The following is a 114,227-nucleotide window of genomic DNA, read 5'->3' on the forward strand; positions in this document are numbered from 1 at the left end:
GGCAACTCTTCTATCTACTCCGCGCTGCTGGTGTCCTTCATGAGCATGCCGGCGGGTGTCTTCGCTGGTAACAACTCCATCGGTCCTGTGGGTTTGCTGATCGCGGCCGGTTTCGCCGCCGTCATGGTGGTAACTTTCGGTGCTTTGTCCGACAGGTTCGGACGTGTTCCCGTGTACCGCTACGGCGCGCTGTTTCAGGCAATCATCGCGGTTCCTGCCTTCTACTTGGTCACCTTGGGTAACGTCACCTTGGTATGGGTAGTCATGGCGGTAGGCATTGCAATCGGTGTTCAGTCGATGCTGGGCCCGCAGTGCCCTCTTTTGCCGGAACTGTTCGGATCCCAGTACCGCTTCACCGGCGTCGCCATGAGTCGCGAGATCTCAGCGGTTTTGGCTGGCGGTCTTGCACCGCTGCTCGGGGCGCTCATGTTGGCCGCCACCAACCACTCATGGCTGGTCCTGGCCATCTACTCCCTGGTCCTGGCGCTCATCTCCTTTGTGACTACGTTCTTCACCCCGGAGACGGCAGGCAGGGACCTCGTCAGTACCGAAGACGCAAAGTAACTTCCGCAGAAACACCTGCACAAGGAATACACAACCACTAATCAGCGCGGCACCCTCCTTCAACGGGGTGCCGCGCTGATTTGCGCCCCACACAAAATGAGTCCCTCGGAGTGTGGTGGAAATTCCCGGGTGGCAGTGCAGAATTGGTGCAGCGATAGAGGAGTGTGTCGATGACGGCAACCAAGGGCCTTGCCTCACCGGAAAGTACCGGGCAGGTCCGGGCCGGGGCAGGGAAGGCGACGTTTCGGCCTGAGATCCAAGGCCTGCGCTCCTTGGCCGTACTCATGGTTGTCTCGTACCACATTTGGTTTGGCCGGGTTTCCGGTGGAGTGGACGTCTTCCTGCTGATTTCGGCGTTCCTGATGACGTTGCAGTTCGTCAACCGCTACCAGGACGCCCGTCCAGTGTCACTGGTGCGGCACTGGTTGCACCTTTTCTGGCGGCTCTTGCCGGCCGTCGTCGTGGTACTCCTTGGCACTCTGGCGGCCACATACGTGCTCATTCCCCGCACGCGTTGGATAGAAATAGTCAGCCAAGGCTGGGCTTCGCTGTTCTATGTGGAAAATTTGCTGCTCCAGCGGCAGGTGGTCAACTACTACGCGGCAGACCATAGCCTGGCAAGCCCCTTTCAGCATTTTTGGTCGCTGTCCATCCAAGGGCAGGTATTCATCCTCTGGCCCGCCATCTTTGTTGCAACGGCCTTCGTATGCCGCCGCTTGGGTCTGAGTTATAGGGCCGTGCTTCTTGGAGTCTTCGGGCTGATCTTCGCAGTTTCGCTGACTTATTCGGTCTACTTCACGGCAGCCAACCAGGAATTGGCCTACTTTGATACCTTTGCCCGGCTGTGGGAGTTCGCCTTGGGCACGCTGGTGGCGCTGTTGCTTCCGTATCTTCGGCCCGGCCGTGGACTGCGAAGCGTGCTTGGCTGGGTAGGGGTGGCCGCCATGCTGAGCTGTGGCGCCCTTCTTCAGGTCCAGACCGCGTTTCCCGGGTTTGTGGCCTTGTGGCCGACCCTCGCGGCGGTGGCTGTCATCATCGCAGGGCAGTCGGGAAGCCGCTTTGGTGTGGACCGCATTCTGTCGTCCAAGGTGTTGGTTGGCCTGGGATCAACGTCGTATGCCCTCTATTTGTGGCATTGGCCCCTGCTGGTAATCACTCTGGTATGGATTGGCCAAGACCATGCAGATGCGCTGACCGGTGCCCTGATCGTGGGTGCATCCCTCCTCCTTGCGTTCCTTACCACCCGGTTCGTGGAGCAGCCCCTGCGTGCATGGCGATGGCCGGAGACCAAGCGGCGGCGTCTGGCATTGTCTGTACTTGTCTGTATTGCGGTCGCTGCCGCTCCGATGGTGCAGTTCGGATACCAGCAGCAAATGGAGAAGAACATCATCGCTTCGCAGAATGCCGACGATAACCCGGGGGCGCGGGCGTTGCTACCCGGATACGTCGACCTTGTTAGCGAGGGCGCGCGGACGCTGCCCACCCCTGAGCAGCTACCGGAAGATTGGGGAAGGCTCGACGCCGCATGTACCGGAGATCTTCGCCCAGCGGATCCGGTGCTGTTTGCAGAGTGCCAGCAGAACGACGTCGGTGCTGACGCCGACAGGACCGTCTTTGTGGTGGGTCAGTCCCATTCTCTGCAGTGGCTTGGAGCCATCGGCCCCCTGGCCAAGGAGCACACGTGGCGTGTCCAGGCAATCACATTCGGGGCCTGCCCGTTCATGACCGAAACGGACGAGGTAGGGGACGAATGCAACGCCTTCAACCGAAACGTCCGGGAACACATCCGTATCCATCAGCCCGATGCTGTCTTCCTTGTGGGGACGGCAGCAGTTCCAGACTCGCCGGATGAGGACCTCACGTGGGGTCTTGACGAACTGGTTGGCGAGATCACGGACCAGGGCATTGAGGTCATCGCCATGAGGGACAACCCTCGCTTCTCATTCAGCCCCAGTGAGTGCGCAATGGCGTCCGGCGTGGAGGACCCGCGCTGCCGTCCAGCCCAGTCATCCGTGCTTGCCGAAAGCAATCCCTTGGATCAGCTGGAGGGTACTTTCACAGGGTTGTCCATCCTGGACATGACGGACCTGATCTGCGACGGCACGTCTTGCCCGGGCATCGTGGGCAACGTGTATGTCTACCTCGACGACAACCACCTCTCGAGCACTTACGTCAGGACCATGACCGAGACGTTGTCCGAGAGGTGGTTTGACGCCACAGGATGGTAGTTTCCGGCCTAGTAGAAGTGGACCGGATCAACCAGGTGGGGGAGTTCGCCGCCGTCCAGGAATGTGCGCAGGTTGCTGCAGAAACGTTCCGTGATGAGCCGGTTTTCGGCGGCGCTTAATGCCGAGGTATGCGGTGAAACCAGGACCTTGGGATGATTCCACAAAGGGCTGTCCTGCGGAAGCGGCTCCACCGCGAATACGTCGAGGCAGGCGTATGAGACCTGGCCGTTGTTCAGGGCTTCCAGCAAGGCGACCTCATCCACTACGGTGCCGCGGCCGACGTTGACGAATACGGTTCCCGGCTTCATGGCGGAGAAAATGTCCCTGTTGAACAGCTTCTCCGTATACGGCGTACCGGGCAATGTGTTCACCACTGCGTCGGCGTCCGCCAGCAGGCCGGGGAGGCTCTCATTGGTGGTGACCTCGTCAATCCCCTCCAGGGGTTCCACAGTGCGCTTGGTTCCACTGACCTTCATCCCCAAGGCCCGGGCAATTCGAGCGGTCTCCATGCCAATCTCGCCGAGGCCTGCGATGACAACTTTGGAGCCGTTGACCAGCTTGGTGGGCGTCCTGAGCTCGGGCCAGATTTTGGCGGCTTGGTCCTGTGCCATTTCAGCGCTGCGCTTGAAGCCGTTGAGGATGCCAAAGGCTGAGAACTCTGCCAGGGGCAGCGCATGGACACCTGCGGACGTCGTCACATGGAACTTTCGAAGGGTTTCCGTATCCAGCCCGGAAGCTTTGACGGCGCCACCTGCTCCGGCCGCCATGGCATGGATCCATTGCAGGTGGGGGTTGCTTCCGGCAATCCGCGCCAGTCCGGCCGGACTCTCGTTGGGGAAACCGTAAAGGACCTGGGCCCTGTTCAGCATGGCCCAGTAGCGTTCCTCCTGCTCCGGCGTGCGCCTGAATTCCGGATCGCCGGAGTGATCCGCGGGGAAACGTTCCGGCGGAAGAAGTTCGGGGTCGTAAAGAACTGTTGCGGAGGGATCTACAGCGCGGATCAGCTCTACGTGCTCTGCTTCGAGCGGCACAGCGATGGCGATGGTGAGTTCGTCAGTCGTCATGATGTTCATCATACTGAATGGAGGCTAGGATATTGAACAGAAATCTCTTGGATGACCACAAAGAAGTGAGGTGTTACCTACCATGACCAGTAAGCGCGTGGGCTTCGTCGGCTTAGGACTCATGGGAGCGCCCATGGCCTCCAACATTGCCAGTGCGGGATGGAATGTCACCGCTTGGAATCGCTCAGACACTGTTTTTGAAGGCCTCTCCGGCGTCCGCCGTGCAGCCGACGTTGCAGAGCTGCGTGATGAAGACGCCATCATTTTCATGCTCCCGGATTTACCCTTTATTGAGGAAGCGGCCGCGGACTTGCTCGAGTCATGGCGGAACGAGCCACCCGAGCCGGGCACCGCCGTCGTCATTATGAGCAGCGTCTCGCCAACCGCAGTCCAGCTGTTTGGCGAGACTGTTCAGCAGGCATCCAGTGGCAACGCCGCCGTGGTTGATGCACCGGTCAGCGGTGGCACCTCCGGGGCGCAAAGCGGAAGCCTGGCCATCATGGTGGGAGCGACCGAAAGCCAGTTCGAAGCGCTCCAGCCGCTCCTGGAAACCATGGGGACCACCCTTCGGCGCATGGGTCCCTTGGGATCGGGGTCGCTCGCCAAAGCCTGCAATCAACTTATCGTCGGAACCACGACGGCGGCGCTGGCCGAAGCGGCCGAACTCGCTGAACGCTCCGGCATGGATGTGCGGGCGCTTTACGAGGTCCTCTCGGGAGGGCTGGCCGGAAGCCGGGTGCTGGACAACGTTGGCCCCCGCCTGGCCGCCAAGGAATATGCCCCAACAGGGCCGGCCAAGTTCATGCACAAGGACCTGGGATTCGTGGTCGCCAGCGCTGAAGCCGTTGGCTCTGCCGTTCCCATGGCAGCAGCGGCAATCGATTTATACGCCGAACTCAAGCGCCAAGGACTCGGAGACCAAGACCTCGCCGTCGTCCGCCAGGCCATCGTAAACCTGAGCCTGCCAGCAGCCGCGACGTCCAACAGCAACTGACCGATTCAACTGAAGAAGCCGGCCCAACTGAGGAAGAAATGACGTACAAACTATGAGTGGACTCTTTGATCTGACCGGGCGGGTTGCGTTGGTCACTGGTTCAAGCCGGGGGATCGGTAACGCCCTGGCCAGGGGGCTGGCGGATGCCGGAGCTATCGTGGTGCTCAATGGCATCAATGCAGAACGGCTGGAGGCAGCCCAGCAGGCCATGGCTGCTGACTACCCGGAGGGAAAGGTCCACAGCCTGGCTTTCGACGTCACCGACGCGACGGCCGCCGCTGAAGGAATAGCTTGGGTGGAGGAGAACGTGGGCCCGCTTGACATCCTGGTGAACAATGCCGGAATCCAGCACCGCGTTCCCATGCTGGACCTCGATGTTAAGGACTGGGACCGCGTGATCACCACGAATCTCACCAGCGCCTTCCTTGTGGGCCGGGAAGCAGCCAGGCACATGATCGCCCGCGGACAAGGGAAGATCATCAACATCTGCTCGGCTCAGACGGACCTTGCCCGCCCCACCATTGCACCGTATGTGGCTGCCAAGGGCGGGCTCCGAAACCTGACCCGAGCCATGACTGCAGAGTGGGCTGCCTCCGGATTGCAGATCAATGGCATCGCGCCTGGGTACATCCACACGGAAATGACCCAGAACCTGGTGGATGACGACAACTTCAACTCATGGATCCTTGGCCGGACGCCGGCCAACCGGTGGGGGACAGTAGCCGATCTTGCCGGGCCAACGGTATGGCTCGCCTCACAGGCATCCAATTTCGTGAACGGCCAGACCATCTTCGTCGACGGCGGAATGACGGTGGTGGTCTGATGGGCATCATTCTCCCGGCCTTCGGCCCCGCCGTGGTCGCCCATGGCAAGGGCGATCTCAGGGTTGAGGACATCCCACTGACTGCACCTGCTCCCGATGAGGCGGTGGTGGAGATCGCCTACGGCGGGATCTGCGGGTCAGACCTCCATTACTGGCTGCATGGTGCGGCGGGGGAATCGGTCCTGAAAGAACCAATGGTCCTCGGGCACGAAATCGTAGGCGTGGTGGTCCAGCAAGCTGTTGATGGCGCCGGCCCCGGGGTTGGCACACGTGTGGCTGTCCATCCAGCTACCCCTGCCTCAGGTGACGTCAGATACCCGGAGGACCGGCCCAACCTGTCCCCGGGCTGCACCTATTTGGGCAGCGCTGCACGGTACCCGCACACCGACGGCGCTTTTAGCCGCTATGCCAACCTGCCCACGCGAATGCTGCGGCCGCTGCCGGAAAACCTGAACCTTCGCACCGCAGCCCTGGTGGAACCTGCCAGTGTTGCCTGGCACGCGGTAGGACGCGCAGGAGACGTCAAGGGAAAGTCCACGCTTGTGATCGGCAGCGGCCCTATTGGTGCGCTTGTGGTCGCCGTTCTCAAGCGTGCGGGTGCGGCCAGGATCGTCGCCGTCGACATGCATGACAAGCCCTTGGAAATCGCCCGGGCTGTTGGCGCCGATGAGGTCCTCAAAGGTGATGATGCGGATGCCATCGCCGCCGTGGAGGCCGACGTCGTTATTGAATCCTCGGGAAGCCATTTCGGACTGGCCTCCGCCATCAAGGGTGCTACCCGGGGTGGAAAAGTAGTGATGGTGGGGCTCCTGCCGTCAGGACCGCAGCCGGTGTTCATCTCACTGGCCATCACACGCGAGTTGGAACTGCTTGGCTCGTTCCGCTTCAACAACGAGATTAATGAGGTCATTGATGCCCTGGCCGATGGCTCGCTGTTTGTCGATCCAGTGGTGACACACGAGTTCCACCTCGCTCAAGGCTTGGAAGCCTTTGAGGTGGCGAAGAACTCAGCCGAATCCGGAAAGGTCCTGCTGAACTTTCAGCAGTAGCTGGTTTTTGCGCCTAGTTCTTTGCGACGGGGACGAAGACGCGGGGCTGGTCATTCCAGCTGGGGGCAAGCTCCGCGATGGTTTGCCGCATGATCTTGGCGGCGGCGTCGCGCGCGACGGAACCATCGCCGGCGTCGATAGCGTGGGCAACGTCCATGTGCCACTGGAGCGCCTGCTTCTGGGGGTGTTCCGGCATGAGCCCATGGACGGTGCGACCGGTGAGGGTTTCAGTGACCTGGCCAATAAGGTTGGCAAACATTTCGTTCCCGGAGCCGGAGAGGACCAACGCATGGAACCTGATATCGAGGTCGAGGAAGCGGGCCATATCGCCGGCATCACCGGCTTCCTTCATGGCCAGCGAGATGCCCACCAGCTCCTGCCGAAGACTTTCGGGCGCGTTTCCTGCGGCCAGCTCTGCTGCAACAGGCTCGACGGCGGAACGGAGTTCGGCCAGCGACCTCAACTGGGCGCCACGCCCCTCGCCGGCAAGCCGCCAACGGATCACCAGCGGATCGAAGGGATTCCATCGGTGGGCCGGGAGGACCCGGATGCCCACTCGCTTAATGGTCTCCACCAGCCCCAGCGACTGCAGTACACGGACAGCTTCACGGACGACGGATCGCGACACTTTGAGCTCGTCTTCCAAATGCTCGGCCAGCATGACGTGGCCTGTAGGAAGGGTGCCACCGACGATCCTGGTGCCCAAATGCTCTACGGCGCGGTGGTGGAGGCTGGTTGACATAGAGGTAAGCATAGTGGCGCGGGGACGTCCCGTGCGCAGCCGGATGCGGCCGGCATCATAGACTGTTTATGACGCGGCACCGTTCCAAAACGTGGGCGCCGCTTTCCCGCCCAAGATTTAAATACGTATGGTTTATTACAGCCCCTGGTTTTGAAATCGCTTCCTGCGTACCCCCAGGGGGGTAGGTGGGACTGTTTGTACACGAACGAATTGGAGTTTTGATGTCAGCACACATCGGTGTCACCGGCCTTGCGGTGATGGGCGCCAACCTGGCCCGCAACCTCGCCCGCAACGGCTTCACCGTGGCTCTCCACAACCGCTCCGTGGAAAAGACTGACGCCCTGCTCGAAAAGCACGGCACGGACGGCGACTTCATCCGCACGGAAACCCTGCAGGAACTCGTCGACTCCCTCGAAAAGCCCCGCCGCGTCCTCATCATGGTCAAGGCAGGCGCTCCCGTTGACAACGTGATCGAGCAGCTCGAGCCGCTGCTCGAGGCCGGTGACATCATCATCGACGCCGGTAACTCGCACTACGAGGACACCCGCCGCCGCGAAGCCGCGCTGGCCAAGAAGGACCTCCACTTCGTCGGCGTCGGTGTATCCGGCGGCGAAGAGGGTGCACTGAACGGACCGTCCATCATGCCCGGCGGCTCGCGTGAGTCCTACGACGCCCTCGGCCCGCTGCTGGAGAAGATCTCCGCGAAGGTCGACGGCGAACCGTGCTGTGCCTGGATCGGCACCGATGGCGCCGGCCACTTCGTCAAGATGGTCCACAACGGCATCGAATACGCTGACATGCAGGTCATCGGCGAAGCATTCGACCTCCTTCGCTCGGGCGCCGGCATCGAGCCCGTTGAGCAGTCCAAGATCTTTGCTGAATGGAACAAGGGCGATCTGTCGTCCTTCCTGATCGAAATCTCCGCCGAGGTCCTGGGCCACGTTGACGCCAAGACGGGCAAGCCGTTCGTGGACGTCGTCGTGGACGCTGCAGGCCAGAAGGGCACGGGTCGCTGGACGGTCATCTCCGCACTGGAACTCGGATCCCCGATCTCCGGTATCGCCGAATCCGTCTTTGCCCGTGGTCTCTCCTCCCAGGCCGAGCAGCGCAAGCTTGGCCAGGAACTGCTGGCCGGCGAAGAAGCCTCGGTGGAAATTCCCGAGACCTTCGTCGAGGACGTCCGCCAGGCACTGTATGCCTCAAAGCTGGTCTCCTACGCCCAGGGCCTGGACATGCTGACGTCCGCTGCCAAGGAATACGGCTGGGACCTCAAGCTGGACGAGATCGCTTCGCTCTGGCGCGCAGGCTGCATCATCCGTGCAGAACTGCTCAAGGACATCACCAAGGCCTACGCCGCCGAAGAGAAGCCCGCCAACCTGCTGTTTGCGCCGGCCTTCACCAAGGCAATCGCAGAGGCACTCCCGGCATGGCGCCGCGTGGTAGCCACCGCAGTCCAGCTGGGGATCCCGGTACCGGTGTTCTCCTCCTCGCTGGCCTACTACGACGGCCTGCGCCGCAAGCGCGTTGCCGCTGCCCTGATCCAAGGCCAGCGCGACCTCTTCGGGGCACACACCTACGGTCGCGTGGACACCGAGGGCACGTTCCACACCCTGTGGGGCGAAGACAAGTCCGAGATCTCGGCAGTCGACACCCACTAGCAGCAGCTTCCCGTCAGAGGCCGGTTCCTCCCAGTTACGCTGAGGGGACCGGCCTTTGCCGTACGCAACTGAAGGAGACCAGCCATGGCATCCCGTATCGCGTTTGTCACCGGTGCTTCCACCGGAATCGGCTTCGATACCGCCATCGCCCTCAGGGCAGCCGGCTTCACTGTCTACGCAGGGGCGCGCCGTGTGGACAAGATGGAGCCGCTGAAGCAGCACGGCATCACCGTTCTATCCTTGGACGTCACTTCGGAGGAATCGATGGAGTCTGCGGTGAGGTTGGTTGAAGCGGCACATGGGCAGATCGACCTGCTGGTGAACAATGCCGGCTACGGTTCCTATGGCTCCCTCGAGGAAGTTCCGCTGGCTGAGGGCAGGCGCCAGTTCGAAGTCAACGTCATGGGCCTGGCGAGGATGACCCAACTCGTCATTCCCGGTATGCGCCGATCGCGGTCAGGCCGGATCATCAATGTGGCGTCCATTGGCGGCAAGATCTATGAGCCCTTGGGCGCTTGGTACCACGGCACAAAATTCGCGGTTGAGGGAATGAGTGATTCCCTGCGCCTGGAGTTGGGGCCGCACGGCATCGACGTCGTGATTATTGAACCGTCGGGAACGGACAGTGAATGGGGCACCATCGCGGGCGAGGGCCTGTTGGCTGCCTCCGGCGGAGGGCCCTACAGCAAGCAAGCGCACATAGTGGCTGCCGCACTGGCATCAACATCCGGAACCGGTCATGTTTTGTCGACGCCGGCGCGGGTTGTGGCCAAAACGATAGTACGGGCCGCAACGGCAAAACGCCCCAGGACCCGCTACCCGGTGGGTAGGGGAGCCTGGAGCGTCCTGGCATTGCGTAGGGTTCTTCCGGACCGCGCCTTCGACGCTGTCTTCTGGAATTTCTACAGAAGGCTCGCCGGCTAGATCCGGTACTCGATGTAATACTCAGCCGGGTCCACGGCGGGCTTGGTTTCGGACCTGGCGTCGCGGTGTCTCCACGTGGCCGGAATGCCGGTGATGATGGATTCCGGGGGCGCGTCTTTTACCACCACGGCATTGGCGCCGATTGCGCTGCCGGCACCGATGGTGATGGGCCCAAGGACCTTTGCGCCTGCTCCGATGGTCACGCGGTCGCCGATGGTGGGGTGCCGCTTGACCTTGGCCAGCGAACGTCCGCCGAGCGTCACGCCGTGATAAATCATCACGTCCTCGCCGATCTCTGCGGTCTCACCGATCACCACCCCCATGCCGTGGTCGATGAAGAAGCGGCGGCCGATGGTGGCGCCGGGATGGATTTCGATTCCGGTAAGGAATCTGGCCAGCTGGGAGATCAGGCGCGCAGGAAAGCGGAGCGCAGGATTCTGCCACAGCCGGTGCGTCACTCGGTGTGCCCAGATGGCGTGCAGGCCGGAGTATGCGAAAAAGTTCTCAAAAGAGCCTCGAGCCGCCGGGTCATGGGACCGGGCGGCATCGAGGTCTTCCTTAAGCCTTGCGAAGAAGCTCACAAAGACCTTTCTACAGGAAATGAAGGCGTGCAGGCGAAGTGTTAGCCGCGGATGTCGTCGAACAGCACTGTGGAGATGTAACGCTCTCCGAAGTCACACACGACGGCGACGATCAGCTTGCCTGCGTTCTCGGGACGCTTGGCCAGTTCCAGCGCACCCCACACGATCGCACCGGAGGAAATGCCGCCGAGGATACCTTCACGCGCGCCGAGTTCACGGGCTACGCGGACTGAATCCTCCAGGGTAGCGTCCAGGACTTCGTCGTAAACGTTGGTGTCCAGGATTTCCGGAACAAAGTTGGCACCGATTCCCTGGATCTTGTGCGGACCGGGCGCTCCACCATTCAGGATCGCGGAGTCCTTGGGCTCGATAGCGACAATCTGCACGCCGGGCTTGCGCTCCTTGAGGACCTGGCCAACACCTGTGATGGTGCCGCCGGTGCCTACGCCAGCAACAAAAATGTCTACTTCGCCATCGGTGTCTTCCCAGACTTCCTCGGCGGTCGTGGTGCGGTGGATTGCGGGGTTGGCCTCGTTGGCGAACTGCTGAGCCCAGATGGAGTTCTCCGTGTTGGCGACGATTTCCTGTGCCTTCTCGACGGCACCACGCATGCCCTCGGAACCGGGCGTCAGGACAATTTCCGCACCGTACGCACGCAGCATGACCCGGCGCTCAGTGGACATGGTCTCAGGCATGGTCAGGATGACCTTGTAACCGCGGGCTGCACCCACCAGAGCCAATGCGATGCCGGTATTGCCGGAAGTACCTTCGACGATGGTTCCGCCGGGCTTCAGGGCACCGGACTTCTCGGCAGCGTCAATGATGGCCACGCCGATGCGGTCCTTGACGCTGTTGGCCGGGTTGTAGAACTCAAGCTTGACTGCAACGGTGGCGTCGAGGCCTTCGGTCAGCCGGTTCAGACGGACCAGCGGGGTGCGGCCGACAAGCTGCGTGACGTCGTCGTAGATCCTTGCCATGAAAATTACGCCTATCTCTGAAGAGGGAATGCTGAGGTCAGCCTAACCAGCAGGATCGAAACCCTGCTAAGCAGTAAGCCACGCAGAGTAATATTTCCGGGCCTTAGCCAATTTCGGGTTAATGATCACCTGGCAGTAACCCTGATACGGGAACTTCGCATAGTAATTCTGGTGGACTTCCTCGGCCTCATGGAACTCGGGAAGGCGGCTGACCTCGGTCACAATCGGATCTGACCAGAGGGCTTGGGCGCGTTCGATGGCTTCCTCGAACAGCACCTTCTCTTCCGTCGTTGTGTAGAACATCGATGATCGGTACTGGGTTCCTACGTCATAGCCCTGACGGTTCAGCGTGGTGGGGTCGTGCAGGGCGAAGAACATGTCCAGGATGACTTCCTCCGGAACCACAGTTTCATCGAATGTCACCGCGACAACTTCTGCATGGCCCGTAGTGCCGGAGCACACCTCGTAGTAATCGGGATTGCGGACGTGACCGCCGGTGTAACCGGATACAACCGAGCTGACGCCTCGGGTCTTCTGGTATACGGCATCAAGGCACCAGAAGCAGCCGCCGCCAAGTACGAAAGTTTTCATGTTCTCTTCAATGGATCGGAGGGTCTGATGATTCCCGCTTCACCTTACGGGAGAATTACGGCACCAGGGAGGTCCCGCCGGTGCGGCAACCGCCCAATCGGGCCCAGTAAGAAAGAAATCGGGCCCAGTAGGGAAGAATAAGAGCATGGAAGCAGTAAACACCGACATTTCTGATGCGGATTCCGTCGAAGAAGACGAAACAGTTGACGCCAGCGGTGATCCTACGCTCGGTCAGGTGTTGCTGGCTGTCGAGGAACTCTGGCCGGAGTCCCTGGCTGAAGACTGGGATGAGGTGGGCCTTGTTGTCGGCCGACCCAATGCCCCCGTCACCAAAATCCTCTTTGCTGTGGATCCCACACTGGCCGTGATTGATGAGGCCGTGGAGTGGGGAGCCGAACTACTCATCAGCCACCACCCGCTGCTTCTCAAAGGGGTGAACTCTGTGGCAGCCACGTCCGCGAAGGGCCTCGCTGTCCACCGGTTGATAGAGGCCGGTACGGGGCTATTAACCGTGCACACCAATGGTGATTCAGCCGTTGGCGGGGTTTCCGATGTCCTGGCCGACGCTTTCGGATTGGAGGACGTCACACCACTCACGGCTGCAAGCAATGGCCTGCCGGAGGAGGGCATTGGCAGGGTGGGAGACCTCCCTGAGCTTGAGACGCTGGGTGATTTCGCGGCGCGCGTCTTTGAGATGCTGCCTGCTGTCGCCGGGGGAGTCCGGGTGGCTGGCGATAAGGACGGCCTGGTCCGGCGCGTCGCAGTCTGCGGTGGTGCCGGGGACAGTTTGTTCGACGCCGTTCGGGCCAGTCAAGCGGATGTGTACGTCACCGCAGATATGCGTCATCATCCAGCATCGGAGGCCCGCGAAGGTGCCACTAACGGCCGGCCCTACCTGATCGATGTTTCGCACTTTGCCAGTGAATGGCTGTGGCTGCCTGCGGCCGCCGAAGCGCTGGGCAACGTGCTCGCGGACCAGGGCTACGACGTCGAGATCCGCGTCAGCGGCACCAACAGCGACCCCTGGGACTTCATACTCACTCCCGGCGGGGACTAGAGTCTAGAAAGATACGGGCAGCCCTGGCAGATAGTGGCCGTCCGGCCGGACCTGATACCCAGGCCGGTGGCGATTAGCGGAGGTAAGCGTGGCGAAAGCAGCACCGGCAGAACAACTGAAATTGCTTGAACTGCAGGGACTGGATGCCAAGCTCAGGTCGCTTGCCGGCCGTCGGAAGGTCCTTGAAACAGATCCACGCATCACCGACCTCACGGATGCGTTGAACGTGGCCAACGGCGAACTCGGCGCGGCCAAGGTAGCCGTCCACGATGCCGAGGCCGAACTTCGCCGGGCGGAAGCCGACGTTGAGCAGGTGGCTACCCGCATTGAACGCGATGAAACCCGACTGAACAGCGGCACCGGCCTGTCCAAGGACCTGGTGGCGCTGCAGAGCGATATCGCCTCGCTCAACAAGCGCCGTTCGGACCTTGAGGACGTGGAGCTCGAAATCCTGGAGCGCTTGGATACGCTGCGGGAGCGCCAAGCGGCCCAGCAGTCCATCGTGGACGACATCCAGGGCTCGTTCGGCAGCATCCGGGCTGAGCTGGACGAGGCTATTGCAGAAATTGCGGCCGAAGAAACGGTGGTCCGTGGACAACGTGCCGCCTTCGCGGAATCCTTGGATGCGGGAGTGCTTGCCGTCTACGAGAAGACCATTGCCAAGCGGGGAGTCGGTGCAGCCCGGCTGTTCCACGGTAAGTCCGAAGGCTCCGGCATGATGCTCAGCCCCGGCGACCTTGCCGAAGTCAAAGCCGCCGCTGAGGACGATATTGTTTTTTGCCCGGACTCAGGTGTCATCCTGGTCCGTTCGGCGGAGTGGAACTGACCCCAGCCCGGCCAAAGCTGGACCGGATCAGTTAGTTTGTTCGGTTCCGTCAGCTGGACAGGATGATGTTGAGCGCGTGCGGCTTGCGGGCCGTGCCCTCAACGAGTTCCGTTGTCCAGATTTCCCGCGCGGCCTTCAGGAGCTGATCCGGTGTTGCCGGCGCCTTGCCGCGCCGGGTCAGCAAGTGTCGCGCCAGTTCCCCGCGGGTGTGTTTGGCGAAGTGGCTGACAACCGTGCGCTTGCCGTTCGCCTCGTTGAAGACGTTGACGTTAACTGTGTGCGTCGCCGGGGGAGCCCAGGCTGCGGCATAAGTGCTGGAGCGGCAATCCACCAGAAGTTCGTTCTCGGCGCGTGAGGCGAGGGCGGCGTTGAGCTGCGGCTTCCAATAGGAGGCGAGGCGTCCGACGTCGGGCAGTGCAGTTCCCATGGACAGCCGGTAGGCGGGCACGTGGTCGCCAAAGCCGATGGCGCCCCATAGTGCGGACACCACCAGGATGGATTCGTTCGCCTTCCGGCGCTGCGTGGGGGTCATGCTGTTGTAGCCAAGGGCGTCATACAGAACCCCGGAATAGACCTGATGTGCTGGAGCGGCCGGTTCGGCATGCAGCCGCGTATTACGTTCGACGTCGTCACGCAGCGATGCGCCGACCCCCAACAGGGCGAGGGCATCCTCGTGGGCGCTCACCGTGCCCAGCGCTTCGAGCACCTTTGCCCGGTACGGGTTCAGTTCAGGAAAGCTGAGCGATTCCCAGTCGATGGAGGGACCGTTGGCAGCGGGGGTCTTGCCTTCGGAAGGCGGCAGCAGAATCAGCACCAGTCGATATTACCGGGGACTTTGGCCGGTCCCAACGCCGGTAGACTGGACACCGGATGGGTCGACCAGGCGGTCGCGCGTCACGAAAGTGGCTCGAGGAACGTCCGGGCTCCGCAGAGCAGGGTGGTGGGTAACGCCCACTCGGGGTAACCCGCAGGCCAGTGCCACAGAGAACAGACCGCCCGCGTGTCGCGATGTTCTGCATCGCGGGGCAGCAGGTAAGGGTGAAACGGTGGTGTAAGAGACCACCAGCTCCCTGGGTGACCGGGGAGGCTAGGTAAACCCCACCCGGAGCAAGGCCAGACAGGACACGCTTGAGGGCTGCTCGCCCGAGTGTCCGGGTAGGCTGCTGGAGGGCGTCGGCAACGGCGTTCGTAGATGGATGGCCGCCACTCCTTTTCCGGTAACGGCAGGGGATGACAGAACCCGGCGTATCGGTCGACCCATCCATTTATTACTCCTATTACTCCCGGATTTCCGCTGTGTGAGTGATTTCACGCCGCGGGGCGGCCTTCGCCCCTTCCTTCCGCCCTAGAATGGTTACTGAACGTAGATGTTCTGCCGCCGGGACTGCGTTCGCAGCCGGCGGATTTTCTTTGCTCTCGTTCAAGGCGCTGTGGGTGGACCGAAGCCCGCCGGCGCATGAGCCGCAGGACTACTCCGGGCGGCCGCTGCCATCTGCATACGAGGACGTATGTGGTTGACCCAAGGAAGGTAGTTCTGTGAGCCAGACGTCAGATTCTTGTCTTGATAAGTGGATGGGCCGGGAGGCTCTCGCCGAGGCCATGATTCCGGTGATCGGCCGGTTGTACCGGGAAAATAACGTGGTCACCAGCATCCACGGCCGGAGCCTGATCAACAAGTCCACCATGAACATCCTGAAGGCCCACCGCTTTGCGCGCCGGATGAGCAACCACGAGCTGCTGCTCGAAGAGACCGCACCGCTGCTGAACGCCCTGTCCGAGCTGGAACTCGGCGCAGCAGCCATTGATATTGCACGTTTGACAGAAAAGTTCCGGGCCGAAGGCAACGGCGCCTCGCTGGATGAGTACCTGCGCGCTGAGCTCGCCGAGATCGTGGGAAAGCGTGGCGCAGACGACCGCACCAGCACCGACGTCGTTCTTTACGGCTTTGGCCGCATTGGCCGCCTCCTGGCCCGCATCCTCATTGAGAAGGCCGGTGGCGGGCACGGCCTGCGACTCCGCGCGATCGTAGTGCGCAAGGGTGCCGAGAACGATCTTGTGAAGCGCGCCAGCCTGCTGCGTCGTGACTCGGTGCACGGTTCCTTCGAAGGAACCATCCGCGTGGACGAGGAAGCCAACACCATCACCGCCAACGGCGTGCAAATCCAGGTCATCTACTCGGATAACCCCGCCACCGTGGACTACACGGCCTTTGGTATCAAGGACGCCCTGGTGGTGGACAACACGGGCCGCTGGCGCGACGCCGAGGGTCTCTCCCAGCACCTGCAGAGCAAGGGTGCTTCCCGTGTGCTGCTGACTGCACCTGGCAAGGGTGAGCTGAAGAACATCGTCCACGGCATCAACCACCGGGACATCTCCGATGATGACAAGATCGTCACCGCGGCATCCTGCACTACCAACGCCATTACGCCGGTGCTGAAAGCCATCAACGACAAATTCGGCATCATCCACGGCCACGTTGAGACCGTGCACTCCTTCACCAATGACCAGAACCTGATCGACAACTTCCACAAGGGCGATCGCCGCGGCCGTTCCGCGGCCCTGAACATGGTCATCACGGAGACTGGTGCCGCCAAGGCCGTAGCCAAGGCCCTTCCGGAACTGCAGGGCAAGCTCACGGGCAATGCCATCCGCGTTCCTACACCGGATGTCTCCATGGCCATCCTGAACCTCAACCTTGAGAAGGGCACCACCCGCGACGAAGTCAACGACTTCCTCCGTGAGATGTCCCTGCACTCCGATCTTCGCAAGCAGATCGACTACATCGACTCTCCCGATGTTGTTTCCACTGACTTCGTTGGCTCCCGCCGCGCGGGCATCGTTGATGGCCTCGCAACCATTTCCAACGACAAGAACCTCGTTCTGTACGTCTGGTACGACAACGAGTTCGGCTACTCCTGCCAGGTCGTCCGTGTCATGGAAGAAATGGCCGGCGTGAACCCGCCGTCGTTCCCTGCGCGCGACGTGGTTGCTCCCATTGCAGTGCTTGAAGGCGCTGGAGCCTAAGCACGCCGAAGTATTCACGGGTTTCCCGGCTGAGTCACTGGTATCAGCCGGGAAACCTGACCAAAATGGGTTCATGGAAAACGAATCAACGTTGGAACATGAGACCACCTTGGAGCACGCTCTGGACGTGGCAAAGGCCAACCACAAACAGGCCCAAAAACTTCTGGATCAAGCCATAGCGGCCAACACTGCCGGTGACGTCCCGGATCAGCGCGTGGAACAACTACGTGGACTCCTCGCCTTGGCAACAGAGGACCTGCAGCGCGTAATGCGTGAGCAATAAACGTCTCGGCCCACGGTGGCACCCATCTCCGCTGTGATCGCCGCAGTGCGACTTCTCCTGCACACTGTGGATATCGACTCTGACTGTCGGGGCCTTGTCCTACGCTCGTAGGACATTGCTATTTCCCCACTGGATGGAGTCCCTTGAGCATCACTTGGTCTGCCTACAAACGCGCCCGGCGAAGGTCACGTCAAGCTTGGGCCATTCTTGGACTGGCCGCCGCAACCGTGGTGGCAGGGCTTTCCTGGTATTTCACCACAGGACAATTCAACGCCGCTGAACCATGGGCCGCCGGCCCCAGCGAAGCGCCCGTCTACAATCCCGACTGGATGAAACCCCTTCGCGGTGGGGTGCCCGTTGCCCCGGAAAAGGCGAGCGATGCCTTGGAACGACTCCCGGTCCAAGGGCGCGCCGCCAAAGCGGACTACGATAGGGCCGCATTCGGGCAAGCCTGGGCGGACGCTGACCGTAATGGTTGCGACACCAGAAACGACATTCTCCGGCGGGACCTCTCGGCGGTCGAATTCACGGAAGGTTCATCGTGCAAGATTGCCGGTGGTAGCTTTCACGAACCATACACGGGGGCGCAGGTGACTTTCCGGAGGGGCCAGGACACCAGCGCAGCAGTTCAAATCGATCACGTGGTGGCCCTCGCCGACGCCTGGCAAAAAGGCGCCCAGCAGCTCACCATGCAGCAGCGGCAAATATTCGCGAACGATCCCCTGAACCTGATCGCCGCCGACGGTCCCGCCAATGTTAAGAAGGGCGCGGGTGACGCGGCCACGTGGCTGCCGGCTAACAAGAATTTTCGCTGCCACTACGTTGCCCGGCAGGTATCCGTAAAAGCGGCCTACAAACTCTGGATTACGCAGGCCGAAAAGGACGCCATGAAGCGGGTTTTGTCCTCCTGCCCGGAACAGCAAACCATTTACAGCGCCAGGTGACCGTGCCCTAGTTGCCAGATGCCGCCGTCGTCGATCCTCTCCAGGACCACGCGCTGGAGTGAGGTTTCCCGCGGCAGCTTATCCAAGTCATGGAGTCCCCGCTGCCTGAAAGTGAAGTAGATGGCATCCGTAGGGGCATCAGTGCAGTGGTCGAGCGTGAACCGTCGAGCAAACGACGCGATGTTGCTGTCGGGGAGGCGCTCGACGAGATACGGGTCCAGCATCCATGAATCACACGTGGCTTTGTGCGCAGGCTTGTCGGGAAAATACCGGGGGAAGAAAGATCCTGCCTCCGCCAGACTGGCATCCACCAGCGCAGGTGAGAGGCCTCCATCTTCGGGTATATGGACACCAAGAACCCAGCCTGAGCCCTGAGCATTGGCCGGTACCAAATGGAACTGCAGCCGGCCCAGCCGGAACAGATTGCCAGCCATGTGCAACGTCAGCCAACTCCAGGTGTCCAAGCCAAAACGGCCATGGACCCGCCTGTTGATCCGAAGCTGCAAGCCCATGTCTGCCAAGGATGCAGCCGAGACAGCGGGACTGATTCCCAGCTCCAGATGGTAGGCGTGAACTGAGGGCGCGAAGCGGAGGAGTGCTTCGATCCACACCGTCTCCACAGCGCCGTCGGCCCGAATGCTGTCTACTGGAAAGTTCCCAAGCCTTTCCTGCATCGCCTTCATGGCCTGCAGAACAGGCTCGTCCGGGGGCGTCCCCAGAAGGTGCGCACATTCAGTGGCGTCTTCGCCGGTGATGTCCAAGAGCTCAAAAAGCTCTGCGTGAGGGCTGGCGGCCATGGCTTAGTGCCCGAACGGATCAGGGTCGACGCCAGGCATCCAGGTCAGGCCCGGCACGCCCCAGCCGTTTTTCCTGGCTTGCTTGAGGGCCTTCTTCGAGTACCGGTCCACGAGACGATTGACGTAAAGTTTTCCGTCCAAATGGTCGAACTCGTGCTGCAGGATTCTGGCGAACCAGCCTGTCGCTTCGAAATCCAGGGGTTTGCCGTCGCCGTCAAAGCCCTGAACCCGTGTCCATTCAGCGCGCTGCAGCGGGTAGTACTCGCCGGGGAAGGACAAGCAGCCCTCAACGTGTTCATCGGGATCCGGAAGTGCGCCGGAGACCTTGGACAGCGTCAGCACGGGGTTGACTACAACACCCTGTTCGGGGACGTCGTCATCGTTGGCGTACTTGTAGACAAAAAGGCGTTTGCCCACGCCGATCTGGGGCGCGGCGAGCCCTACGCCGTTGGCAGCGTCATTAGTCTCGAACATGTCCGCGATCAAGGCGCGGAGTTCGTCGTCGAAAGCCTCGACTTCACTTGCCCGGCGGTGCAGAACAGGTTCGCCCCAAATGGTGACTGGCAGGACGGTCATCTCAGTTTTTCCTTCGTCTAGCGCTGCGGTCCGGAAGCGGCCTTGGTCCGCTTTTAGGTTAAAAGCAAAGGCCGCACCGGATAACCGGTGCGGCCTTTGTGGAAACCGGCTCTGGAGCCAATCTCGGTGGGGTGAGCTACGGGGGTTGAACCCGCGACCTCCTGGACCACAACCAGGCGCTCTGCCAACTGAGCTAAGCCCACCATGTGCCTTTTTTGGGCTGAACCGTTTGACCGGCTTTCCTTCAAGGCAACGACAAATAGCTTACCTGCTGTTTTGGGGTGCAAAGTCCACTTTTGCCGATTTTGGTGAAAAAACCTCGAAAAATGGTGCAGATCACACTTTTTCGCTGGACCCCAGGGTCTCTGCGGTAGCCATGATGTCCTTGGAAATGCGCTGTGCCGTTGCCGTGTCCGGTCCAGGCGCCGGAACAAAGACAGCCTGGCGGTAGTAGCGGAGCTCGTCGATGGAATCCTTGATGTCACCCAGGGCGCGGTGACCGCCATGCTTGGCCGGTGACTGGAAGTACGCGCGCGGGAACCAGCGGCGTGAGAGCTCTTTGATGGTGCTGACGTCGATCACGCGGTAATGGAGGTGCTCTACGATGTTGGGCATGTCCCGGGCAAGGAACATACGATCTGTTCCCACAGAGTTTCCACCCAGGGGAGCTTTGCGGGGATCCGGCACCCACTTCTCAATGTATTCAAGGACCTGTGCTTCTGCCTCTGCCATGGTCTTGCCGTGGGGGAGCTCGTCCAGGAGCTTGGAGCGGGTGTGCATGTCCCGCACGAAGTCGTTCATTTGTTCCAGTGCTGCGTCATCCGGCTTGATGACGACGTCTACGCCGTCGCCCAGAATGTTGAGCTCGGAATCCGTCACCAACGCCGCAACCTCGATCAAGGCGTCGTTCTTGAGGTCCAGGCCGGTCATTTCGCAGTCGATCCAGACGATGCGTTCATTAGTAATAGGCACGCGCCAAGCCTATCCCTCAGTGGCTTCCAAGTGCTCCGATGGTACGATTTTTGAGCGCGGCAGTGTCGTTTCTTCCTGTTGCCGAAAGCCCCCATGACGCAGAATTTTGACCCGAACACAGCGGGTGAACGATTGGATGACGACTACATGACGGTGCCAGTACCCGCCGCCCAGTTGGCAGGGACAGCGACGCCGTCGGCTGACGCCGTTGCCGGCGAGGTAGATAACGCACGTTCGCCGCTGATCGCCGGGTTCGTTGGTTCCATGTTCATGGTGTTTGGCTCACTGGGGGTTGGGTGGCTTGCTCCGGTTTCGGAACTTCGCCGCCTACCGCTTTTCATCTGGATGCGCACTGAAGGTGTGGGCGTCGGACTTTCCATTGTTTTACTGGCCATCGGCGGCATGCTGCTCGTCCGCGCCTGGCTTCGTCTGGGCCAGCGGGTCCGGGTCTGGGGAATGGAAGCCCGAAAAGCCACGCTGCAGGCGGTGGTGGCCTGGGGTCTGCCCATGATGTTCACTGTTCCCCTCTTCAGCAGGGACGTTTACGCGTATATCGGCCAAGGCCGGTTGATGGTGGAGGGCATCAATCCTTATGAGAACGGCATATCGGCGCTGCCCAACTACTTCCAGTTGGGAGCTGACAAGCAGTGGACCGAAGCGCCAGTTCCTTACGGTCAGTTGTTCTTATGGATTGAGCAGTTCGTAGTCTGGGTAACCAACGTGCAGCCGGAAGCGAGCATCATGCTCTTCCGCCTCGTCGCAGCAGTCGGTGTGGTTCTCTGCATCATCTACGTGCCGAAGCTGGCCGAACTCCATGGTGTAAATCCCCACAGGGCACTATGGCTGACAGCTGCCAATCCGCTCTTTCTCACTAACTTCATTGCCAGCGTCCATAACGACGCCTTGATGATCGGGCTGGCACTGGCAGGCCTGTACTACTGCGCAACCCACCGTGTCATTCGCGGACTGGTGCTGGTCACGCTCTCAATCTCAGTCAAACCGATCACGGTGGTATTCCTTCCCTTCATTGGACTTCTGTGGGCCGGCAAGCATGCCTCATGGCCGCGCAGATTCCTCTACTGGTTCCTGACAGCGGCTCTGAGCTTCGGGCTCCTCTATGCACTCAGCCTGGTCAACGGCTTCGGGTTCGGTTGGATCAACGGCTTGTCGGCGCCCGGGAGCGTAGCAATCTGGTATGCGCCCGTTGGTCTTATCGGGTTGGCTGTCGGATCGATTTCCAGCGTTTTGGGGTTGGACGGCCAGGTCATGGCCAAGGTGGTTTATGACGCCGGCAAGGTCCTCATGGTTGCTGCTGTTGCCTGGATGATCTTCCGGGGAGACTACGACCGGCTCATGCGGCGGCTTACGTTGGCATTTGCTGCCATTGTCCTGCTGGCACCAATGATCCAATCCTGGTACGTGGTGTGGTTGATCCCTCTGTTTGCCGTGACCGGCATCCGCAACGACTGGCAGGTCAAGGCACTGTACTTCGTTGTGTCATTCTTCATGGTCTACGCCATCTCCGACCAGTTGGACGTCTTCCCGTACCTTCAGAGTGAAGACCTGGGCTTGGCACTGTTGCTGGCCCGGATCGGGGCGGCTGTTATTGCGTTGTTCTTCGCCATTTACCTGATTTTCATGGATCCGAAGACCAAGAGCTTGTTCCGGGTGCGGGACGAATCCGGACTGCGTCCGATTATCTGAAGTCCCGGCCCTGTCCGGCCTGCTGCGTTCCGCGTCAGTCGGACGGCAACAGCCGCAATGCCTCGCGGGCGGACAGCGGACTCAACGCGGCTGAGTTGTTGGCAGCGAACGCCTTGACCCATGCTGGATCTGTTTTGCTGTACTCACGGAGCGCCCACCCGATGGCCTTGCGGATGAAGAATTCATTGTCGGCGAGGTTCGCGGAGATGACCGCTGACAGGAGGCCAGTATCAGTCTCTGACTTGGCCCCTAGCTGTGCGGTGATCGCCGCCCGGCGAATCCACATGTCGTGGTCAGTGGACCACTGCAGCAGTACCGGCGTCATCGTGGGCCGGTGCGCAAGAAGAAGCGCGCAGATCCGATGTGAGACCCCATCGACGAGGTCCCACCATGCACCCGTCCGGATAATTTCCTCATATAGGGGGAGCATCTGCAGGTCTTCTTTGACCATTCGCAGGCCTGTCAGGTCGATGGCTGCGTACCGCTCTTCACGGGCCTCCGCGTTGCGCCACAGCTCAAGAACGGATTTTTGCAGCTCAGCTGGCGAGGTCACCGGGAACTGCTTTACTGCTTCCTTCACTATCCTGCGAACCTCGGGAACCCGGACACCCCAAGAAGGCATATCGGACTTCAAATAAGCCTGAGCTCCGGCACCCCGTTCCGCATCAGCGGCTGATCGGAGTGTTGATCGGATCGACTCCACGAGGACATTGGGGCTCATGCCATAACTCTAGGTCGGTGATGGATGAAGGGGTGTGAGCCACTGCGCGAGAACTGTGGTCCCCGCTGTTCGGCCACCGTAGAGTGGGCATATTCGACCCGCTGTTCCTTTGCACGGCAGCAGCTCCCTGACTCATATCGGCAACAACGAAGGAATCTCGATGTCAATGCTGAAATCACCGGACCAAATCGCGATGATGCGCGAGGCCGGTCGCGTAGTGGCCAATGCACTGTCCGCAGTCCGGGAGCAAGCTGATGTGGGTGTTTCACTTAAGGAACTCGACGACGTCGCTGCCGCCGTAATCTCCGATGCCGGCGCAAAACCTGCCTTCCTGGACTACCACCCACGTTGGGCGGCCGTGCCGTTCCCCGGTGTCATTTGCACCAGCGTCAACGATGCCGTGGTGCACGGGATCCCCAATGGATACGTACTGGAGGACGGCGATCTGCTCAGCGTCGATTGTGGTGCCTTCGTGGAAGGCTGGTGCGGTGATGCAGCCGTCAGCTTCGTCGTAGGGGCCGGAGACCCTGCAGATCATGAGTTGGTGAAAGCGACAGAAGAAGCGCTTGCCCGCGGCATCGACGCAGCCCGTATAGGAAACAAAATGGGTGACCTTGCCTATGCGATTGGTGGCGAGGCGAAACGTGCAGGATACGGGCTGTTGGCCGATCATGGCGGGCATGGCATAGGACGGACAATGCACGCCGAACCTCCCGTCCCCAACCTCGGACGGCCTGGCCGGGGTATGAAGCTCGAAGAAGGTCTGGTCATTGCCATTGAGCCCATGCTGATCCTGGGCGGCAAGGACGACTACTACCACGACGAGGACGAGTGGACTCTTCGTTCGGCAAGCGGGCGACGCGCCGCCCACAGCGAACACACCGTAGCCATCACGGCTGATGGCCCCATGATCCTCACTTTGCCGTAGTTTGCCGACACTGCTTATCGAGCCGTCCCACGCTTTTTGAGGCGTACCACCGGCCGGCCGGGAACTGATTCGGACACGGAACTGAAGCCAGCAGCCTTGAAAAGAGAAAGCGTGCCGTGGAACAGGTCCGAGGCCGTCGCTTTGGTCCTATGATCCGTATCCACCGGATAGGCCTCGATGACGTTCGCACCGTTGTTGAAAGCGTGATCCATCGCGGCAGCAAGCAGAGCGGACGACACTCCGGTGCGCCTGTGGTTCGGTGCTACAACAAAGCAACTGACGGCCCAAAGATCGAGGCCGTCCTCCGACCGAAGACCTGCCTCTCTGAGGACCTGGGACCGTTTCAGGCGCGGATACTTGGCTCGTGGTTCCACTGCGCACCAGCCGACCGGACGACCATCCCGGAACGCCAGTACGCCGGGCGCAGGACCTGTTTGGAACGATGACTTCAACAATTCCCTGCGGTCACCGGGCGATGTTCCGGCCCAATCATTGCCGGTAAGGGCGAACCACCGGCACCAGCACCGGGAGGGTTCGCCCTTGGTTCCGAACAATTCCTCAACAGCCGCCCAGGTGGCAGGAGCTGTCTCGATCTTCGAAGCAGGATGGCCGTGTTCCATGGACCCACAATAGGCCGGGCCCGCGTTGCTGGTCCCGTGGACGCCGGAATCGTGGTGCAACGATCACACGCCGGCACCCACCAGTTCGCCTGTTGTGGTGTTGACTAGTAGGGGACCGGTGCCATCAGGACCGTCAACGTCCCTCACGATGGACTCGTCTTCCGGTGGAACTTGTTCGTGGTCGTCCGAGTCCCAGTCATTGCTGCGGTCAGGGGTGCCGGGTGCCTCAACAGCAGGTGCTGCATCGGCAGGGGCTGAGGCGCCGGTCATTCGGGTGAAGTTGGCAGAGCCCCACATGAGGTCATGTCCCACTGATTCGGCGTCGATTTCGGCTACGTGGTAGACACGGCCCTCATGTTCCCATTGCCGCAACCGGAGCTTCCCAACGACGAGAACGCGCTGTCCCTTTTTCACGCTGCATCCAACATGTCCGGCCAAGTAGCGGAACGACTGGACCGTGTACCAGTTGGTGTTTCCGTCCACCCAGGTGTTGGTGGCGCGGTCGTAGCGGCGTTCCGTGGTTCCCAGACGAAACGATGCCGTGGACGTGCCCCGTGTAGTGGTGGAGCTCTTGACCTCCGAGGCCACGAAGCCCCGGACGGTGATCATGTCATTCATGGTGGTCCTTCTCGGTGTAGTGAAGTGCCTGTCCGGCTCTTTCAGCTTCATCCAGGGAAGTCAGGGAGGGGAGTGCCTCATGCGCCTATGTGAATAACGGCACCTGTGGAGGAGTAGAAGCACGTTCCATGGGATGGCAAGCAGTTGGCTGATAGCACTGTAAACTCTTTGTGGCGCCAGCGGCCCGTGTGGTCATGACGCGAGTGCGCCCCAGTAGCTCAGGGGATAGAGCAGCGGCCTTCTAATCCGCCGGTCGGGGGTTCGATTCCCTCCTGGGGCACCGAATCATCCCCCTTGGAACAGCGTCCAAGGGGGATGTCCGCCTTAAAGCACTGACTCGTTAGCGTCCTTACTCAAGTAATTCCTTGAGATTTCGGAGCACCAACTCCCAAGTTGCGGTGGACTGCTCCACTTCTTCCTCACTCGAATTGTTGCCCTGTCTGATGGCCACTCTTGTTCCGTCAGGTTCGTCAGTCACGCTGTATTCCACAGTGTGGTGGTTCTCGGGAACGTCAGGGAGCCCCGAGGATGGACTGTAATGAGTGGTCTTCAGCAACTGCGGAGGATCGAAAGCAAGGATGGTGCCGCTGTCCTGGTACCGCTTGCCGTTGTACTCGCCGGAGTACGTAATGTCATCGCCCACGCGCCAGGTCGTGGTGACATTGGTTCCCAGGAAATACAGCCGAATGAGGGCCGGATCAGTCAGGGCATCCCATACCTTTTCAGGCGGGGCAGCAATGGTGGTCGATGCGACCGCATCAGGGATCGGCCCACTTGTTGGTCCACGCATACTGCAAGTCCACCTATCGTCCTGGCCTGAAATGTCACTTGGAAGCGCTGTACCTTGCCTGGGAAAACGCTACGCCCGTCAGCACGCCCTGTGAATGGCGCTCGCATGTGAATGGCCCACCTGTTTGTGGATGGCAGAATGGCTAGGTGATGAGCAGGAGAACCGCACAGGCATATGGCACGAAATCAGACGCATCGAAAGTCAGCGTCGCTGGATTGTCGCTGATGATAGCCGCGGCATTGACGGTCACCGCTTGCACTCCATCGCCTGCGCCATCCGCCGTTCAGCCCGCGGCTACTCCGTCACCGTCCGCGAGTCCGCAGGCCACGGCTACCGTTGATCCGGCTGTTGTCGCAGCCACCTCTGCCGTGGAGTCAACGCTCAAGGCCTTGGTAGCCAGCAACCCCAAGCCCGACCGCGAAACCCTGCGCGCGGCCTTGGTCTCGGCAGGTATCCCCAGTGCCAACGTAGAGGTGTCCGTAAGCCGTACGCCCACGGGCCTTGATGTGGACGCTATGGAAGCCGCAGCACTTGCGGGGGAGAGTTGCGTCATGGGGCAGATCCGGGACGGCGGGGTGGTGGTCACAGTGCTGCCTGTGCTGGCCACCGGAAAATGCTTCGTGGGAGACGCCCGCTAGCTCCACCGCGGGGCTCGAATGTGAGTTATGTACGCCTACCCATTAGATTTAAGGGCATGGCGGAATTCATTTACACGATGACCAAGGCTCGCAAGGCCGTTGGCGACAAACTTATTCTGGACGATGTCAGCATGTCGTTCTTCCCGGGCGCGAAGATCGGCGTCGTGGGTCCGAACGGTGCTGGTAAGTCCACCATCCTGAAGATCATGGCCGGACTGGACACCCCGTCAAACGGCGAGGCCCGCCTGAGCCCCGGCTACACCGTGGGCATCCTCTTGCAGGAACCGCCGCTGAACGAGGAAAAGACCGTCCTGGGCAACGTCCAGGAGGGTGTTGGCGAGATCTACGGCAAGATCCAGCGCTTCAATGAGATCTCCGAAGAAATGGCCAACCCGGACGCGGACTACGAGACGCTCCTGGACGAAATGGGCAAGCTTCAGGAAGCCATTGATGCGGCGGATGCCTGGGATATCGATTCCCAGCTTGAGCAGGCCATGGACGCGCTGCGCTGCCCGCCGGCTGACTCGGATGTCACAGTCCTTTCCGGTGGTGAGCGCCGCCGCGTAGCGCTGTGCAAGCTTCTCCTGCAGAAGCCCGACCTCCTGCTCCTTGACGAGCCCACCAACCACTTGGACGCCGAGAGCGTACTTTGGCTCGAGCAGCACTTGGCTCAATACCCCGGCGCCGTTCTTGCCGTGACTCACGACCGTTACTTCCTGGACCACGTGGCTGAGTGGATCGCAGAAGTCGACCGCGGCCACCTCTACCCGTACGAAGGCAACTACTCCACCTACTTGGAGAAGAAGAAAGCCCGCCTTGAGGTCCAAGGCAAGAAGGACGCAAAGCTTTCCAAGCGCCTCACCGAAGAACTTGAGTGGGTGCGCTCCAACGCCAAGGGCCGCCAGACCAAGTCCAAGGCACGTCTCGCCCGCTACGAGGAAATGGCTGCCGAGGCCGAGCGCACCCGCAAGCTGGACTTCGAAGAGATCCAGATTCCGCCGGGACCGCGCCTGGGTTCTTTGGTCATCGAGGCCAAGAACCTGAAGAAGGGCTTCGACGATCGAGTGCTGATCGAAGACCTTTCCTTCTCGCTGCCCCGCAACGGCATCGTCGGCGTTATTGGACCCAACGGTGTTGGTAAGTCCACGCTGTTCAAGACGATCGTCGGTATGGAGCCTTTGGACGATGGTGAGCTCAAGATCGGCGAGTCCGTGAAGATCTCCTACGTGGACCAGTCCCGTGGCGGCATCGATCCCAACAAATCCCTCTGGGAAGTTGTCTCCGAAGGCCATGACTTCATCCAGGTCGGCCAGGTTGAAATGCCTTCGCGGGCCTACGTTTCGGCGTTTGGTTTCAAGGGACCGGACCAGCAGAAGAAGGCGGGTGTCCTCTCCGGTGGTGAGCGCAACCGCCTGAACCTGGCCCTGACGCTCAAGCAGGGTGGCAACCTCCTGCTCCTTGACGAACCTACTAACGACCTCGACGTCGAAACCCTGAGCAGCCTTGAGAACGCCCTTCTCGAATTCCCGGGTTGCGCCGTAGTGGTATCGCACGACCGCTGGTTCCTGGATAGGGTTGCGACCCACATCCTCGCCTACGAAGGTGACGACGAGAACCCCTCCAAGTGGTACTGGTTCGAGGGCAACTTCGACTCCTACGAGGAGAACAAGGTGGAGCGCCTCGGCCCCGATGCCGCGAAGCCGCACCGTGTAACGCACCGCCGCCTGACCCGCGACTAGTAGTAAGCCGCAAAACACAAGAGGCCGGTCCCAGCAGGGATCGGCCTCTTGGCTTTAAGGCAGGGCTACGGAATCCGGACCATGCCTTCTTGGGCTACCGTGGCGACGTGCTGGCCTTCGCGGTTGAAGATGCGTCCTGTGGCGAGTCCCCGGGCACCTTGGGCGCTGGGAGATTCCTGAACGTAGAGCATCCACTCGTCCACGCGCACGGGGCGGTGCCACCACATCGCGTGATCGAGGCTGGCAACACTCATGCCCGGCGTCATCCAGGCCAAGCCGTGCTTACGGAGGATAGGTTCCAGCAGCGTGTAATCGCTCGCGTACGCCAAGGCGGCCCGGTGGAGGTTGGGGTCATCGGGAAGGGGGCCCATGGTCTTCATCCAGACGGCATTGGTAGCTACATGATCGGTGGGTGGGGACACATAGAGGGCGGGGTCGATGTGACGGACGTCGAAGGGCCGCTCTGAAGACATGTGCCGTGCCATGGGGTGATCGTAGTGGGACAACAGCTCGGCGGTGCTGGGCAGGGATTCCGGATCAGGGATGCCTTCCGGCATCTGTGCCTGATGGTCCAAGCCACTGTCCTCCACCTGGAAGGAAGCGATCATTGAGAGAATCGGCACACCGTCCTGGTAGGCGTGTACGCGGCGGGCCGAGAAGGAACGGCCATCCCGCAGTCTCTCCACACCGAAGGTGATGGGTTTGTTGGCATCACCCGGACGGAGAAAGTATCCGTGCATGGAGTGCGCCACCCTGTCCGGCTCAACGGTCCTCATGCCGGCCATCATGGACTGCGCCAACACCTGGCCACCAAAAACGCGGTGCCGGGGCTGCTTTTGGGACGGCCCCAGGAAAATGTCCTCATTGGTCCGGGCTCCGTCGAAGTCACCAAGATCCAGCAGGCCAATCAGCACTTCCATGGGGTCCTCTACGGGTGCTTCCACCTCAAGGCCAGCGTTCGTGTCAGTCATGGTTCGACTTTAGACGGCACCCCAACCCCTCTCAACCGGGGACATGCCGGTAGAGTCGATGATGTGACAGACGTCTTGACCCAGTCCTTCCGCTTCGCCGATTCCCGTGACCTCGCTGACCTGCGCACCTTCGTTACGCGAGCAAAGAGCATCGACGACGGCGCCATCCGCCTCCAGGCCGCGGGCAATGTCCTGGCCGCCTACGTGTGTGTCCTGAGGCCCCGCATCCTTGGCGAGTCAACCCCTACAATTCTTGGCCTGCGCACCATGGCCCTGGCTGAGCCTGCCCAAGCCGACGTCACCGTGACGCTTGCTTCCGTCATGGACCGCTTGGCCCGATCAGGCGCCGAAGATGTGGAACTGCCCGTCCCGCCGTCGACCGTTTCCGAATCCTGGGCGGGTGTAGGCGCGCCCCGGACCGGTTGGGAAGCCCAAGGAACAGTTCCCGACGCCGACCTCAAGGCTGCGGCGGAGGCCGGCATTGCGGAGGTGGCCGGCGTCATTCCGGCTTTGGCGGGCGCCGCGGTGGTCAACACGGCCAGGGCTGCAGTGTGGGGCCGGGAGCTGCCCGGTCTGGACGGTCTGCCGGCAGGTGCCGCTTTCGCCGCATTCGCTTTGGGTTTCCTGGGTGAGTCCGAGCAGAAGGTCTTCCGCAATGGCCGCTGGTTCCGTCTGAGCGGCCCCCGCGGCCATGTGCTGGTCCGGACGGGAGCCGGCTTGGGGCTCGGCTTCTAGGTCTTATGCGTCGGGGCCGGCCGAAGGGCTATTGACCATGGTCAGGGCCGCACGCTCCATGTAGTCCCATAGCGTGCCCTCATGCAACGGCGAGAGCTCCAAAGAGTCCACGGCCGTGCGCATGTGGAACAACCAGCGGTCCTTGGCTTCCGGTGTCACCCGGAAGGGCATATGGCGCATGCGCAACCGTGGGTGGCCGCGTTCTTCACCGTAGGTGGTGGGTCCGCCCCAGTATTGCTCCAGGAACATGAGGAAGCGGCGCTTTGCCGGTTCGAGGTCCTCTTCGGGGTACATGGGTCGAAGCAGCGGGTCCGTGGCTACGCCGTCGTAGAAGACGTCGATGAGTTTGACGAACGTTTCATGGCCACCGACTGCCGCGTAGAAGCTGTCCGTGTAGGCGGGCTGGCTGAACGGGTCGTTCTGCATCAGCTGGCGTCGGGGGCCTGCCTGGGGCGCTGGCGTTTGCCCACCTGCAGTGTTATTCATTGGACTTCTCCTCGGCTTTGGTGACGCGCGGGGCGCCTGCTGTGACGGGCGCAGCTGCAGCGCCGGGCTCGTCGCTGTTGTCAGGTGTTTCCAGCGGCACGTAATCGCCTTGGGAACGGTTGCCCACGCGGAGGATTTCGCCGTTGCGCAGGTACCAGATGGCACCGTCCTCAGCGCGGACCCGAGTGATGCGCAGGCCCACCGATTCAACGGTACCAATGACTTCGCTGGTAACAATGACGTCACCGATTCCGTATTGGTCCTCTATGGTGATGAAGATTCCCGCGAGGAAGTCGCGGATCAGCTGCTGGGCGCCGAAACCGATGGCAACACCGAGGATGCCCACGCTGGTCAGGAGCGGCGCGACGTCCACGTTCATGTATTTGAGGACGTAGATGATCACGATCACCACCACCACAACGCTTACCAGGCTCGTCAGCAGCGAGCCGATGGTCTCGGCGCGCTGGGAGCGTCGTTCATGGTCCAATGCACGGATTGCGGGTTGCACCCACTTGAAGTGCGGCTTCTTGAAGAAAGAACTGCCCGCCGAGACTCGTCGCGTAATGCGCAGGATGATGAACCGTGCCACGATCCACACAGCCAAGCCTACGCCCACTGTGATGAGGATCGACATGAGGTCGATTTTTTCGGGTTCGATGTTGATGGTTTCCGCCAGGGGGATGGAGGTCAAGGTGGAATAGCTCCTTGTCGTCGGCCCGTGTTCGCCGGGCGCGGAACACTCTGTCCACCTACAACCCTAGCGCCGTAGCGTGACGGTATGCGCATCCTGGTCTTGGGCGGTACCGCCTTCCTGTCAGCAGAAATCGCCCGGCAGGCTGTTGAAGCCGGACATGACGTCACCTGTTTGGCGCGCGGCAGTTCAACAAACCCGCCCGACGGCGTCACGTGGGTAAGGAGCGACCGTGCGGCGGGTGCAACGGCCTTCGCGGAAATAAACGGACGCTGGGACGAAGTGGTGGATGTCTCCCGGGATCCCGTACAGGCGCGTGTGGCACTGGACGTGCTGGGCCCCTCCACCGCGCATTGGAACTTCGTCTCAAGTTGCTCCGTGTACGCGGACCACTCAATACCTGACGCGGATGAGAACGCGGCCCTTTTGGAGCCCTTGCCTGAAGGCCAGTCAGGCACTCCGGAAACCTATGGAGAGTCCAAATCGGCGATCGAGCAGATGACTCTTGCCGCTGTGGGAGAGAAGGCGCATATCGTCCGGGCGGGACTCATTGGCGGACCCGGGGACGGCACCGAAAGATACGGTTATTGGCCTGCCCGATTCGCTGCGAACACGGACACGGTGCTGGTCCCGGACATCCCGGATGACGCCACGCAGATCATCGATGTCCGGGACCTCGCCGCGTGGATCCTGCAATCCGCGGAGGAAGGGCTGACGGGAATTTACAACGCCTTGGGAGAGGTAGTGCGGTTCGAGGACTACATCGCCGAGTCCCAGCGGGCGGTTGGAACCCCGGCAGGGGACGGAATCTCAGCAAGGGACAGAAATTCAGCAAAGGACAGAGCGGCCCAGGACGTCATCCGGCCTGACGAGGCTTGGCTCGTGGAGCACGGTGTCGAGTACTGGTCCGGCCCGGATTCCCTGCCCCTGTGGCTCCCGGCTGGTCACGACGGCTTTCAGGCGCGGAGCAACCGGGCGGCACGTGAGCGCGGAATGGTCCTGAGGCCGTGGCAGGAAACCCTGGCGGCCACCCTCGAGGATGAGCGGGCGAGAGGCTTGGACAGGGACCGAAAAGCCGGCTTGAGCCGTGAAACGGAACAAAGGCTCGTGGCACTCTGGCAGCTCGAACAGCGTTAGGTTGCTGCCGCCGTCGTGATCGGTTCGTGGAGGACCGGAAAGTTGACGCTGCGGGCAATGAAGCAGACCTGGTTGGCTTCATGGTGAAGCTGCGGGATCAAGCTTTCGTGGGCGGGATCGGCGATAGTGACGTGAGGCTTCAGGGTGACGGTTTCGAACTGCCCGCTGCCGTCCCGGTTGAGCTTCATGAGGCCTTCGGCGTTGTCCTCATAGCCGGTGACTACCACACCATGCTTGACGGCCACGTGCAGGAAGGACAACATGTGGCATTGCGAGAGAGCTGCAAGTAGCAACTGTTCCGGGTTGTAGCGTGTCCGGTCGCCGTGGAACGTCGGATCTGCTGAGCCCTTCAATGTCGGCAGGCCGTTGATTTCAATGTCGTGGTCCCTGGAATATCCCCGATAGCTGGCAGTCCCTTCGCCGAGGTTTCCGGTCCAGCGGACGGTCAGCGCGTAATGGTGTTCGTGGAGGCCCATGCGGATAGTTTAGCTCTGGGGCAACAACTGTCCGCACGGGCCTCATCAGGCTGCAGGCTTAGACGTCTGCTGCCCGTGCGCGCAGGGCCCGGGCTACGCTGTCCCGGTTTTCCAGCATCATGCGGCGCAGTGCTGCACTCTCCTCCGGAAGACCGGCCAGGAACTGGTCCGTGCGTTCCACCGTGGCCCGCGTTGTGAGCTGCGCCGGGTAAAGGCCCACCACGATCTGCTGGGCCAAGGCGTGAGTTCGTTCCTCAACGATGCCAGGTACGGCCTCGAAGTACTTCTCCGCGAAAGGTTCCAACAAAGCGGTGTCCACGACACGCATGAAGCCGGCCACGGCTGAGGCTTGCAAGGCGTTGGAGAGTTCTCCCTTGACCACGATCGAGTCCCAAGCTGCTGCCTTGGCCTCCGGGGTGGGGATGGCTGCTTTGGCCTGGGCTGCTGCATTTTGGCCGTTGGAAGTGTTATCCCGGGAAAGTTCCTCGTCGATCCGCGTTTGGCCCTGCCGGCCGCCGGCAACAAGGGCTGTGAGCAGTTCCCACCGCATGTCTTGGTCGATGCTGAGTCCTTCGAGGGTCTCCGAACCGTCCAAAAGGGCCTGAATACGGTCGAACTGTCCGCCACTGCGTGCCAGTTGGGCGTACGACTTGGCGAACTGCAACTGGGCATCCGATCCCGCGACAGCGGACGATGCGAGGTCCCACAACTTGTCCGCAGCCGCGATCGTCGAGTCAAGCTTGTGATCGGCGGCCACGAAATAGCTCAGGGTGGTGGCGAGCTGACGCAATTGCACCAGGATGACGGAGGAGTCTGTTTCCGAAGCAATGTTCGCCAGGATAAGTTCCACGTAGCCGCGGGCCGGAGTTTCGCCGTCGCGGGCCGCGTCCCAGGCCGAACCCCACACCAAAGTGCGGGGCAGGCTGGCCGCAAAGTCTTTCAGGTGGGCCTTGGCGGTGGCAAGGGAGTGCTCATCGAGGCGGACCTTGGCATACGCGAGGTCGTCGTCGTTCAAGAGGATCAGGTCCGGGCGCGCCTTGCCAACCAAGGCAGGTACCTCGGTGCGGGGGCCGTCAACGTCGAGTTCCTCGCGGTGGGTCCGCTCCAGCTTCCCTTCGCCCGAGAGCGTGTAGAAGCCAACGGCCAGGCGGTGCGGGCGGAGCGTGGGCTGTTCGTCGATCGCGGTCTGCAGGATCGCGAAATCGGCAATGGTGCCGTCCGCCGCAACGGACAGCTCCGGGGCGAGCGTGTTCACGCCGGCAGTTTCGAGCCAAAGCTTGCCCCACGCGTCCAGGTCGCGGCCGGAGGCAGCTTCGAGCTCCACCATGAGGTCAGCGAGCTCCGTGTTCTTCCAAGCGTGCTTGGCGAAGTACGTGCGCACACCGGCCATGAACTGTTCCGGACCCACCCAGGCCACCAACTGCCGCAGCACGGAAGCGCCCTTGGCGTAGGTGATGCCGTCGAAGTTGACCTCGACGTCTTCGAGGTTGTTGATCTCGGCAAAGATCGGATGCGTGGTGGGCAACTGGTCCTGCTTGTAGGCCCAGGACTTTTCCACGGAGGCGAACGTCGTCCACGCCCGATCGAATTCAGTGTTCTCAACGGCGGCCAAGTGAGACATGTATTCGGCGAAGCTCTCGTTGAGCCAGAGGTCGTTCCACCAACGCATGGTCACCAGGTCCCCGAACCACATGTGCGCCAGTTCGTGCAGGACCGTGATGGCGCGCCGCTCAATTTGAGCGCCCGTGACCTTTCCACGGAAAACGTAGCCTTCCAAGATGGTCACGGCACCGGCATTCTCCATGGCTCCGGCATTGAACTCCGGGACGAACAGCTGGTCGTATTTCCCGAACGGGTACGGGAACCCGAATTGTGCCTCGAAGAACTCGAAGCCCTGGCGGGTCAGTTCAAAGATGTTGTCCGCGTCCAAGTACTGCATGAGTGACTTCCGGGCAAATACTCCCAGAGGGATGACGCGGCCGTCTGAGCTGGTGACCTCGGAGCGGACCGATTGGTACGGCCCGGCGATCAAGGCCGTGACGTAGGAAGACAGCCGGGCAGTGGGAGCGAATTCCCACACTGAACGCTCAGTGCCATCCTCGCTGGCAGGAGCTTCAACTGGAATCGGCGTGGGGGAGTTGGAGATCACGTCCCAATGCGACGGCGCAGTAACGGTGAACGTGAAGCTGGCCTTCAGGTCGGGCTGTTCAAAAACGGCGAACATGCGCCGCGAGTCAGGAACTTCGAACTGCGTGTAGAGGTAAACCTCGCCATCAACAGGGTCTACGAATCTGTGGAGTCCCTCGCCCGTGTTCATGTAGGGAGCATCTGCCACCACCACGAGTTCGTTGTCCGCTGCCAGATCCGGGAGCTGGATGCGGACGCCGTCAGAGACTTCCGCAGGGTCCAGCTCGGTGCCGTTCAACGTCACGCTGTGGACCGCCGCAGTGATGGCATCGATGAAGGTGGACGATCCCGGCTCCGCGGAAAACTTCACAACAGTGGTGGAGCCGAAGGTCTCAGCGCCCTGGGTCAGGTCCAGGGTGACGTCGTACGACTCGACGTTGAGCAGTTCGGCGCGGGTGGCGGCTTCATCGCGCGTAAGGTTCAGGCCTGGCAAGTGGTGCCTCCGGAGATTTTGGGATGGCCGGCCCGTCATGGCCGGACGCTGGTGTGAAGTCATTCTTTCACTCCAAGCCGTGAAGGCAAGGAGCAGGCACCACAGTGTCGCGCCACGGAGTAGCGTTGGCTTATGGCATCCTTCCGGGACACCCTCGACTTCCGCGCACTGAGGTTTGCGGTCGCCTTTCCGTTGCTGCTCGCCGTCGGGTTTGTAGTGTGCGCCCAGATGCTGCGCAACGACCTCCCAAACCCGGTTGCCGTTATGTGGAGCGCCGACGGCGGCACTTCCTTCGCTCCATTCGGCGCCTACGTGGCAGGCGGCGCTGCCCTCATCACCTTCTGCGGTTGGGCAGTCTTCCTCCAAGCGGTATCGATTTCCCGCCCCGTGGTCATGCGCCGGGTCATGATGGGCGTGGGCCTCATGGTCAGCCTTTTCATCACCACGGTGTTGGCGGCCGGCTTGGTCGGCCAGTCCGGACTGGCGGACGCGCGCGAATCCCACGTTGATCCGATTGTCCTGGCCATGGGCAGTGGCGCCGCAGTGGCGCTGGGTGTCGTCATGATGTTCGCCTTCAAGCCGGACCCTCGATGGACCCGTGAGGATGACGTTGCGCTCGAGGAAGAGCTGCGTCTTCTCGAAGATCCCGATCTCGCCCGCGACACGCTCCGGCTGTGGGTGCATGCCCGGAGTTCCGTTTTCGTCATGATCATAGTCTCGGCATTGTTCCCCGCTGCGCTGATAGCGGTGGCGGTTCCGTGGCTCGGTGCCTTGGTAGCAGCGGCGGCTCTGATCGGCGCAGGTTTCCTGTTCGCACGGGTGCGGGCGGACAGGGGAGGGCTGCAGGTATTCGCCGGCGGGATCGTCCGCGTCCTGACCGTCCCCGCCGTCGACATCGCTGCGGCAGCTCCTGCGGACGTAAAGGCGGCAGACTATGGCGGGTGGGGCTGGCGGCATCACGACGACGCCACTGCCATGCTCGTCAGCAGCGGACCTGCCGTCGTCGTAAGGAAACTTAATGGAGGCCGGGTGGCACTAAGCGCAGGGACCCAGGCTTCCGCAGACAAACTCGCCGGTGTCCTCAACCGGGCAGCGCGTCGTGCTCATGGCGACGGGCAGGCCCAACAACCCGGGTAGCGGTACCCTAGGTAGCGCATCCCTCAACGCCGCGCCCGGCCATGTGCCGTACCCGCGCGCCAGAAAGAATGGACTTCCTGTGACTACACCCCGCGTCCACATTGCTACGGACCACGCCGGCATGGAACTCAGTGCCCACCTGGTCAGCCACCTCACGGCCAAAGGCTATGAAGTGGTGGACCACGGGCCCAAGGAGTACGACGCCCTGGATGACTACCCCTCCTTCTGCATCAATGCCGGCCTCGCTGTGGTGGCAGACCAGAAAGCCGGTGTGCACGCACTCGGGATTGTGCTGGGCGGCTCAGGCAATGGAGAACAAATTGCTGCCAACAAGGTAAGCGGCGTCCGCGCCGCCCTCGCATGGAACCTCTCCACCGCAAAGTTGGCCCGCGAACACAACGACGCCAACGTCGTGGCTGTTGGCGGACGCCAGCACACCGTTGAGGAGGCCACCGAGCTCATCGAAGCCTTCCTTCAGGAACCATTCAGCAACGACGAACGCCACATTCGCCGGATCGGAAAAATTGCCGTGTACGAAACCACCGGCGAGATCGTCGAGTAGTGCCTGAGGGGCATTCAATCCATAGGCTGGCCCGCCAGTTCCAGGATGTTTTTGGCGGCCGGCGTTTGGATCTTTCCAGCCCGCAAGGGAGATTCGCCGCCGGCGCGGAGCTACTCACCGGGCACACCATGGTGGAAGCCACCGCCCATGGCAAGCAGCTCTTTCTCAGGTTTGACCACGAGCTCTTCCTTCACGTCCACCTTGGCCTCTACGGGGCCTGGAGCTTTGGCGGCGATAGGTCCTTCACGGGTGCCTCCAGCATTGGGGCTCCGCGTCGCATCGGCGAACGGGAGGCGGGCCCCTCTTCTGACGACGGGGACTACGCCGGCCCGCCTCCTCCCGTGGGCGCAGTGCGTGTCCGGCTGGTGTCCGGGCACGGCTGGGCGGATCTCCGTGGTGCCACCACCTGCGCCGCAATAACTGCAGCTGAGGCAGCGGCCGTGTTGGCGCGCTTGGGCCCGGACCCGCTCCACAATCGGCAAGGAGACCGTGAGGAGTTCATCCGCCGCCTGCGCCGCCGCAAGACGCCGGTGGCCCTTCTCTTGATGGACCAGTCCGTCTTAGCCGGCGTCGGCAACATCTACAGGGCCGAGGTGTTATTCCGGCAGGCCGTCGACCCCTGGACGCCGGGAAGCACCATTGATGCGGAAACCGCTGGTCGTCTCTGGGACGACACCGTGGACACCATGTCCGACGGCGTCCGTGACGGACGGATTGTTACGACGCCCTCAACTCTGTGGACCGGCGCCGGCGTTGTAGCACCCGACGCCGATGCCCACTTCGTCTACAAGCGGGACGGCCTGCCCTGCCGGGCGTGCGGGATGACGGTGGGGATGACGGAAATCGGTGCCCGCAAGCTGTATTGGTGCCCCGGCTGCCAAGTGTAGAAATCCATGCTTTGAAGAAGAAAAAGGGCCCCGATCCGCGGATCGGGGCCCTTCTCCATGGAGGGGACGACGGGAATCGAACCCGCGTAATCAGTTTGGAAGACTGAGGCTTTACCATTAAGCTACGTCCCCAGGCGGATATTCCTTGTTCAGGACATCTTCCTGGTGGCTGTTGAAGCCGGGTACTACTAAACCTAATTCCGGCGGCAGTGTCAAATGTGCATTCTGGGCTCGCTTGCCCGTAGACTGTCCTGTGCATTCGGGGTGTAGCTCAGCTTGGCTAGAGCGCCTGCTTTGGGAGCAGGAAGTCGCAGGTTCAAATCCTGTCACCCCGACTCTGTGTTTGTGTCCGCTTCAGGGGCACGACAGAACCCCATACCCACAAAATCAGGAGTACTTAGACTGTGAAGAGCGCTGTCGAGAACCTCACCGCAACGCGGGTCAAGCTCAACGTTGAGGTTCCCTTTGAGGAACTGAAGCCGAGCATCGATGCCGCGTACAAGACCGTTGCTTCGCAGATCCAGGTTCCCGGATTCCGCAAGGGCAAAGTTCCCTCCAAGCTGATCGACCAGCGCGTTGGCCGTGGCTACGTTCTGGAGACTGCCATCAACGATGGCCTCAACGGCTGGTACCAGGCTGCAGTTCAGGAGACGGGCGTTCGCCCCCTGAGCCGCCCCGAAGTTGAAATCACCGAGGTCCCGGACCCGTCCGCAACCGATGGCGAACTCAAGTTCCAGGTGGAGATCGACGTCCGCCCCGAGATCGAGCTGCCCGACTACGCCGGCATCAAGGTTGAGGTTGCTGCTGCTGAGTCTTCCGAAGCTGACGTTGACAAGGCGCTGGACGAACTGCGTGGCCGCTTCGGCACGCTGAAGTCCGTTGAGCGTCCTGCCAAGAACGACGACTTCCTCACCATCGACATCACCGCCACGATTGACGGCGAAGACATCGATTCCGCTTCCGGCCTTTCTTACCAGGTTGGTGCCGGCACCATGCTCGAAGGCCTCGACGAAGCCGTGACCGGCCTCTCCGCCGACGAAGAAGCAATCTTCGAGACCACGCTGGTTGGCGGCGACCACGCCGGCGAGTCCGCACAGGTGAAGGTTGTTGTCAAGGCTGTCAAGGAGCGCGAGCTTCCCGAGGCAAACGACGACTTCGCCCAGCTCGCCTCCGAGTTTGACACCCTTGGTGAACTCCGTGAGGACCTTGCCAAGCAGGCCGCCGACTCCAAGGTAGTTGAGCAGGGCGTTGAGGCACGCGACAAGGTCCTGGACAAGCTCGTTGAGCTCGTTGAGGTCCCCGTCCCGGATTCCGTTGTCGAGGAGCAGATCGAAGCTCACTTCAACCCGGAGAACGCACACGGCGAAGGTGACCACGACACCGAGGAGCACCGCGCAGAGGTCAAGGCCAACACTGAGCGTGCCTTCCAGAACGAGATCATCCTCGACGCCATTGCGGACAAGGAAGAAGTAGACGTCAGCCAGAACGAGCTGATCGACTACATCGTGACCACCGCAAGCCAGTACGGTATGGATCCCAACCAGTTCGCCCAGATCATTGATCAGAGCGGCCAGGTTCCCATGATGGTTTCCGAGGTTCGCCGCCGCAAGGCCCTGGCTGTTGTGCTGGGTCAGGCTGAGGTAGTCGACTCCGAGGGCAACAAGGTTGACCTCACGGACTTCGTCCGCCCCGCCGGCGAAGCAGCAGCCGAAGAGGCTGCAGCAGTTGAAGCAACCGAAGAAGCTGACGTTGTCGCAAGCGACGACCCCGCAGCAGTGAAGTTCTAGTCAACGACTTCAACCGGCCTCGGATCTCATGATCCGGGGCCGGTTTGCTTTAAGGCTGAACATTGGTGCTGAACGCAGACGTGCGCCGTCAGCGAACAGTGCGATTTCGGCGAACAAATCATCCGCGAAAACGGTTAGTGTCCAAGTAGTGAAGTTCAGTGAGGTCACTGGCACCAGCGAGAGGTAAGTACTTATGTCACAGCAATCAGAGGCTCCCCGGATGGCAACTGTCGATCCCGCAGCCCAGGACAACTACATCTACAACCGCCTGCTGAAAGAGCGCATCATCTGGCTCGGCTCTGAAGTCCGTGACGAGAACGCCAACGCCATCTGCTCGCAGCTCCTCCTCCTCTCGGCCGAAGACCCGGAGAAGGATATCTACCTGTACATCAACTCCCCGGGTGGTTCCGTGACGGCCGGCATGGCCATCTACGACACCATGCAGTTCATCCCGAACGATGTCGTCACAGTGGCGACCGGTCTGGCAGCGTCAATGGGCCAGTTCCTCCTTTCCTCCGGCACCAAGGGCAAGCGTTACGCGACGCCCAACGCACGTATCCTGATGCACCAGCCCTCGGGCGGCATCGGCGGCACGGCCTCGGATATCAAGATTCAGGCAGAACTGATCCTGCACATGAAGAAGGTCATGGCCGAACTCACGGCTGAGCAGACCGGGCAGTCCGTGGAAACCATCCTCAAGGACAACGACCGCGACAAGTGGTTTACGGCTACTGAGGCCTTGGAGTACGGCTTCTTCGACAAGATCTCGGCGCACGCCGGTTCTGTTGCCGGCGGCGGCGGAACGGCCAACCAGTCGAACTCCGAAAACTAACCGGCACAAAGAACCACTGAAACCCCAGGAGTAAAGAACATGAACTACAACTTCGGATGGTCTGCCGGTAATCTCCCGTCCAGCCGTTACGTCCTGCCCCAGTTCGAGGAGCGCACGCCTTACGGCTTCAAGCGCCAGGACCCGTACACCAAGCTGTTCGAGGACCGCATCATCTTCCTGGGTGTCCAGGTTGACGACGCATCCGCTGACGACATCATGGCCCAGCTGCTGGTCCTTGAGTCGACTGATCCGGACCGCGACATCACCCTGTACATCAATTCGCCGGGTGGCTCGTTTACTGCCATGACGGCCATCTACGACACCATGCAGTACATCCGTCCGGAGATCCAGACGGTATGCCTTGGGCAGGCAGCCAGCGCGGCTGCGGTCCTGCTTGCTGCTGGTACGCCCGGAAAGCGCTTGGCTCTGCCGAACGCCCGCGTTCTGATTCACCAGCCGGCTCTTTCCGGTGGTCAAGGCGGACAGGCCTCGGACCTCGAGATCCAGGCGGCTGAAGTCATGCGCATGCGCACCTGGCTGGAGGACACGCTGGCGCATCACTCGGGCCGTACGTCCGAGCAGGTCAACAACGACATCGAGCGAGACAAGATCCTCACTGCGGCGGACGCCCTGAGCTACGGTCTCATCGACCAGGTTCTGGACTCCCGTAAGATCAAGCCCCAGGCAATCGCCCGGTAGAGCACGGATTTCGACGCCGGTGCGGTTCACGAAATATGGACCGCACCGGCGTTCTGTTTCCACCCAAGCAGCCCATTGTGACCTAGAGTGGATGTTGTCACGGTGGTGCCAACCGCGGCGTGGCCGCACACTTGAGTACGGCGCGGAGCCGCATCACCCGCATGCAACGAAGGGATTCCCACATGGCTCGGATTGGCGAGAGCACGGATCTGCTGAAGTGTTCTTTCTGCGGAAAGAGCCAGAAGCAGGTACGGAAGCTCATTGCCGGGCCCGGTGTCTACATCTGCGATGAGTGCATCGAGCTTTGCAACGAGATCATCGAGGAGGAACTCGCTGAAGTCTCTGATCTCGGTAGTTTCGAGCTACCCAAGCCTCGTGAGATCTTCGACTTCCTGCAGGAATACGTCATCGGCCAGGAACCTGCCAAGCGTTCCTTGGCGGTAGCGGTTTACAACCACTACAAGCGCATTCAGGCCGGCCACGCACCTAAGGCCGGCAGCCTCGGTGAGGGCTCGCACCACGAAGATGTCGAGATCGCCAAGTCCAACATCCTCCTGATCGGCCCGACGGGTTGCGGCAAAACTTATTTGGCACAGACGTTGGCTCGTCGCCTGAATGTGCCGTTTGCCGTAGCTGACGCCACCGCTTTGACGGAAGCCGGCTATGTTGGCGAGGACGTCGAGAACATCCTGCTCAAGCTAATCCAGGCTGCTGACTACGACGTCAAGAAGGCTGAGCAAGGCATCATCTACATCGATGAGATCGACAAAATCTCCCGTAAGAGTGAGAACCCGTCGATCACCCGCGATGTCTCTGGCGAAGGTGTGCAGCAAGCACTCTTGAAAATTCTGGAAGGCACAGTCGCCTCCGTTCCACCCCAAGGTGGCCGGAAACACCCGCACCAGGAATTCATCCAGATCGACACCACCAACGTTCTCTTCATTGTTGCTGGTGCGTTCGCCGGACTGGAAGACATCATCGGTTCGCGCTCCGGACGCAAGGGCATCGGATTCGGTGCACCGCTCAATGAGGCCCGGGACAACGTGGATACTTACGGCGAAGTCATGCCGGAGGATTTGCTCAAGTTCGGCCTCATTCCCGAATTCATCGGGCGACTTCCTGTCATCACGACGGTATCGAGCCTCGATCGGCCGGCGCTGATCCAGATCCTCTCCACCCCAAAGAACGCTTTGGTGAAGCAGTACCAGAAGATGTTCCAGTTGGACGGCGTGGAGTTGCAGTTCGAGGACGACGCCTTGGACGCCATAGCGGACCAGGCGCTTGAACGTGGCACTGGTGCACGTGGCCTGCGGGCCATCATGGAAGATGTGCTGCTGCCCGTTATGTTCGATCTCCCCAGCAGGGACGACATCGCAACTGTGGTGATCACTGCGGACGTCGTGGCCAAGAAGGCACAGCCCACCATGATCGCCCACGACGTCGTTGCCAAGCGCCGGAATAAGTCGGCCTAGCCTCCTGTTGGCCTAAACGAGACATGGTTCCGCCGGGACCTTGGTCATGCCACTTTCACACCTTTCAGAGGAGTTCCCTGTGCCCGAACAGACTGTGTCCGAAGAGAACGTCAATAAGGCTGATTTCTGGTTTGACCCCGTATGCCCCTTCGCGTGGATCACATCGCGCTGGATCGGTGAGGTGGAGCAGGTGCGGGGCATCGAGACCGAATGGCACGTCATGAGCCTTTCAGTGCTCAATGAGGGCCGTGACCTCCCCGGGAATTACCGCGCCATGATGGATGACAGCTGGGGTCCTGTTCGAGTGATCATTGCAGCCCAGGAGCTCCACGGCAGCAGCTACGTCAAGCCGTTGTATGACGCCATGGGGGAGCAGATCCACCACGAGGGTAACAAGGACCGCACTTCGGTGATCCAGAAGGCCCTCGCCGAGACCGGACTGCCCGCTGACCTGGCACGCTTTGCTGGCTCAGATGATTACGATGCCCAGCTGCGCGCCAGCCACGAAGCCGGTATTTCACTGGTGGGCCAGGACGTCGGAACTCCCGTTGTAGCCGTCAACGGCACGGCGTTCTTCGGTCCTGTGCTTACTCGGATTCCCCGGGGTGAAGAAGCCGGGAAGCTCTGGGACGCCACGGTGACCTTGGCTGGTTACCCGCACTTCTTTGAGCTGAAGCGCAGCCGCACTGAAAGCCCTGAGTTCAACTAACGGTTAACCTCTACTTCAGGAACCGTGAGGTCCTGCGGTCGGCGAGTATTTTCCCGTTGGTCTGGCAGGTAGGGCAATACTGAAGTGAGGTGTCCGCGAAGGACACCTCACGGACGGTATCCCCACACACCGGGCAGGGCTGGCCGGTCCTCGCATGCACGCGGAAGTTGCTGCGCTTAGTGTCCTTGAGTTCGCTGGACGGCTTGCCGGCTGCTGCGTTGACGGCACCTACCAGGATCTCCTGCATGGCCTCATAAAGCCGGGCCACCGTTGCCTGGTCCAAGGACTTGGCGGTGGCAAAGGGGGAAATCCTGGCGGCGTGGAGAATTTCGTCGCTGTAGGCATTGCCGATTCCAGCGATGACGCTCTGGCTTCGCAGCAGGCCTTTGATTTGTTGCGAACTTGAGCCGACGATCGCAGCCAGCGCTTCCAGGTCAAAATCGGGGCTGAGCGGTTCGGGTCCAAGGGTGGCTATTCCCGGAACGTCCTCTGGATCTCTCACCACGTAGATTGCGAGGCTCTTTTTAGTTCCAGCTTCGGTCAGGTCCACGCCTATGTGGGCGTCGTCGGCAGGGCGATGGAGTAAGAGTCGGGCTGAGATGTTGCTTTTGCCCATGCGCAACCCGGCGGAGGACGGGTGTTCGGTGTACCTGACCCAGCCGGCCTTTGCCAGGTGGAACACGAAGAACAAACCGTCAGCGTCAAGGCACACAAACTTCCCAATGCGTCTTGTGCCGAGAATGCTCCGGCCCTCAAGAGCCGTGTAGGGAGGATCCGCCGTCTTGAGCGCAGAGATGGAGTTGATGCGGACCTCGGTCAGCACGGCTCCATGGAGTTGGGTGTCCAAGTACATGCACAGGCCGTGCACTTCGGGGAGTTCCGGCATGGTCAATACTCTGCCACAGGCAGCCATCTACCCGCAGGAGAACTACAGGTTTGTAGTTCTTTCCAAACCCTTGTGCATCGTCCTCAGCGGGACAACAATAGTTCTTACCCACTTCGAAAGAAGAGGGACACGGAAACCAAAGATTCAGTGATTGCAACCGACGCAGCCTTTGGCAAAGTTGGAAGCAACCTACCAGTGATGAGGTAGGAAGACCTGAAATTCCAAGGATTCCGCCAGACTGTCAAGACATCACCAGACAGCCGAAAAGTCGAAGCCCCACCAACGGCAAAACGCTGATGGGGCTTCCCCTTTGCCCTAAAACGGGCGGCTTACGATTTTCTAGGACACGGGCTGTTCCTCGGCGGGTGCCAGGACAACATCGCTGACCGTAAGGTCGCCTTCACCGGACTGGAGACTGATCTCCTGCGCATTTGCGGCTGCCTTCAGGTCGCCAAGGCCGGCCTTCAGCTGGGCGACCAGTACCTCGGAAGCGGTAATGGATGCGGAGAGCACCTCGGTCCGTTGCTTCACCTTCGCCTCCGACTTGGCCTTGCGGATGCCGCTGAGTGCTATGCCCACAGTGCCAAGCATGGTGGTGTCGCCATCGGTGATCTCCAAGGCCGCCGGCCACTGGGCGCGGTGAACTGATCCTGTCCGCCACCAGCCCCAGACCTCTTCGGTAGCAAAGGGCAGGAACGGTGCGAACAGGCGCAGGAGCGAGTCCAGTGTTGTCGCGAGGGCGGCAAGAACGGATGCCTGCTCGGATTCGCCGGCGGCACCGTACGCACGGTCCTTGATGAGCTCCACGTAGTCGTCCGTAAACTGCCAGAAGAACGACTCAGTGATCTGGAGTGCGCGGGCGTAGTCGTAGTTCTCGAACGCCTTGGTGGATTGGGCCACGACGTCGGACAGCTGCGCCAACAGCGCACGGTCCAACGGGTTGGACAGCACCGAAAGATCGGATGTCACCACTGAGTTCTCGGTGGCGCCGAGGTTCAGCACAAACTTCGAAGCGTTCAGCAATTTGATGGCCAGGCGGCGGCCGATCTTCATCTGGGCGATCTCGTAAGCGGTGTCAGCGCCGAGCTTGGCCGAGGCTGCCCAATAGCGGACGGCATCCGAACCGTACTCGTTCAGCACGTCCGTGGGCACAACGACATTGCCCTTGGACTTGGACATCTTCTTGCGGTCCGGGTCCAGAATCCAGCCTGAGATGGCCGCGTGCTTCCACGGGGCGCTCCTTTGCAGGGCGTCGGCGCGAACGGCAGAGGAGAACAGCCAGGTGCGGATGATGTCGTGACCCTGCGGGCGGAGGTCGAACGGGTAAACCTTGGAGAACAGTTCCTCGTCGCGGCTCCAGCCACCCACAATCTGGGGGGTCAGAGAGGACGTGGCCCAGGTGTCCAGCACATCGGCGTCTCCGGTGAACCCGTTGGCTTGGTCGCGCTGCGATTCTTCGAAGCCGGGTGCGGCATCTGCGGCGGGATCCACCGGGAGCATCTTATCCGTGGGCAGGATGGGGTTGTCGTAGTCCGGGTTGCCTTGGGCGTCCAGCGGGTACCAGACGGGGATGGGCACTCCGAAGAAGCGCTGGCGGGACACGAGCCAGTCACCGTTGAGGCCGGCGATCCAGTTTTCGTAGCGGGAACGCATGAACGCAGGGTGGAAGGTGATTTCATGGCCACGGGCGATCAGGCGTTCGCGGCGCTCCTCGTCGCGGCCACCGTTGCGGATGTACCACTGACGGGAGGTAACAACCTCAAGGGGCTTGTCACCCTTCTCGAAGAAGTTCACCGGGTGGGTGATCTTCTTCGGTTCGCCGTCCAGGAGTTCCGCTGCCTTGAGCAGTTCAACCACGGCTTCCTTGGCAGAGAAAGCGGTCTTGCCGGCGATCGCAGCGTAGGCTTCTTTGCCGGCGTCGGTGGTGATCCATTCAGGCGTCTCGGCAATGATGCGGCCGTCGCGGCCCATGATGGCGCGGGTGGGCAGCTGCAGTTCCCGCCACCAGGTGACGTCGGTCAGGTCACCAAAGGTACAGACCATGGCGATGCCTGAGCCTTTGTCCGCTTTGGCCAGAGGGTGGGCCTTGACCTCGAGCTCCACATCGAACAGCGGAGACTTCACGGTCTTGCCGAAGAGCGGCTGATACCGTTCGTCGTCGGGATTTGCCACCAGGGCCGCGCAGGCGGCGAGCAGTTCCGGGCGGGTGGTCTCGATGAAGATCTTCTCGCCGTCTTCGGTGAAGAACGGGTAGCGGTAGTAGGCGCCGGCGACTTCGCGGTCCTCAAGCTCAGCCTGCGCTACTGCAGTGCGGAACGTCACATCCCACAGTGTGGGTGCCTCGGCCATGTAGGCGTCACCGGCAGAGAGGTTCGCGAGGAAGGCGCGCTGGGACACCGCACGTGAGGTGTCGTCAATGGTGCGGTAGGTGAGGTCCCAGTCCACGGACAAGCCAAGGGTCTGGAACAAGTTCTCGAAGACTTTCTCGTCCTCAACGGCGAGTTCTTCACACAGCTCGATGAAGTTCTGGCGCGAAACGACGTCGAAATCGCGCTGGTTCTTGGCAGGCTGCGCTGGAGGCGTGTAGTCGGCCTTGTAGGGGATGGCGGGATCGCAACGCACACCGTAGTAGTTCTGGACGCGGCGCTCGGTGGGCAAGCCGTTGTCGTCCCAGCCCATGGGGTAGAAGACGTTCTTGCCGGTCATGCGCATGTAGCGGGCTTGGACGTCAGTCTGGGTGAAGGAGAACATATGGCCCACGTGGAGCGAGCCGGATGCCGTGGGCGGGGGAGTGTCGATCGAGTAGACCTGCTCCCGGGTGGTGTCCGGATTGAACTTGTAGGTCCCTTCCTTCAGCCAGCGCTGCGTCAAGGCAGACTCAAGGCCTTCAAGGGCCGGCTTGTCGGGAACGTTGATGGGGGCGGTGGCGGGCGTGTCTGTACCCTGCGTTGATTCAGCCATGGATCAATTGTTTCATGGCGTGGCGTTACCGCCCGCCCCTCGGTGGAGCCTGCACCCCCGATAAGGTAGTGCCATGACTTTGGCAGCGCACAACACGCCTTCCGGACAGAACGCAGACAACAACAAGACGGCAGTCGTGACCGGTGCGAGTACCGGCATCGGCGAGGCCACGGTGAAGGCGCTGGTTGCCTCCGGATGGAAGGTCTTCGCGGTGGCCCGCCGGGCGGACAGGCTGGACGCCTTGGGAACCGAAACCGGCGCCGTGCCGTTCCCGGCTGACATCACGGACGACGACGACGTCTCGGCCTTGCTTGCGGCCGTCACCAACGCCGGGGGTGCCGACACCCTCATCAACATCGCCGGTGGTGCACGCGGCGCGGACACCATCGCGAACGCTGACACTGAGGACTGGGATTGGATGTACCAGGTGAACGTCCTGGGCACCATGAAAATCACCCGTGCCTTCCTGCCCATGCTGCGGGACAACGGTGAGGGAACCGTCCTCAACCTGACGTCCACGGCAGGGTTGTCCGCTTATGAAGGCGGCGCGGGATACAACGCAGCCAAATTTGCCCAGCATGCCATGACCAATGCCCTGCGCCTGGAAGAGGTGGGCAACAACATCCGGGTCATCGAGGTGGCTCCGGGGTTGGTGCAGACCGAGGAATTCGCACTGAACCGCCTTGGTGACAAAGACGCAGCCGCCAAGGTTTATGCCGGCGTGGAAAAGCCCCTGACCGCCGAGGACGTGGCAGGCGTGGTGGCGTACTCAGTCTCCTTGCCGCACCACATCAACCTCGACCAGATCGTCATACGCCCCGTGGCCCAGGCGGCGAACCACAAACTGATACGTAAAGGCTAATCCGTTCCCAAGCCGCTATTCCGTTGCCGGCCAGCAACTGAATAGCGGTTTGGCGAGGTGTTAACCGGCAGGAATGAGCAATGTGGCCATGATGGCTGCATGATCCGAACCGGGAACACGGTGGACGGCATAACCGCTGCTGCCGATGCGGGGCGAGGTGACCATGTGGTCGATCACGATGCCCGGCAGCAGGGGTCCTTCCACGGGCCACGTGGGGGAGAACCGTCCACCCGCTGAGGCGGTACCTACATCCACAAGCTTCGTGCCGCCTGACGCGGTGCCGCCAAGTCCGGTGTCCAGCAAAGCCCGGAACTCGGAGTGATCGTAGGTGGCGTTGTAGTCGCCCATCAGCAGGTGGTTCCCGGATTCTGACGCTTGGCGGGCTATCTTGCCGAGGTCGCTCCGCCATTGGTCAATCCGCTCATCCACCGGCGGGAGGGCGTGCACGTTGGTGAGGTTCAACGAGGCCTTGGCGCCGGACTCCGGGTTTGAGACGAGTACCCGGGTGACGTCAATCCGGAATGGTGTATCGGGCAGGAGCCCGTCGGGCTCGAGCGGGAACACCGAATACACGGCGCCGCCGGAGGCGTCGTCATTGGGTTCGCTGACCCGGTTCGGCAGTACATCCTCCATGCCTGCGGAGGTTAGGCGATCTTCCAGTCCCTGCGTATGTTCCTGGATGGTCAGCAGCTGAATCCCGCTGTCCCGGACCAGCTTCACGATGGTGGCGGCGTCCGCCTCTCCGTATTCAGAGTTGAGGCTCATCACACTCAAAGGGACTGTGGCAGTACCGGAAGGCAAGGAATCCGGCTTTCCGGCGTCCAACGGGAACAGCCAGAACAGCTGGACCGCCAGCAGGGCCGCCGTCGTGGTAATGACCCAACGCCGCCGCCCTGCCAAGGCAAGCACCAAGGCAAGCGCCGCCGGCAACACCATCCACGGGGTGAAGGACAACAGCTGCACCACAATCAAGGGCCACTCCGCGGGGATCGCGCGGAACATCGATACCCCCGCCACGGGCAGGGCAGCAAGCAACGCCACCACCGACCACGCCAACGAAGCACGCTGCGGCGCAGGGCGGGTTTCCATCACAGCATTCCCCGGGTGTGTCATGGGCTTGAGTCTATGCATGGCCCAGCGAACCGGACGCCATCCACAGGATGAACTCACAAGTAGAGCGGGGCCCGCCGCTGCCGCTAGACTTGGAAGACCAGCATCGACCCGGCCATCACCGGTGAGCTTCCGGAAGAACAGCGCTGACCACTTGCAAAGGTGGCAAGCGCCCAGTAGAACCGGACGGGTAAGCCCGTCACAGCAGTAATGAGAGGCCGGAACATCGCGTTTCGGTAAGTGAGGTGGTACCGCGGTAACTGCGCAGCCGACAGGCAGCACAGAAGCCGTCCTCGCATCCTGACAGTCAACCAGCTATCACAGGATATGAGATGACCCACTACCCCAAGGCCTCAGCGTCTTCGTCCGGCACGCACGGCGTGTCCGCTTCCGTGAAGTTCCCGGAGATCGAAGAGCGCATCCTCAAATACTGGGACGAAGACGGCACCTTCCAAGCCAGCATCGACCAACGTGATGCGGGCAAAGACGGCAGCAACGAGTTCGTCTTCTACGATGGCCCTCCCTTCGCCAACGGTCTCCCGCACTATGGCCACCTCCTGACCGGCTACGCCAAGGACCTGGTAGGCCGCTACCAGACCCAGCGCGGCAAGCGCGTGGAGCGTCGCTTCGGCTGGGACACCCACGGCCTCCCGGCAGAGCTCGAAGCCATGAAGCAACTGGGCATGACGGACAAGACCCAGATCGAAGCCATGGGCATCGACAAATTCAACGACGCCTGCCGCGCCTCTGTCATGAAGTACGCCAACGAGTGGAAGGCCTACGTCACCCGCCAGGCACGATGGGTGGACTTCGAGAACGACTACAAGACGCTCAACGTCGAGTACATGGAGTCGGTGCTCTGGGCCTTCAAGCAGTTGCACGAGAAGGGCCTTACCTACAACGGTTACCGTGTCCTCCCGTACTGCTGGAAGGACGAGACACCGCTGTCCAACCATGAACTCCGCATGGACGACGACGTCTACAAGAACCGCCAGGACCAAACGGTCACTGTGACGTTCCCCGTCAAGGCAGGAGAGTCCGAGCTCTCCAAGGCACTCGCCGGTGTTCAGGCACTCGCCTGGACCACCACGCCCTGGACGTTGCCCACCAACCTGGCGCTCGCCGTCGGGCCTGAGATCTCCTACGCGGTCCTGCCTGCCGGACCCAACGGCGTCAAGGCCGCTTCCCCTGAAGCGCCGGTCGCGGGTAGCTTCCTGTTGGCAGCTGACCTTGTGGGGGCGTATGCCAAGGACTTGGGGTACGACGACGCTGCTGCCGCGGCTGCCGCTGTCGTGTCCACTCACACAGGCACCGAGTTGGCCGGTCTGGAGTACGAACCGCTCTGGAACGACTTTGCCGATGCTGAGAAGTACGGCACGCAGAACGCCTGGCGTTTCCTCGTGGCTGACTACGTCACCACCACCGACGGTACGGGCATCGTCCACCAGGCTCCGGCCTACGGTGAGGATGACCAGAAGGTCTGTGAAGACGCCGGCATCCCCGTGGTCCTGTCCGTCGACGAAGGCGCCAAGTTCCTGCCGCTGTTCGCGCACGGGGAGCTTGCCTCGATTGTTGGCCTCCAGGTCTTCGACGCCAACAAGCCCATCACCCAGGTGCTCCGGGCCGATGGACGCTTGGTCCGCCAAGCCAGCTACGAGCACAGCTACCCGCACTGCTGGCGTTGCCGGAACCCGCTGATCTACCGTGCCGTGTCGTCCTGGTATGTGGAAGTCACCAAGTTCAGGGACCGTATGTCCGAGCTGAACCAGGAGATCAACTGGATCCCGGGCAACGTCAAGGACGGCCAGTTCGGCAAGTGGCTGGATAACGCCCGTGACTGGTCCATCAGCCGCAACCGGTACTGGGGTTCGCCCATCCCCGTGTGGCAGTCCGACGACCCCGAATACCCGCGCACCGACGTCTACGGTTCCCTGGCCGATCTGGAAGCAGATTTCGGACGCCTCCCGATGAACAATGAGGGTCAAGTTGACCTGCACCGGCCGTTCATCGATGAACTGACGCGTCCCAACCCGGACGATCCCACGGGTAAGTCCACCATGCGCCGCGTCGAAGACGTCCTGGACGTCTGGTTCGACTCCGGTTCCATGCCGTACGGCCAGGTTCACTACCCGTTCCAGAACGAGCAGTGGTTCGACACCCACAACCCGGCGGACTTCATCGTGGAGTACATCGGCCAGACGCGCGGCTGGTTCTACATGCTGCACATCCTGTCCACCGCACTGTTTGATCGCCCGGCGTTCCGCAACGTGATCAGCCACGGCATCGTGCTGGGTTCCGACGGCCAGAAGATGTCCAAGAGCCTGCGCAACTACCCGGACGTGTCCGAGGTCCTGGATCGCGACGGTTCAGACGCCATGCGCTGGTTCCTCATGTCCAGCCCCATCCTGCGCGGCGGCAACCTTGTGGTGACCGAGCAGGGCATCCGCGACGGCGTACGCCAGGTCATCCTGCCGCTGTGGAACGTTTACAGCTTCTTCACGCTGTACACGAATGCCGCCAACGGCGGTTCGGGCTACGAGGCGAAGCTGCGCTACGACGGCTATGCCGACACCCTGGACCAGTACCTCCTGGCCAACACCGGGGACCTGGTCCGAAATGTCACCGCGAGCCTGGACAGCTACGACATCTCCGGTGCCTGCGATGAACTCCGCAGCTACCTGGACATGCTCACCAACTGGTACGTCCGCCGTAGCCGCCAGCGCTTCTTCGACGAAAACGTTGATGCCTTTGACGCGCTCTACACCGCCCTCGAAGCAGTGTGCCGCGTATCCGCGTCCTTGCTGCCCCTGGTGACGGAAGAGATCTGGCGTGGGCTGACCGGTGGCCGCTCTGTTCACCTGGCTGACTGGCCCGACGCTTCGCTGTTCCCGTCCAACGCAGCATTGGTTGAAGCAATGGACCGTGTCCAGCAGATCTGCTCCACCGGCTCCAGCTTGCGGAAGGCCGCGAACCTGCGAGTCCGCTTGCCGTTGCAGGAACTGACTGTGGTGGCACCTGGTGCAGATGCGCTGGAAGGCTTTGCCGCCGTCGTCGCCGATGAACTGAACCTACGTTCCGTTCGGCTCTTGGACGCTGCAACTGCCTCGCCTGAGGAGTTCGGCATTGAGCAGAAGCTCGTGGTCAACGCCCGGGCCGCGGGTCCGCGCCTTGGCAAGAACGTGCAGCAGGCCATCAAGGGATCCAAGTCCGGAGATTGGTCTGTCAATGACGCCGGGGTAGTGGTGGCCGGTGGCTTGGAGCTCGAGCCGCAGGAGTACACGCTGGAGACTGTCGTGGCAGAAACGGCCGACGGCGGTAGCTCGGCAGTAGCTGTCCTGCCGGGCGGCGGTTTCGTTGTCCTCAACACCGAGGTCACTCCTGAACTTGCAGCCGAGGGACTGGCTCGCGACATGGTCCGCGCCATCCAGCAGGCGCGCAAGGACGCAGGACTGAACGTGAGCGACCGCATCCACACTTCCGTGGAGGCCGCACAGGATGTGGTTGACGCCCTGGAAGCCAACTCGGAACTCGTCAAGACCGAAACTCTGACGTTGGAACTGGAGGTTCTGTTGGCCAGTGTCGACGAACCGCAGGTCACCGTCGCAAAGGCAGGGGCCTGATCCATGACTGACGAATTCTCGGTTGAAAGTGTTTACGCCGAACTCCTGGGCCGTGCCCCGGAAAACAAGATGGAACCTCGCCTGGCTCCGTTGTTCCGTGCAATGGATGTCCTGGGGGAGCCGAACAAGGCTTTCCCGATCATCCACATCACCGGCACTAACGGCAAAACGTCCACGGCACGCATGATCGAGGCCGGACTGCGTGCCCACGGCCTGAGCACGGGCCGTTACACCAGCCCGCACCTGTCCAAAGTGACTGAGCGCATCAGCATTGACGGCGAGCCTGTACCGGATGCGACGTTCGTGCGCATCTGGGACGAGATCCGCCCCTACCTGGAAATCGTGGACGGCGAGCTCGTTGCCGAAGACCAACCGCGACTGACCTACTTCGAGTGCCTGACTATTCTTGGCTTCGCGGTGTTCGCTGATCAGCCTGTTGATGTTGCCGTCATGGAAGTCGGCTTGGGAGGCATCACCGATGCCACCAACGTTGGCGACGGCCAAGTCTCCGTCATCACGCCCATTTCCCTGGACCACACGGATCTTCTGGGCGACACCACCGAGGACATCGCTTACGAGAAATCCGGCATCATCAAACCTGGTGGCTTCCTGGTAAGCGCTGCCCAGCCCGTGGATGCCGCACAGGTCCTGTTGGAGAAGGCGCGTGAAGTGGACGTGCCGTTCCGTTTCGAAGGCGTCGAATTCGGTGTCGAGTCCCGCAGCGTTGCCGTGGGCGGACAGGTCCTGACCATTCAGGGACTCGCCGGGCGCTACGAAGACCTGCTGCTGCCACTGCATGGCGCCCATCAGGCTGAAAACGCAGCTGTCGCCGTCGCGGCTTTGGAAGCATTTTTCGGTGGAGGAGAGAAAGAGCTCGACGCCGAGGTGCTCAAGGAAGCCTTTGGTAACGTGACGTCGCCCGGCCGGCTGGAAGTTGTGCGCACAGCGCCCACCGTCGTGGTGGATGCTGCCCACAACCCCGACGGCATCCGTGTCTCTTCAGAGGCCATCCAGGAAGCTTTCAGCTTCAGCAAGCTGGTGGTTGTCGTGGGCGTCCTGCGGGAGAAGGACGCCGAGGAGATCCTCAAGACCCTCAAGGAATCACTGGGTGGCTTGGCCGAGGAATTCTGCTTCACCCAGTCCAACTCGGCGCGCGCCGTTCCGGCAGCGGAACTGGCCGAACTCGCCGTCGACCTCGGCTTCGGCGAGGACAACGTCCACATCGCGGAGAAGTTGGATGACGCCTTGGAATGGGCTGTGGAGCGCGCTGAATCCAACGATGACCTGGCAGGCGGCGTCCTGGTAACGGGCTCCATCACTGTGGTGGCCGAGGCGCGGATCCTGCTAGGAAAGGCGAGTGCCTAGCATGGCGAAAATGACCAAGGCGCAGCGTGAATGGCGGCCGGGCATGCCTAAGAAGCGCCGATCCACCAAAGTGATGTTCGCTTCCACCGTGCTCCTGCTCGAAGCCTTCGTGGCGTTCTTCGGCACCCTGGCAGTCTTCGGCCTGAGGCGTGGAGAAGTTGACCCCGGCATCATCCTGGGAGTTGGCATCGCGCTGACGGTGGTGCTGGTGTTGGCGTGCGCCGTACTATCCAAGCCTTGGGGCATTGGACTTGGCTGGGGACTGCAGCTGGTGCTCATCCTGACGGGCTTCGCCGAGCCCACCATGTTCATTGTCGGCATTCTGTTTGCCATCTGCTGGTGGTACGGGATCAGGGCCGGTATGCGGATTGACCGCGAGGTGGCCCAACGCGACCGCGAACAGGCGGAATGGGACGCAGCGCATGGTGACCAGGCTGGCCCGCAAACCCCGTAAACTGGCTGGGAAAACCACCGAACAACCACATTGGAGCAACTGTGAGCATTGAACGGACACTTGTCCTGGTCAAGCCCGACGGCGTCGCCCGCAACCTGGGTGGAAGCATCCTCGCCCGGATCGAAGCCAAGGGCTACACCCTGGCCGAACTGAAGAAGGTCAACGCGACCCGCGAACTGCTGGAGCAGCACTACGAGGAACACGTGGGCAAGCCGTTCTACGAGCCGCTGGTTGAGTTCATGCTCAGTGGACCTGTTATCGCTGCGGTCTTTGAAGGCCACCGGGTGATCGAAGGCTTCCGCTCGCTGGCCGGAACCACGGATCCGACGACGGCGGCACCGGGCACCATCCGCGGCGACTTCGGCCGCGACTGGGGCCTGGCAGTCCAGCAGAACCTCGTTCACGGTTCAGATTCAGTCGACTCCGCAGAGCGTGAGATCAAGATCTGGTTCGAGGGCTAAACAACCCCCGCCGAGATAACAGTTAAGGCCAATGTTCTTCGTGAACATTGGCCTTAACTGTTATCTCGCGAGTGGTGGTTCTACGCTGTGGACGCCACGAAGAGGTGGATGAAGGAGAAGAAGATCGTGGCGATCACGGCCACGTACAGCAGGGCAACGATGATCCATCCCGATCCGGACAAAAGCTTGACCAGTGCCGGCGGCGCTTTGACGACCCCGCTGGTGACATTGCGGATGGTTACCCAGACAAACAGGGGGATCATGGCGGCCCACACCACCATGCAGAACGGGCACAGCACGTGAATGACGTAGAGGGCCTGCGACCACAGCCACACAACGAATGCGAAACCCAGGGTCACGCCGGTTTGCAGGCCCAGCCAGTAACCCCGTGAATACCTGGCTCCCGCGAGAATACCCATGGCTGTGGTGATGATGACAGCGAAGGCCACGATGCCGATGAACATGTTGGGGAACCCGAACACCGAGCTTTGCGGTGTCTGCATCACTTCGCCGCAGGAGACAAACGGATTTACATCGCACACCGTCACGTGGTTGGGATCCTTGAGCACTTCAAGTTTCTCCAGCACCAGGATTCCGGACGCCAACCAGCCAACGACGCCGGTGATCAACAGCAGCCATGCGAAAGGTTTGTCACGGACCGTATTGGGGAGGGAGTCCTGCTGGGTGGACATGTCCTCCACATGGCTTGTGGCTTTGTTGGCCAGGTTTCCCCTGGCGGTGCTTGGCATCGCGGATGTGATCCTTTTCGACAAATGGCCCGGCAAGCCGGGAAGGGCTCTTGGGAGGATTGTAACTCCGAAGGCTGGGCGCCGGCCCCAGCTTGTGCACGGAGTTCCACGACACAGCGACCTACCCTGGGAATGTGCAGGGGTGTGAGAGAATGAACATGGCCGGGAGTCGATCCACATTCGAATTCCGGTCCGGTGACTTTGTTCCCAAGACCGCCAGTATGAGCTGGGCATGCCCGGATCGCGTGATCCTCGGTAGGCCCGCCATGACAATGGACGGCACCTGGTTGTGGCAGCAGAACAACGGGTTTCAGAATAAAGCCGCCGGCCTTCCAGGGCTGCCGCACCCCAATGCTGGTGCGAACCGGAAGGCATACTGCCGACTTCTGTCAACGCCTGCGGGTTTTGACAATATTTGCTCCACTGGGCGCCGGATGTGGCGGCGTCGCTGGGGCAGGAGTGTTGCCATATATGGATAATGACCAGGTTGTAGCCGTTAATGACGAGGCAGCTCCCGCGGAAACTGCGGAAGCGCCCAAGAAAGCCACCAGGACCCGGCGCAAGGCAGCGCCCAAAGTCGCCGCTGACGTAGAGACACCTGCTGCCGAGACCGCCGCTTCGGAAGCAGCCCCTGAGGCCGCCGCAGCACCAGTGCGTCGCACCCGTTCCCGCAAGAAGGCAGAGCCTGCCGAAACCCTGCCCGGTTTGGGCGACGAAGCTACTGCCGCGGAAGTTGAGGCCACTGCCGCGCCGGAAGCCGCCGAAGTCAAGCCCGAAGCGGCCGCCGAGCCGGCCCCCGAAAAGCCGGTCCGCCGTCGTCGTACTACCAAGCCCAAGACTGAAGCCGTAGAGGCACCTGTTGCGGTGGAAGCCGCCCCGGAAACCACGACGCCGCAGAATGGCTCCCAGCCGGAAGAACCGGTCGCTGAGGTAGCCGCCGACGTTCCTGCCCAAAACCCGGAAGCCGAAGCCGCAGCAGAGGAACCTGCCGAAGAAGCTGCTCCTGCAGCGTCCACTTCACTGTTCATGGAGCCTGTTTCCATCACGTCCATGATCTTCCAAGCCCCGGACCTCACCACAGTTCCCCGCGTCGCCACGGTGGAGGAGAAGCCCGAGGAGCCTGAAGAAGAAACCGAAACCACCGCTGAAGGCGAGCTGGAAGACGCGGGTAGTCGCCGGCGTCGCCGGAGCCGCGGCCGCCGTGGTCGCCGTGGAACGGAACGCGACGAGAATGAGACCGAGGACGGCACCGAGTCCGAGGACGAGGAAGCGCCGGTAGCAGAAGCCCTCGAAGAAGGCGTCACGTCCCGTCGTCGTCGCCGTCGTCGTCGTGGGGACCAGGATCTCGAACTGACCGGTGGCTCGGACGATGATCCGCCCAACACGGTCACCCGTGTGCGCGCGCCCCGCCCCATCACCGAAACTGCCCCCTCCAACCGCGTTACCGGCGTGAAGGGCTCCACAAGGCTGGAGGCCAAGAAGCAGCGCCGCCGCGAATCCCGCGAGACGGGCCGTCGCCGCCAGGTGATCACCGAGGCCGAGTTCCTGGCCCGCCGTGAGTCAGTGGACCGCCAAATGATCGTCCGCCAGCGCGACGACAGAATTCAGATCGGTGTCCTGGAAGACGGTGTGCTCGCTGAGCACTTCGTATCCAAGACCCAGCAGGACTCCCTGATCGGCAACGTGTACTTGGGCAAGGTCCAGAACGTGCTGCCTTCCATGGAAGCTGCGTTCGTGGACATCGGACGGGGCCGCAACGCCGTCCTGTACGCCGGAGAAGTCAACTGGGACGCAGTGAACCTTGAAGGCCAGCCGCGCCGGATCGAGAACGCCCTGAAGTCCGGCGACTCCGTCCTGGTCCAGGTCACCAAGGACCCCGTTGGACACAAGGGTGCCCGCCTCACCAGCCAGATCTCCCTGCCGGGCCGCTACTTGGTGTACGTACCCGGTGGTTCCATGACCGGCATCTCACGCAAGCTGCCCGACGTCGAGCGCAATCGCCTCAAGCGAATCCTGAAGGACCGCTTGCCGGAAAACGCCGGTGTCATTGTTCGCACAGCTGCTGAGGGTGCGTCGGAGGAAGAGCTCACCCACGACATCAACCGTCTGCGCGCGCAGTGGGAAGGCATCGAAGGACAGGCCTCGTCCACCAAGGTCCTGGCTCCCGAACTGCTCTACGGCGAACCTGACCTCACCATCAAGGTGGTCCGTGACGTCTTCAACGAGGACTTCTCCAAGCTGATCGTCTCCGGTGACGACGCCTGGGACACCATCGAAGCCTATGTGACGTACGTTGCCCCCGATCTGGTGGGACGCCTCGAAAAGTGGACCAAGGACCAGGACATCTTCGCCGCGTGGCGCATCGACGAGCAGATCCACAAGGCCTTGGAGCGGAAGGTCTTCCTGCCGTCCGGCGGTTCGTTGGTCATCGACCGTACCGAGGCCATGACCGTGGTGGACGTCAACACCGGTAAGTTCACCGGCAGTGGCGGAAACCTCGAAGAAACGGTCACCAAGAACAACCTTGAAGCGGCCGAGGAAGTTGTTCGCCAGCTCCGTCTGCGTGATATCGGCGGCATTATCGTCATCGACTTCATTGACATGGTCCTTGAATCCAACCGCGACCTCGTCCTCCGACGCATGGTCGAGTGCCTCGGCCGGGACCGCACCAAGCACCAGGTGGCTGAAGTGACATCGCTGGGCTTGGTCCAGATGACGCGCAAGCGCATGGGAACCGGCCTCCTTGAGGTCTTCGGTGAGCAGTGCGAGCATTGCGCTGGCCGGGGTGTCGTCACTCACGATGAGCCCGTTGAGCACCGTCGCGCCAACGTGGTGGCTGCTGAACATCACCGCCCACACACCGAACCGCAACAGCCTGCTGCACGGACGGAACGCAAGCGCCGCCGCGGCAAGGGCGGGGGACCGGTCATTGCTGAAGCCCCCGCGCAGGTCCACACGACGACGTCCGCCCCGGTCGCAGCATCCACAACGGCTGAACCGCAGGATCCTGCCCGGATAGCCAAGGCCGAGGCGACCAGGGCCGCCCTGGCAACGATTGCCGCCGCGGCGCACGCCGCCCACCTGCACGACGACGAAGTTCACCGTGCGGAGGAAGAAGCGCGGGCGGCAGGCCGGCACGAGCCAGACGCAAGCACTGCATCCGGCACCGCCGCCAGCGGTGACGCAGGGGCTTCAGCCCGCGATGCAGCGAGCCGGGAAGCAGCAGTCCAGGAAGCAAGGTCCACGCCGGTCTTGCGCTTCGGCGGGGAAGAAGTTGCCTTGCCGTTCGTTGAGCACCACGAGGAACCGCAGTCAGCCACGCCTGCCATGAGCCTGGATCTGTTGGCCGAAGCGTTCTCGCACCTCGGCGCGGCTCCGGCACCCGAGGAAGAAGCCGAGCCAGTTTCAGCCCCGAAGGCTGCTGAGACCCTGAAGGCCTCCGCTCCGGCACGGACTGCTGACGAAGATCCCGAGGCTGCTTCAGCCCCGCGTGGTCGTCGTGGTCGCCGTAACCGGAGTGCCAGCAGGGCTCAGGGCGCGGCCAATGAAACCAGCGTTGAGCACCATGAGGCGACAGCGTCGGCCACCCGGGGTTCAGCCCATGAGGCCAAGGCGCCTATGGAACCGACCAAGAAGGCGCCACAGGATGAGCCCATCATCCTCGGCGTTGGAGTTCCTGCTTCCGAGCTCTAGTCACGGGGAACACGTTGTAAAGGACCCCGCACTATCTGCCAAACGGCAGGTAGTGCGGGGTCCTTTTGCGTCCGCTCTGCAAGACACGAATAGGCTGCGCTCAGAGTCACATCCGGGCTCCGGCGTGGCCCGGTTGCCGCGCCTCGTTGCTTCCCGGCTACGCTTGGGGACTGACACGGGGTGCCGGGCGTTGGGCCAGGCTGAGATCCAAACCCGTTGAACCTGTCCGGTTAGCACCGGCGAAGGGATGTCTTCATGACTGCATCATCATATTCATCGGTGTACCCCCTCGACGCTCCGGCTTCGGGCCGTCCAACCCCACGCGTCCTGAGCATTGCCGGCTCGGACCCTTCAGGCGGTGCGGGAATCCAGGCGGACTTGAAGAGCATCGCCGCGTTCGGCGGGTATGGCATGGCTGCCATTACGGCGCTCACCGCGCAAAACACCAGGGGGGTCAGTGCCGTCCACGTCCCTCCCGCGCACTTCCTGCGTCAGCAACTGGACGCCATCAGTAGTGACATCACTATTGACGCCGTCAAGATCGGAATGCTTGGGGACGCAGCCGTCATTGACGAGGTCCGGGGCTGGCTCGAAGAGGTGCGTCCCGCCGTCGTGGTCCTTGATCCGGTGATGGTGGCCACCAGTGGTGACCGGCTGCTGCGGGAGTCAGCAGAGAAGGCCTTGCGTTCGCTGCTCCCTTTGGCAGATCTCATGACGCCGAACCTTCCAGAACTGGCCATGTTGCTGGGGGAGTCGGAGGCAACAGACTGGGCTTCGGCGCTGGACCAGGGCAAGCGGCTGGCAGCGGAGTACGGGAACACTGTCCTGGTCAAGGGCGGCCACCTGCCAGGGCCGGAGTGCCCCGATGCGCTGGTGAATACCAGCGGGCTGCTGTCCCAGGACGTGATCGAACTGGCAGGTCCCCGGGTTGCAACGCGGAACAGCCACGGTACCGGGTGCTCGCTGTCGTCCGCGTTGGCCACAGTCCAGGCACGATCCGGTGACTGGGAAGTATCGCTCCGGGAGGTCAAGCCGTGGTTGCTGGAAGCATTGAAAGCCTCTCAAGTCCTCCACGTGGGCCAAGGGAACGGGCCCGTGAACCACTTCCACCACTTCCAGCAGGCACCCAAGCCGGGCGCTTTCGCTGCGGCGATGTGGAAGGAAGCCGTCCCCGAACTCGAAGCGATTTACGGACTCCCGTTTATTCAAGGACTTCAATCCGGCGAGCTGCTGGAAAGTGACTTCAATTACTATCTTGCCCAGGACGCTATCTATCTCAACGGGTATTCGAGGGTCCTGGCACGTGCGGGCGCCTTGGCCCCCACGGAGGAGGAACAACTGTTCTGGGCAAAGGCATCACAGCAGTGCCTGGAGGTTGAATCCGAGTTGCATAGGAACTGGTTGAGCACGAGGGAGGCCTCCACGGCAACCGGACCGGTCACCAAGTCCTACGTGGACCATTTACTGGCAACATCCGCCGCCGGCAGCTACGCCGTGGTGCTGGCGGCGATCCTGCCCTGTTACTGGTTGTACGCGGAGGTGGGTCTGCGGCTTCATGCGGCATACGTAGACGCCGGCGCGCCTGCGAACCACGCATATGCGGACTGGTTGAAGACCTACGCTGACGAGGATTTCGCTGCGGCAACACGGAAAGCGATCAACTTCACGGATGCTGCGTCCGTCGCGGCTTCCAGCACGGAGCGGGCTGCCATGATGGATGCTTTCATTCAGTCCTGCCGCTACGAAACGGCGTTCTTCGATGCTCCGAGGCTGTTTGCCTAGGCTTCGTTCACGCGTGTTCAGTAGCTTTTCACGCAGCCGTTTGCGGCGACACGTCCGCGCGTCGCTGGCCGGATCGCGTTAATCTCGCCCAAACCCTGTAGGCTGTATGGGCACGGTGCCGGGAGAGTCCGTTACAACTGGTGATGCAAGTCACGAGGTAGCCTCCGGACCCGGCCTCATTTGCAGCTGAAGGTCAAACTAGCGTAATCTTGATCTTCGGTGCTTACGCCAACACTTGGGTTATGCCCCTTGGAATTGTTCATGGGATGACTCGCGGACTTCGATCAGAAGTCCACGGCGTTGAGGCACAGCGCGAACCAGGGCTGTTTCCGGTTCAAGGTTCCGCACGCAAATTTTGTAATAAACGTCGAGAGAAGTGAGTACCCAAGTGGTGTACGCGATTGTCCGCGCAGGCGGCCGCCAAGAAAAAGTTTCCGTTGGAGACTACGTAACGCTGAACCGCGTCCCCGGTGGAGCCGGTAGCACGCTTGAGCTGCCCGCATTGCTCCTGGTTGACGGCGAGAAGGTCACCTCCGCAGCTGCGGAACTGGCCAACGTCAAGGTCACGGCTGAGATCCTCGAGGACCTCCGTGGTCCGAAGATCGTCATCCAGAAGTTCAAGAACAAGACCGGCTACCGGAAGCGTCAGGGTCACCGTCAGGAACTGACCAAGATCAAGATCACCAGCATCGCGTAACTTTCGTTACCCGCTGTTCAGGTTTTTCAGTTTCCCCAGAAATTTAGAGGCAGGCATTTCACATGGCACACAAAAAAGGCGCGAGTTCCACTCGCAACGGTCGTGACTCCAACGCTCAGTACCTGGGCGTCAAGCGTTTCGGTGGTCAGGTAGTTTCCGCTGGCGAGATCATCGTTCGCCAGCGTGGAACCCACTTCCACCCCGGTGCAGGCGTCGGTCGCGGTGGCGACGACACCCTGTTCGCACTGCAGGCCGGTGCGGTTGAGTTTGGTACTCGCCGCGGCCGTCGCGTAGTGAACATTGTTGCTGCTGCAGCTGCAGAGTAACAACAAGTTCTGAACCGGTGGAGCGGGCCAAACGGCCCGCTCCACCGTTCTTTTAACCGCATTACAATCGACTAGGGCGCTTTAGCGCACTGATTTTTGCAACAACGCTGGAAACAGCAACAAACGCTGTAAGACAGCAACTGAGGAGATTCACGTGGCGAGCTTTGTAGACCGGGTAGTCCTGCACGTATCCGGCGGAACCGGCGGCCACGGCTGTGTCTCTGTCAAGCGGGAAAAGTTCAAGCCGCTCGGTGGCCCCGACGGTGGCAATGGCGGCAACGGTGGCGATGTCATCCTGCGCGTATCTGCCCAGACCACAACCCTGCTTGATTACCACCACGCTCCCCACCGCCACGCCACCAACGGTGGCCCCGGCATGGGTGACTGGCGTGGTGGCAAGAACGGTGAAACCCTGATTCTTCCCGTGCCCGATGGCACCGTGGTCAAGACCAAGGACGGCGAAGTCCTGGCCGACCTCGTTGGCGAGGGTACTGAGTACATTGCAGCTGCCGGCGGACAGGGCGGCCTCGGCAACGCATCCCTTTCATCGCAGAAGCGTCGGGCTCCGGGATTTGCCCTGCTTGGTATCGAAGGTGAATCCAGCGACATCGTCCTGGAACTGAAGTCCATCGCAGATATCGCCCTGGTTGGTTTCCCTTCTGCCGGTAAGTCGAGCCTGATTGCAGCCATGTCTGCTGCCCGGCCCAAGATTGCCGATTACCCTTTTACTACCCTCATTCCCAACCTCGGTGTGGTGCAGGCCGGCGATGTCCGATTCACTATCGCCGATGTTCCCGGCCTGATCGAGGGCGCCAGCGAAGGCAAGGGCCTGGGCCACAACTTCCTGCGTCACGTAGAGCGTTGTGCCGCACTGGTTCACGTCCTCGATTGTGGAACCCTGGAATCTGACCGCGACCCTCTTTCCGACCTCGCCATCATCGAGGCTGAACTGGAGAAGTACGCAGTAGACATGAGCTACGCCGGTGTTGACGGCGAAGTTGTGCCCCTGAATGAGCGTCCCAAGCTGGTAGTCCTCAATAAAGTGGATCTTCCGGACGGCAAGGACATGGCCGAGTTCGTCCGTCCGGATCTCGAAGCCCGCGGCTACCGCGTCTTCGAAGTGTCGGCAACCAGCCACGAGGGTTTGCGTCAGCTCGGCTTTGCCATGGCTGAGATTGTCCAGGCAGCACGTGATGCCGTCCAGAGCGCGCCTCCCAAGGTTGCTGCTCCCGTCCTCCGTCCGCGTGCCGTCAACGAGTCCGGCTTCAAGATCCGCCGCGAGGAGAAAAACCTCGAGCCGCTGTTCCGCGTCCTGGGCGAAAAGCCCGTGCGCTGGGTCAAGCAAACTGACTTCACCAACGAGGAAGCCATTGGCTACCTCGCCGACCGCCTTGCCAAGCTTGGTGTTGAAACCGAGCTCTTCAAGGTCGGCGCCAAGCCCGGCGACACCGTGGTCATCGGTGAAGACGATGGCGTGGTGTTCGATTGGGAGCCCACCATGATGGCGGGCGCCGAGCTCTTGGCGACGCCCCGCGGTACCGATATCCGCGTCGCGGACATCGGCGACCGTCCCACGCGTTCACAAAAGCGCGACGAGCAGATCGAGCGCCGCGAAGCGAAGGCCGCCGCGAGGGCGGAGCTTGAAGCTGAACGCAAGGCTGGCATCTGGACTGAATCAGTCAGTGGTCGCCGTGCCCAGGCAGTGAAGGAAAGCCACCTGGACTCCGGTGATGATAACTAGGACTGTCGACGCTCCCGACATAGCTGAGGGCCTTGAACGCCAGGCCCTTGCCACCGCCAAGCGGATTGTTGTGAAAGTGGGGTCGTCCTCGCTGACCAGCATCAAGGGGGGCATCTCCGAAAAGTCCCTCACCGGACTGGTCAATGCCCTCGCTGAAAAGCGCAATTCCGGGACAGAGATCATTTTGGTCTCCTCGGGTGCTATCGCTGCAGGACTTGCCCCCCTGGGTCTCGCCAAGCGCCCCAAGGACCTGGCCACGCAACAGGCGGCCGCGAGTGTCGGGCAGGGACTCCTGATGGCACGCTACACTCAGGCCTTCAGCGCGCACGGTGTAACAGTCAGCCAGGTTCTGTTGACTGCCGATGACCTGATGCGCCGTACGCAGCACACAAATGCCTTCCGGGCCTTGGACAGGCTGTTGAACCTTGGCGTCGTTCCGGTAGTGAACGAGAACGACACCGTGGCCACACATGAGATTCGCTTCGGGGACAACGATCGCCTCGCTGCCTTGGTGGCGCACTTGGTTCGCGCGGATGCACTCGTGCTGCTGTCCGACGTCGACGCCCTTTACGACGGCCCGCCGTCCCAAGGCGCACAACGCATTCCGCTGGTCCGTGGTCCGCAGGACCTCGAGGATGTGACCATCGGCAAGGCGGGTAAGGCCGGTGTTGGAACCGGCGGGATGATGACCAAGGTGGAAGCAGCGTCCATTGCTGCCGGCTCGGGTATCCATGCACTGGTCACGTCCACGCCCAATGCTGCGGCGGCTTTGGCTGGCGCGGACGTGGGAACATGGTTCGCCGTAAACGGCAACCGTAAGCCGGTCCGCCTCCTCTGGCTGGCGCACCTGGCCACTGTCCACGGCCGCTTAATGCTCGACGACGGCGCAGTCAAGGCCGTGCGCGACCGCCACAGGTCCCTCCTTCCCGCGGGCATCTCGGACATCAGCGGTGATTTCGAAGCCGGGGATCCCGTTGAGATGGTTGCCCATGACGGAACCGTCGTGGCACGCGGCTTGGTGAACTACTCTTCGGAGGAACTCCCGCGCATGTTGGGCCGTACAACGCAGGAGCTTGGCCAGGCCATGGGTCGCGGCTATGACCGCGAAGTTGTTCATGTTGACGATCTGGTGCTCCTGAGGGCGTCGCGCTCATCTAAACTTGGAGCATGACTGAAGCGCTGACCCCTGACGCCCCTGTGATCTCCGACGTATCCGGTACCGCCGGCCAGACGCCGGAGAACCCTGCGGCAGGCGTCCCGTTGTCACCGGAGGACGTCCAGACTGCAGTTCACGCCATAGCGGACCGCTCCCGGAAGGCTGCCCGCCGCATGGGACAGGCAAACCGTGCATGGAAGGACCGTGCGCTGCGTGCCATCGGGACTGCCTTGGTGGAGAACCGGAAGCACGTTTTGGAAGCCAACGCCAAGGATGTGGCAGTGGGTCGCGCCAACGGAACGTCGGCGGCACTGTTGGACCGTTTGACCTTGACCCCTGCCCGTATAGACGGCTTGGTCGCCGCTTTGGAGAACTTGGCCGGCTTGCCGGATCCTGTTGGCAACGTGGTCCGCGGGCAGACACTTCCCAATGGACTGCGCTTGCGCCAGGTGAACGTCCCCATGGGCGTTGTGGCTGCTATTTATGAGGCCCGCCCGAACGTCACGGTGGACATAGCTGGCTTGGCACTCAAAAGCGGCAACGCAGTGATCCTCCGGGGAGGTTCCGCCGCTGCCAACACCAACGAGGCACTGGTGCAGATTCTTCGCGAAGCTTTGGATTCCGTGGGCCTGCCTGCTGATGCAGTGCAGACCGTGGACCAGTATGGCCGGGACGGGGCCAACGTCCTGATGCGCGCCCGTGGCCGGGTGGACGTCCTTATTCCCCGCGGAGGACGCGATCTGATCCAGACGGTTGTCACCAACTCTGCAGTGCCCGTCATTGAAACCGGCGAAGGCAATGTCCACATCTTCATTGACGAGTCCGCGAATGAAGAGATGGCCGTGGAGATCCTCCTCAATGCCAAAACGCAGCGCCCCAGCGTCTGCAACACAGTTGAAACCCTGCTGGTGCACTCCGGCGCCACTGTGCTGCCTGCCGTTGCCAAGGCACTTCGTTCAGCCGGTGTCACCCTTCACGTCGATGAGCGGATCGCTTCTGCCTTGGGCAAGGACATTGAAACCGTTCCTGCTGACGATGACGATTGGGCCACCGAATACATGGACCTCGATCTCGCGGTCGCCATGGTGGACAGTCTGGATGAAGCAGTCAACCACATCCGCACCTGGACCACCGGGCACACGGAAGCGATCCTCACCAATAACCTGGCCAATGCTGAGAAGTTCATTGCGGACATTGATTCTGCTGCCGTGATCGTCAATGCCTCCACCCGGTTCACTGACGGAGGGGAGCTCGGCCTCGGAGCCGAAGTAGGCATTTCCACCCAGAAGTTGCACGCCCGGGGTCCCATGGGCCTCACGGAGCTGACCACCACCAAGTGGATCGTCCAGGGTGAGGGCCAGATCCGCGCCTAGCGACGCGGTAACATAGAACAGAAGTCCGGAACGGTGGGGAGCCCCGCCGTCGAAATCCTTTGAGAACCAATAGGGGAGAAGATGCTGTTTCAGCAGATCGCCACGTCCATTGCCGCCCAAACTGAAGGCGGCCACGAGGAACTCGCTCCGCTGTGGGCCGAGCCGTGGGTTTTCGGCGTAGTGATGTTCGCCCTCATGCTGGTTCTCCTGTTTGTTACCCTCTCCTACACCAACCTCGGCAACCGTCACGAGGCAGTTGAAGAGCACGCAGATCCGCACCGCCAGCACCCGAACAAGCACACCCACGGCCAAGGCCACTAACATTATCGCCGCAACACTACGTGGGGAGGCGGGGCGCAGGCTCCGGCTGGGCGTGATGGGTGGAACATTTGATCCCATTCATCATGGCCACCTTGTTGCTGCCAGCGAAGTCGCAGCCAAATTCGGCCTTGATGAAGTGGTTTTCGTGCCCACAGGCCAGCCTTGGCAGAAGTCACACAAGCTGGTCAGCAGGCCTGAACATCGCTACCTGATGACCGTCATCGCCACGGCTTCCAATCCAAGGTTCACGGTAAGCCGGGTGGATGTTGATCGGCCGGGGCCGACGTTCACTATTGACACCCTCCGCGATCTCCGTGCAGAGCGTCCTGACGCTGACCTTTTCTTCATCACGGGTGCAGATGCCTTGGCACAGATCCTTTCGTGGAAGGACGTCGACGAATTGTGGTCCTTGGCCCACTTCGTCGGCGTGACCCGTCCCGGCCATGAACTGCACGACATGGGCAGGGATGACGTAAGCCTGTTGGAAGTCCCCGCAATGGCGATTTCCTCCACGGATTGCAGGACTCGCGTCGGAGCCGGAAATCCTGTCTGGTACCTCGTGCCAGACGGCGTGGTGCAGTACATCGCAAAATATGGACTGTATGCGGCTCCTGCCAATGCAGCGGACCTGACACCCGCACTGTCCGGATCAGACGACCAAGCACGTACTGAATGAGTTTTGAATGAGCAGCCAGGACCAGCGACCCATCCGCAGCAGGCGTGAACTTCGCCGTGCCCGGGAAGAGCACCCCGAGGCACAGCAAGTGGATACGTCCGCGCCTGCGGACGTAGAGAACCTTCCTCACGCAGACCGCCCGAACGGACGCAATCGTCGTGCCGCCGATGTCCCCGTGGACGCCGTGGGACCGGCAGCCCAGGAACGGTCCTCCCAAATCCGTGCCCGCGATCGTGCCGCATTGCGCACTATCAAGGAGCTAGCGGACAAAGAGGAGCAGCTTTCGGGTGGGGGACCGCCCACGCGCCGCCAGCTGCGCCTCCAGCAACTTCAGGCCGAAGTTGCTACCTCCATGAATCCCCTTGTTCCCGCGCCCGCGGCCAAGGACGCGGGTCAGCCTGAAGGTGCCGGGTCTTCAAGGCCGGAGTCCAAGCCCGAGGCTGCCAACAAGGCTTCGAAGCCGGAGTCCTCCAAGCCGGAGGCTGCGAAGTCTTCGAAGGAGAAATCCCCGGGCGCCCCCAAACCCACAACGGACGACGCGGGAAGCAGCAAGGCTCCTGCGGAGTCCGAAATGTCCGTAGAGCAGGCGCTTGCCGTCCGGCAGCTGATCGCCGCGCAGGTGGAAAACCAGACGGCCAAGCTGGAACACATTGCCGAGCAGGACCCCTTGGCTGTAGATCCTGAGGTCCTGGCGCAGCAGATCGCCCTTGCCGAGCGTGCTGCCGTCCTGAACAAGCGCGCCGCCGCTAAGCAGAAGCTTGCCGAGAAGACTCAGGCGGAATCCGGCAAGAAAACGTCGGAGCCCACCAAAAACGCGTCGGTTTCCGCGAGCGACGGGAAGTCGCCGGCCGCTACGGTGGGTCCTTCCACGGCTAACAACCTGGCGATGGTGACTCCGTTGGAGTTCGTCAAAATGCCGGGCATCGAACGCCCTGTCATGAAGCGCCCGAGCACCACATTTGTACCCCTGATCACTTCTGCGGGGCCAAAGCTCGACGCCGAGCAAGCTCAGGCAAAAAAGCCGGGAGCGCGCGGCCGTGCCGGTGTTCTTGCCCGCGCAGAAGCGGTCGCGAAGTCAGTCGGGAAACGTCCTGTCACCGCCGCGGAGCCCAGCCAAGAGACCCAGCGCCCACCGGTTTCGGCCAGCGCGGCGTATGGCCTTGACCCCTTGGATGCCAACACCGCCGGTTTGGCCCGGGCGCAACGGAACAGGTTGCTGCAATTTGGTGTCCTGGGGTTGGGCATCGTGGCACTAATCGTCGGCATCATCATGATCACCAGCGGCTAATTCCGCTGAACAATGGCTCACGCCAAACATAGGCCACTGGCCACAACAAGGAGTACCCGTGTCTGCACATGAACAATCCATCACCCTCGCCCGTCACGCTGCGCGTGCTGCGGCAGACAAGCTTGCTGAGGACATTGTCGCCCTGGACGTCAGCGAGCGTTTGGCGCTCACTGACGTCTTCCTGATTGCATCCGCTCCCACCGAGCGCCAGGTCAACGCCATTGTTGACGGCATCGAAGAAGAACTGATGAAGCAGGACCTTCGTCCCGTGCGCCGCGAGGGCCGCTCTGAAGGCCGTTGGGTTCTCTTGGACTACGCGGACATTGTGATCCACGTCCAGCACGCCGAGGATCGCGTCTTCTACGCCTTGGAGCGCCTTTGGAAGGACTGCCCCGTAGTGGACCTGGAATTGGGCGATGACGCTTCTGCGAAGGCTGTTTCAGCGGAAGATTCCGAGCTCTAGGACCAGCCATCGGCCGAAATATGTCCGATTTGGAATTTTCGGAAATGCTGTTCTAAGATATTTGAGTTGCTTCGGCGCGGATGGTCCAAAAAACCAGACGGGAAGCAGCAAGAATATGGGGCTGTGGCGCAGCTGGTAGCGCACCTGCATGGCATGCAGGGGGTCAGGGGTTCGAGTCCCCTCAGCTCCACCACCAAGGTCCTGTCTACTTCATGAATTGAATGGAGTAGGCAGGGCCTTTTTTCGTAGCTGGAGGCAGCCGCTTGCTGCACTCGTGGCTATTTGGCAGGTGCCGGGCGTAACGCCGGCAGCATGAACTCCCACATCTGGTCGATTCTCAACAGCACGTCTTCACGCGACGTCAATACGTCGGAGACCATCTGAACGCCGGTGAACGATGCAACCAGGTACCTGGCGAAGGCAGCAGCGTCCAGTTCGGGACGTACGGCGCCATCCGCTGCAGCTTGTCGCAGCAGTTGCTCTGCCGTGTTGATCCAGTCCTGGTAGGGGCCTGAGACGTCAGCGTCGAAAGCGGAGGCTTCAAACGTGAGCCGAATACCGCCTTGGACAACCGGTTCATCCAGCAGCTGTTGGCCGAACATCCTGCAGAGTCCTATGAGTCTGTCCAGGGCGGATGCGTCTGAGGCGACGATCTCAGACCCTGCGGCCAAAACGATGGCGTGCTGCTCCTCGATGACAGCTAATGCCAATTCCCGCTTTGACGTGAAGTGGAAGTAGAGCGCACCCTTCGTCACGCCCGCACGCTTGGTGATGTCGGTCAGGCTGGCATTTCCATAGCCGATTTCCGCGAAGACCCGGGCAGCGCCTTCTATGACGGACAGCCGGGTGTCTTTCGCACGTTGCTGCATGGGTGGTGGGTGGCCTCTCAGGTCAGGCAGGAGACGGAGGAGCGGGCCGCCGTCGAGACTCCACAACGCTACCATCGGCGGCTTATAGGCCAGTCGGACATAAACCGACTGAACGGTTTGGTTTTGCTCAGAAGAAATTCTAGACTTCAGGGGGAGCCGCGCAGCTTTGGCGGTGGCTCCTGCGCAGCCGGTTTGGGGGGAGGTGCGGTGGAGTAATCCAACGCACCTCGGCTGCGGATTGTTGTCCATGGGGCCGTAAAGCGGCGTGATGCAGTTCATGTTCCGGCGATTTCGCTTCTCGTGGGATTGTGGTTAGTATTGACGAGTTGCTTCGGCGGGAAGAGAAATTCAACCGTTGGAAGTCAGCAAAATCCGGGGCTGTGGCGCAGCTGGTAGCGCACCTGCATGGCATGCAGGGGGTCAGGGGTTCGAGTCCCCTCAGCTCCACTTCGGAAGAAAGACCCCGCTCAATGAGCGGGGTCTTTCTGTTATTCAGCCCTTGATCCCTTTGGACTACTGCGCAGGACGCGCGAATTCGGCGCCGCTGACGAACTCGACGCCTTGGAAGGGTTGATCGCCCACCACATGGGCGTTGTGGCCCGGTGGGATGGTGTAGGAGTCGCCGGCTGAAATGCTGATCTTGCCGCCGTCATTGGTTTCTACTTCCAAGTTGCCGGAAAGGCAGAATCCGACGTGGCTCAACTCGCAGGAGTCGGTGCCCACCACTGGCTTGATGCAGTCGGACCAGGTCCACCCTGGTTCAAAGGTCATACGGCCGATTGTGTAATCTCCCACGGTGACGAGGTCCAGCACCGTTTTATCGGGGCGCCTCGTCTCGTCGGGAGAGTTATGGGACTTTACTTCAAGGTTCGTGACAACATTGACACTCATGGCTTCTCACAGGGGAAGGGGAGCCCGATGGTGGGTGGATCCCGGTGCCTGGCTCCAAGGGTCGCCGTGACCTATGCCTGCCGCCTTGGTGGTCTCCAACCGAAAGCATGACAGGTGTTTGCGTCGTGCAAGCACTAGGTTCCTCTCAAGCCACCCTAAAGTCGAGACAGTTAAGCATGAAAGCGAGAACCGCACCGTGACGGCAATGGATGTTGAAGCGCTCTTGGCTACGTTGAGCAGGCTTCCCGACGTCGAAGCGGACAACCTGCAGGCCTTCGACGCGACAGACAGGCTCCTGTTGGACACCGCGGCGGATCTGCTGGGGCCCGACACGAAGGTGGTTGTCATTGGCGACCGGTATGGCGCTCTGACATTGGGCACCTTGGCTGGGCTCGGCGTCGGGCATGTGCGCGTTAGCCAAGACCTTTTCACTGGAAGGCTTGCGCTGAAACGCAATGCCTTGTCGGCCGGCTTGGAAGGACGTTTCACCGAGTACGAACTGGACCGGGACTTGCTGGAGGGTGCAGGCGTTGTCCTTCTGCAGTTGCCTAAATCTTTGGCCGAGTTGGAAGAAATCGCCGACGCCGTAGCGCGGTTTGCGGCGCCGGATGCGGTCCTGCTGGCCGGAGGCCGCGTGAAGCACATGTCGCTCGGCATGAACGAGGTCCTGGAACGCTACTTCTCATCGGTCCAGCCGCAACTTGGCCGGCAAAAGTCCCGGGTCCTTGTGGCACGGGACCCCAAAGCAACGCCCGGAAAGCGTCCCTTTCCTGTGGTGGAGTCCCTGCCGGAGCTGGGAATCACGGTGTGCGCGCATGGTGCTGCTTTCTCCGGCGCCCGTCTGGACATCGGCACGCGCTACCTTCTGACGTTCCTGGACCGTATGCCGGCTTCGAGGCACGTCGTGGATCTGGGCTGCGGAACGGGTATTCTCGCCACGATGTATGCGCTTCGCCACCCTGATGCCCGCGTCGTCGCCACCGACCAGTCAGCGGCAGCCGTTGCTTCAGCCAAGGCTACGGCAGCTGCAAACGGGTTGGGGGAGCGGGTGGCAGTGATCCACGATGACGCCATGTCCAGCCTTGAGCCTGGCAGTGTTGACCTCATCTTGCTGAACCCGCCGTTCCATCTGGGTGCCAGTGTGCATGCCGGCGCTGCGCTCAAGATGTTTCAAGCGGCCGCCCGGGTTCTTGCCCCCGGGGGAGAGCTGTGGACCGTTTATAACAGCCATTTGCAGTACCGGGCCGCCCTGGAACGGAACATCGGGCCAACAGTGGAGGAAGGCCGGAATCCGAAGTTCACTGTGACTCGAAGCCGGAAGTCCTGAGGGCAACCGGCATTCCTGGGAGCAGCCAACAGGGGTCTGCCGGAGTGGCATTCGCGCGCTTTGCAGCGTCATCGTTACCAAGCCCTGACACCGGCGTCAGCGTGTGCTCGTATCCGAAGCGGCAGCGGTATCGTACGATTCAGACAAAGACCATCTTCAACGAAGTTCATCCCAATGACGAGGGGCATCAGTGACTGAGATCCGGCAGCCGACACCGAGGCGCGGAACCAACCTTCCCCGCATGGGGGACTTCAACCTGACCGTCATTCTGGAGGCGATCCGGCGGTCATCGGGCGGTCTCAGCCGTGTTGAGCTGGCTCAGATCGTGGGCCTTTCCCCACAGACGATTTCGAATATCTCCCGCCGCCTCCTGGACCAGCAGCTGATAGTGGAGGCCGGTAAGGAAGGCTCGGGCCCCGGCAAGCCCAGAACCATTCTGCGCCTCAACCCGGCGGGCATGTACGCAGTGGGTGTTCATCTGGACCCGGCAGTCATCACCTTTGTCGTCCTTGACTTGCTGGGCGACGTCGTGAGGCATTCGCGGATGGCAACCCCCGGTGGCGACCCTGCCGATGTGATTACCAGCATCGCCGAACAGATCAATGTCCTGATCGAAGAGTCAGGCGTGGATGCTTCCAAGATCGCCGGGCTTGGTGTTGCGGTTCCGGGCCCGATCGACCTCGACGAGGGCTCCGTGGTGGAGCCGCCTCTCCTGACGCGATGGAACCGTGTGCGCATCCGCGAGGCTTTGGCCGAGGCCACCGGCATGGAAACGCTGGTGGACAAGGACGTGACAAGTGCCGCGGTGGCGGAAACCTGGGCTGGCGGTGCGAGTGGGGCCGGCAGCTTCGTGTTCATGTACATGGGAACCGGTATCGGCTGCGGCATTGTGCTCAATGACGAAGTAGTGCGCGGCACTTCGGGCAATGCCGGCGAAATCGGCCACATCGTGGTGGACCCTAACGGTCCGCAGTGCGATTGTGGATTGCATGGCTGCGTCAAGTCTTCCTGCATTCCGCAGGTGCTGGTGGCCGAGGCCGAAGCCGCCGGTTTGCTTGAAGGGCACCGGGAGGGTGCGGACGGCCCCGAAGTCCAGGAACGCTATGCCGCGTTGTGCGACAAAGCAGATGCAGGTGACGCCAAAGCCATTGCCATCCTGGACAAGTCCGCCACACTGGTGGCACGCGCCGTTTCCATAGTGACCAACACACTGGACGTGGAGCGCGTCGTTTTTGGAGGTCCATTCTGGGGGCGGATGTCCCCTTACTTCCTGGAACGCGTTCCGGATTTGCTGGACAAGAACAACGCAGCCCGCATGATCCATGACTTGGAAGTCGTGGGAACCGGTGTAGGTGAAGACGTTGGCGCCATTGGAGCCGCCTGCCTGGTTTTGGAGCACATGCTGGCTCCGCGCGCGCAAAGGCTCCTGCTGGAAGGTTAGTTCGAAGCAGGACAACTGAATATCCACAAGGCTCGGCCACGTCGCATGGGTGTCACGGTGAAGTATGGGGGCTGTAGCCACGTTCGATTGAATGGAGCAACATGCGCCGCCCTATGAAAAATAAGGCATTGACTAAAACGTCGGTGAAATCTGCCGCTCTTAAGTTCGCCGCCTTTATTTCCGTCGCTGCCGTCCTTACGGCAGCGACGTCCTGTTCGCCCACACCTGAAGCGGCTGAGAGCAAGACCCTGAAGATCGTCTATCAGAAAACTGACTCGTTCACGGCCTTGGATACCGTCATGCAGGACGCCAAGAAGGAATTCGAAGCTTCCAACTCCGGTGTGACGGTGGACCTTCAGCCCATCCAGGCCAATGACGACGACTATGGCACAAAGCTCGCCCTGGCGCAGCGTTCCGTTGATACGGCGCCGGACGTTTTCTATGAGGACACCTTTAAGGTGCGGTCCGACGTCGACGCCGGTTACCTCCTCAAGTTGGACAGTTACCTTGAGAAGTGGGAGGACTGGGGGGCGTTCAACGAAGCAGCCAAGGCAGCCGGCCGTGCGGATGACGGCGGCATTTACGCCGTACCGCTCGGCACCGATACCCGGGCCATTTGGTATAACAAGGCCGTACTGCAGAAGGCGGGAATTCCCGTACCGTGGCAACCGAAAACCTGGGATGAGATCCTGACGGCCGCGCGCGCCATGAAGGCCGCGGATCCCAATGTGATCCCGTTCAACATGTACGCAGGTAAGGGGACCGGCGAGGGAACGGTCATGCAGGGCTTCTATGAGCTGCTTTATGGCACAGACAGCAGCCTGTATGACGAGAACGAAAAGAAGTGGGTGGTGGGCTCCCAAGGGTTCACTGACTCGTTGGCGTTCTTGAAAACACTTTATGACGAGAAGCTCGCCGTGAGACCTGCGGAGGCCCTGGACGCGAACGTCTGGAAGAAGGTTTTTGGCGAGTGGTTCCCGCAGGGCAAACTCGGGGCAACTGTGGAAGGTTCCTACACGCCGTCGTTCTGGCAGAAAGGCGGCGCGTATGAGTGGGCCGGCTATGAGCAGGAAATGGGCGTGGCAATGTTCCCCACCCAGAAGGGACAGGACCCCGGTGGCGTGAGCATGTCCGGTGGTTGGACCCTGGCTGTGGGGGCGAAGAGTAAGAACCCTGAACTGGCCTTCCAGTTCCTCACCACAGCGCTGAACAAGAAGAACGCCCTGGCCTATGACATCAACAACTCCCAGATCGCTGTCCGCACGGATGTTGCCTCGGAGCCTGACTATCTCGCGGCCAACCCGTTCGTGAAGGACGTTTCGGACTTGGTGAAGGTGACGCATTACCGGCCGGCGACTGCCGATTACCCGAGGATCTCCACGGCCGTCCAAGTAGCTACTGAGTCCGTCATCACGGGTAAGCAGAGTCCTGAGGACGCCGCGGCTGAATACGATGCCACCGTCCGCAAGCTGGTAGGTGAGGACAAGGTTCTGGAGAAATGAGAATGCGCCGCTTCCTGCGGCTGCTCCCCGTCGTCCCCTCCGTTCTCCTGCTCCTGTTGTTCCTGCTGGCTCCTGTGGCCTGGTCCTTTTACGCCTCGTTCACCGACGCCGCGTTGTCAGGGCGGGCGGCCAAAGACCCGCAGTGGGTGGGTGCGGACAATTATGTCCGGATGTTCAGCGACGATTCTTTCCCCGTGGCCGCTTGGCTCACGGTGGTGTTCGTCGCCGCGTCGGCGGTGCTGGGACAGAATGTGTTGGGCTTGCTGATTGCCCTGTTGATGACGCGTTCGCGCAGGGCAATGGCATCCTGGGTGGGCACCGCTGTTGTAGCGGCTTGGGTGCTTCCGGAGATCGTGGCTGCGTTTGCTGCGTACGCCTATTTCAATCGTGAAGGAACGCTCAACCAGCTAGTGGGAGCATTCGGTGGTGTGGGCCCGGATTGGCTGTACTCGTTTCCCCTGGTGGCAATCGTCTTGGCGAATACCTGGCGGGGAACTGCCTTCTCCATGTTGGTTTACCGGGCTGCGCTGGCTGACGTTCCCAGGGATATTGCAGAAGCAGCGCTGATGGATGGCGCGCGCGGCTGGCAGCGACTCGCCTTCATCACGCTGCCGCTCATCCGGAGCAGCATAGCGACCAACCTGATGCTCATCACTCTTCAGACGTTGGCGGTGTTCACCCTCATCTGGGTGATGACTGCCGGCGGCCCCGCCAATGCCAGTACCACGTTGCCGGTGTTGGCTTACCAAGAGGCATTCAAGTTCGGTGATATTGGTTACGGCACCGCTGTGGCGTCCGTGCTGATTTTGTTGGGCATGGTTTTTGGCGCGGTGTACGTGCGGCTGCTACGGGAGCAACGGCCATGACCACCAAGGCCAAGTTGGGCGCGGACATCGCCTTGGCTGTCATTGGGATTTGCTTTGTTGCCCCGTTGCTCTGGTTGCTGTTGGCCGCCGTCGATCCCCAAGCCGGGTACCAGACCAAGGCTCCGTTGGCGCCTTCCACTGAGAACTTCCGTGCCGTGATGACCCCTGAGCTGTTGTTCCAACCCTTGGCAAACAGCTTCCTGTTGTCTGCGGGCACGGCTGTGGTGAATGTGCTTGCTGCTGTGCTTGCCGCCTACCCGTTGTCCAGATATCAATCACGGTTCAACAAGCCCTTCATGTACACGGTCCTGTTTGGGACGTCGTTGCCCGTGACGGCCATCATGGTGCCTGTCTATGGCTTGTTTGTTCAACTGCAGTTTTTGGATTCCATGGCTGCCACCATCTTCTTCATGGCAACCACCACGTTGCCCATGGCGATTTGGATGACCAAAAACTTCATGGATTCGGTTCCTCTTGAGTTGGAGGAAGCGGCCTGGGTGGATGGAGCGTCCGCTATGGCGGCGCTGCGGAGCATCGTGCTGCCGCTGATGAGGCAGGGGCTGGGAGTGGTGTTTGTTTTTGTTTTCATCCAGGCATGGGGGAACTTCTTCGTCCCCTTCATCCTGTTGCTGTCCACCGGCAAGCAACCGGCCGCAGTGTCCATTTTCAGTTTCTTCGGCCAGCACGGCGCTATCGCTTACGGCCAGTTGGCCGCGTTCTCCATCTTGTATTCGGTTCCTGTGCTGGTGCTTTACGCGCTGGTATCCCGGGGCATGGGAAATTCGTTTGCCCTGTCCGGCGCCATGAAGGGTTAGTTCGGTGTCAGTCGATGTCCTCGATGATCTCCCCGTAGGGTATGGAATCGTCCAGATGGGCTTGGTGACCAGTTGGGCCCCTGTTGAAGGTGATGCGGACGCCGTGCCGTTGGTCTGCTGCAGACTGGAGGAGAACCGGCCGTACGGCGTCGATGACGTGCTGGTCCTGGGAGGCGAGGTACTTCTGATAGGCGGCTGGTAGCGGATGCATGGCAAAAGAATAGACCCAGGAAGACCACATGGGGAGGGGTCCCCATTGCGGCGCCGCTCCAGGAAGGCTTGGATGGAGTGGCCGTTTCACATCAGCGCCAGCAAGGGGACCACGAGTGCAACAGATCACAGCCGTAGCCGGAATCGATGCCCCGGACATGGCCCGTGCCCAGCAACTCGTCGGGAGCATCGTACGCAGCTTCGAAAACAAGGTGGTGGGCCAGGCCCGGCTGCGCGAGACGCTGGTGATCGGCCTGTTGACCGGTGGCCACGTCCTGTTGGAAAGTGTGCCCGGCCTGGCAAAGACCACCGCGGCCCAAGCAATAGCGGAGTCGGTGAGTGCAGAGTTCCGCCGGATCCAATGCACGCCGGACCTGCTGCCCAGCGACATCGCCGGTACGCAGATTTTCGACGCCGTCAAAGGCACGTTTATCACGCAATTGGGCCCGGTCCACGCCAACATCGTCCTGTTGGACGAAATCAACAGATCCAGTGCCAAGACCCAGAGCGCCATGCTGGAAGCGATGCAGGAACGGCAGACGTCCATCGGCGGCGAGTCCTACCCTTTGCCCCAGCCTTTCCTGGTGCTCGCTACGCAGAACCCCATCGAGCAAGAAGGGACGTATCGTCTTCCCGAAGCCCAGATGGACCGGTTCATGCTCAAGGACGTACTGGACTACCCAAGTCCTGCAGAGGAAGCGGAAGTCATCCGGCGGATTGACGCCGGCGTGTTCAACGCGGACCAGAAGCCTCCGGCGGCCGCGTCCCTTGACGCCGTAGTCCAGGTCCAGGAATTGGTACGGCGGGTTTACATTGATCCGGCGATCGTCCGCTACATCGTGGGACTCGCCTACGTCACCCGCAACGCCTCCCAGTATTTGGAGCCCAGGCTGGCCAACGTCGTGGAATTCGGCGCCAGCCCGCGGGCGAGCATCGCCTTCAGCCAGGCAGCCCGAGCCATGGCACTGCTCAAGGGGCGTGACCATGTCATACCTGAGGACGTCAAAAACCTCGCCCATCGGATCCTGCGTCACCGGATCATCCTCGGATTTGATGCAGTGGTGGAGGAAATTTCCGTGGAAACCGTGATCGATGCCGTGTTGGCATCCGTCCAGACGCCGTAGCAGGGCCTGCACGTGCCCAGCCTCCTCCGACGCGTCAAGTCGAAGATGTTCATCTTCGCCCACCGTAGGACACTGACCCTTCTTGACGGCGAATACGGCTCGGTCTTCAAAGGACGCAGCCTGGACTTCGACGAACTCCGGGCGTATGTCCCCGGCGACGAGGTTCGTGACATCGATTGGAAAGCCACGGCAAGGCATGGATCACCCCTGGTCAAGCGCTATGTCGCAGTGCGCCGCCACGCGGTCCTGTTACTGGTGGATACCGGAAGGAACATGGCAGCACAGGCATTCTCCGGGGAGTCCAAGAAGGACATCGCCGTTCATGCAGCCGGCGTCCTCGGGTACCTGGCTTCCCGGCACGGCGACGACGTGGGTCTCCTTCACGGGAACGCTGATACCTCCAAGTACTTCCCGCCCCGCAGTGGCGAAGAGTATTTGGAGCGGCTGCTCCGTGAAGTAGATGCGAGCGCTTCCCTGGACGGCCCAGTCAGTGGCATCGCAGCGCAGTTGGACTATGTACTGAGGTACCTCAAGGGGCGACTGCTCGTTATTGTTGTTGCGGACGAGTTCCTGCCGGATGACCGCACGTTGAGCCTGATGCGCCGGCTGCGCGGCCGGCACGAAGTCCTGTGGCTGACGGTTCGGGACGCCGAGCTCGCTGCTGACGCAGGAAGCCACATGCAAGACAGCACGGACGTGGGCACGGGACTTGGAATTCCCCGGTCCGTGGCCGTGGACGGCAAAGTACGAGCCGCCTACGCTGCGGCAATGCTCAAACGCAACCAGGGGCGGCGGGACGTGTTTCACAGGCTGGGCATCGCCGAGGAACAAACAACCGGCAGTGAGGACGTCCTGACTGCAGTCTTCTCACTCCTGGAAAAGCACCGCTCCGGAACTTTCACCACAAGAACCTTTGCCCGGGGTGGCGCTCGTGCAGGATGAAGCCGGTTTCTATTCGCCCCTGCAGTACCAGCCACAGTGGTTGTGGCTTGGGCTCGTTCTGGTGCTCATCATCGGGGCCTGGTACGCATGGATTCTCCGGCCCGCCCACAAGACGGCGGCGGTCCACGTAGATCCAGCCCATCACGTGGCGGAGGCGCCTGACCTTGAGACACTTCGGGCCACCTGCCTGGCCGCAATCAACACCACAGCGCTGGACGCCGACGCCGGCCGCCTACCCGAGCGCGACGCCCACCAGAGGCTCAGCTTCCTCGTGCGGGAGTTCGCCGGAGCAGCCACCGGCCTGCCAGTGACCTCCATGACCCTCGATGACCTCCACCGCCATGACCTCAAGGAACTTGCAGCAGTTATGGCCGGCATCTATCCCAACGAGTTCGCGCCGCTACCCGTCCATACGGTCAGGCAATCCGCTGAGACCGCACGTCAGGTGGTCTTGGCATGGAACTAAGCTACTGGTGGATCCTTCCCCTGGCGGCAGCAGCGGTGACCATCACCGCCTGGCTGTACCGCCGCCGTCGTCCGCAAAGAACCAGGCCAATCGCGCACGGTGGGCGGCTCACTGACCTCCCCGAATACCAAGAGGCGTTACGCCGGCACCGCACCCGCTTGGCGCTCGCCGTGGTACTGGGCGCAGTGTTCCTCGCTGCGACCGCCACGGCAGCAGCCAGGCCCATCCAACGCACAACAGAGCAGCCGGAAATCAGGAACAGGGACATTGTGCTGTGCTTGGACGTATCGGGGTCCATGACCAGCACAGATGCCGCCATCGCCGCAGTATTCGAAGACCTCGCCAAGGAGTTCGACGGCGAGAGAATCGGCATGGTCATCTTCGACAGCAGCAGTGTGCAACTCTTCCCACTCACCGACGATTACCAGTTCGCCGCCGAACAACTCACCCAAGCGAAGGAGGCCTTGGACGGCGGTACCGGGTCCTTCTTCGACGGCACCTGGAACGGGGAAGGCTCGTCGCTCATTGGTGACGGACTGGCATCCTGCATCCAGAGCTTCCCCGACACCGACGCAGGGGACACCCAGCGCGGAGACAACCAGCGCTCGCGGTCCGTGGTGCTGGCCACGGATAACTTCCTCTCCGGGGAACCGATCTTTACCTTGGACGAGGCCTCAGCCTTGGCCACCCGGAAAAACGTGAAGGTGTACGCGCTGAACCCCGGCGACATGGACTACGGCGAGCAACCCGACCAGCCGGGCGCCCAGCTCAGGGCAGCAGCAGAAAGGACCGGCGGTTCCTACTTCACCTTGGACAGCCCCACAGCCGTGCCGGGCATTGTCCAAAAAGTGCAGGAAACCGAGGCCACAAGCTACCTCGCAGCACCCCAGGCAGTTGTAGCCGATACACCCGCGTGGCCGCTGGGTATTGCCTTGCTTGCCGGCTCGGGAATGCTGCTGCTCGGATGGCGGCTGGAGCCATGACCTTCGCTCCCATCATTCCGTGGCCCCTACTGGCCTTGGCATTCGTCACCGTGCTGGGCTTCACTGCCTGGACCCACATAGGGCGTGGCCCAAGCCAGCCATCGCAAACCTGGAGGCCCGCAGCCCTGCGGAGCGCCACCGTCGTACTACTTCTGCTCGCCGCTTTGCGTCCCGGTTGGGCAGGTGGCCAAGCCCAAACCGCCACCGCAGACCTCGACGTCTACTTCGTCGTAGACACCAGCACCAGCATGGCAGCCGAAGACTACAACGGAACCGGCACCCGGCTTTCAGGGGTCAGGCAAGACGTCATGGCCATCGCAGGGGAACTCGCGGGGGCCAAGTTCTCCCTCATCACCTTCGACAACAAAGCAACCGTCCGTATGCCGCTCACACAGGACGCAACAGCCCTCCAAACCGCCATGGCCACCTTGCAACCCCAAAACAGCAGGTACGCCAAGGGGAGCAGCGTCACAGGCGCGGCACAACTCCTGAAAGAAAGGCTCGCAGCTGCAAATCAGCAACATCCAGGTCGCCCGGTACTGGTCTTCTACGCCGGCGACGGCGAGAACACCAGCGGCGAAGCCCCGGCTCCCATGGATGCCACTCATGTGGCCGGGGGAGCGGTACTGGGGTACGGCACCGGTAAGGGCGGAACGATGAAGGAAACCGCAGACCCTGACGCTGGGTACGTGAAGGACAAAACCTCCAATACCCCACAGGACGCCGTCTCACGAATTGACGAAGCGCAGTTGCGAACCATCGCAGAGCAACTCCACGTCCCCTACGCCCACAGAACAGGCGCCGAGCCAACATCGGACATGTTGGGCCAAGCGAACCCCGGCGCAACGACCGCCATGACACACGACGGCCCGGGTCGCGTAGAACTCTACTGGCTGCTCGCCTTGGCCGCTTTCCTCCTGGCAATCCACGAGCCCTTGCGGCACTTCACAGCTCTTCAAGCGCTTCGGCCCACCATGCGGAAGGAGCCCACCCCGTGAACGGGGACAACGCACGACGACGGCGAAGCAGCCTTGCGCTCTGGTCAGCGCCACCTGTGCTCGTGGCGCTCGCACTTGCGGCGAAGCTCCTGAGTGTTGGGGTGCTGGGTGCCTCTGCCGGTCAGTCCTTCGATTCCGGGCAGCAGCAGGGAGTGGCCAGCGCGGCGTCGTGGTTGCAGATAGCCAACATCCTTGAGCCGCATAAGGCACATTTCGCCTCCGGGGATGCCCACGTTTTGGCGGGCGATTTCACAGCTGCGCGGAAGGACTTTGAGTCAGCCCTGAAGGCCGGTTCCGGCGTCGATGAGTGCAAAGTGCGCGTCAATCTGGTCCTCAGCATTGAGAAGCTGGGGGACGCCGCCGGGGATCGGGGTGCCGCCGCCCAACTGTTCAGGGAAGCCATTGCCGCAGCAAAAAACGCACCGACGCAGTGCCACACGGCAGGTCCGGCGAACGCCGCAGGAGAAGGTGGCAACCTGGATGCGGCCGAAGACCGGCTGGCCGGAAAAATCACCGAGGGCGAGTCCCGGAATGATGATGCAACTACGCCCAACCAGGAAACGCCGTCGCCCCCCAAACAGGAACAGCTTCAACAGCTTGAAGAGAGCGCGCAACAGGCCCAGCGGGAGCGTTCGGAGGGTCGGGAACGCGGCGAATACCTGCGAGGACCGGACAAAGCCCCGGGTATAGATAGGCCATGGTGACTTGACGAAGCATCTGCTGTGATCGCGTCCCGCGCAACCTCGTCAGGCCAGCCATAACGACGGCGGCCGGTCACCCGAAAGGTGACCGGCCGCCGTCGTTCGCGGTTAAAAGCTGTTTACGACTCCCACAGGATTTCGTCGTCCACCACGCCGTCCTCGTCGGCGGCCACTACCAGCAACTCGTCGGTGAAGTGCGAGCCCAGGGTGAAGTCCAATACGAAGTACCTCTCCGGCTGGCCCGGGTAGATGGCCACGTGGCCGAGTTTGAGGGCTTTCAGGAAAACGTCGTTAGTGAGCTGGCCCTTGTCGCTGACACCAAAGACCGATTCGAGTTGCTCTTCCTTGAGCTGCGAGCTGTGGAAGTGCAGGAACTGTTGAGGGTTGGTGCCGTCCTGGTCGAGTTCGTCGGCGATCATCTCCCGGACTTGGTCCACGAGTTCCGGCAGGAAGCGTAATCTATAGTCCACCTTGCGCATGGCCGCCTCATCGAAGTGGTCGTGCGCGGTGACATTGAGGTCCAGCTCCAGCTGGTTGCCGCCAAGTTCGTGTCTCGCGACGAAGCAATGTTCACGCCCGTGGTTGAGCTCGATGTCCCCAAAATGTTTGCTCGCTACCTTGCCCATGTGATCAATCTAACCCCATCAACCGGCGGGTTCCAGCACTTCGCGGCAATTCACCTCTGGAGCTTGCGGCCCTTGACAGGAGCGGATTTCAGGGGGTGAAGACCACTCTTTCCCGAGGTGTCCCTGAGGGTGTCCGCAAGCAGCTGTGTGAACAACTGCACTTGGGCTGTGCGCTTTTCGTTGATGAGCAGGGCGAACACGTTCCGGGCCAGCCGGATGTCCGGTACGTCAAGGACCACGACGCCGGGTGGACGGTTCCGCAGCGCCAGTTCCGGTACCAGCGAGGCACCGAGGCCGGCGGCAGTCATCTCCAGGCTCGCGTGGAAATCGTCGCTGTAGGCCACCACCCGGGGGTGCAGGTTGCAGCTGGCGAAAAGGCGTTCGATCACCAAGGCATCGCTGGTGCCCGGGTGGTGGACTATCCACGGCATGTCGGAGAGATGTGCTGCTTCGATCTCTGCGTCCTCGCGGATCTTCCAGGATGCCGGCAGTACTACCCGGAAGTCGTCGTCGCCAATCCACTGGCGTTCCAGTGAATGAGGCCATGCCAAGCCGGATTGCCCCACCTGGTAGACCAACGCCACATCCAGTTCGCCGCCGCTGCGCAGGCCTTGAATGGTTTGTGCCGGCTCGGCCACGGAGACTCGCAGCTCAATACCCAATCCGCTCCAGCGTTCATTCCGCAGGATGTCCGGCAGGACATAGGTGGCGAGACTGGGGAAAATGCCCAACCTCAGCTCCTGCGCGGGGGAGTCGTTGGTCCTCGAGGCTGCTGCCATCAGGGCCTCGACGTCAGTCAGCACCTTCGACGCGTGCCGGGTCATGGTCAACGCGGCCTCTGTTGGAACAACGCTGCGGGCTGACCGCTGGAAGAGCTCGACGCCGGTATCGCGTTCCAGCGCAGCCATCTGTTGGGAGACTGCTGAAGCTGTGTAGCCGAGTTGGGCGGCGGCGGCGGCGAAGGAACCCAGCCGGGTGACCTCCATCAAGGTGCGGAGATGGAGAAGGTTGACCATCAGCCGATTTTAGCTGTTCGCCACGCCACATTTTCAAAGTGTCACGACACGCCGTATCCCGGCGACACGCTGAAGATTAAATGTGGCTAAGTAGTCCACAGGGTGTGGATGACATCTCTCAGTTCGGCGGAATCACGGACATTTTGAGGGCCCCCGCCTGTGGACGAGCCGTGGATTGAATGACATACTTGTAATACATCATCTTGGGGTTCCGGCGAGGCGCTTGCACTACATGTAGTATCGATTTACGGATTGAGCGGGAAACCAGCACAAGACTAAATAAGCGTGTTGGCTGTCACGGCAGCCCGCGGGCCGGTATCGGATTCAGAAACTAGTTCCGGTTGAGCCCGCCAGATACGAAGAGCGACAGACTTCAACTAAGGGGACAGGGATCATGACCGTTACGGTTTACACGAAGCCGGCCTGTGTTCAGTGCAACGCAACCTACCGTGCACTCGACAAGAAGGGCATTGCCTACCAGAGTGTCGACATCTCACAGGATGTCGAGGCCCTCGAGCGCCTCAAGGCCCTGGGCTACATGCAGGCGCCGGTTGTCGTGACCGAGCAGGACCACTGGTCTGGTTTCCGCCCGGACAAGATCGAGGAACTGGCCCAGGCTGTTTCCTCCGTGGCCTAAGTTTCCATTCAAACTTCGCCACCACAGCACACTCAGAATTCCTATGTAGTCGAGGTGACTCCCATGGCACCGCTGACAGCGGCAACCGTACGCGAAGCTGCGGAAGCTGTCACCACCAGGAGTCACCTCATCTACTTTTCCTCGACCTCCGAGAACACGAAACGATTCGTCCAAAAATTGGGCAGGGATGCAGCGCGCATCCCGCTCTATGCCCAGGATGCTCCGTTGCAGGCCCTCGAACCGTTCGTCCTTGTACTGCCCACTTACGGCGGAACAAACGGGGAAGGTTCGGTGCCGAAACAGGTCATCAGGTTTTTGAATGATCCCCGGAACAGGAAACTGATCCGGGGTGTTATTGGAGCAGGGAACACCAATTTCGCGGATAACTACTGCGCAGCGGGGGACATCATCTCCGTTAAGTGCAAAGTGCCGCATCTTTACAAATTTGAACTCATGGGGACGCCGGAAGACGTTCAACGGGTCAACGAAGGGCTGGAAAAGTTTTGGACACAACTGTCGCAGAAACAGAAGTAACCGGGGGCGCTGTGGACACGGTCAAGAAGCCGCTGCCTGAGGCTTTCAAGGGCTTGGGTTATCACGAGCTCAACGCCATGCTGAACCTGTATGGCCCCAACGGTGAGATCCAGTTCGAAGCTGACCGTGAAGCTGCACACCAGTACTTCCTGCAGCACGTGAACAACAACACGGTGTTCTTCCACGACCTGGAAGAGAAGCTCGACTACTTGGTGAAGAACCAGTACTACGAGCGCGAAACCCTCGACCAGTACACGATGAACTTCATCCGCGACCTCTTCAACCGCGCGTACAAGAAGAAGTTCCGCTTCGAGACCTTCCTCGGCGCCTTCAAGTTCTACACGTCCTACACGCTGAAGACTTTTGACGGCAAGCGTTTCCTTGAGCGCTACGAAGACCGCGTCTGCATGGTAGCCCTGCACCTGGCCCGCGGTAACGAAGAACTGGCCAACCGCCTCGTCGACGAAATCATTGATGGCCGCTTCCAGCCGGCCACCCCCACGTTCCTCAATGCCGGCAAGGCACAGCGCGGTGAGCTCGTCTCCTGCTTCCTGCTCCGCATCGAAGACAACATGGAGTCGATCGCCCGCGCCATCAACTCCGCCCTTCAGCTCTCCAAGCGCGGCGGCGGTGTAGCCCTTTCGCTCACCAACATCCGCGAGCACGGCGCCCCGATCAAGCAGATCGAGAACCAGTCCTCCGGCGTCATCCCCGTGATGAAGCTCCTCGAAGACAGCTTCTCCTACGCCAACCAGCTCGGTGCCCGCCAGGGCGCAGGTGCCGTGTACTTGCACGCCCACCACCCGGACATCCACCGCTTCCTGGACACCAAGCGTGAGAACGCTGACGAGAAGATCCGCATCAAGACGCTCTCCTTGGGCGTCGTGGTTCCGGACATCACGTTCGAGCTCGCCAAGAAGAACGAGGACATGTACCTCTTCTCCCCGTACGACGTCGAGAAGGTCTACGGCGTTCCGTTCTCCGATATTTCGGTGACCGAGAAGTACTACGAGATGGTTGACGATTCCCGGATCAAGAAGACCAAGATCAGCGCCCGCGAGTTCTTCCAGACTCTCGCGGAGATCCAGTTCGAGTCCGGTTACCCGTACATCATGTTCGAGGACACCGTGAACCGGGCCAACCCGATCGACGGCAAGATCACCATGAGCAACCTGTGCTCGGAGATCCTGCAGGTTTCCTCGCCGTCCATCTACGCCGAGGACCTCAGCTACGAGACCGTTGGCAAGGACATTTCCTGCAACCTCGGTTCCATGAACATCGCCAAGACCATGGATTCGCCGGACTTTGGTCTCTCCATTGAGACCTCCATCCGCGCCCTCAGTGCTGTTTCGGACATGTCGTACATCAACTCCGTGCCTTCCATCGCCCAGGGCAATGCCCAGAGCCACGCGATTGGCCTCGGCCAGATGAACCTCCACGGCTACCTTGCCCGTGAGCACGTCCACTACGGTTCCGAAGAGGGCCTGGACTTCACCAACATCTACTTCTACACGGTGCTGTTCCACGCTCTGCGCGCTTCCAACCGTCTGGCCATCGAGACCGGCCAGAAGTTCGGCGGATTTGAGAAGTCCACTTACGCTTCCGGTGAGTTCTTCGACAAGTACACCGAGCAGGAATGGGTTCCGGAGACGGAGCGCGTCCGCGAGCTCTTCGCCGGCCACCACATCCCCACTCAGGATGACTGGCGCGAGCTGAAGGCTTCCGTCATGGAGCACGGTATCTACAACCAGAACCTGCAGGCCGTGCCGCCCACCGGTTCCATCAGCTACATCAACAACTCCACGTCCTCGATCCACCCGGTGGCCGCCAAGATCGAAATCCGCAAGGAAGGCAAGATCGGCCGCGTTTACTACCCGGCTCCGTACCTGACCAACGACAACCTGGAGTACTACCAGGATGCCTACGAAATCGGCTACGAAAAGATCATCGACACCTACGCCGCTGCCACGCAGCACGTGGATCAGGGCCTGTCCCTGACGCTGTTCTTCAAGGACACTGCCACCACGCGTGACATCAACAAGGCGCAGATCTACGCATGGCGCAAAGGCATCAAGACCCTCTACTACATCCGTCTCCGCCAGATGGCCCTCGAAGGGACCGAGGTTGAGGGCTGCGTAAGCTGCGCACTCTAATTAACTTAAATCGGTTGATTCCTTGCGGCGGGCTGCCGCGCTGAAAACTAAAGATCACGACGGCGGGTTACCACCCGCCGTCGTAGGCTTATCTCAAGAAAACCATCGCTTTAAGGGGATGAAATGACCGAAAAGGTCAAGCTGCTGACACACGTCGAGGCCATCAACTGGAACAAGATCCAGGACGACAAGGACGTGGAAGTCTGGAACCGCCTGGTCAATAACTTCTGGCTCCCGGAGAAGGTGCCGCTGTCCAACGACGTCCAGTCGTGGCACACACTGACGCCGGACGAGCAGCAGCTCACCATGCGCGTGTTTACCGGCCTTACTCTCTTGGACACCATCCAGGGCACCGTCGGCGCCGTTTCGCTGATTCCGGACGCGATCACCCCGCACGAAGAAGCTGTGTACACCAACATCGCTTTCATGGAGTCGGTGCACGCCAAGTCCTACTCGTCCATCTTCTCCACCCTGTGCTCCACCAAGGAGATTGACGACGCTTTCCGCTGGTCCCTCGAAAACGAGAACCTGCAGAAGAAGGCCCAGATCGTCATGGACTACTACCAGGGCGACGATCCCCTGAAGCGCAAGGTTGCCTCCACTCTGCTGGAGAGCTTCCTGTTCTACTCGGGCTTCTACCTGCCCATGTACTGGTCCTCGCGCGCCAAGCTCACGAACACGGCCGACCTCATTCGCCTCATCATTCGTGACGAAGCCGTGCACGGCTACTACATCGGCTATAAGTTCCAGAAGGGCCTGGAGAAGGTTTCCGAGGCCCGCAAGCAGGAAATCAAGGACTACACGTTCGAGCTGCTCTTCGAGCTGTACGAAAACGAAGTCCAGTACACGCACGACCTCTACGACGGTGTCGGCCTGGCCGAGGACGTCAAGAAGTTCCTCCACTACAACGCCAACAAGGCGCTCATGAACCTCGGCTACGAGGCCATGTTCCCGGCTTCCGTCACCGACGTGAACCCGGCCATCCTGTCGGCCCTATCCCCGAATGCCGACGAGAACCACGACTTCTTCTCAGGCTCGGGCTCCTCCTACGTGATTGGCAAGGCTGTCAACACGGAAGATGAGGACTGGGAGTTCTAAGGCGACGTCCATCAGTCGACGACTAGGAGGCGGACAGCGAGCGATCGCTGTCCGCCTTTTTTGTGCGCAGCTTGAGGCGTCGCAGCTTCTGCGGCGGGTTTCTACGTTCTGGAGGGGCGGTGTCCGGGCAGGGGTGGGGATTTCGATTGGTAGGTGTGCCCGGTGGGTGTGCTGATTTCGAGGGTGTGGATCCCGCCGTGCACGTCAGCATGTACGGTTTTGGTGGTCCAGCCGGGGTTTTCCTTGGTGTGGTTGCACGCCTCGCACAACCCTGCACCGTTGGCGAGGTTCGTTTTGCCTCCGGAACGCCAAGGAACCACATGGTCAATGTGGCGGATGGGTGCGTCGCAGTACGGCGTGCGGCAGGTGTGGTCGCGGGTTTCAATGAAACGCCGAAGCCTCGTAGGGAAGAGCCGGGCTTTGGAGTCCATGCTCAGGAGCTCACCCGTGGCTGGTGCGGTGTAGAGCCGGCGAAGCCAGACAGTGAGCTCTGCATCCGGCGTTCCCGCGTGATCTTTGCCGGTTCGCCCCGGGCCGGAGGATAGGTTCGCCGCTGCCTGTTCCAAGGTTGCGGTCTGTCCCAGGTTTGCGGTCTGTTCCTGGGTTGCAGTCGGTTGGGGGGTTGCGGCTTGCCCGGAACCGAGAAGTTCCCTTGCCCATTCGGCCGGGACGATTCCGTAGCCCTTGAGCCGGGCTGGTTCGCTGTCGCCCTGGAAGAGGGTGCGGTCGGTCATGACGAGGTCCAGGTTGATCCCTGAGACCCCGCCGGGTGTGCCGGTGACGCGTTCGACCAACGTGTCGGCCATGACCTGACCCCGGGTCGGACAACACCAGACCCCGCGCCCCCGACGGACTTTGCATCACCGCTGGAACGGGCCGAATCAGCCGCATGGCACAGGGCAGCGTAAACCGCCACCCCTTGCGCGACCGGCAACAACGCCGTCAGGTAAGTCATCGTGTCCGGCGCCGGGCGCAGGCTCATCCGTTCAGCGGCGGCCCGGCTGGCACGACCGGCCACCGACCGCGGATCCCGCCGATACGCAGCAGCCTTCGCCGCCGCAACAAGCGCCTTATCGCCCTTCCCGTCAAAGAATCCGGTATCGGGGGCGAGCTCCTCATCCACCGCACACCGGTCCTCAACAGACAAACACGCCGTCTCCTTCACCAAAAGCGTGGCCCGCCACTCGTTCAACTGCCCCGACTTCAGAGCCGCCAACGTCCGCGGCATCTCCAGCACAAGGGCCTTCGCCAAACCCAGCAACCGGGACCCACGATTCGGTGACTCCCGCCTCGCCAACGCCACCTGAGCACCCACACCCTGGCCCCGCTCCGAGGCAGGGACACCGGCCTCGGCCTGCTCAGCGCGCTGGGCAAGATCAAAAGCCACAGCAACCCGCGCCTGCAAAGCGGTAATGGCCGACTTCATCTCCTCCAAAACCCGCAACTGCTCAACCAGGTCCCCACTCACAGAGCCGGCCGAAACCGGACCCGCCGAAACCGCGCCGGGTTGAGACACGCCTCGGGATGTGGCACGAAGAGGCGCAGCGGACACCGCTGTCTTCGTTTGCCTTTCCCGGATCTGCTCCATGTCCCAAGTCTCGCAGGGGCCACTGACATTATTAGATGGTTCGCCTGAGACCGTGATTGAACCATCCCGCCCTTGTCCGCGTCTTCTCATCAGGAGAGGATAAGTGCCATCTTCGGAAGGATCACCATGACTCAGCTGGGCAAGTTTGAAAAGTACTTGATCGAAGAGTTCTACGACGACTTCCGGTCGGGGGACATGTCGCATAAGACGTTCACCAGGCGGGTGGCGTTCATCATGGGAAGCATGACCGCGGCCGCGGCGGCCATGACTTTGGTGGGCTGCACGCCGGACGAGGTTCCGCAAACCACCGATCCCATGCCCACACCTTCGCCCTCATCGGCGGCGGCAAGAACAGGGACCGCGACCACCGCCGTTCCCAACGCCAAGAGTCCGATTTCCGTCCCGGAGGGTGCTGCGGGCCTGACGACGGCAACAGAGACGTTTCCCGAAAACGGGACGGAAATCAGCGCGTACCTGGCCCGGCCCGAGGGGAGCCGAAAGGGTCCCGGCGTCTTGATCTGCCACGAAAACCGCGGGCTCACACCGCACATCCAGGACGTCGCCCGACGCTTCGCCAAGGAAGGGTACGCGGCGCTGGCACTGGATTTGCTGAGCAGGGAGGGCGGCACGGCGAATATGGATCCGGACGCTGCCCCTGGCGCTCTTACGCAGGCAGGCGCCCAAAGGCACGTGGACGATTTCAAAGCCGCCTTCGAGTACCTCAACGGCCAGGATTTCGTCGAAGAGGGCCGGATCGCCATGGTGGGTTTCTGCTTCGGCGGCGGCATCACATGGCAGGCAAGCACCGAGATCCAAGGGCTCCAAGCAACATCCGCCTTCTACGGTCCCGCACCGGACCTGGCTAAGGTGCCCACCATCAAGCCGGCGGTCTTTGGCGTCTACGCGGAAAACGATGCACGTATCACCGGTGCGATGCCCCAGCTGCAGGCGGCCTTGGATGCCTCAACGGTCAAGCACCAGTTCAAGGTGTACCCCGGCGTGGACCACGCGTTCCACAATGACACGGGTGAGCGCTACGTGGAGGCTCAGGCAACGGCAGCGTGGAACGACACCCTGACGTGGTTCAAGGACAACGTCTAAGCCGCCCTACCCGAGAACTCAGCCCTGCAGTCGCGCTGCCTCGCTCGCCAGCTCGGCCTCCAGGGTCTCGATACTCGGCAGGCTCGCCACCAGCTCATCGGGCAAGGAATCAGCAAGGGAGGTTTTCCACTCCGCGATGCCCACAGGAGCGTTGAACCCACGCAAGGCATACTCGGCCACCACGCTGTTCTTCTCCTTGCACAACAGCAGGCCGATGGTGGGCTTGTCGTTGGGGTGAGCCATGAGGTCGTCGACGGCCGCCATGTACATACCCAATTGTCCGAGGAACCCAGGTTCGAACTTCACGGCCTTGAGTTCGATGACCATGTAGCAGCGCAACTTCAGATGGTAGAAGAGCAGGTCCGCGAAGAACTCGTCCCCCGCAATCTCCAGCCGCACCTGCTCACCAACGAAGGCAAAACCCTGGCCCAGCTCCAGCAGGAATTTCTCCACGTGTTTCACCAACTGCAGCTCCAGGTCCCGTTCGGTGTGCCGATCACTCATGGACAGAAAGTCAAAGACGTAGGGATCCTTGGTCGCCTGCTGCGCAAGGTCCGAATCGGCAGGCACCATGGTGGTTTTGAAGTTGGTGATGGCCTGCCCGGAGCGTTCGTGCAAGCGCGTTGAGATCTGGTGGGTCAGCACGTTGCGCGACCATCCGTGTTGGGCAGCCGCCGCGGCGTACCAAAGGCGCGTGGCGGCGTCGTCGAGCTTTTCCAGCAGTGCGATCTGGTGGTACCAGGGCAATGTTGCAAGCGGCGCTTGCAACATTGGAAAGTCCGGCCATGCCTGGGCGAAGCTCTTCATGTACCTCAGGTTTCTGGGAGAGAAGCCTTTAGCTTCCGGGAACCGCGTCCGGATGTCGGCGGACAAGCGGGTGACCACCTTGGCTCCCCAGCCTTGCTCGGATTCACGGTCGGCGAGCTGCCGGCCGATGCTCCAGTAGGAATTCAACAACTCGCTATTGGCCGCTGCCAGCGCCCGGGTCCTGCCGACACGGACCTCTTGGGCCACGGTGTTGAGCAGTGTGGGGTACCAATCGGGCATGGACGAAGCAGCCGGGACACCCGGAAAGGATGCCTCGGTGGCGAGCTCTTGGGACGGCATGTTGCTCCTGTCGGTTGCTGTTGTCATCACGCTAGGGGGAGGCACTGACAAAATAGACGGGTGAGTGAAGCCGGTGAATTCGTGGACTACACCCTGCAGATGGAATCGACCTGGGAGAAGGCCGATGAGGCCAGTGAGCGTCTCGGCGAAGCCCTGAAGGTATACGGTGCGTCGGTAGGTGCCGTGCGGGGAACGGTGAGGGATGCACTGAAGCGGTACAAGAATCTTGAGCACGACGACATCACCGCCCTGAGCTCGGAACTTTGGGAAGAGCCGGTCTTCGAACGCCGCCTCGCAGCCGTGGTTCTGCTGCAAACCAAGGTAGGTGTCCTGATCAACACTGACCTCACCCGTATCGAAGGCTTCATCAGACGGGCCGGCACCCGGGAGCTGGTGGATCCCTTGGCAGCAGACGTTGTGAGGCCGTTGCTGGCACGGCTGGAGGGGCTCGCGAAGGAACGCGCTGAGCGCGTGCTGGACCGTTGGGCTATGGATCCGGACCCGGAACTACAGCATGCAGCGGCTCTGGCGACAGGCACCGCCACCTCTTGATAAGCGCCAGCGACCCGCCTAGCGTTTCCCTCACTACATGCCAGTGAATTGAGAGGCAGGTTGATCGATGAAATCGCTGTGGTTGGACCGGGAATCCCGGTTCATGTCCGACTCAATCCCCGAGGAAAAGCACTTCGACACGATAGTGGTGGGCGCCGGGCTCACCGGAATGGTGACGGCCTTGCTGCTGTCCAGGTCAGGGCAGCGGGTGGTGGTTTTTGAAGCCCGAACACTCGGTGCAGTGACCACCGGAAACACCACCGGCAAATTGAGCCTCCTGCAAGGTGGAGCTCTTTCAGCCCTGCGTAGCCAGTACTCCTTGAAAGTGGTGCAGGCCTATGTGGAGGCCAATAAGAGCGGGCAAGCCTGGCTGACGCAGTACATGGAGCAGCAAGGCATCCCATACCAGCGCCGGACAGCCGTCACGTTCGCAACCACGGACGACGGCGGCCAGCGGCTCCGCAAGGAGGCTGCAGTTTCGCGGGACGCAGGTTTGGACGTCCACTTCAGCCGTGACCCCGGATTACCGTTCCCTGTTGTGGAAGCTTTGGAATTGGAGGATCAGGCACAGATCCACCCCATGGAAGTGCTTGAAACGCTCGCCAGGGACATCCGCGAGCATGGCGGCCTCATCGTTGAGGACATGCAGGTGCAGAACGTGGGCTCCGAGCAACCCATGGAGGTCTCCACCCGAAAGGGCGCGTTCACTGCGGACACAGTGGTGATAGCTACGGGCATCCCCATCCTGGATCGCGGCCTGTACTTCGCCAAGCTTGAACCCAACCGGTCCTATGCGGCCGCCCTCAAGGTACCGGGCGAAATTCCGAAGGGAATGTATCTGTCCATCGATTCGCCCACGCGCTCACAGCGCACGCAACCTACTCCCGAGGGGGAGCTGCTCCTGGTAGGCGGCTACGGCCACACGGGGGGCCGGGCGAAGTCGCCTAAGGCGCACTTGGATGACCTGCTCGGATGGGCAACGCAACACTACCCCGGAGCTGAGGTCACCCACACGTGGTCAGCACAGGACTACCAAGCCACCAACCTGATGCCGTTCTTCGGCAAGTTTCCCCGTGGCCACGGACGGATCTTCTTCGGCACCGGCTACAACAAATGGGGGATGAGCAACGGGGTGGCGGCGGCCCTGTCCATCACCTCCGATATCCTGGGTGGCCAGTCCGACTGGGCCAGCGTCATCCATCACCGGGTTACCTCGCCCCTGGGCGCGCTTCAAGCGGTCCGCCTCAACGCCAGCACCACCAAACGGATGGTGGAAGACAGGGTAAAAATCAAGGCTAATCCCGAAATCACAGATCAGACCCGTCCCGCCGAAGGAACCGGCGTGGTGGGGCTGTACAAGGGTGAACCGGCGGCCGTGTCCACTGTGGACGGCAACGTCTGCATGGTGTCGGCGAGCTGCGCGCACCTGGGCGGAATAGTGAGTTGGAACAACGCCGAGAAGTCGTGGGACTGCCCCTTGCACGGTTCGCGCTTCACCCCGGAGGGAAAGTACCTCGAAGGCCCGGCCACGCATCACCTGCAGAAGTCGCCGGTCAAGAAGAAGGACTAGCTCAGCCGATCGACGCGCCGCTGGGCTTGGTCAGCGGCGCGTCGTTGCTGGGTTGCGGCCCGCACTGCACGCTTCTTGTCTGATTCGGCGGATTCCGTATCACGGGTGATCCCAATGAGTTCGGCTTCAAGTGCGGCCAGACGCTTCTTGATCTCTTCGATCTCGGATTTGAGGTTGGTTTTTCGGTCGGCCAACTCTTTGACGGTTTCCCACGCGTCGGAGGCTGCCGCTTCAGCTTCCTTGGCCTCCTTGTCGGCGGCCTCGAAGTCGCGGCGGGCCTCTTCCAGCGCTGCTTGTTGCTTGGCGGCGCGCCTATCGGCCAAGGACGTCGCTTCGTCCTTGGGTGCCTTCTCTTTGGACGGCGTGTCTTTAGAAGGCTCTTCTTTGGAAAGCTTGTCCTTGGGAGGTGGCGCCGGTTCCGTCTTGGCTGCCCGCTTAGCAGGGGCTTTTCCGGTTTCAGGACCAGCTTCGTCGTCCGGACCTGCTGCAGCGATGGCGCCTGTAAGGTCCACTGCCTCGAAGCCGCTGCCGCTAAGCCCCCGCACCAGCCGACCCGTTCCTACGGCGACGGCGGCCCCGGCATCGGCCATAGCTGCCCTGAATGTCTGCTCAACGTCGGCTGCTGCGGCAGCGCTAAGTGGAGCGCCCAGCTCGGATGCGAGATCCTTGGCCGCATGCACGGCAGATGTCAGTTGGCCCTGGCGCTGCTGCCCGAGTTCGCGAAACGCTTCAGTGTCGCCCTCCTCTTGGGCGGTACGAAGCGAAACGCCAAAGCGCACGACGCCGTCAATCACCTCTGGCTTGTGAAGGGCCAGCATGTTGATGGCCCAGGCGCCGGCGGCCGGCTTTGGGAGGCTGCCAATCTCTTTGGCCAGGTCCTTGTTGCCGGCATCCTTCGCTTTGCGGACCAGCGCAGTTCGTTCCGCCGTGAAATCACGGGGAGTCACGGCGTACAGCTCCTGGGCGGCGTCGCGGAGATCCATGCACTCATCCTAGGGTTCCGGGCTCGTCATAGGGTTTGCACGGTAGCCCACGGGACCGAGTCTTCATTGGTGAGCTGCTTAGGGTAGCCTAAGTCGAGTGGACCAGATCATGAGTTTGCCTTTCGGCGTCGCACTCGCGGCGCTCTTCGCGATTGTCATGATCCGTGTCAATGTGACCTACTGGATTGGGCGGGGAGCCGTTGCCGGACTCGCGCACACCCGCTTCGGTGATTCTTTGGAGCGGCCCAAAGCAGCCCGTGCCCAGGCCCTGATCCAACGGTGGGGTCCTTACGCCGTCGTACTGTCTTTTCTGACCATCGGCCTCCAAACGGCTATCAACCTCGCGGCCGGTGCTGCCCGCATGCCGCTCCGCCGGTACTTGCCCGCTGCTGTGGCAGGTTCTGTCATCTGGGCATTGCTTTACGCAACCATTGGTCTCGCTGCTTTGGAGGCGTGGCTTGCGGTAGCGGCAGCGTCGCCAGTTGGTGCTGCAGTGGGAGTCGCAGCCTTGGCGGCCATCGTCGTCTGGGTTGTCGTGTTCCGTCGGCGTCGGGCGAGGGCCAGATCAGCGGATACAGTGGTCTGAGTTCTACAGCTGGATCGGCGAAAGGCCTGGGTTGACTACTGCATTACCGGAACTGGCGGACGGCGATTTTTACTACGAATCCTTGGGCGAGGGCCGCTACCGGTCCACCATCCATGCCCAAGGTGCGTGGAATCCCCACGAACAACACATGGCCCCCGCCTCGGGCATCATTGCCGATGCCTTGGTGCGCCATGAGCCACGGGACGACGTCCGCCTGGCGCGGATCAGCTACGAAATTCTCGGGCTGATTCCTGGCGGCGAGTTCCAGGTCACCACCTCGACGTTGAGGCCGGGAAGGACCATCGAACTTATCCAGGCAGAGCTTTCGGCGGGAGGCCGTGTGGCAATCCGTGCTGCCGCGTGGCGCATGGTCACCAGCGACACCAGCGCTGTAGCCGCAGTGGAAGATGAGATCATGCCGGCCCCCGACGAATGCAAGCCATGGGATGGCGCCAGCGTGTGGCCCGGGGGATACATCCGGTCCTTGGAGATGCGCATCGCCGAAGGACACCGGCCCGGTTCGGGCAAGGTGTGGATTCGGACGTCCCACCCGCTCACGGACCAACGAGACAGCACCGATCTCGCCCGCCTCATGGGCTTGGTGGATACAGCGAACGGCATCGCGGCGCGTGTTCCGCCGGGCGAAAACAGCTACATTTTTCCCAACGTCGATCTTCAGATTCACATGTACCGTGCTCCGTCGGGCGAATGGTTGGGCCTGGATAACAAGGTCTCTTTCGGGGCTGACGGCATCGGCCTGACATCCACTGTGCTTCATGACGTCAACGGACCTTTCGGGCGGGCCGAACAGATCCTGACGTTGAGGAAGAGTTGATGGTCGGCTCGGAAGCAGGGTCACGCCAGCTTACGGTTTATCGCCAGAAGGAATCGATGGGCGCGGCGGGAGACCTCGATTTCGCCTTGGAGCTGCTTCAGCGTGCACGCAACGGCAAGCTCGGCCCGTCTCTCCGCCTGTATCGTCCGCAGCCTACCGTGGCTTTCGGCCAGCGCGATGCAAACCTTCCTGGTTTTCACGCAGCGGAGGAGGCCTGCCGGGAACTCGGTTTCGAGCCCCTGATACGCAAAGCCGGGGGCCGTGCCGCGGCGTATCACCAAGGGACCCTGGTGATAGATCACATTGAGCCGCACCCCGACGCGATCGTGCGTGCCAAAGCCCGTTTCTCGGAGTTTGGCGAGCTGCTGGCCGGTGCGCTTCGCAGCGTCGGCGTCCATGCCGCCGTCGGCGAAATTCCGGGGGAGTACTGTCCGGGGGAGTTCAGCGTCCACGGCGAGGACCCCGATTTTCCTGCGCACCGCATCAAGCTCATCGGCACTGCCCAACGCGTCGTCTCCGGAGGCTGGCTGTTCAGCTCCGTGATCGTGGTAGAGGACTCCAAACCCATTCGCGAGGTCCTGACGGCGAGTTATGCTGCGCTCGGGCTCGAGTGGGACACCGCCACTGCCGGGGCTGCGAATGACCTGCTGCCGCATCTGGACGTAGCAACGGTGGAGGATGCCGTGATTGAGGCCTACCGGGGTTACGCAGACACCCTCGACGGCGACTTCCGGACTTTGCTGGGCTAATCACCGTAGCTTGCGTTGAGCGTCCTCCGCACCGGGTTTAGGCTGAAGGAATCAGCTACCCAATTCACGCGGATCGTGGTGGAACAATGGGACGGAAAAAGCATCCATTGGAGGACACTGACGCTGAACTCAGTGTCAGCCCGCCGAAGCGGTCTGCAGCCGGATTGCCGAGCCTCCTTCATTCGCTGCCGCTTTCCATGAGCTCAATGGGGCCGTCCAGGACGTGGAAAACGCTGGCCGCACTCAACCAGAAGGACGGGTTCGACTGCCCGGGCTGCGCTTGGCCCGATCCTGAGAAGCGGAAGGCCGCAGAGTTCTGTGAGAACGGCGTCAAAGCCGTGGGCTGGGAGGCTGAAGCACTCAAGATTCCAAGGCAGTTCTGGGCTGATAACAGCTTGAGTGTGTTGGAATCCAAGTCTGAGTACTGGCTGGGACAGCAAGGAAGGCTGGTGGAACCCGTTTATAAGGCTGCTGGGTCTGAACACTACGTACCTGTCACTTGGGACCGGGCGTTTGAGGTCATCGCCCACGAGCTGAACGGGCTCGAGACCCCGGACCAAGCGACGTTCTACACCAGCGGACGCACAAGTAACGAGGCTGCGTTCCTCTATCAACTTTTCGTGCGGGCATTCGGAACCAACAACCTCCCCGACTGCTCCAACATGTGCCACGAATCCACAGGGGCCGCGATGGGGGAAACCATCGGAGTCGGAAAGTCTGCCGTCACCTACGCGGACTTCGCCAAGGCCGACCTGATCATCATCATGGGCCAGAACCCGGGGACCTGCCATCCGCGGATGCTTACGGCCCTCGAGGAAGCGAAAGAAGCGGGGGCGGAGATTGTGGCCGTGAATCCGTTGCCCGAGGCTGGTTTGATCAACTTCCGGAACCCGCAACGTCCTCGGGGATTGGTGGGCAAGGGCACAGATCTGGCAGACCAGTTCCTGCAGATCCGCATCGCCGGGGATATGGCACTGTTGCAGGCACTTTCAAAGCGTGTCCTGGATGCCGAGACGGCTGCCCCCGGAACGGTGCTTGACCGCACGTTCATAGATGAGCATTGCCAGGGCTTCGTTGGTTTTGCAGCCCACCTCGCCACGTTGAATGAACGCGATGTCCTCACTGCCACAGGGCTTAGCAGCGCGGACATTGATGAACTGGCCGCGAGGTACCTCCGTGCCGAAAAAGTCATCATCACGTGGGCAATGGGTATTACGCAGCATAAGAAGGCCGTGCCCACCATCAAGGAGATCATCAACCTGCTCCTGTTACGCGGCAACATCGGCAAGCCCGGCGCAGGGCCCTGCCCGATACGTGGACACAGCAACGTCCAGGGTGACCGGACCATGGGCATTTGGGAGAAGATGCCGCCACGGTTCCTGGAGGCAATCAAGCGGGAGTTCGGCTTTGCCCCGCCACAGCATCCTGGCGTCGATGCAGTGGACAGCATCAGGGGCATGCGTGATGGCAGGATCAAAGTTCTGATTGCGTTGGGCGGCAACCTGGTCCACGCGATTTCAGATACCAAGGTTGCTGAGGCGGCGGTGCGGAGAACGCGTCTGTCCGTGCAGATTTCAACCAAACTCAACCGTTCCCATGTGGTGGTAGGTGATCAGGCGCTGATCTTGCCGACTTTGGGACGGACGGAGATCGACAGGCAGGGCGACGTGGAGCAGTTTGTCACCGTGGAGGACACTGTCTGCGCGGTACATCGCTCGGTGGGTCCGCTGGAGCCGATAGCTCCGGATGTGTTGTCCGAGGTGGCCATCGTCAGCCGCCTTGCCCAAGCTGTCCTGGGCGATAAAGTACCGGTCGATTGGGCTGGGCTGGGACGCAACTATGACGCCATTCGGGACCACATATCCCGCGTCGTGCCGGGGTTTGAGGACTTCAATGCCCGCATCCGCGAGAAGGATGGCTTCGTCTTGCCCCACGGGCCAAGGGACAGCAGGACATTCCCCACAGCAACGGGCAGGGCCATGTTCTCCGTCAACGAGCTTGAGACAATTACGATTCCCCGGGGCCGCCTGCTCCTCCAAACAATCCGGTCACATGATCAGTTCAACACCACCATGTATGCCATGAACGATAGGTACCGGGGCATAAAGAAAGGCCGCATGGTCCTCCTGGTGAATCCGTCGGACCTGGCCGAGTTGGGTTTCGAGGACGGGGGCTACGTGGATGTGCACAGCGAGGCCGACGACGGCGTTGACCGTGTCCTGCCTCAGTTGCGTTTGGTCTCGTACCCCAGTGCGCGGGGATGCGCCGCTGCTTACTATCCCGAGGCGAACGTCTTGGTGCCGTTGGATTCGACGGCGGAGGAGAGCAATACGCCAGCCTCAAAGTCGGTGATTATCAGGCTTGAGCCGGCCGCCGCCCCGGTGTACGGGTCGGCAGCCGGCTGACGCGAACTAAACCGCGAAGCTGGCTCGCGCTGGAGTTAGTGGCCCCTTGCGATCCATTCATCCAGGTGCGGCTTCTCCGCGCCGATGGTGGTGGAATCGCCGTGTCCGGTGCGGACCACGGTTGCCTCAGGCAGTGGGAGGAGCTTGGTCTGGATGGACTCGATGATGGTGGGGAAGTCGCTGTATGAGCGTCCGGTCGCACCGGGGCCGCCTTGGAAGAGGGTGTCTCCGCTGAAGAGTGTTTCTTCGCTGGGCAGGTGGAACGAGACAGACCCGGGTGAGTGTCCGGGAGTGTGGATTGCTTTCAGTGTTGCACCGGCAACGGTGAACTCGTCGCCGTCCACGATTGCCACGTCGGGATCAATTTCGGGGAACACTGCCCGCCATAGCATCCAGTCGTCCTGGTGCAGGTGGATGGGAGCTTTGACGAGCTCCCAAAATTCGCCGGCGGAACTGATGTGGTCGTCATGGCCGTGTGTCAGCAAGATGGCTTTGACGGTGCGGCCACCCACGGCCTCACGAATCGCTTCGGGGTTGTGGGCCGGGTCGATGACGATGCATTCGGAGTCGTCGCCGATGATCCAGACGTTGTTGTCAACGTCCCAGGTTCCGCCGTCCAGGGAGAATGTCCCGGAAGTAACGACGTGATCGATTGAGAGGTTGCCGGCGCTCACAGCTCAACCACCGATCGCAGGACAGCACCTTGATGCATCTTGTCGAACGCTTCTTCGACCTGGTTGATGGTGATGCGCTCGGTGACGAATGCGTCCAGGTCCAGCTTGCCCTGCTTGTAGAGGTCCACGAGCATGGGGAAGTCCCGGGAGGGCAGGCAGTCGCCGTACCAGGATGACTTGAGTGATCCGCCACGGCCGAAGACGTCAAGGAGTGGTAGTTCCAGGGTCATCTCCGGAGTGGGGACACCAACCAGGACCACAGTGCCTGCGAGGTCACGGGCGTAGAACGCCTGCTTATAGGTTTCGGGACGTCCGACGGCGTCAATCACCACGTCTGCGCCGAAGCCACCTGTCAGGGCGCGAATTTCTTCGACGGGGTCGCCTGCGGATGAATCCACGGTGTGTGTCGCGCCAAGTTCCTTGGCGCGCTGGAGCTTCTTTGCGTCGATGTCGACGGCGATGATGGTGGTGGCGCCTGCGAGCGCGGCACCGGCGATGGCTGCTACGCCCACGCCCCCGCAACCAATGACGGCCACCGAGTCGCCACGCTTGACGCCGCCGGTGTTCAGTGCCGCACCCAAGCCTGCCATGACGCCGCAGCCGAGCAGCCCTACAGCGGCGGCATCGGCGTCGGGGTCTACCTTGGTGCATTGCCCGGCGGCGACCAGGGTCTTTTCGGTGAACGCGCCGATGCCCAGGGCGGGTGAGAGTTCCGTGCCGTCTTCGAGGGTCATCTTTTGGGTGGCGTTGTGGGTGTTGAAGCAGTACTGGGCTTGGCCTCGGTTGCAGGCACGACAGTTACCGCAGACTGCGCGCCAGTTCAGGACGACGCGGTCACCGGGGGCTACGTCGGTGACATCGGGGCCTACTGCGCTGACGACGCCTGTGGCTTCGTGGCCGAGCAGGAACGGAAAGTCGTCGCTGATGCCGCCCAGTTTGTAGTGGAGGTCTGTGTGGCAGACGCCGCTGGTGAGGATGTCCACCAGCGCTTCTCCCGGGCCGGGTTCGGGAACCAGGATGGTTTCTAGGGTTGCGGGTGCGCCTTTGGAGCGGACGACGACACCTTTGACTGCGTGGACCATGGAGATGTTCCCTTCGGGCTCTCGGAGAGCAGGCCCATTAATGCAGCAGGGCCCGCTACGGATTCCCATTCTGTCTATCACAGGTGACAGACAGTGTGTGGATTGTTCCGTGCGGGCCCACGCAGTGGCCGAGCGGCGGCAGCTTAGGCGGCCAGGCGGTTTTCGACTTCGGAGGCTGAGGGGTTGGTGGCCGCGGTTCCGTCGGGGAACAGGACGGTGGGTACGGTTCGGTTGCCTCCGTTGAGCTGCTCGACGAGTTCGGCAGTGCCATCTACTTCTTCGATGTTGATCTCGGTGTAGCCGATGCCCTTGGCGTCCAGCTGCTTCTTCAGGCGGTTGCAGTAGCCGCACCAGGTGGTCGAGAACATGGTGATGGTGCCGGAGTCGGGAGTGAAGTCCACAGAGCTCTCCTCAGTAATTGATCGTTTCCACGGGATGGTTCGTTGTTATCAACGGTAACCCGCGTCCGAATAATTCCCGTTCGGTGGCGAAGCCGGGTTACGTCACATGCCTGCGCTGGTGCGTTCGGCAGTGAGGGGGCAGACTGTTGCCATGTGTGGACGTTATGTGATGGCCCGTGCGGTGGGGGACCTGCTTGCCGATTTTGACGCCGAGCTTGAGAACGAGATTGCCCTTGAGAAATCGTGGAATGTGGCTCCTACGGATGCTGTTCCCATTGTGTTGGAGAGGGTGATTGACGACGACGTTAAGCGGCAGCTTCACGTTGCGAAGTGGGGGCTGGTGCCCTCATGGGCGAAGGACCCCAAGGGCGGTGCCAGGCTTATCAACGCCCGCAGCGAAACGCTGTTGGAGAAGCCGTCCTTCAAGAAAGCTGCTGTGGCGAGGCGTTGTGCGGTTCCGGCGGATGGCTACTACGAGTGGAAGAAGGGCGAGGGCAAGAACAAACAACCGTATTATGTGCACCCGGCGGACGGACACGGTCTGGTTTTTGCGGGGTTGTACGAGTGGTGGCGGGACCAGTCAGCTTCCCCTGATGATCCGGGCCGCTGGTTGCTGTCCATGTCCATCCTGACCTCCGACACCCCGACGGTGGATGAGGCGCGAACCCGGCGCAGTGCTTCGGTGTTTGACGAACTGACTGCCCTCCATGACCGGGTTCCGTTGCCCATGAGCGCTGAGACGATGGAAGCGTGGTTGGATCCGCGGGAGAAGGACGCTCAGGGGTTGGTGGACATGGTCCGGTCCAGGGCACACGACGCCGCCGCAGCTTGGACGCTGGACCCGGTGGGGGCCGCGGTGGGTAACGTCCGCAATAACTCACCGGAACTTATCGAACCGGTGGAAGGTCTCTTCTAGGATTCAGAGGGCTTCGTTCACCGGCACGCCGGATTGGAACTCCCGGCCATCGGCTTCGCTGAAGCCCGTCATGACATGGCCTTTGCTGAGCCCGTGGATGGCCGACATCGGGAAGTTCCCCGTGATGACGTTGCCGGAATGCTCAACGCCCTTGATGTCGTAGTTCTCCTCGGCACTGAGGGAGTGGTTGAAGGAGTAAAACGAGATCGCCTCACCGTTCATGAACTCGATGCCGAGCCTGCGCTGTGAGGAATAGTCCTCGCTGGCAGCAACAAGGCCCACGACGTAAGCGCCGGAGCCTGGTATGTTGCCATCGATTTCGAACCGTGCCACGAGGTTGTCGTCTTCGGCGGAGATGCTGACCTGCTTCAGGAGTGCGTCATTGGTGCTCATGCCACAATCCTGCTCTGTGGACCGGCTGCCGTCCACCCCTTGGTTGTCATCCTTCCAGGAGTCGCCTGACGCTCCGGGCCACTGTAGCCCTGTCTGTCTCCTGTCCTTTGCGGGCGGTCAGGAGGTGCATGGCCAAGCCGTCGCTGTAATCGGAAACGGCTTCCGCCCGTGCCCTTGCTTCAGGTATGTCCATGGCTTCAAGCAGTTGCGCTAAAGCCGATACCAGCCGCTCGTGTCCGGCAGCCACAACATCGGGCTGGTCAAGGGCAAAGGCGAAACGGGCCCGGGTCAGTTCCGCGTTCTCATGCGCGAGCCCCATGACCGCTCCGGCAATCTGCTCCGCCAAGGTGGCTATCGACGTCGGGAATTCCCTTCCACCCTGCTGGAGCAGGAGGCGGTCCCGTTCTTCAACGCGGTCGACGGCGGCCGCCATCAGTGCTGCACGGTTGCGGAAGTAGTTCGAGGTAGTTCCGACGGCGGCACCTGCTTGGGCGTCGACGGCCCGGTGGGTCAGTCCCTTGAGGCCCTTGGCGGCAACGACTGCGAGCGCTGCGTCAGCAAGTTCTGTTCGGCGGTCAGCCATGGCGAAAGTCTAGCTTCAATCCCTATCGGTACTACAAATGTAGTAGTACAGTGTGGCCATGGAAAAAGTGGACATCATTGGTGGAGGAATCGCCGGGCTGGCGCTCGCGGGCATGCTCGACCCCGGAAGGTTCGACGTCACTGTTTATGAGCAGCGGACCGAACTTCCGGCAGTCGGAACAACTCTGGCCATGTGGCCGGAAGCCCAGCAGGCGTTATCCAGGCTTGGGATTCTGGGGGCCGTTCGGAGTCGAGGAGCCATCGTCAAAACCGGCGCACTTCGGCGCCCCTCGGGAGAAGCCTTACTGTCCATGGAGGGAGAGGGGCTGCTGGGGGTCTCCCGACCCGAACTGCTGAGACTGCTGGACACCGCGGTACCCGCCTCCGTACGCCGGGTAGGTGGGAGGGTGGACAGTCTTTCAGGCGCAGCCGCGTTGACCGTGGGCGCCGATGGAGTCAACAGCGTTGTTCGGAGGAATTCCTGGGGCAAGCGAAGTGCGGCAAAACCCACGCCCTTCCTGGCAGTCCGCGGAGTAGTTTTCGGAACCCCATCCCCGCAGGACGTTGGAGAATACTGGGGACGCGGTGAAATTTTCGGCTTGGCCCCTGCCGTAGGTGGAAGCAACTGGTATGCCTCCTTCCGCTCCGAGCTGGGCCCGGACAAGGTAGACGTCGCAGAGGCACTCGAAGTGACCCGTCAACGCTATGCCAACCACTCGGCCGCTGTGCGGAATGTACTCGCCCTGGCAAGCCCGGAGACGTCACTGGCACAACGTATCTGGACCACTCCACCCATGGGCCGTTACACGCGGGGGAACGTTGTGCTCGTAGGGGATGCCGCACACGCCATGACCCCAAACCTGGGGCGCGGCGCCTGCGAGGCGCTCATCGATGCCGTAACCCTGGGCAAACTACTGAACGAGCAACCCATGGACCAAGCGCTCGCCGCCTACAACAGGAGGCGGGTCATCCGCACTCAGCTACTCAGGTTGGCCTCTTCCGCCATGGGGATCGTTGCGCTCGCCCAGGGCGCGCAACCATGGCGCGATGCCTTGCTGAAGCAGGTGGGTAAACGTGTAGCGGGAACCCGTGAGAGGGCTGGAACTTCGAAGTAGGTTTTGTCGGGGCGTCGGCGTAAACTGGATATATTCGAACATACTTTCGAATATGGTTTCCTGACGTAAAGAGGTGAGGGCATGGGGCTGTTCAGTGAATCCGTCGGAGTTATCTGCACTGACACAGGCCAGCCGCAGGAAGTCCAATGGAAAGGCACGCAGTACACGGTCACCAACGAACCTGTTCGATGGTACGAACGGCGCCAATGGTGGCTTGAAGAAAGCCGCGCCCCCCTTGGAAGCGGAGCTGGCCTGGTTGACCATGAGATCTGGCGTGTACAACTCCTGCCAACCTCAGCTGAAGCAGAAACCAGCCACTCCATCACCCTCGACCTGGTCCGGCACGTAGGAAGCGGACGCTGGAGACTCCTGCGCATTCACGACGCCGCACCAGCACGCGCCGTGGAACCTGAAGAAGCGGCCTAAACGTTGAGCTTCACCCACCTGCACGTCTCCACAGCCTTCAGCGCACACTACGGCGTCTCCTGGCCGGATGAGCTGGCCCAAACAGCCGCAGCAGACGGAGCCACAGCGCTCGCCTGCACAGATCGAGACGGCCTCTACGGCACCATAAAACACCTCAAAGCATGCATGGACGCAAGCATCGACCCCATCGTAGGGGTGGACCTGGCGGTATTCGACGACGACGGCGACCACCGCACCCAAGTCGCTGGCCGCGTCGTCGTACTCGCCCACGGAAACAACAACGGCGCCGGGTACAGGGCACTGTGCCGCCTCATCTCCGACGCCCACGCGCGCACTTCAGGGAAAGCCGGGGGAGCAGTCCCCGCTGCCGTCACCCGCGGCGAACTCGCCTCAAGGACCCTCGACCCCAAAACCCTCAAACCAGTCCTGACCGTGCTGATAGGACCCGACTCGGACGTCGGCCAAGCCATGGGAGGCCGCAAATACCTTAGGCCCAGAACCCTCTTCAAACAATGGATCGACGCCATGCCACCCGGCACCATGGTGGCTGAAGTCGTGTCCCACCTCAGCGCCCCCGGAGAGCCGCTCAGCACAGCCCATGCCGTCCGCATGCTCAAGCTCGCACTCGAATACAACGTTCCCGCCATCCTCAGCAACGCAGTACGCTACTGCGCGCAGGACGGCGCCGCCACCGCAGACGTCCTCGACTCCGCCCGCACCCTCAAATCCCTCCCGGAACTCTCAACGGCACCCCTGCTCAAACCAACAGGGATGCTCCAACCAACAGGCCAGGGCTGGCTGAAGACACCGCAGCAAATGCTCCAGCTCGGCAAAGAAATCATGAACGCATCAGGCCTGGGAAAAGCCGACCTCACCAAACTCCTCACAAACACTGAAGCGCTCGCCGACAAATGCCGCATCGACCCCGTCCTCGATATGGGATGGAAAAAGCCGGTAGTCCCCGAGGCCTCCATCATCGGCATCGACGCTGACCCCATGATTGAACTCACCCAACGCTGCGAAGCCGGAATCACCCGACGGTTCCCGGGCATCAACGGAGATGCAGAAGAACAACTGCGCTCGCGGTTGGATCACGAGCTGGGAATCATCGGCAGGCTCGGCTTTTCCTCGTACTTCCTTACAGTGGCAGAAGTTTCAAGGATGATCCTCGATATGGGGGTCCGGGTAGCTGCGAGGGGATCAGGTGCCTCAAGCCTGGTCAATTACTTGATCGATATCAGCCAGGTTGATCCGATCCGCCATGACCTTATCTTCGAGCGCTTCCTCTCCGGCCGCAGGTCCACACTTCCTGACATCGATATTGATGTGGAAAGTGCTGAAAGGCACAACGTCTACCGAAAGATTTTTGACCGCTTCGGTGCCGAACGCGTCACCCTGATGAGCATGCAAAACGGCTACAGGGCACGTGGTGCAGTTCGGGATGCCGGCATGGCCTTGGGAATGCCTGACGAAGAAGTGGGTGAGATTGCCAAGCAACTGTGGAGATTCTCTGCACGCAAATTCCGTGAAGCCTTGGTGGAGAAGCCCGAACTGCGCGATTTTGCCGGCCGGGTGGAACGGGGCGCCATGGAAGAGAACCAGCAGCTGGACCTCTTGGTGGACCTCACCGAAAGGCTGGATCGGCTACCGCGGCATATCTCCATGCATCCTTGTGGAGTGATTTTGGGAGATGCAACCCTCCTGGACCGGACTCCCGTTCAGCCCAGCGGCTTGGGCCTGCCCATGAGCCAGTTCGACAAACACGACATGGACCCCATGGGCATGCTCAAACTGGATGTCCTGGGAGTGCGAATGCAGAGCGCCATGGCCTTCGCGGTTCGGGAAGTAATCCGGCTGCATCCTTCCAAGGCTGAAGTTGTTGCAGCCGGGCGGCATCCAGCGGAGCCAGGTGGTGAAGGTCCCGACTACATCGCCCCTGACGGCAGGATTGACCTCAACGCCGTGCCCTTCGACGATGAGCCCACCTATGAGCTGATCCGCAGCACCCACACACTTGGTTGCTTCCAGATCGAATCACCGGGACAGCGTGAGCTCATTGGAAAGATGGCTCCCCGGGAATTCAACGACCTCATCATCGACATCTCACTTTTCAGGCCCGGACCCATGAAATCCGACATGGTGCGGCCCTTCCTGGAACATCGGCATGGTTTTGCTCCTGAGATCTATCCCCATCAGGACCTCAAGCCGGTCTTGGAAGAAACCCACGGGGTCACGGTGTTCCATGAACAGATCCTGAAGACCTTCCACGTCATGACCAACTGCGGCTTGGACAGGGCTGATGAGTTTCGCAGAGCCCTGGGCGACGAAGTTCATGAGCCAGGGGTGGAGAAGTACTTCCGCAAGGAAGCAATCAAGAAATACTCTCCAGAGGTGGTGGACAAGGTCTGGGGAACCCTGAAAGCCTTCGGCAGCTTTGGTTTTTGCAAAGCCCACGGTGCTGCCTTTGCGGTGCCCACTTATCAGTCCGCCTGGCTCAAGGCCCATCATCCTGAGGCCTTTCTGGCAGGCCTGTGGGAACACGACCCCGGGATGTATCCCAAACGCCTGCTGGTAGCTGAAGCCCGCAGACTCGGCATTCCCATCCTGCCTTTGGATATCAACAGGAGCCAAGCTGAATACAGAGTGGAGAAAATCCAACAGGGACCCGATCAGGGCAAGCTCGGAATCCGCTTGAGCCTCGCAGGAATCTACGGACTTTCAGGTGCAGAGTTGAAGCGGATCGTGGCCGGGCAACCTTACGATTCCCTGGCGGACCTGCGGGCGCGGGCAAGGGTGAGCAAGCCGAATATCAAAAGACTTGCCCAACTTGGCGCCTTCGATGCTTTGCATAAAGACTCCGGTGGAAAAGCAAACCGGGCTGACCTCGTGCACCATTTGCAGGCGCTGCAAAGCAGCCCCTCAAAGAAAACTGCGGAGGTCATTGAAGGTCAATTGTCTTTTGCCCTGGGTGATATTGAGTTAAGGAACCTGGCTCCTGAACTTCCCGAGCCTTCCATGGTGGACAACGTCAGGGCGGAACTTGATCTCATGGCTGTTGATGTCAGCGAACACTTGATGGATAGCCACCGGCCCCTGTTGGACAAACTGGGAGTTACAACGGCCGACAAACTCCTGGGCTTGCGCAACGGGACCGAAGTCCTTGTGGCAGGGGTCCGGATTGCGACGCAGACACCACCCATGCGAGGCGGGCGGCGCGTCGTCTTCATCAGCATCGACGACGGTACCGGTTGTGTGGATTCGGTCTTCTTCCATGAAGCGCAGGAAGAATCCGGGCCCCTGCTGTTTGGTACCCGCCTGCTGCTGATCCGTGGAACCACCAGAAGGACAGGCCCCAAGGGAATCAGCCTGAGCGCCAGTAAAGCCTGGGACCTCAGCCGGCCCGAAGCATTGCCATTTGCCGAACTCCTGCCTGCCGAAATCGGGCTGCCGGAGGGATATACCCATCATGGGCCGCTCCACGGCATCTCCAGGAACCTTGCCATCACTGGCCTGGGAAGCTGAACCCGCGGCAGATTCACGCCTCCGCCAGCCAAATTCGGCCCCGGCGCGCTGCTTTGGCCGCCTTCGCTGAAGCGGATACGATTGACGGTGGCTGGCTGTGGTCCCCGTACGCCACAAGCTATGAAGCCTTAACTATGAATAGGAGACACCCGTGTCAGATGCCCAACAGATCACCCTCATCGTCGATGGCGAAGAGACCAAGGTGACGGAAGGGACTACCGGCGCGGAACTCTTCTTCGAGCGCCGCGACGTCGTTGTAGCCCGTGTCAATGGCGTGCTGAAGGACCTTGACCAGGTCCTCACCGAAGGCGCAGACGTCGAGGGCGTCACCATCGATTCCCCGGATGGGCTCAACGTTCTCCGCCACTCAACAGCGCACGTCATGGCACAAGCTGTCCAGCAATTGCGCCCCAATGCCAAGCTCGGCATCGGCCCGTACATCACTGATGGCTTCTACTTCGACTTCGACGTCGCTGAGCCGTTCACCCCGGAAGACCTCCGCACGCTGGAAAAGATGATGCAAAAGATCATCAACCAGAACCAGAAATTCGTTCGCCGCGTGGTCACAGAAGAAGAAGCCCGCGAAGCGATGGCCAACGAGCCCTACAAGCTGGAGCTGCTGGGCAAGAAGAACGACGCAAGCGACGCAGGGGAAGGCGTCAACGTCGAGGTAGGCGTCGGCGACATCACGATCTACGACAATGTGGATCGGAAGAGCGGCGAGAGCGTCTGGTGCGATCTCTGCCGTGGTCCCCACCTGCAGAACACCAAAATCATCTCCAACGCCTTCGCGTTGACCCGCTCGTCCGCCGCATACTGGCTCGGCAACCAGAACAACCAGCAGTTGCAGCGCATCTACGGCACCGCGTGGCCCACCAAGGAAGCCCTCAAGGCCTACCAGGAACGCATTGCTGAAGCAGAGCGACGCGATCACCGCAAGCTCGGTGTCGAACTTGACCTCTTCTCCTTCCCGGATGAGCTGGGCTCAGGCCTCCCTGTGTTCCACCCCAAGGGCGGCATCATCCGCAAGGCCATGGAGGACTACTCCCGCCAGCGCCACGTGGACGCCGGTTACGAGTTCGTGTACACCCCGCACATCACCAAGGGACACCTCTACGAGGTCTCCGGACACCTTGACTGGTACAAGGACGGCATGTTCCCTGCGATGCAGGTGGACGCCGAATACAACGAAGACGGCAGCGTGCGGAAGCCGGCGCAGGATTACTACCTGAAGCCGATGAACTGCCCCATGCACAACCTGATCTTCCGCTCCCGGGGCCGGTCCTACCGCGAACTTCCGCTGCGCCTCTTCGAATTCGGCTCGGTGTACCGCTATGAAAAATCCGGGGTTGTGCACGGTCTGACCCGCGTTCGTGGCATGACACAGGACGACGCCCACATTTATTGCACCCGCGAGCAGATGAAGGACGAGCTCACCACCACGCTGAACTTCGTCCTGGGCCTGCTCAAGGATTATGGCCTGGATGACTTCTACCTGGAGCTCTCCACCAAGAACGAAGAGAAGTTCGTTGGTGACGATGCCGCCTGGGAGGAAGCTACCCGCACTCTTTCCGAGGTTGCGGCCGCCTCCGGCCTGGAACTGGTACCGGACCCGGGTGGAGCAGCATTCTACGGACCCAAGATCTCCGTCCAGGCAAAGGACGCACTAGGCAGGACCTGGCAGATGTCCACCATCCAGCTGGACTTCAACCTGCCTGAGCGTTTCGAACTGGAGTACCAGGCAGCCGACGGCACACGCCAGCGACCGGTCATGATCCACCGAGCCCTTTTCGGTTCCGTGGAACGCTTCATGGGTGTGCTCACCGAGCACTACGCCGGGGCGTTCCCGGCCTGGCTCGCTCCTGTCCAGGTGGTGGGAATCCCTGTGGCGGAAACATTCAACGACTACATGTTCGATGTGGTTGGCCAGCTCAAGGCTGCAGGAATCCGTGCCGAGGTTGATATCTCCTCGGACCGGTTCCCGAAGAAGATCCGCACGGCCAGCAAGGACAAGATTCCCTTCGTCCTGATTGCCGGTGGTGAGGACGCAGAAGCCGGCGCAGTGTCGTTCCGCTTCCGGGACGGCAGCCAGGACAACGGGGTTCCCGTGGCCGAGGCGGTCCGCAGGATCGTTGACGCAGTCAAGAACCGCGTGAGCTGACGGAACGGACACATAGACGGTGCAGGAGAACACAGGCGCGGCAGCTGACCTTCCGGGCGACGCCGGCGTAACCGATGACTTCGGATTGGCAGGCGTACCGGACGCGTTTCAGCGCCTGTGGACTCCGCACCGTATGGCCTACATCAAAGGTGGGCAGGACCAATTCAAGAACAAGGATGACTGCCCGTTCTGTGTAGGACCCACGCGCTCTGATGAGGAATCCCTCATCGTCCATAGGGGAAGGACCTGTTATGTGGTCCTGAATTTGTTCCCCTACAACCCCGGACATCTGTTGATTTGTCCATACCGGCACGTTCCCGACTACACGGACATCACAGTGGAGGAAACGGCGGAGTTCGCCGATCTCACCCAGACTGCCATGCGGGTGCTACGGAAGGTTTCGAATCCGAGCGGCTTCAATCTAGGTATGAACCAAGGCGTCACCGGCGGTGCAGGCATCGCCGCGCACCTCCATCAGCACGTGGTTCCGCGCTGGGGCGGGGATGGAAACTTCTTCCCGATCATCGCCCAGACCAAGGCCATTACGCAGACCCTTGATGAGGTCCGCAAGCTTGTGGCCGAAGCCTGGCCGGGGGAGTCGAATGCTCAATAGGCATGCACGCGGCTTTTTCACTTCACTTTTTACTCCTCTAGCGCGTTGGCTCCTCAGGATCGGTGTGTCTCCAGATGCCGTGACCATTGCAGGGACCGCCGGCGTCATCCTGGGGGGACTTATCCTCTACCCGCTGGGCTTCTTGTGGTGGGGTTCAGTCGCGGTCGCCTTTTTTGCGTTCTCGGATGTAGTCGACGGAATCATGGCAAGGCTGCAGGGGCGGAGCGGTGGTTGGGGCAATTTCCTGGACTCCACTTTGGACCGTCTCGCCGATGGCGCGATTTTTGCCGGCCTCACCATCTGGTTTTTCACCGGAGGCGAGGATCCGGCCATCGGCGCCGCCGCCGTCGTCTGTCTGGTTCTTGGCATGGTAGTTTCCTATGCCCGGGCCAAAGCCGAGTCCTTGGGCTACCAGGCCAGCGTGGGGATCGCAGAGCGCGCAGAACGCTTGGCTTCCGTGCTGCTCATCACGGGGCTCACGGGATTGGGGCTTCCGCCGGTTGTGCTGTTCGGGACCCTGATCCTTCTTGCCCTGGCCAGTGTAGTGACAATCGTCCAGCGGATGTCCGCCGTGCGCCGGCAGGCCATGGCCGAAGCCGATGGAACCACCGCAGGGTAAAAGACCAGCAGGCAATGCTTGCCAGTGGAACTGGCAAGCGACCAAAGTGCCTCGTCCACGGTTGTGCACCTGCCCTACTACAGCCCGCTTTGTTGCCCGCTAAGGCAGTAATGAATGTACTGCCACCTTGCAAGGTGCGACTACTATTACTAGTACTTGGTCACCTTGACCTGAAACCCGGTGTGCGCTGATTGCGGTCGTGTGGCTGCGCGCGCCTCCGGCAAGAAGGTCGTTTATCTACCCATAGGGGTTTTTGTGTCTACACCAGATGTAAGCAACGAAGCCGGTTCGTCCGCGAACAGCGTCACGGGCAGCAGCCGTGTTAAGCGGGGCATGGCGGAGATGCTCAAGGGCGGCGTCATCATGGACGTCGTTAACGTCGAGCAGGCCCGCATCGCCGAGGATGCCGGTGCCGTGGCTGTCATGGCACTCGAGCGTGTCCCCGCCGATATCCGCGCCCAGGGCGGCGTGTCCCGCATGTCCGATCCGGACATGATCGATGCGATCATTGCTGCCGTGTCCATTCCGGTCATGGCCAAGGCCCGCATCGGCCACTTCGTCGAAGCCCAGGTCCTGCAGTCCCTCGGTGTTGACTACATCGACGAGTCCGAGGTCCTGACCCCGGCTGACTACATCAACCACATCGACAAGTGGAACTTCACCGTCCCCTTCGTGTGTGGTGCCACCAACCTTGGTGAGGCCCTGCGCCGCATCAACGAGGGCGCGGCGATGATCCGCTCCAAGGGCGAAGCCGGCACCGGCGATGTTTCCAACGCCACCGGCCACATGCGCAAGATCCGTTCCGAGATCGCCAAGCTCGCCGCCCTCCCCGAGGACGAGCTCTACGTTGCGGCCAAGGAGCTGCAGGCCCCGTACGAACTGGTCAAGGAAGTTGCCGCCACTGGCAAGCTCCCCGTTGTCCTGTTCACCGCAGGTGGCATCGCTACCCCGGCTGATGCTGCAATGATGATGCAGCTCGGCGCGGACGGTGTGTTCGTCGGTTCCGGTATCTTCAAGTCCGGCAACCCGGCAGAGCGCGCCGCCGCCGTCGTCAAGGCCACCACGTTCCACGACGACCCTGACGTCATCGCCAAGGTCTCCCGCGGCCTGGGTGAAGCCATGGTGGGCATCAACGTCGACGACATCCCGCAGCCCCACCGCCTGGCTGAGCGCGGCTGGTAGGTCTCATTTAGGTTCCCGCCAAGGCGGGCGCTGATCCTCTGCGTGCTATTCCCCGCTCCCGCTGCCGCCACTTTGGCGATGGCTGGGGCGGGGGCCCTTTTACGCACACTGCCGGATCAGCGCCCGCCTTTCGGCTTTAAGTTCCGGTGGTGGGGTTAGTTGAGGCCTCGGCGCTTTAGTAGGGGGGCCAGCTCGGCGTCGCGGCCTCGGAATGAGCGGAAGGAGTCCAATGGATCGCGGCTGTTACCC

At 61.4% G+C, this 114,227-nt stretch carries 107 protein-coding genes, 6 tRNA genes, 1 other RNA gene, 1 pseudogene and 1 riboswitch (2 of these 116 cut by a window edge); of the genes and pseudogenes, 77 read left to right on the plus strand and 38 right to left on the minus strand.

All coding sequences use genetic code 11. The annotated features are described in order from the left end of the window. Both M1D89_RS11380 and M1D89_RS11385 read left to right on the plus strand, forming a co-directional pair. A protein-coding gene (locus tag M1D89_RS11380) for an MFS transporter (RefSeq protein WP_498650592.1) crosses the window boundary here: on the plus strand, positions 1-564 show its end. The gene continues 795 nt to the left of window position 1, outside the view; the window shows 564 of its 1,359 coding nt (coding positions 796-1,359); its start codon lies off the left edge, out of view; the stop codon is at positions 562-564. 170 nt (positions 565-734) lie between these two features. Continuing rightward, the gene (locus M1D89_RS11385; protein WP_498650594.1) at positions 735-2,792 is read left to right on the plus strand and encodes an acyltransferase family protein; all 2,058 of its coding nucleotides are present in this window, start codon (positions 735-737) and stop codon (positions 2,790-2,792) included. An 8-nt stretch (positions 2,793-2,800) separates the two neighbouring features. On the opposite strand, the gene M1D89_RS11390 is transcribed toward M1D89_RS11385, so the two are convergent. Beyond that, positions 2,801-3,868 (minus strand): D-2-hydroxyacid dehydrogenase, encoded by a 1,068-nt coding sequence (locus tag M1D89_RS11390; protein WP_498650596.1) that lies wholly within the window; start codon positions 3,866-3,868, stop codon positions 2,801-2,803. Positions 3,869-3,938: 70 nt separating this feature from the next. Between M1D89_RS11390 and M1D89_RS11395 the strand changes: the two genes are divergently transcribed. Genes M1D89_RS11395 through M1D89_RS11405 form a run of 3 tightly spaced genes read left to right on the plus strand, consistent with a single transcriptional unit; the run spans position 3,939 to position 6,722 of the window. After that, complete coding sequence (locus tag M1D89_RS11395; RefSeq protein ID WP_498650597.1) at positions 3,939-4,850, plus strand: NAD(P)-dependent oxidoreductase; 912 nt, start codon at positions 3,939-3,941, stop codon at positions 4,848-4,850. A gap of 52 nt (positions 4,851-4,902) precedes the next feature. Further along, positions 4,903-5,673, plus strand: coding sequence for an SDR family oxidoreductase (locus M1D89_RS11400; protein WP_498650599.1), 771 nt, complete (start codon positions 4,903-4,905; stop codon positions 5,671-5,673). Next, positions 5,673-6,722: an L-idonate 5-dehydrogenase gene (locus M1D89_RS11405; RefSeq protein WP_498650600.1), complete on the plus strand. Its 1,050-nt coding sequence runs from the start codon at positions 5,673-5,675 to the stop codon at positions 6,720-6,722. The genes M1D89_RS11400 and M1D89_RS11405 overlap by 1 nt, the downstream gene beginning before the upstream one ends. A gap of 13 nt (positions 6,723-6,735) precedes the next feature. Here M1D89_RS11405 and M1D89_RS11410 read toward each other — a convergent pair whose 3' ends face one another. Beyond that, positions 6,736-7,464 carry a FadR/GntR family transcriptional regulator gene (locus M1D89_RS11410; RefSeq protein WP_498650602.1) on the minus strand — a complete coding sequence of 243 codons (729 nt, stop codon included), beginning with the start codon at positions 7,462-7,464 and terminating at the stop codon, positions 6,736-6,738. A gap of 221 nt (positions 7,465-7,685) precedes the next feature. Between M1D89_RS11410 and gnd the strand changes: the two genes are divergently transcribed. Both gnd and M1D89_RS11420 read left to right on the plus strand, forming a co-directional pair. Then, the gene (gnd, locus tag M1D89_RS11415; protein WP_498650604.1) at positions 7,686-9,122 is read left to right on the plus strand and encodes an NADP-dependent phosphogluconate dehydrogenase; all 1,437 of its coding nucleotides are present in this window, start codon (positions 7,686-7,688) and stop codon (positions 9,120-9,122) included. 84 nt (positions 9,123-9,206) lie between these two features. Continuing rightward, entirely contained in the window at positions 9,207-10,046 is an 840-nt protein-coding gene (locus M1D89_RS11420; RefSeq protein ID WP_498650606.1) for an oxidoreductase, read from the plus strand. On the opposite strand, the gene epsC is transcribed toward M1D89_RS11420, so the two are convergent. The 3 genes from epsC to msrA all read right to left on the minus strand — a co-directional run bounded on the left by epsC (position 10,043) and on the right by msrA (position 12,195). Next, entirely contained in the window at positions 10,043-10,627 is a 585-nt protein-coding gene (gene epsC, locus M1D89_RS11425; RefSeq protein ID WP_011775089.1) for a serine O-acetyltransferase EpsC, read from the minus strand. The genes M1D89_RS11420 and epsC overlap by 4 nt on opposite strands. A 41-nt stretch (positions 10,628-10,668) precedes the next feature. Further along, the gene (cysK, locus tag M1D89_RS11430) at positions 10,669-11,604 is read right to left on the minus strand and encodes a cysteine synthase A (protein ID WP_017200618.1); all 936 of its coding nucleotides are present in this window, start codon (positions 11,602-11,604) and stop codon (positions 10,669-10,671) included. Positions 11,605-11,670: 66 nt separating this feature from the next. Next, complete coding sequence (gene msrA, locus M1D89_RS11435) at positions 11,671-12,195, minus strand: peptide-methionine (S)-S-oxide reductase MsrA (protein ID WP_011775087.1); 525 nt, start codon at positions 12,193-12,195, stop codon at positions 11,671-11,673. 145 nt (positions 12,196-12,340) lie between these two features. Between msrA and M1D89_RS11440 the strand changes: the two genes are divergently transcribed. Both M1D89_RS11440 and M1D89_RS11445 read left to right on the plus strand, forming a co-directional pair. Next, positions 12,341-13,252 carry a Nif3-like dinuclear metal center hexameric protein gene (locus M1D89_RS11440; RefSeq protein WP_498650610.1) on the plus strand — a complete coding sequence of 304 codons (912 nt, stop codon included), beginning with the start codon at positions 12,341-12,343 and terminating at the stop codon, positions 13,250-13,252. Between the two features lie 88 nt (positions 13,253-13,340). Further along, entirely contained in the window at positions 13,341-14,078 is a 738-nt protein-coding gene (locus M1D89_RS11445; RefSeq protein ID WP_498650612.1) for a zinc ribbon domain-containing protein, read from the plus strand. A gap of 49 nt (positions 14,079-14,127) precedes the next feature. Here M1D89_RS11445 and M1D89_RS11450 read toward each other — a convergent pair whose 3' ends face one another. Next, positions 14,128-14,892, minus strand: coding sequence for a YaaA family protein (locus M1D89_RS11450; RefSeq protein ID WP_498650614.1), 765 nt, complete (start codon positions 14,890-14,892; stop codon positions 14,128-14,130). Between the two features lie 57 nt (positions 14,893-14,949). Between M1D89_RS11450 and rnpB the strand changes: the two genes are divergently transcribed. From rnpB to M1D89_RS11470, 4 genes are all read left to right on the plus strand, one after another. After that, positions 14,950-15,342, plus strand: an RNA gene (gene rnpB, locus M1D89_RS11455) — RNase P RNA component class A. Between the two features lie 272 nt (positions 15,343-15,614). Beyond that, a complete protein-coding gene (locus tag M1D89_RS11460) occupies positions 15,615-17,102 on the plus strand; it encodes a glyceraldehyde-3-phosphate dehydrogenase (RefSeq protein WP_091468029.1) in 1,488 nt (495 codons plus the stop codon). Between the two features lie 73 nt (positions 17,103-17,175). Then, on the plus strand, positions 17,176-17,385 hold the full coding sequence (locus M1D89_RS11465; protein ID WP_498650616.1) for a hypothetical protein: 210 nt from the start codon (positions 17,176-17,178) through the stop codon (positions 17,383-17,385). 143 nt (positions 17,386-17,528) lie between these two features. Next, a complete protein-coding gene (locus M1D89_RS11470; RefSeq protein WP_498650618.1) occupies positions 17,529-18,329 on the plus strand; it encodes an HNH endonuclease family protein in 801 nt (266 codons plus the stop codon). On the opposite strand, the gene M1D89_RS11475 is transcribed toward M1D89_RS11470, so the two are convergent. The 4 genes from M1D89_RS11475 to orn all read right to left on the minus strand — a co-directional run bounded on the left by M1D89_RS11475 (position 18,314) and on the right by orn (position 20,674). Next, entirely contained in the window at positions 18,314-19,126 is an 813-nt protein-coding gene (locus M1D89_RS11475; RefSeq protein WP_498650620.1) for an acyltransferase domain-containing protein, read from the minus strand. The two genes, M1D89_RS11470 and M1D89_RS11475, sit on opposite strands and share 16 nt — an antisense overlap. 3 nt (positions 19,127-19,129) lie before the next feature. Next, a complete protein-coding gene (gene def, locus M1D89_RS11480) occupies positions 19,130-19,702 on the minus strand; it encodes a peptide deformylase (RefSeq protein WP_498650621.1) in 573 nt (190 codons plus the stop codon). A gap of 127 nt (positions 19,703-19,829) precedes the next feature. Continuing rightward, a tRNA-His gene (locus M1D89_RS11485) sits at positions 19,830-19,905 on the minus strand. 133 nt (positions 19,906-20,038) lie between these two features. After that, the gene (orn, locus tag M1D89_RS11490) at positions 20,039-20,674 is read right to left on the minus strand and encodes an oligoribonuclease (protein ID WP_083848079.1); all 636 of its coding nucleotides are present in this window, start codon (positions 20,672-20,674) and stop codon (positions 20,039-20,041) included. 147 nt (positions 20,675-20,821) lie between these two features. Between orn and mptB the strand changes: the two genes are divergently transcribed. Continuing rightward, entirely contained in the window at positions 20,822-22,378 is a 1,557-nt protein-coding gene (mptB, locus tag M1D89_RS11495; protein WP_091469565.1) for a polyprenol phosphomannose-dependent alpha 1,6 mannosyltransferase MptB, read from the plus strand. A gap of 34 nt (positions 22,379-22,412) precedes the next feature. Here the strand turns inward: mptB and M1D89_RS11500 are convergent, their stop codons facing one another. Beyond that, a complete protein-coding gene (locus tag M1D89_RS11500) occupies positions 22,413-23,099 on the minus strand; it encodes a DNA alkylation repair protein (RefSeq protein ID WP_498650623.1) in 687 nt (228 codons plus the stop codon). A gap of 160 nt (positions 23,100-23,259) precedes the next feature. On the opposite strand from M1D89_RS11500, the gene map reads away from it, so the two are divergent. Next, positions 23,260-24,027 carry a type I methionyl aminopeptidase gene (gene map, locus M1D89_RS11505; protein WP_498650624.1) on the plus strand — a complete coding sequence of 256 codons (768 nt, stop codon included), beginning with the start codon at positions 23,260-23,262 and terminating at the stop codon, positions 24,025-24,027. A 14-nt stretch (positions 24,028-24,041) separates the two neighbouring features. Here the strand turns inward: map and M1D89_RS11510 are convergent, their stop codons facing one another. Both M1D89_RS11510 and M1D89_RS11515 read right to left on the minus strand, forming a co-directional pair. Beyond that, positions 24,042-24,647 (minus strand): GNAT family N-acetyltransferase, encoded by a 606-nt coding sequence (locus M1D89_RS11510; RefSeq protein ID WP_498650626.1) that lies wholly within the window; start codon positions 24,645-24,647, stop codon positions 24,042-24,044. A 63-nt stretch (positions 24,648-24,710) separates the two neighbouring features. Next, positions 24,711-25,265, minus strand: coding sequence for a single-stranded DNA-binding protein (locus M1D89_RS11515; protein ID WP_178994851.1), 555 nt, complete (start codon positions 25,263-25,265; stop codon positions 24,711-24,713). Positions 25,266-25,472: 207 nt separating this feature from the next. On the opposite strand from M1D89_RS11515, the gene M1D89_RS11520 reads away from it, so the two are divergent. Then, positions 25,473-25,545: transfer RNA gene (locus M1D89_RS11520), tRNA-Arg, on the plus strand. Between the two features lie 69 nt (positions 25,546-25,614). Here the strand turns inward: M1D89_RS11520 and M1D89_RS11525 are convergent. Next, positions 25,615-26,055: an SRPBCC family protein gene (locus M1D89_RS11525; protein ID WP_498650629.1), complete on the minus strand. Its 441-nt coding sequence runs from the start codon at positions 26,053-26,055 to the stop codon at positions 25,615-25,617. A 149-nt stretch (positions 26,056-26,204) separates the two neighbouring features. Between M1D89_RS11525 and M1D89_RS11530 the strand changes: the two genes are divergently transcribed. Both M1D89_RS11530 and ettA read left to right on the plus strand, forming a co-directional pair. Further along, positions 26,205-26,693: a DUF6993 domain-containing protein gene (locus M1D89_RS11530; protein ID WP_498650631.1), complete on the plus strand. Its 489-nt coding sequence runs from the start codon at positions 26,205-26,207 to the stop codon at positions 26,691-26,693. A 56-nt stretch (positions 26,694-26,749) separates the two neighbouring features. After that, positions 26,750-28,432 (plus strand): energy-dependent translational throttle protein EttA, encoded by a 1,683-nt coding sequence (ettA, locus tag M1D89_RS11535; protein ID WP_011775070.1) that lies wholly within the window; start codon positions 26,750-26,752, stop codon positions 28,430-28,432. 65 nt (positions 28,433-28,497) lie between these two features. On the opposite strand, the gene M1D89_RS11540 is transcribed toward ettA, so the two are convergent. Continuing rightward, positions 28,498-29,403, minus strand: coding sequence for an acyl-CoA thioesterase (locus tag M1D89_RS11540; RefSeq protein WP_498650633.1), 906 nt, complete (start codon positions 29,401-29,403; stop codon positions 28,498-28,500). Between the two features lie 63 nt (positions 29,404-29,466). Between M1D89_RS11540 and M1D89_RS11545 the strand changes: the two genes are divergently transcribed. Next, the gene (locus tag M1D89_RS11545; protein ID WP_498650635.1) at positions 29,467-30,138 is read left to right on the plus strand and encodes a DUF8185 domain-containing protein; all 672 of its coding nucleotides are present in this window, start codon (positions 29,467-29,469) and stop codon (positions 30,136-30,138) included. Positions 30,139-30,141: 3 nt separating this feature from the next. Here M1D89_RS11545 and M1D89_RS11550 read toward each other — a convergent pair whose 3' ends face one another. Both M1D89_RS11550 and M1D89_RS11555 read right to left on the minus strand, forming a co-directional pair. Further along, the gene (locus tag M1D89_RS11550; RefSeq protein WP_498650636.1) at positions 30,142-30,624 is read right to left on the minus strand and encodes a globin; all 483 of its coding nucleotides are present in this window, start codon (positions 30,622-30,624) and stop codon (positions 30,142-30,144) included. Next, the gene (locus M1D89_RS11555) at positions 30,617-31,315 is read right to left on the minus strand and encodes a mechanosensitive ion channel family protein (protein ID WP_498650637.1); all 699 of its coding nucleotides are present in this window, start codon (positions 31,313-31,315) and stop codon (positions 30,617-30,619) included. The genes M1D89_RS11550 and M1D89_RS11555 overlap by 8 nt, the downstream gene beginning before the upstream one ends. Before the next feature lie 87 nt (positions 31,316-31,402). On the opposite strand from M1D89_RS11555, the gene M1D89_RS11560 reads away from it, so the two are divergent. Beyond that, entirely contained in the window at positions 31,403-32,452 is a 1,050-nt protein-coding gene (locus M1D89_RS11560; RefSeq protein ID WP_498650639.1) for an NAD-dependent epimerase/dehydratase family protein, read from the plus strand. On the opposite strand, the gene M1D89_RS11565 is transcribed toward M1D89_RS11560, so the two are convergent. Continuing rightward, a complete protein-coding gene (locus M1D89_RS11565; RefSeq protein WP_498650641.1) occupies positions 32,449-32,928 on the minus strand; it encodes an OsmC family protein in 480 nt (159 codons plus the stop codon). The two genes, M1D89_RS11560 and M1D89_RS11565, sit on opposite strands and share 4 nt — an antisense overlap. Positions 32,929-32,986: 58 nt before the next feature. Then, complete coding sequence (pepN, locus tag M1D89_RS11570) at positions 32,987-35,587, minus strand: aminopeptidase N (protein WP_498650945.1); 2,601 nt, start codon at positions 35,585-35,587, stop codon at positions 32,987-32,989. A gap of 93 nt (positions 35,588-35,680) precedes the next feature. On the opposite strand from pepN, the gene M1D89_RS11575 reads away from it, so the two are divergent. From M1D89_RS11575 to M1D89_RS11585, 3 genes are all read left to right on the plus strand, one after another. Beyond that, entirely contained in the window at positions 35,681-36,685 is a 1,005-nt protein-coding gene (locus M1D89_RS11575) for a hypothetical protein (RefSeq protein ID WP_498650643.1), read from the plus strand. A 79-nt stretch (positions 36,686-36,764) separates the two neighbouring features. Further along, entirely contained in the window at positions 36,765-37,247 is a 483-nt protein-coding gene (locus M1D89_RS11580; protein ID WP_498650644.1) for a ribose-5-phosphate isomerase, read from the plus strand. Next, complete coding sequence (locus M1D89_RS11585; RefSeq protein ID WP_498650647.1) at positions 37,247-38,134, plus strand: Fpg/Nei family DNA glycosylase; 888 nt, start codon at positions 37,247-37,249, stop codon at positions 38,132-38,134. Before M1D89_RS11580 ends, M1D89_RS11585 begins: the two co-directional genes overlap by 1 nt. A gap of 58 nt (positions 38,135-38,192) precedes the next feature. Here M1D89_RS11585 and M1D89_RS11590 read toward each other — a convergent pair. Further along, positions 38,193-38,266, minus strand: a tRNA-Gly gene (locus M1D89_RS11590). 128 nt (positions 38,267-38,394) lie between these two features. On the opposite strand from M1D89_RS11590, the gene M1D89_RS11595 reads away from it, so the two are divergent. The 6 genes from M1D89_RS11595 to M1D89_RS11620 all read left to right on the plus strand — a co-directional run bounded on the left by M1D89_RS11595 (position 38,395) and on the right by M1D89_RS11620 (position 43,633). Then, positions 38,395-38,469 (plus strand) — tRNA-Pro (locus M1D89_RS11595). 69 nt (positions 38,470-38,538) lie between these two features. After that, positions 38,539-39,921, plus strand: coding sequence for a trigger factor (tig, locus tag M1D89_RS11600; protein WP_498650649.1), 1,383 nt, complete (start codon positions 38,539-38,541; stop codon positions 39,919-39,921). A 220-nt stretch (positions 39,922-40,141) separates the two neighbouring features. Beyond that, the gene (locus tag M1D89_RS11605) at positions 40,142-40,753 is read left to right on the plus strand and encodes an ATP-dependent Clp protease proteolytic subunit (RefSeq protein ID WP_014922040.1); all 612 of its coding nucleotides are present in this window, start codon (positions 40,142-40,144) and stop codon (positions 40,751-40,753) included. Between the two features lie 39 nt (positions 40,754-40,792). Beyond that, positions 40,793-41,452, plus strand: coding sequence for an ATP-dependent Clp protease proteolytic subunit (locus M1D89_RS11610; RefSeq protein ID WP_011775058.1), 660 nt, complete (start codon positions 40,793-40,795; stop codon positions 41,450-41,452). Positions 41,453-41,634: 182 nt separating this feature from the next. After that, positions 41,635-42,924, plus strand: a complete 1,290-nt coding sequence (gene clpX, locus M1D89_RS11615; protein WP_498650653.1) for an ATP-dependent Clp protease ATP-binding subunit ClpX — start codon at positions 41,635-41,637, stop codon at positions 42,922-42,924. 46 nt (positions 42,925-42,970) lie between these two features. Further along, positions 42,971-43,633 carry a mycothiol-dependent nitroreductase Rv2466c family protein gene (locus M1D89_RS11620; RefSeq protein ID WP_498650655.1) on the plus strand — a complete coding sequence of 221 codons (663 nt, stop codon included), beginning with the start codon at positions 42,971-42,973 and terminating at the stop codon, positions 43,631-43,633. Positions 43,634-43,643: 10 nt separating this feature from the next. Here the strand turns inward: M1D89_RS11620 and M1D89_RS11625 are convergent, their stop codons facing one another. Together M1D89_RS11625 and valS are read right to left on the minus strand one after the other, a co-directional pair. After that, positions 43,644-44,519: an Fpg/Nei family DNA glycosylase gene (locus M1D89_RS11625; protein WP_498650656.1), complete on the minus strand. Its 876-nt coding sequence runs from the start codon at positions 44,517-44,519 to the stop codon at positions 43,644-43,646. Between the two features lie 339 nt (positions 44,520-44,858). Next, positions 44,859-47,480, minus strand: coding sequence for a valine--tRNA ligase (gene valS / locus M1D89_RS11630; RefSeq protein ID WP_498650658.1), 2,622 nt, complete (start codon positions 47,478-47,480; stop codon positions 44,859-44,861). A gap of 73 nt (positions 47,481-47,553) precedes the next feature. Between valS and M1D89_RS11635 the strand changes: the two genes are divergently transcribed. After that, positions 47,554-48,342: an SDR family oxidoreductase gene (locus tag M1D89_RS11635; protein ID WP_498650660.1), complete on the plus strand. Its 789-nt coding sequence runs from the start codon at positions 47,554-47,556 to the stop codon at positions 48,340-48,342. Positions 48,343-48,402: 60 nt separating this feature from the next. On the opposite strand, the gene M1D89_RS11640 is transcribed toward M1D89_RS11635, so the two are convergent. After that, entirely contained in the window at positions 48,403-49,455 is a 1,053-nt protein-coding gene (locus M1D89_RS11640) for an endonuclease/exonuclease/phosphatase family protein (RefSeq protein ID WP_498650662.1), read from the minus strand. 329 nt (positions 49,456-49,784) lie between these two features. Between M1D89_RS11640 and ileS the strand changes: the two genes are divergently transcribed. From ileS to ndk, 4 genes are read left to right on the plus strand one after another with little or no spacing between them, the layout of a single operon-like run. Further along, positions 49,785-53,072, plus strand: a complete 3,288-nt coding sequence (ileS, locus tag M1D89_RS11645; RefSeq protein ID WP_498650664.1) for an isoleucine--tRNA ligase — start codon at positions 49,785-49,787, stop codon at positions 53,070-53,072. Positions 53,073-53,075: 3 nt separating this feature from the next. Further along, entirely contained in the window at positions 53,076-54,437 is a 1,362-nt protein-coding gene (locus M1D89_RS11650) for a bifunctional folylpolyglutamate synthase/dihydrofolate synthase (protein WP_498650666.1), read from the plus strand. Position 54,438: 1 nt separating this feature from the next. After that, complete coding sequence (locus M1D89_RS11655) at positions 54,439-54,891, plus strand: DUF4233 domain-containing protein (protein WP_498650668.1); 453 nt, start codon at positions 54,439-54,441, stop codon at positions 54,889-54,891. Positions 54,892-54,932: 41 nt separating this feature from the next. Continuing rightward, the gene (ndk, locus tag M1D89_RS11660; RefSeq protein WP_014922034.1) at positions 54,933-55,352 is read left to right on the plus strand and encodes a nucleoside-diphosphate kinase; all 420 of its coding nucleotides are present in this window, start codon (positions 54,933-54,935) and stop codon (positions 55,350-55,352) included. A gap of 80 nt (positions 55,353-55,432) precedes the next feature. Here ndk and M1D89_RS11665 read toward each other — a convergent pair whose 3' ends face one another. After that, the gene (locus M1D89_RS11665; protein ID WP_498650670.1) at positions 55,433-56,101 is read right to left on the minus strand and encodes a vitamin K epoxide reductase family protein; all 669 of its coding nucleotides are present in this window, start codon (positions 56,099-56,101) and stop codon (positions 55,433-55,435) included. 471 nt (positions 56,102-56,572) lie between these two features. On the opposite strand from M1D89_RS11665, the gene M1D89_RS11670 reads away from it, so the two are divergent. The 12 genes from M1D89_RS11670 to M1D89_RS11725 all read left to right on the plus strand — a co-directional run bounded on the left by M1D89_RS11670 (position 56,573) and on the right by M1D89_RS11725 (position 69,810). Beyond that, on the plus strand, positions 56,573-59,794 hold the full coding sequence (locus M1D89_RS11670) for an Rne/Rng family ribonuclease (RefSeq protein ID WP_498650672.1): 3,222 nt from the start codon (positions 56,573-56,575) through the stop codon (positions 59,792-59,794). Between the two features lie 166 nt (positions 59,795-59,960). Continuing rightward, positions 59,961-60,059, plus strand: a riboswitch (TPP riboswitch). After that, the gene (gene thiD / locus M1D89_RS11675) at positions 60,050-61,576 is read left to right on the plus strand and encodes a bifunctional hydroxymethylpyrimidine kinase/phosphomethylpyrimidine kinase (RefSeq protein WP_498650673.1); all 1,527 of its coding nucleotides are present in this window, start codon (positions 60,050-60,052) and stop codon (positions 61,574-61,576) included. Its footprint overlaps the riboswitch before it by 10 nt. Positions 61,577-61,964: 388 nt before the next feature. Then, the gene (gene rplU, locus M1D89_RS11680) at positions 61,965-62,273 is read left to right on the plus strand and encodes a 50S ribosomal protein L21 (protein ID WP_024816904.1); all 309 of its coding nucleotides are present in this window, start codon (positions 61,965-61,967) and stop codon (positions 62,271-62,273) included. Positions 62,274-62,335: 62 nt separating this feature from the next. Beyond that, positions 62,336-62,599, plus strand: coding sequence for a 50S ribosomal protein L27 (rpmA, locus tag M1D89_RS11685; protein WP_003803426.1), 264 nt, complete (start codon positions 62,336-62,338; stop codon positions 62,597-62,599). Between the two features lie 154 nt (positions 62,600-62,753). Next, positions 62,754-64,340 (plus strand): GTPase ObgE, encoded by a 1,587-nt coding sequence (obgE, locus tag M1D89_RS11690; RefSeq protein ID WP_498650676.1) that lies wholly within the window; start codon positions 62,754-62,756, stop codon positions 64,338-64,340. Beyond that, on the plus strand, positions 64,330-65,511 hold the full coding sequence (gene proB / locus M1D89_RS11695; RefSeq protein ID WP_498650677.1) for a glutamate 5-kinase: 1,182 nt from the start codon (positions 64,330-64,332) through the stop codon (positions 65,509-65,511). The genes obgE and proB overlap by 11 nt, the downstream gene beginning before the upstream one ends. Further along, positions 65,508-66,869: a glutamate-5-semialdehyde dehydrogenase gene (locus M1D89_RS11700; protein WP_498650679.1), complete on the plus strand. Its 1,362-nt coding sequence runs from the start codon at positions 65,508-65,510 to the stop codon at positions 66,867-66,869. The genes proB and M1D89_RS11700 overlap by 4 nt, the downstream gene beginning before the upstream one ends. 81 nt (positions 66,870-66,950) lie before the next feature. Continuing rightward, positions 66,951-67,190 (plus strand): hypothetical protein, encoded by a 240-nt coding sequence (locus M1D89_RS11705; RefSeq protein WP_017200576.1) that lies wholly within the window; start codon positions 66,951-66,953, stop codon positions 67,188-67,190. A 55-nt stretch (positions 67,191-67,245) separates the two neighbouring features. Beyond that, a complete protein-coding gene (gene nadD / locus M1D89_RS11710) occupies positions 67,246-67,866 on the plus strand; it encodes a nicotinate-nucleotide adenylyltransferase (RefSeq protein ID WP_011775039.1) in 621 nt (206 codons plus the stop codon). Positions 67,867-67,873: 7 nt separating this feature from the next. Then, positions 67,874-69,154, plus strand: a complete 1,281-nt coding sequence (locus M1D89_RS11715) for a hypothetical protein (protein ID WP_498650682.1) — start codon at positions 67,874-67,876, stop codon at positions 69,152-69,154. A 58-nt stretch (positions 69,155-69,212) separates the two neighbouring features. Beyond that, on the plus strand, positions 69,213-69,617 hold the full coding sequence (gene rsfS, locus M1D89_RS11720; RefSeq protein WP_017200574.1) for a ribosome silencing factor: 405 nt from the start codon (positions 69,213-69,215) through the stop codon (positions 69,615-69,617). Positions 69,618-69,734: 117 nt separating this feature from the next. Next, positions 69,735-69,810, plus strand: a tRNA-Ala gene (locus M1D89_RS11725). Between the two features lie 85 nt (positions 69,811-69,895). On the opposite strand, the gene M1D89_RS11730 is transcribed toward M1D89_RS11725, so the two are convergent. After that, on the minus strand, positions 69,896-70,486 hold the full coding sequence (locus M1D89_RS11730; protein ID WP_498650685.1) for a ScbR family autoregulator-binding transcription factor: 591 nt from the start codon (positions 70,484-70,486) through the stop codon (positions 69,896-69,898). A gap of 374 nt (positions 70,487-70,860) precedes the next feature. Here M1D89_RS11730 and M1D89_RS11735 point away from each other — a divergent pair. Next, positions 70,861-70,933, plus strand: a tRNA-Ala gene (locus M1D89_RS11735). Positions 70,934-70,999: 66 nt separating this feature from the next. Here the strand turns inward: M1D89_RS11735 and M1D89_RS11740 are convergent. Continuing rightward, complete coding sequence (locus tag M1D89_RS11740) at positions 71,000-71,377, minus strand: cupin domain-containing protein (protein WP_498650687.1); 378 nt, start codon at positions 71,375-71,377, stop codon at positions 71,000-71,002. 73 nt (positions 71,378-71,450) lie between these two features. Between M1D89_RS11740 and M1D89_RS11745 the strand changes: the two genes are divergently transcribed. The 5 genes from M1D89_RS11745 (at position 71,451) to M1D89_RS11765 (ending at position 77,328) form a co-directional block, all read left to right on the plus strand. Then, positions 71,451-72,704, plus strand: a complete 1,254-nt coding sequence (locus tag M1D89_RS11745; RefSeq protein WP_498650688.1) for a class I SAM-dependent methyltransferase — start codon at positions 71,451-71,453, stop codon at positions 72,702-72,704. Positions 72,705-72,894: 190 nt separating this feature from the next. After that, on the plus strand, positions 72,895-74,145 hold the full coding sequence (locus M1D89_RS11750; RefSeq protein WP_091467934.1) for an ROK family transcriptional regulator: 1,251 nt from the start codon (positions 72,895-72,897) through the stop codon (positions 74,143-74,145). 101 nt (positions 74,146-74,246) lie between these two features. Further along, positions 74,247-75,647, plus strand: coding sequence for an extracellular solute-binding protein (locus tag M1D89_RS11755; RefSeq protein ID WP_498650690.1), 1,401 nt, complete (start codon positions 74,247-74,249; stop codon positions 75,645-75,647). Beyond that, the gene (locus M1D89_RS11760; protein WP_498650691.1) at positions 75,644-76,513 is read left to right on the plus strand and encodes a carbohydrate ABC transporter permease; all 870 of its coding nucleotides are present in this window, start codon (positions 75,644-75,646) and stop codon (positions 76,511-76,513) included. Before M1D89_RS11755 ends, M1D89_RS11760 begins: the two co-directional genes overlap by 4 nt. Further along, positions 76,510-77,328 (plus strand): carbohydrate ABC transporter permease, encoded by an 819-nt coding sequence (locus M1D89_RS11765; protein WP_498650692.1) that lies wholly within the window; start codon positions 76,510-76,512, stop codon positions 77,326-77,328. The genes M1D89_RS11760 and M1D89_RS11765 overlap by 4 nt, the downstream gene beginning before the upstream one ends. A gap of 7 nt (positions 77,329-77,335) precedes the next feature. Here the strand turns inward: M1D89_RS11765 and M1D89_RS11770 are convergent, their stop codons facing one another. Further along, the gene (locus M1D89_RS11770) at positions 77,336-77,539 is read right to left on the minus strand and encodes a hypothetical protein (RefSeq protein ID WP_243836799.1); all 204 of its coding nucleotides are present in this window, start codon (positions 77,537-77,539) and stop codon (positions 77,336-77,338) included. Positions 77,540-77,654: 115 nt separating this feature from the next. Between M1D89_RS11770 and M1D89_RS11775 the strand changes: the two genes are divergently transcribed. The 6 genes from M1D89_RS11775 to M1D89_RS11800 are packed head-to-tail and all read left to right on the plus strand — an operon-like array spanning position 77,655 to position 82,755. Next, positions 77,655-78,662, plus strand: coding sequence for an AAA family ATPase (locus tag M1D89_RS11775; RefSeq protein ID WP_498650695.1), 1,008 nt, complete (start codon positions 77,655-77,657; stop codon positions 78,660-78,662). Positions 78,663-78,674: 12 nt separating this feature from the next. Next, a complete protein-coding gene (locus M1D89_RS11780) occupies positions 78,675-79,604 on the plus strand; it encodes a DUF58 domain-containing protein (protein ID WP_498650696.1) in 930 nt (309 codons plus the stop codon). Continuing rightward, the gene (locus M1D89_RS11785) at positions 79,594-80,070 is read left to right on the plus strand and encodes a hypothetical protein (protein ID WP_498650698.1); all 477 of its coding nucleotides are present in this window, start codon (positions 79,594-79,596) and stop codon (positions 80,068-80,070) included. Before M1D89_RS11780 ends, M1D89_RS11785 begins: the two co-directional genes overlap by 11 nt. After that, the gene (locus M1D89_RS11790) at positions 80,061-81,053 is read left to right on the plus strand and encodes a vWA domain-containing protein (RefSeq protein ID WP_498650699.1); all 993 of its coding nucleotides are present in this window, start codon (positions 80,061-80,063) and stop codon (positions 81,051-81,053) included. Before M1D89_RS11785 ends, M1D89_RS11790 begins: the two co-directional genes overlap by 10 nt. Next, a complete protein-coding gene (locus tag M1D89_RS11795) occupies positions 81,035-82,051 on the plus strand; it encodes a vWA domain-containing protein (protein WP_498650701.1) in 1,017 nt (338 codons plus the stop codon). Before M1D89_RS11790 ends, M1D89_RS11795 begins: the two co-directional genes overlap by 19 nt. Beyond that, positions 82,048-82,755: a hypothetical protein gene (locus M1D89_RS11800; RefSeq protein ID WP_498650703.1), complete on the plus strand. Its 708-nt coding sequence runs from the start codon at positions 82,048-82,050 to the stop codon at positions 82,753-82,755. The genes M1D89_RS11795 and M1D89_RS11800 overlap by 4 nt, the downstream gene beginning before the upstream one ends. 116 nt (positions 82,756-82,871) lie before the next feature. On the opposite strand, the gene M1D89_RS11805 is transcribed toward M1D89_RS11800, so the two are convergent. Together M1D89_RS11805 and M1D89_RS11810 are read right to left on the minus strand one after the other, a co-directional pair. After that, entirely contained in the window at positions 82,872-83,378 is a 507-nt protein-coding gene (locus tag M1D89_RS11805; RefSeq protein WP_498650705.1) for a DUF2004 domain-containing protein, read from the minus strand. A gap of 50 nt (positions 83,379-83,428) precedes the next feature. Beyond that, complete coding sequence (locus tag M1D89_RS11810) at positions 83,429-84,394, minus strand: LysR family transcriptional regulator (protein ID WP_017200558.1); 966 nt, start codon at positions 84,392-84,394, stop codon at positions 83,429-83,431. 394 nt (positions 84,395-84,788) lie between these two features. Between M1D89_RS11810 and nrdH the strand changes: the two genes are divergently transcribed. From nrdH to nrdF, 4 genes are all read left to right on the plus strand, one after another. Beyond that, complete coding sequence (nrdH, locus tag M1D89_RS11815; protein ID WP_476112356.1) at positions 84,789-85,031, plus strand: glutaredoxin-like protein NrdH; 243 nt, start codon at positions 84,789-84,791, stop codon at positions 85,029-85,031. 63 nt (positions 85,032-85,094) lie between these two features. Further along, entirely contained in the window at positions 85,095-85,565 is a 471-nt protein-coding gene (nrdI, locus tag M1D89_RS11820) for a class Ib ribonucleoside-diphosphate reductase assembly flavoprotein NrdI (RefSeq protein WP_498650708.1), read from the plus strand. A gap of 11 nt (positions 85,566-85,576) precedes the next feature. Continuing rightward, entirely contained in the window at positions 85,577-87,718 is a 2,142-nt protein-coding gene (nrdE, locus tag M1D89_RS11825; RefSeq protein ID WP_402936171.1) for a class 1b ribonucleoside-diphosphate reductase subunit alpha, read from the plus strand. Between the two features lie 123 nt (positions 87,719-87,841). Next, positions 87,842-88,816: a class 1b ribonucleoside-diphosphate reductase subunit beta gene (nrdF, locus tag M1D89_RS11830; RefSeq protein ID WP_011775019.1), complete on the plus strand. Its 975-nt coding sequence runs from the start codon at positions 87,842-87,844 to the stop codon at positions 88,814-88,816. 101 nt (positions 88,817-88,917) lie between these two features. Here the strand turns inward: nrdF and M1D89_RS11835 are convergent. Then, positions 88,918-90,404: pseudogene (locus M1D89_RS11835) on the minus strand (HNH endonuclease). A gap of 126 nt (positions 90,405-90,530) precedes the next feature. On the opposite strand from M1D89_RS11835, the gene M1D89_RS11840 reads away from it, so the two are divergent. After that, the gene (locus M1D89_RS11840) at positions 90,531-91,505 is read left to right on the plus strand and encodes a dienelactone hydrolase family protein (RefSeq protein WP_498650711.1); all 975 of its coding nucleotides are present in this window, start codon (positions 90,531-90,533) and stop codon (positions 91,503-91,505) included. Positions 91,506-91,523: 18 nt separating this feature from the next. On the opposite strand, the gene M1D89_RS11845 is transcribed toward M1D89_RS11840, so the two are convergent. After that, the gene (locus tag M1D89_RS11845) at positions 91,524-92,612 is read right to left on the minus strand and encodes a PDDEXK nuclease domain-containing protein (protein ID WP_498650713.1); all 1,089 of its coding nucleotides are present in this window, start codon (positions 92,610-92,612) and stop codon (positions 91,524-91,526) included. A gap of 60 nt (positions 92,613-92,672) precedes the next feature. Between M1D89_RS11845 and M1D89_RS11850 the strand changes: the two genes are divergently transcribed. Beyond that, the gene (locus M1D89_RS11850; RefSeq protein ID WP_498650714.1) at positions 92,673-93,164 is read left to right on the plus strand and encodes a DNA alkylation repair protein; all 492 of its coding nucleotides are present in this window, start codon (positions 92,673-92,675) and stop codon (positions 93,162-93,164) included. A 67-nt stretch (positions 93,165-93,231) separates the two neighbouring features. Next, positions 93,232-94,734 carry an FAD-dependent oxidoreductase gene (locus tag M1D89_RS11855; protein ID WP_498650715.1) on the plus strand — a complete coding sequence of 501 codons (1,503 nt, stop codon included), beginning with the start codon at positions 93,232-93,234 and terminating at the stop codon, positions 94,732-94,734. Here M1D89_RS11855 and M1D89_RS11860 read toward each other — a convergent pair. Continuing rightward, on the minus strand, positions 94,731-95,717 hold the full coding sequence (locus M1D89_RS11860; RefSeq protein ID WP_498650717.1) for a hypothetical protein: 987 nt from the start codon (positions 95,715-95,717) through the stop codon (positions 94,731-94,733). The two genes, M1D89_RS11855 and M1D89_RS11860, sit on opposite strands and share 4 nt — an antisense overlap. 97 nt (positions 95,718-95,814) lie before the next feature. On the opposite strand from M1D89_RS11860, the gene M1D89_RS11865 reads away from it, so the two are divergent. From M1D89_RS11865 to M1D89_RS11880, 4 genes are all read left to right on the plus strand, one after another. Further along, positions 95,815-96,303, plus strand: coding sequence for a DedA family protein (locus M1D89_RS11865; RefSeq protein ID WP_498650719.1), 489 nt, complete (start codon positions 95,815-95,817; stop codon positions 96,301-96,303). A 31-nt stretch (positions 96,304-96,334) separates the two neighbouring features. Then, a complete protein-coding gene (locus M1D89_RS11870; protein ID WP_498650721.1) occupies positions 96,335-97,138 on the plus strand; it encodes a thioesterase family protein in 804 nt (267 codons plus the stop codon). Continuing rightward, complete coding sequence (locus tag M1D89_RS11875) at positions 97,138-97,887, plus strand: lipoate--protein ligase family protein (RefSeq protein WP_498650723.1); 750 nt, start codon at positions 97,138-97,140, stop codon at positions 97,885-97,887. Before M1D89_RS11870 ends, M1D89_RS11875 begins: the two co-directional genes overlap by 1 nt. Positions 97,888-97,973: 86 nt before the next feature. Beyond that, positions 97,974-100,292 carry an FdhF/YdeP family oxidoreductase gene (locus M1D89_RS11880; protein ID WP_498650725.1) on the plus strand — a complete coding sequence of 773 codons (2,319 nt, stop codon included), beginning with the start codon at positions 97,974-97,976 and terminating at the stop codon, positions 100,290-100,292. Between the two features lie 35 nt (positions 100,293-100,327). Here M1D89_RS11880 and M1D89_RS11885 read toward each other — a convergent pair whose 3' ends face one another. The 3 genes from M1D89_RS11885 to M1D89_RS11895 all read right to left on the minus strand — a co-directional run bounded on the left by M1D89_RS11885 (position 100,328) and on the right by M1D89_RS11895 (position 102,449). Next, positions 100,328-100,966: an MBL fold metallo-hydrolase gene (locus tag M1D89_RS11885; RefSeq protein WP_498650727.1), complete on the minus strand. Its 639-nt coding sequence runs from the start codon at positions 100,964-100,966 to the stop codon at positions 100,328-100,330. Next, complete coding sequence (locus tag M1D89_RS11890) at positions 100,963-102,048, minus strand: S-(hydroxymethyl)mycothiol dehydrogenase (protein ID WP_498650728.1); 1,086 nt, start codon at positions 102,046-102,048, stop codon at positions 100,963-100,965. The genes M1D89_RS11885 and M1D89_RS11890 overlap by 4 nt, the downstream gene beginning before the upstream one ends. A gap of 143 nt (positions 102,049-102,191) precedes the next feature. Next, positions 102,192-102,449 (minus strand): mycoredoxin, encoded by a 258-nt coding sequence (locus M1D89_RS11895; RefSeq protein WP_017197512.1) that lies wholly within the window; start codon positions 102,447-102,449, stop codon positions 102,192-102,194. A gap of 169 nt (positions 102,450-102,618) precedes the next feature. Between M1D89_RS11895 and M1D89_RS11900 the strand changes: the two genes are divergently transcribed. After that, entirely contained in the window at positions 102,619-103,365 is a 747-nt protein-coding gene (locus tag M1D89_RS11900) for an SOS response-associated peptidase (RefSeq protein ID WP_498650946.1), read from the plus strand. A gap of 3 nt (positions 103,366-103,368) precedes the next feature. Here M1D89_RS11900 and M1D89_RS11905 read toward each other — a convergent pair whose 3' ends face one another. Both M1D89_RS11905 and M1D89_RS11910 read right to left on the minus strand, forming a co-directional pair. Continuing rightward, positions 103,369-103,758 carry a hypothetical protein gene (locus tag M1D89_RS11905; protein WP_017197513.1) on the minus strand — a complete coding sequence of 130 codons (390 nt, stop codon included), beginning with the start codon at positions 103,756-103,758 and terminating at the stop codon, positions 103,369-103,371. A 46-nt stretch (positions 103,759-103,804) separates the two neighbouring features. Further along, the gene (locus M1D89_RS11910; RefSeq protein WP_498650731.1) at positions 103,805-104,341 is read right to left on the minus strand and encodes a TetR/AcrR family transcriptional regulator; all 537 of its coding nucleotides are present in this window, start codon (positions 104,339-104,341) and stop codon (positions 103,805-103,807) included. A gap of 52 nt (positions 104,342-104,393) precedes the next feature. Between M1D89_RS11910 and M1D89_RS11915 the strand changes: the two genes are divergently transcribed. From M1D89_RS11915 to pdxS, 7 genes are all read left to right on the plus strand, one after another. Continuing rightward, positions 104,394-105,455 carry an FAD-dependent monooxygenase gene (locus M1D89_RS11915; RefSeq protein WP_498650733.1) on the plus strand — a complete coding sequence of 354 codons (1,062 nt, stop codon included), beginning with the start codon at positions 104,394-104,396 and terminating at the stop codon, positions 105,453-105,455. Between the two features lie 81 nt (positions 105,456-105,536). Then, the gene (locus M1D89_RS11920) at positions 105,537-105,881 is read left to right on the plus strand and encodes a DUF6504 family protein (protein WP_498650735.1); all 345 of its coding nucleotides are present in this window, start codon (positions 105,537-105,539) and stop codon (positions 105,879-105,881) included. A 3-nt stretch (positions 105,882-105,884) separates the two neighbouring features. Then, the gene (locus tag M1D89_RS11925) at positions 105,885-109,403 is read left to right on the plus strand and encodes a DNA polymerase III subunit alpha (RefSeq protein ID WP_498650736.1); all 3,519 of its coding nucleotides are present in this window, start codon (positions 105,885-105,887) and stop codon (positions 109,401-109,403) included. A gap of 151 nt (positions 109,404-109,554) precedes the next feature. Further along, positions 109,555-111,564 carry a threonine--tRNA ligase gene (gene thrS, locus M1D89_RS11930; protein ID WP_498650737.1) on the plus strand — a complete coding sequence of 670 codons (2,010 nt, stop codon included), beginning with the start codon at positions 109,555-109,557 and terminating at the stop codon, positions 111,562-111,564. A 19-nt stretch (positions 111,565-111,583) separates the two neighbouring features. Next, on the plus strand, positions 111,584-112,177 hold the full coding sequence (locus M1D89_RS11935; protein WP_498650738.1) for an HIT family protein: 594 nt from the start codon (positions 111,584-111,586) through the stop codon (positions 112,175-112,177). Further along, the gene (gene pgsA, locus M1D89_RS11940; protein WP_498650739.1) at positions 112,167-112,796 is read left to right on the plus strand and encodes a phosphatidylinositol phosphate synthase; all 630 of its coding nucleotides are present in this window, start codon (positions 112,167-112,169) and stop codon (positions 112,794-112,796) included. Before M1D89_RS11935 ends, pgsA begins: the two co-directional genes overlap by 11 nt. Before the next feature lie 255 nt (positions 112,797-113,051). Further along, positions 113,052-113,978: a pyridoxal 5'-phosphate synthase lyase subunit PdxS gene (pdxS, locus tag M1D89_RS11945; protein ID WP_017197521.1), complete on the plus strand. Its 927-nt coding sequence runs from the start codon at positions 113,052-113,054 to the stop codon at positions 113,976-113,978. A gap of 155 nt (positions 113,979-114,133) precedes the next feature. Here pdxS and M1D89_RS11950 read toward each other — a convergent pair whose 3' ends face one another. Continuing rightward, positions 114,134-114,227, minus strand: partial view of a M3 family metallopeptidase gene (locus tag M1D89_RS11950; RefSeq protein ID WP_498650740.1) — the 3' portion only. 1,919 nt of this gene lie beyond the right edge of the window; only the last 94 of its 2,013 coding nucleotides appear in the window; its start codon lies beyond the right edge, outside the window; it ends in the stop codon at positions 114,134-114,136.

The sequence above is a fragment of the Arthrobacter sp. D3-18 genome, assembly GCF_054408525.1.

Bases quoted from the DNA above. Each gene is read 5' to 3' on its own strand.
- rpmA (WP_003803426.1), top strand. From the start codon at position 62,336: ATGGCACACAAAAAAGGCGCGAGTTCCACTCGCAACGGTCGTGACTCC.
- M1D89_RS11790 (WP_498650699.1), top strand. From the start codon at position 80,061: ATGGAACTAAGCTACTGGTGGATCCTTCCCCTGGCGGCAGCAGCGGTG.
- M1D89_RS11575 (WP_498650643.1), top strand. From the start codon at position 35,681: ATGGCATCCTTCCGGGACACCCTCGACTTCCGCGCACTGAGGTTTGCG.
- M1D89_RS11400 (WP_498650599.1), top strand. From the start codon at position 4,903: ATGAGTGGACTCTTTGATCTGACCGGGCGGGTTGCGTTGGTCACTGGT.
- M1D89_RS11765 (WP_498650692.1), top strand. From the start codon at position 76,510: ATGACCACCAAGGCCAAGTTGGGCGCGGACATCGCCTTGGCTGTCATT.
- proB (WP_498650677.1), top strand. From the start codon at position 64,330: ATGATAACTAGGACTGTCGACGCTCCCGACATAGCTGAGGGCCTTGAA.
- M1D89_RS11655 (WP_498650668.1), top strand. From the start codon at position 54,439: ATGGCGAAAATGACCAAGGCGCAGCGTGAATGGCGGCCGGGCATGCCT.
- M1D89_RS11700 (WP_498650679.1), top strand. From the start codon at position 65,508: ATGACTGAAGCGCTGACCCCTGACGCCCCTGTGATCTCCGACGTATCC.
- M1D89_RS11890 (WP_498650728.1), bottom strand. From the start codon at position 102,048: ATGGTCCACGCAGTCAAAGGTGTCGTCGTCCGCTCCAAAGGCGCACCC.
- M1D89_RS11900 (WP_498650946.1), top strand. From the start codon at position 102,619: ATGGCCCGTGCGGTGGGGGACCTGCTTGCCGATTTTGACGCCGAGCTT.
- pgsA (WP_498650739.1), top strand. From the start codon at position 112,167: ATGCTCAATAGGCATGCACGCGGCTTTTTCACTTCACTTTTTACTCCT.
- M1D89_RS11910 (WP_498650731.1), bottom strand. From the start codon at position 104,341: ATGGCTGACCGCCGAACAGAACTTGCTGACGCAGCGCTCGCAGTCGTT.
- M1D89_RS11550 (WP_498650636.1), bottom strand. From the start codon at position 30,624: ATGAATAACACTGCAGGTGGGCAAACGCCAGCGCCCCAGGCAGGCCCC.
- M1D89_RS11810 (WP_017200558.1), bottom strand. From the start codon at position 84,394: ATGGTCAACCTTCTCCATCTCCGCACCTTGATGGAGGTCACCCGGCTG.
- M1D89_RS11530 (WP_498650631.1), top strand. From the start codon at position 26,205: ATGAGCAGGAGAACCGCACAGGCATATGGCACGAAATCAGACGCATCG.
- M1D89_RS11525 (WP_498650629.1), bottom strand. From the start codon at position 26,055: ATGCGTGGACCAACAAGTGGGCCGATCCCTGATGCGGTCGCATCGACC.
- M1D89_RS11420 (WP_498650606.1), top strand. From the start codon at position 9,207: ATGGCATCCCGTATCGCGTTTGTCACCGGTGCTTCCACCGGAATCGGC.
- thiD (WP_498650673.1), top strand. From the start codon at position 60,050: ATGACTGCATCATCATATTCATCGGTGTACCCCCTCGACGCTCCGGCT.
- M1D89_RS11740 (WP_498650687.1), bottom strand. From the start codon at position 71,377: ATGAGTGTCAATGTTGTCACGAACCTTGAAGTAAAGTCCCATAACTCT.
- def (WP_498650621.1), bottom strand. From the start codon at position 19,702: ATGACCGTCCTGCCAGTCACCATTTGGGGCGAACCTGTTCTGCACCGC.
- M1D89_RS11510 (WP_498650626.1), bottom strand. From the start codon at position 24,647: ATGGAACACGGCCATCCTGCTTCGAAGATCGAGACAGCTCCTGCCACC.
- ettA (WP_011775070.1), top strand. From the start codon at position 26,750: ATGGCGGAATTCATTTACACGATGACCAAGGCTCGCAAGGCCGTTGGC.
- M1D89_RS11665 (WP_498650670.1), bottom strand. From the start codon at position 56,101: ATGCCAAGCACCGCCAGGGGAAACCTGGCCAACAAAGCCACAAGCCAT.
- M1D89_RS11745 (WP_498650688.1), top strand. From the start codon at position 71,451: ATGCCTGCCGCCTTGGTGGTCTCCAACCGAAAGCATGACAGGTGTTTG.
- cysK (WP_017200618.1), bottom strand. From the start codon at position 11,604: ATGGCAAGGATCTACGACGACGTCACGCAGCTTGTCGGCCGCACCCCG.
- M1D89_RS11880 (WP_498650725.1), top strand. From the start codon at position 97,974: ATGGGACGGAAAAAGCATCCATTGGAGGACACTGACGCTGAACTCAGT.
- M1D89_RS11920 (WP_498650735.1), top strand. From the start codon at position 105,537: ATGGGGCTGTTCAGTGAATCCGTCGGAGTTATCTGCACTGACACAGGC.
- M1D89_RS11905 (WP_017197513.1), bottom strand. From the start codon at position 103,758: ATGAGCACCAATGACGCACTCCTGAAGCAGGTCAGCATCTCCGCCGAA.
- M1D89_RS11635 (WP_498650660.1), top strand. From the start codon at position 47,554: ATGACTTTGGCAGCGCACAACACGCCTTCCGGACAGAACGCAGACAAC.
- M1D89_RS11795 (WP_498650701.1), top strand. From the start codon at position 81,035: ATGGCGGCTGGAGCCATGACCTTCGCTCCCATCATTCCGTGGCCCCTA.
- M1D89_RS11755 (WP_498650690.1), top strand. From the start codon at position 74,247: ATGCGCCGCCCTATGAAAAATAAGGCATTGACTAAAACGTCGGTGAAA.
- map (WP_498650624.1), top strand. From the start codon at position 23,260: ATGTCAATGCTGAAATCACCGGACCAAATCGCGATGATGCGCGAGGCC.
- nadD (WP_011775039.1), top strand. From the start codon at position 67,246: ATGGGTGGAACATTTGATCCCATTCATCATGGCCACCTTGTTGCTGCC.
- M1D89_RS11540 (WP_498650633.1), bottom strand. From the start codon at position 29,403: ATGACTGACACGAACGCTGGCCTTGAGGTGGAAGCACCCGTAGAGGAC.
- M1D89_RS11715 (WP_498650682.1), top strand. From the start codon at position 67,874: ATGAGCAGCCAGGACCAGCGACCCATCCGCAGCAGGCGTGAACTTCGC.
- M1D89_RS11410 (WP_498650602.1), bottom strand. From the start codon at position 7,464: ATGTCAACCAGCCTCCACCACCGCGCCGTAGAGCATTTGGGCACCAGG.
- clpX (WP_498650653.1), top strand. From the start codon at position 41,635: ATGGCTCGGATTGGCGAGAGCACGGATCTGCTGAAGTGTTCTTTCTGC.
- M1D89_RS11440 (WP_498650610.1), top strand. From the start codon at position 12,341: ATGGAAGCAGTAAACACCGACATTTCTGATGCGGATTCCGTCGAAGAA.
- M1D89_RS11760 (WP_498650691.1), top strand. From the start codon at position 75,644: ATGAGAATGCGCCGCTTCCTGCGGCTGCTCCCCGTCGTCCCCTCCGTT.
- M1D89_RS11625 (WP_498650656.1), bottom strand. From the start codon at position 44,519: ATGCCGGAACTCCCCGAAGTGCACGGCCTGTGCATGTACTTGGACACC.
- M1D89_RS11610 (WP_011775058.1), top strand. From the start codon at position 40,793: ATGAACTACAACTTCGGATGGTCTGCCGGTAATCTCCCGTCCAGCCGT.
- M1D89_RS11670 (WP_498650672.1), top strand. From the start codon at position 56,573: ATGGATAATGACCAGGTTGTAGCCGTTAATGACGAGGCAGCTCCCGCG.
- M1D89_RS11560 (WP_498650639.1), top strand. From the start codon at position 31,403: ATGCGCATCCTGGTCTTGGGCGGTACCGCCTTCCTGTCAGCAGAAATC.
- pepN (WP_498650945.1), bottom strand. From the start codon at position 35,587: ATGACGGGCCGGCCATCCCAAAATCTCCGGAGGCACCACTTGCCAGGC.
- M1D89_RS11770 (WP_243836799.1), bottom strand. From the start codon at position 77,539: ATGCATCCGCTACCAGCCGCCTATCAGAAGTACCTCGCCTCCCAGGAC.
- M1D89_RS11405 (WP_498650600.1), top strand. From the start codon at position 5,673: ATGGGCATCATTCTCCCGGCCTTCGGCCCCGCCGTGGTCGCCCATGGC.
- mptB (WP_091469565.1), top strand. From the start codon at position 20,822: ATGACGGTGCCAGTACCCGCCGCCCAGTTGGCAGGGACAGCGACGCCG.
- M1D89_RS11705 (WP_017200576.1), top strand. From the start codon at position 66,951: ATGCTGTTTCAGCAGATCGCCACGTCCATTGCCGCCCAAACTGAAGGC.
- M1D89_RS11395 (WP_498650597.1), top strand. From the start codon at position 3,939: ATGACCAGTAAGCGCGTGGGCTTCGTCGGCTTAGGACTCATGGGAGCG.
- gnd (WP_498650604.1), top strand. From the start codon at position 7,686: ATGTCAGCACACATCGGTGTCACCGGCCTTGCGGTGATGGGCGCCAAC.
- M1D89_RS11650 (WP_498650666.1), top strand. From the start codon at position 53,076: ATGACTGACGAATTCTCGGTTGAAAGTGTTTACGCCGAACTCCTGGGC.
- M1D89_RS11385 (WP_498650594.1), top strand. From the start codon at position 735: ATGACGGCAACCAAGGGCCTTGCCTCACCGGAAAGTACCGGGCAGGTC.
- M1D89_RS11845 (WP_498650713.1), bottom strand. From the start codon at position 92,612: ATGCCGTCCCAAGAGCTCGCCACCGAGGCATCCTTTCCGGGTGTCCCG.
- msrA (WP_011775087.1), bottom strand. From the start codon at position 12,195: ATGAAAACTTTCGTACTTGGCGGCGGCTGCTTCTGGTGCCTTGATGCC.
- M1D89_RS11605 (WP_014922040.1), top strand. From the start codon at position 40,142: ATGGCAACTGTCGATCCCGCAGCCCAGGACAACTACATCTACAACCGC.
- M1D89_RS11390 (WP_498650596.1), bottom strand. From the start codon at position 3,868: ATGATGAACATCATGACGACTGACGAACTCACCATCGCCATCGCTGTG.
- nrdH (WP_476112356.1), top strand. From the start codon at position 84,789: ATGACCGTTACGGTTTACACGAAGCCGGCCTGTGTTCAGTGCAACGCA.
- M1D89_RS11840 (WP_498650711.1), top strand. From the start codon at position 90,531: ATGACTCAGCTGGGCAAGTTTGAAAAGTACTTGATCGAAGAGTTCTAC.
- M1D89_RS11565 (WP_498650641.1), bottom strand. From the start codon at position 32,928: ATGGGCCTCCACGAACACCATTACGCGCTGACCGTCCGCTGGACCGGA.
- M1D89_RS11875 (WP_498650723.1), top strand. From the start codon at position 97,138: ATGGTCGGCTCGGAAGCAGGGTCACGCCAGCTTACGGTTTATCGCCAG.
- M1D89_RS11475 (WP_498650620.1), bottom strand. From the start codon at position 19,126: ATGGCCGCCAGCCCTCACGCAGAGCTTTTTGAGCTCTTGGACATCACC.
- M1D89_RS11805 (WP_498650705.1), bottom strand. From the start codon at position 83,378: ATGGGCAAGGTAGCGAGCAAACATTTTGGGGACATCGAGCTCAACCAC.
- M1D89_RS11730 (WP_498650685.1), bottom strand. From the start codon at position 70,486: ATGCAGCAACGTGCGAAAGACACCCGGCTGTCCGTCATAGAAGGCGCT.
- M1D89_RS11855 (WP_498650715.1), top strand. From the start codon at position 93,232: ATGAAATCGCTGTGGTTGGACCGGGAATCCCGGTTCATGTCCGACTCA.
- nrdF (WP_011775019.1), top strand. From the start codon at position 87,842: ATGACCGAAAAGGTCAAGCTGCTGACACACGTCGAGGCCATCAACTGG.
- valS (WP_498650658.1), bottom strand. From the start codon at position 47,480: ATGGCTGAATCAACGCAGGGTACAGACACGCCCGCCACCGCCCCCATC.
- M1D89_RS11500 (WP_498650623.1), bottom strand. From the start codon at position 23,099: ATGAGCCCCAATGTCCTCGTGGAGTCGATCCGATCAACACTCCGATCA.
- M1D89_RS11860 (WP_498650717.1), bottom strand. From the start codon at position 95,717: ATGGATCTCCGCGACGCCGCCCAGGAGCTGTACGCCGTGACTCCCCGT.
- ileS (WP_498650664.1), top strand. From the start codon at position 49,785: ATGACCCACTACCCCAAGGCCTCAGCGTCTTCGTCCGGCACGCACGGC.
- M1D89_RS11465 (WP_498650616.1), top strand. From the start codon at position 17,176: ATGGAAAACGAATCAACGTTGGAACATGAGACCACCTTGGAGCACGCT.
- M1D89_RS11640 (WP_498650662.1), bottom strand. From the start codon at position 49,455: ATGACACACCCGGGGAATGCTGTGATGGAAACCCGCCCTGCGCCGCAG.
- nrdI (WP_498650708.1), top strand. From the start codon at position 85,095: ATGGCACCGCTGACAGCGGCAACCGTACGCGAAGCTGCGGAAGCTGTC.
- M1D89_RS11515 (WP_178994851.1), bottom strand. From the start codon at position 25,265: ATGAATGACATGATCACCGTCCGGGGCTTCGTGGCCTCGGAGGTCAAG.
- M1D89_RS11620 (WP_498650655.1), top strand. From the start codon at position 42,971: ATGCCACTTTCACACCTTTCAGAGGAGTTCCCTGTGCCCGAACAGACT.